Raw genomic sequence first — 115,343 nt, forward strand, 5'->3', positions numbered from 1 at the left:
TGCGTAGTGACGGGTCGGGGTATCGTATTCAACGTGAGAAGTGTTGATGGTGATACCACGCGCTTTCTCTTCCGGCGCGTTATCGATCTGGTCGAATGCACGAGCAGCACCGCCGTAGGTTTTAGCCAGTACGGTAGTGATTGCAGCGGTCAGGGTAGTTTTACCGTGGTCAACGTGGCCGATGGTGCCGACGTTAACGTGCGGTTTTGTACGTTCAAATTTTTCTTTAGACACGGCTATATTCCTTACTATAGCGCTCTCCCCTTATGGAGAGAGCACGGGACTTAGGTTTTAATCCTGTGGATTATTTACCACGGGCTTCGATTACGGCCTGAGCAACGTTGCTCGGTGCATCATCATACTTCAGGAATTCCATAGTGTACGATGCGCGACCTTTGGTCAGAGAACGCAGCTGAGTTGCATATCCGAACATTTCAGACAGCGGAACTTCAGCGTGGATCTTAACGCCAGTAACTTCAGATTCCTGACCGCGCAGCATACCGCGACGACGGCTCAAGTCACCAATGACGTCACCGGTGTTCTCTTCCGGCGTTTCTACCTCAACCTTCATGATCGGCTCAAGCAGAACTGGTTTCGCTTTCTTAAAGCCTTCTTTAAAGGCAATAGACGCAGCCAGTTTAAACGCCAGTTCCGAGGAGTCAACGTCATGGTAAGAACCGAAGTGCAGACGGATACCGATGTCAACAACCGGATAACCAGCCAGCGGGCCTGCTTTCAGCTGCTCCTGGATACCTTTATCAACGGCAGGGATGTATTCGCCAGGGATTACACCACCTTTGATGTCGTTGATGAACTCGTAGCCTTTCGGGTTGGAACCCGGCTCCAGCGGGTACATGTCGATAACAACATGACCGTACTGACCGCGACCACCAGACTGCTTCGCGTGTTTACCTTCGATATCGGTAACTTTCGCGCGAATCGCTTCACGGTAAGCAACCTGAGGTTTACCGACGTTCGCTTCAACGTTGAATTCACGCTTCATACGGTCAACGATGATGTCGAGGTGCAGCTCACCCATACCGGCGATAATGGTCTGGTTAGATTCTTCGTCAGTCCATACGCGGAATGACGGGTCTTCTTTAGCCAGACGGCCCAGAGCCAGACCCATTTTTTCCTGGTCAGCTTTGGTTTTCGGTTCTACGGCGATGGAGATTACCGGCTCTGGGAATTCCATACGCTCCAGGATGATCGGGTGATCCGGATCGCACAGAGTGTCACCGGTGGTCACGTCTTTCAGACCGATCGCCGCAGCGATGTCGCCCGCGCGAACTTCTTTGATCTCTTCACGTTTGTTAGCGTGCATCTGAACGATACGACCGAAACGCTCACGTGCGGATTTCACGGAGTTCAGTACGGTATCACCAGAGTTAACCACACCGGAGTAAACGCGGAAGAAGGTCAGGTTACCCACGAACGGGTCGGTAGCGATTTTGAATGCCAGTGCAGAGAAAGGCTCGTCATCGCTAGCGTGACGTTCAGCAGGCGTATCTTTACCGTCGTCCAGGATACCGTTGATCGCAGGTACGTCAACCGGGGATGGCAGGTAATCAATTACCGCATCCAGCATTGCCTGAACACCTTTGTTCTTAAAGGCAGAACCACAGGTAACCAGGATGATTTCGTTGTTCAGAACGCGCTGACGCAGAGCTTTTTTGATCTCTTCTTCAGTCAGTTCTTCACCACCCAGGTATTTTTCCATCAGCTCTTCAGACGCTTCCGCTGCGGACTCGATCAGGTTCTGGTGCCATTCTTCAGCCAGTTCCTGCATGTCAGCCGGGATGTCTTCATAGGTGAAGGTCACGCCTGCATCAGCTTCGTTCCAGTTGATGGCTTTCATTTTCACCAGGTCAACAACACCGGTGAACGCTTCTTCAGCGCCAATTGCCAGCTGCAGCGGAACAGGGTTCGCGCCCAGACGGGTTTTGATCTGACCAACAACTTTCAGGAAGTTCGCGCCCATACGGTCCATTTTGTTAACGAACGCAATGCGCGGAACTTTATATTTGTTTGCCTGACGCCATACGGTTTCAGACTGCGGCTGAACACCACCAACTGCGCAGTAAACCATTACCGCACCATCAAGAACACGCATGGAACGTTCTACTTCGATGGTGAAGTCAACGTGCCCCGGGGTGTCGATGATGTTTACGCGATGCGGTTCATACTGCTTAGCCATACCAGACCAGAATGCAGTAGTCGCTGCGGAAGTGATGGTAATACCACGTTCCTGCTCCTGCTCCATCCAGTCCATGGTAGCTGCGCCGTCATGAACTTCACCGATTTTATGGTTTACACCGGTGTAGAACAGAATACGTTCGGTAGTAGTGGTTTTACCGGCGTCGATGTGCGCACTGATACCGATGTTACGGTAGCGTGCGATGGGTGTTGTACGAGCCATTTGATTCCTCGTTTATCTTTTAGGCGTTCAATTTAAGTAGCCCAAAGCGGGCTGCTTACTGGAAGCGCCCGCCTGGTGACTAAAATTCCGAAGGGATTACCAACGGTAGTGTGCGAACGCCTTGTTGGCTTCGGCCATACGGTGAACGTCTTCACGTTTCTTAACTGCAGTACCTTTGTTGTCTGCAGCATCAGTGAGTTCGTTCGCCAGGCGCAGAGCCATGGATTTATCACCGCGTTTACGAGCAGCTTCAACGATCCAACGCATTGCCAGAGCATTACGACGAACCGGACGGACTTCAACTGGTACCTGATAAGTAGAACCGCCAACGCGGCGAGACTTAACTTCGACAGTCGGGCGCACGTTTTCGAGAGCGACTTCGAAAGCTTCCAGTTCAGATTTACCAGAGCGCTGAGCCAGGGTCTCCAGCGCGCTGTATACGATTGTTTCGGCAGTAGATTTTTTACCATCTACCATCAGGATATTGACAAATTTAGCCAGCAGTTCTGATCCGAACTTCGGATCCGGCAGAATTTTACGCTGACCAATGACGCGACGACGTGGCATGGAAATACTCCGTTGTTAATTCAGGATTGTCCAAAACTCTACGAGTTTAGTTTGACATTTAAGTTAAAACGTTTGGCCTTACTTAACGGAGAACCATTAAGCCTTAGGACGCTTCACGCCGTATTTGGAGCGAGCTTGCTTACGGTCTTTAACGCCGGAGCAGTCAAGCGCACCACGAACGGTGTGGTAACGAACACCCGGGAGGTCTTTAACACGACCGCCACGGATCAGGATCACGGAGTGCTCCTGCAGGTTGTGACCTTCACCACCGATGTAGGAAGTCACTTCGAAACCGTTAGTCAGACGAACACGGCATACTTTACGCAGTGCGGAGTTCGGTTTTTTAGGAGTGGTAGTATATACACGAGTACATACGCCACGTTTTTGCGGGCATGCTTCCAGCGCAGGCACGTTGCTTTTTGCAACTTTGCGAGCACGTGGTTTGCGTACCAGCTGGTTAACTGTTGCCATTAAATAGCTCCTGGTTTTAGCTTTTGCTTCGTAAACACGTAATAAAACGACCTCATACAATATGAGGACGCCGAATTTTAGGGCGGTGTCGAAAAGGTGTCAAGAAATATACAACGATCACACAATCACCAGGCCAACTGGCTGGTGTGCTGGATCGTCAGTCTGACGAAATCAGTATAGCTAACCCTGACGACGCTGTCTGAAATTTGACCACCCAGGCCGCGGGCGTCAATGTCTTCTTTCAGTGCGTATACCGTTATGGGGGCGTTGCGCAGCGTTTCAAGGAAGTGAGAGCCTTCTATTGCAGCAATAACGCCATCCTGGAGTAATAACAGCGCGTCGCCTTCCGCGAGTAAACGCTGCAGGGATGTGAAATCGGACTGCCACGGGGAGCGGTGTAAGGTATGCAGCATACGAGCCTCAGAATCTCAGGATCACATCGTAATGGCTCAGCTCCCGACGCAGCGCTTCGGGCTCAAGCGCGGTGGCTTCCACCACAAACGCTGCGTCATCGCCAAGCCCACGCTCGCGCAGCGAGGCGGCGCACAGCCAGCATTGTTCGATATCGTACAATCCCAGCAGCTTAAAGGTGGCGATATAGTCGCGCGCCAGCACGACATCCGGTTTTTGCCCGGCAAGGATCTGGAACACGCCGTCACCCACGAAGAAGACGCCGGGATCATCCGTTAAAGCAGAGGTCGCCAGCAACGCGTCTAACCCCTCGCGGCCCGATGCGCTGCCATGCGGCGCGGTGGAAAAAACAAAAGCCACGCGTTTCATCAGAACTGTACCATGCGATCGCACGTTAACGAGGCTTCCGCCAGCGCGCCGAGGCCGCTTAGCGTAAATCCCGGCTGAAGATTAGCGGAGAGCAACCCAAGGCGGCCCGCTTCGCTTTCATCAACCACGCCGCGACGCAGCGCCGCGGCCACGCAGATATTGAGGGCAACGCCATGCTGCGTGTGCAGTTGCCGCCAGGCGCGAACCAGGTCAAATTCATCGCTCGCCGGCGAGGTCAACTGGTTGGCGTTATATACGCCTTCACGATAAAAGAAGACGCTGCTTAGCGTGTGGCCTTCTTCCAGTAACGCCTGAGCGAACTGCAGCGCGCTGCTCGCCTGCTGGGTACCATATGCCGGACCGGTAACCATGATGGCAAAACGCATTACTTGTCTTGCCCCTGGAAGTCGCCGCTTTTGAACTGGCGAATATAGAGATACACGGTGTGCTTGGAGATATTGAGACGATCGGCGACCTGGTTGATCGCATCTTTAATATCAAAAATGCCTTTCTCGTACAGATTCAGAACGATCTGGCGATTCTTGGCGTTATTAGACACATTACGATCGGCGTTCACCTCTTCGATGGTAAATTCCAGCGTCTGGGTGACCAGATCTTCAACAGAAGAAGCGAAGTTGACGGACGATCCGACTTCCGGCGTTTCAGGCGGAATAAAGGTATTCATGATTTGCGAGAACGGTACATCAAGGTTCATGTTGATGCACAGCAGGCCAATCACGCGATGCTCGCGATTGCGAATAGCAATGGTCACGGACTTCATCAGGACGCCGCTTTTCGCACGGGTAAAGTAGCACTTCGACACGCTGCTGTCCGCACCGGTCATATCGTGCAGCATACGTAACGCAAGGTCGGTAATCGGCGAACCGATTTTACGCCCCGTGTGCTCGCCGTTGGCGATGCGAATGGCGGAGCATTTCAAATCCTGCAAAGAGTGCAAAACGATTTCACAGTGGGAACCAATGAGCATCGCTAACCCGTCCACCACCGCTTCGTAGGATTTCAGAATATCAAAGTCGGTTTGATCGAAAGGACGTTGATCCAGTAAATCAAGCTCACTGGTTTCGTTGGTTAAAAGCGACCTGGACATGAAAAAAAACACTCCTTTTCAGGAGCCTGTCGTTATGTTTTCAGGGCAGGCTCATTAATTATGTGGATGGTTAAATTAATACAGTGGAGGTTCCACTTTCCACAACTAATTATATCCGGCCTGCAATAAAAAAACCGCCGCTCTGTTCGGCGGCGGTTCTCAGTTTTTATTTTTTAGCAGCATCTGCGGCTTTTGCGTCAGCTTCTGCTGCGGCTTCTGGCTTCGCATCCGCCTTCGGCGCTGGTTTGATATCCAGCAGCTCTACGTCGAATACCAGCGTGGAGTTAGCCGGAATACCCGGGACGCCAGTTTTGCCGTATGCCAGCTCCGGTGGAATGACCAGCTTGATCTTACCGCCTTTCTTGATGTTTTTCAGGCCTTCGGTCCAGCCTGGGATCACGCCATCCAGACGGAAGGAGAGCGGCTCGCCACGGGTGTAGGAGTTGTCGAACTCTTTACCGTCGATCAGCGTGCCTTTGTAGTTAACAACGACGGTGTCGCTGTCTTTCGGCGCTTCGCCGGTACCCGCTTTCTCGACTTTATAAAGCAAGCCGGTAGAGGACGTTTTCACGCCTTTCTCTTTCGCAAACTTGTTACGATACTCTTTGCCCTTGGCTTCGTTTTCAGTCGCGTCTTTTTCCATCTTCGCCTGAGCGGAAGATTTCACGCGGGCTTCAAACGCCTGCAGCGTTTGTTCGATTTCCTGGTCAGTCAGCTTGCTCTTATCGGCAAACGCGTCCTGGACGCCCGCGATCAGTTGCTCTTTATCCAGTTTAATGCCCAGTTTTTCCTGTTCTTTCAGGGAGTTTTCCATATAACGACCCAGCGAAGCGCCCAGCGCATACGCTGATTTCTGATCGTCATTTTTAAACGCCGCTTTGCTGTCAGCAGCCGCAGCCGGTTTTGCCGCCTCAGCAGCGAAGGTCATCGGGGCATGCAGCGCAACGGCCATCGTGGTTGCCAGCAGCGTGGCTTTAAACAATGATTTCATCCATATCTCCAGGGCCGGGGCATCTCACCCCGAGGTTAGCTTCATTTAAGAAGCGTACTATAAAGCGTTGTTGAACAAATCAACATAAGGACATGCCTTATTCTCACTTCTTTTCAGACTCTTTTTGTTTAAATTAGTTTCGGCGCGGCGCAATCAGGGCTGCGCTCATCGACAGAATTCAGTAGAATCCGCCGCAACCCGGGATAATCAATGAGGTGAATCATGCAGGATACCACGCTGGAAACTCGTCTGGCCGAACTGGAAAGTCGCCTGGCTTTTCAGGAAATCACCATTGAAGAGCTCAACGTGACGGTCACCGCCCACGAAATGGAAATGGCCAAATTGCGCGATCATCTGCGTCTGCTGACCGAGAAACTGAAGGCCAGCCAGCCGTCCAATATCGCCTCCCAGGCGGAAGAGACGCCACCGCCTCATTATTGAGACGTAAAAAAAGCGGGTTATATTCTATACCCGCTTTATTTTGCGCTCCGTTCATGTACCGCGCGCTAAATACCCTATGAATTTCTCGTCACAGCAAGATCCAGCCGACCCTGCGTGGCTTAAAAGACGACGGGATTAGTGGCAACCGCAGCCGCCGTGACCTTTACCGCCGCCACCGCAGCAGCCTTCGCCACCGTGCTCGTGACCGTGGTCATGGCCGTGACCGCCGCAGCAGCCGTCGTGACCGTGGTCATGATCGTGGTCGTGACCGTGTGCGCCGTGAACGTGACCATGAGCCAGTTCTTCTTCCGTCGCTTCGCGGATCGCTACCACTTCAACGTTGAATTTCAGGTTCTGACCCGCCAGCATGTGGTTACCGTCAACCACAACGTGGTCGTCTTCCACTTCGGTAATTTCTACCGGAACCGGACCCTGGTCGGTTTCCGCCAGGAAGCGCATGCCCACCTGCAGCTCGTCAACGCCCATGAAGACGTCTTTAGGTACGCGCTGTACCAGGTTTTCGTCATACTGACCGTAGGCGTCGTTCGCGCCAACAGCTACATCGAATTTGTCGCCAACTTCGTGACCTTCCAGGGCGGTTTCCAGACCAGAGATCAGAGAACCGTGACCGTGCAGGTAGTCCAGCGGCGCACTCACCGGAGACTCATCAACCAACACACCGTCTTCTGTACGTACCTGATAGGCCAGGCTGACCACCAGGTCTTTTGCTACTTTCATGATATCTCCTGAGCGTGGGAAAATTGCTGGCGCAGATTGTAGCGGAAATCTGCACCCGTGTACCCTTTAGCTTAAAAAAACTCGGGGCATATCGCTAGTCCGGATGAAAGATCCCGATCACTTGCTCCTCTTTGCGCACATGATCGCGCGCATCTTTATCCGCTTCCCGCATTTGGTGACCGCACTTAACACACTCAACAATATCGATATTATTCTCGCGCCACATCGCCAATGTGTCCTGCGCCTGGCAGGACGGGCATTTCGCCCCGGCAATAAAACGTTTACGGATTGTCATACTGAACCTCTATTCAAATTCATCCCAGCCGTCCAACTGACGTCGTTCCTGCTGCATCTCGCGCTGAAAAATCTCCTCAAGCTCGCGCCTGGCTTCTCTGGCGCGCGAAATTTGTAGGGTATCGGCATGCATCGGAATAAGCTCCCGCAGCATTCGCATATCCAGCCGTCGGAAATGCAACTGCGCCCGCTGCGCCTGGTGAGGGTGCATGCCCAGCGACACCAGCGTTTTACGCCCGAGTTCCAGCGCGCTGGAAAACGTTTCACGGGAAAACTGCGTTACCCCTGCCTGTAATAACTCATGTGCTTCCACACGTCCGCGCGCTCGCGCAAGAATATGCAAATGCGGGAAGTGTTGCTGACAGATCTCCACCAGCTTCATCGTATCTTCCGGATCGTTGCAGGTGATAACGATGGATTCTGCCGCCTCCGCGCCCGCAGAGCGCAGAAGATCCACCTGCGTCGCATCGCCGTAATAGACCTTGTAGCCATATTTTCGCATCAGGTTTACGGCGCTGATATCCCGTTCCAGAACGGTAATACGCATTTTATTCGCCATCAGCAAACGCCCAATCACCTGGCCGAAACGGCCAAACCCGACCACAATCACTTGCGGCTTATCGTCATCCACCCACGGTTTTTCGTCCTCTTCATCCGGGCCGTTAAACTGACGCGAGAGCCATTTGTCGATAAGTTTCATTAGCATGGGCGTGGTCATCATCGACAGCGTGACGGTAACCAACAATAGCGCCATTTGATCGCCCTGAAAAAGCCGCTGCGACGAGGCTGTAGAAAACAGCACGAAGGCGAATTCCCCCCCCTGGCTCAGGACGCCGGCAAACTGCATTCTTTCCGAGCTGCGAAGACCGTAGAGCCGCGCCAACCCATAGAGCACCAACGTTTTTACCGCCACCAGCACCACCACGCTTGCCACAACCCACGGCAGATGGGTGTACAGCACGCCCAGGTTGAGCGACATGCCAACCGAGATAAAAAACAGGCCGAGCAACAGTCCCTTGAACGGATCAATGGCCGTTTCCAGCTCATGGCGATATTCGCTTTCCGCCAGCAGCACGCCCGCAATAAACGTGCCCAGCGCCATCGACAACCCCAGCGCGTCCATAAATAAGGCAGAACCCAGCACCAGCAGCAGCGTCGCGGCGGTAAACACTTCGCGTACGCCGGACGCGGCGATGAAGCGGAACACCGGGCGCAATAAGTAGCGCCCGCCAATCAACATCCCGGCGAAAGCAAGCACTTTCATGCCAATCTTCATCCAGTCGAAATGCTCGTCGGCGGAACCGGCGAGCAACGGCACCAGCGCCAGCGCCGGGATCACCGCCAGGTCCTGAAACAACAACACCGAGAAGCCAAGTTGCCCCGACTCGCTGCGATTCATCCCCTTCTCGCGCATCAGTTGTAGCGCCATCGCGGTCGAGGACATTGCCAGACCGATACCGCCAACCACCGCGGCTTGCCACGAAAAATCCGTCAACATCAATAGCCCGGCGAGCAGCGCCGCGCTGAGCAACACCTGCGCCGCCCCGACGCCAAAAATCGATCGCCGAAGCTGCCAGAGTTTCGCCGGGTTCAGCTCCAGCCCGATAATGAACATCAGGAATACGACGCCAAGCTCAGAGAAATGCAGAATCTCGTCAACGTCGCTAATGAATCCCAGACCCCATGGGCCAATGGCGATACCCGCAAGCAGATACCCTAATACCGCGCCGATGCCGAGCCGTGAAGCCAGCGGCACCGCCGCCACCGCCGCGAAGAGGAACAGCACGCCCGCCAGCAATAAATCGGAACCTTCCATCAGCGGCCTCCCACGGGAACAGGCTGGGTAAGCCAGTCGCCATATGCTTTCGCATGGCTTTCCAGCTCTTGCGCGCTCTGCCGCCTGGCCCAGTAAATAATGATCGGACTCATCCAGTGCATCCGGCACATACCCGCCGTCAGCTCAAAGGGCCGCAGGACGTCGCTCATCGGGTAACGATTCAGAGCGTCATAGCGATAGGCGCTCTCCGGTTCGCCAGTGGTAATCACGCTGCGCCAGTACTTTCCCGCGAGCTGGTTCCCCCCCGGACCGCTGGCAAAGCCGCGGCTTAACACCCGATCCAGCCACTCTTTCAACAGCGCCGGGCAGCTATAGGTATACAGCGGATGCTGAAACACAATCACATCATGCTCACGCAAAAGAGCCTGCTCATGCGGAATATCAATAAAAAAATCAGGATAGTGCGCGTAGAGATCGTGCACCGTTACGTTACTGAGCTGCATAGCCGGCTTAAGCAGCACCCGGTTCGCCACCGAGTCCTGAGATTCCGGATGGGCATACAGCAGCAACACCTTTGCTGGCTGAGACATCATCCCCCTCCCGGTTTTATTTCTGTTTTTGTGTCGCGTTGTTGTTTTGGGCTACCATTGCGCCCCAGTGCGGCAGAATGCCAGCACACTACATTATCATAATGATAAATTAACATAGTCAGAACATACGGCGCCTTATGATTGTTTTCTCCTCGTTACAAATTCGTCGCGGCGTGCGCGTCTTGCTGGACAATGCCGCTGCCACTATCAATCCGGGCCAGAAGGTCGGCCTGGTGGGCAAGAACGGCTGCGGGAAATCTACCCTGCTGGCGTTGCTGAAAAATGAAATCAGCGCCGACGCCGGAAGTTTTAGCTATCCTGGCAACTGGCAGCTGGCGTGGGTGAATCAGGAAACCCCCGCCCTGGCCCAGCCAGCGCTGGAGTACGTCATTGACGGCGACCGCGAATACCGTCAACTGGAAGCCCAGTTGCACGACGCTAACGAACGTAACGACGGACACGCTATCGCCACTGTACACGGCAAGCTGGACGCCATTGACGCCTGGACCGTCCGCTCACGCGCCGCCAGTCTGCTGCATGGGCTGGGGTTCAGCAACGAACAGCTTGAACGTCCGGTCAGCGACTTCTCGGGCGGCTGGCGTATGCGCCTCAACCTGGCGCAGGCGCTGATCTGCCGCTCCGATCTGCTGCTGCTCGACGAACCGACTAACCACCTCGATCTTGATGCGGTTATCTGGCTGGAAAAATGGCTGAAAGGCTATCAGGGCACTCTGATTCTGATCTCCCATGACCGGGATTTTCTCGACCCGGTAGTGGACAAAATTATCCACATCGAACAGCAAAACCTGTTCGAGTACACCGGCAATTACAGCGCGTTTGAAATCCAGCGCGCCACCCGTCTGGCCCAGCAGCAAGCGATGTACGAAAGCCAGCAGGAACGCGTGGCGCATCTGCAAAGCTATATTGACCGCTTTCGCGCCAAGGCGACCAAAGCCAAGCAGGCGCAAAGCCGAATCAAAATGCTGGAGCGCATGGAGCTGATCGCCCCTGCGCACGTGGATAACCCCTTCCACTTTAGCTTCCGCGCGCCGGAAAGCCTGCCAAACCCATTGCTGAAAATGGAAAAAGTGAGCGCGGGTTACGGCGAGCGCATCATACTCGACTCCATTAAGCTGAATCTGGTGCCTGGCTCGCGCATTGGCCTGCTTGGCCGCAACGGCGCCGGGAAGTCTACGCTTATCAAGCTGCTGGCGGGCGAGCTCACGCCGGTCAGTGGCGAAATCGGCCTGGCGAAAGGCATTAAGCTTGGCTATTTCGCCCAGCATCAGCTGGAGTACCTGCGCGCTGACGAGTCACCGCTGCAACACCTGTCGCGCCTGGCGCCGCAGGAACAGGAGCAGAAGCTGCGCGACTATCTCGGCGGCTTTGGCTTCCAGGGCGATAAGGTCACCGAAGAGACGCGGCGTTTCTCCGGCGGCGAAAAAGCCCGTCTGGTGTTGGCATTGATTGTCTGGCAGCGCCCGAACCTGTTGCTGCTTGATGAACCGACCAACCATCTCGATCTCGACATGCGTCAGGCGTTGACCGAAGCATTGATCGAATTCGAAGGCGCGCTGGTCGTCGTGTCGCACGACCGTCACCTGTTGCGCTCCACCACCGACGATCTCTACCTGGTCCACGACCGTAAAGTCGAACCGTTTGACGGCGACCTGGAAGATTATCAGCAGTGGCTGAGCGAGGTGCAGAAACAGGAAAACCAGCCTGCTGAAGCGCCAAAAGAGAACGCGAACAGTGCGCAAGCGCGTAAAGATCAGAAGCGTCGTGAAGCCGAGCTGCGTACGCAGACCCAGCCGCTGCGCAAAGAGATCGCCCGTCTTGAAAAAGAGATGGAAAAACTGAACGCGCAGTTAGCGCAGGCGGAAGAAAAGCTGGGCGACAGTGAACTGTACGACCAGAGCCGTAAAGCAGAGCTGACCGAGTGCCTGCAACAACAGGCCAGCGCCAAAGCCGGGCTGGAAGCGTGCGAAATAGCCTGGCTGGACGCGCAAGAGCAGCTTGAGCAAATGCTGGCCGACTAACCACAGGAAACCACCATGACGCCGCTCATCACCAACGATATTACTTTCCGCAAGCTCAGCATCTTCATGACGTTTATGGAGAAAGGGAATATTGCCCGCACGGCGGAAGCGCTGGATATCAGTGGGGTGAGCGTGCATCGCGCGTTACATACGCTGGAAGAAAATGTCCGTTGTCCGCTGTTTGTGCATAAAGGTCGCAACCTGATCCCGCAACCGGCGGCCTGGACACTGCTGGAATATTGTCAGGAAGTCACTCAGCTTATGGCGCGAGGGCTGGAGGAAGCGCGTAAAACGGCGGGGGTCGGCCAGGGGCGCTTACGCGTCGGCACACTTTACTCGCTGACCCTGGAGACCGTCCCGCATCTGATCATGGGCATGAAGCTACGGCGTCCCGACCTCGAACTGGATCTGACGATGGGGTCGAACGAAGCGCTGCTTGCGATGCTGGAAGAAGGTACGCTGGATGCGATCCTGATTTCTATTTCGGAAAGTGAAATCGATCGCAACAGTCTGGAAGTGCTGCCGCTGTTTCATGACGACATCTATCTCGCCGCACCGTCAACGGCCACACTGGACAGCTCCTCGCCTGCCGATCTGCGCGATTACCGGGAACAGAAGTTTGTTTCTCTGGCGGAAGGCTTCGCCACCTATGCCGGCTTTCAGGAGGCCTTTCACATCGCCGGATTCGAGCCGGAGATCGTCACCCGCGTGAATGACATTTTCTCGATGCTCAGTCTGGTGCAGGCGGGTGTCGGCTTTACCCTGATGCCGGGACGCATGAAGAAGATGTATGAGAATTCCGTGCAGCTACTGAAGCTGGCGCAGCCCTACCAGATGCAGCAGCTTATCGCGATTGTCTTCGCCCGCAACCGTGAGCGCGACCCGAATCTGCTGGCGCTCGCCGCCGAAGGACGAATGTACGCGCGCAGTCTGGAGCCTGGCGTTTGATTGCCGGTTAGCCTGAGGCCAATACATCCTGTAAGCAGGAGAAGCATCGCGCCAGCAGGCAACAATCACAACAACTGTACCCGCCGCGCCAGATGCACGGCAACGTCCACGCCGCTACGTTCCAGGGAAATCGACTCCCCTTCCCACGCCGCCTGTCGCGTCAGGCAGGTCAGCACGCCGCCGGGCGGCATTTCAATCGCCAGCCTTGCGTCACGCTCGTTAGCCGAAATTACCGCTTCCTGCCAGCGCACGGTGCGCGCCATGTTCATCGCCAGATCGTTGGCAATTCTTTCCGGCTGCCAGAGCACGCGCCCGGTGCTGCCGCTCAGATACGCGCAGCGCGGGCGTGCAAGCGTGACCGAGTTAAACGCCGCCGCCAGCTTCTGCGCCGGTTCCGCCAGCAGCTCGCAGTGCGACGGCACGCTCACGGCCAGCCGCTTTGCTTTGCTCGCGCCTTTTTCCAGGGCGCGTTTTGCCACCTGCGCCATCCCTTCATCGGATCCGGCAATGACAATCTGCGTTTCGGCATTCAGGTTGGCAATGTATGTTCCGCTACCTTCGATCAGCTGTTCCACCTGCGGCAGGGTTAAGCCCATGATTGCCGTCAGGCCGTAGCCGTGCGGCCAGGCCTGTTCCATCAGATCGCCGCGCAGCGCCACCAGCTTCAGCGCGTCCGTAAATTCCAGCGCGCCCGCCACCACCGCCGCGGGATAAGCGCCAATCGATAAACCGCTAACGATGTCAGGCGACACGCCGCGTCGCTCCAGCTCGCGCGCCCAGGACACGCCGGCAATTAACAGCGAAAGCTGCACCGCGCGGGTGTGGGTTAACGAGGCCGCGCTGTCCAGCGTATCAACTTCCTTCCCCAACACCTGACGTGCCTGTTCCAGCTCCGTTCCCGGCAGGTTTTGCAGCATACCTTCATGCTGCGTGCCCTGGCCCGGAAAGGTAAACAGTATTTTCATCACTCCTCCCTGCGCCATGGATCTGCCACCAGGCGTGGCCCACGGCGGGTTTTCAGCAGCGTTTTACCGTCACGCAGCCACTCCGCCAGCGCGAATCCGCCTTCCGGCGTATCCACCTGCGTATCCGCCCGGCATAGCGCGCGGCTGAGCTGAAGCTGCCAGCCAGCAAATGCGTCAGGGGCAACGGCGTGCGGAGCGCGGATCAGCAGGTCGAGATCGCTGTCGGCATGGATCACCGGAATACCGGTCGCCAGCGCGTAGCCGGTGCTGCCGGTAATGCCCCACGTCCACGGCCACGACTGCTGAGCAAGCTGAAGCGCCACCTGTACCGGCGGCTGGGTGACAAACGGCGAACGCAGCAGATCGGCAGTGACGCACAGCTCTTCAGGCGACACCACGCGTAGCACATTCTCAGGCTGCACCCATCCGGCTGCCCGCTGGTCGCGGCGCAGTCCGCGCACGCCAACGGGAATTCGTCCTTCGTTATCCACATCACGCCGTACCACCACCGGCAGGCCGGCATGCCAGGCAGATTCAACCCAGGATTCGGTAATACCTTCCAGCGCGTCGCGCGAGGTAAGCCAGATAAGGTCGTGGGGGCGTAATGTTGTGGTCATAATTACATTCCTGACGTCAGCGAGATAAACAGCGGCAGCGACAGGATACACAGTACGGAGCTTAACAGCAGCACGGCTTCTGCATCCGGCGACTGCACGCCAAAGCGGTTACCGAACACCACGCCGAAGAAGCCCGCGGACAGCGCAATCATCAGGATGGCGGTGATCGCCACGGAGCCGTGCAGACCGAAGATTAAAACGATACCCCAGGCAATCGCCGGCTGGATCAGCAGTTTGGCGACGGTGGAGGTGATCACCATGGTGTTGATCTGCAGCTTACGGGCAGAGAGGATCACCCCGGTCAGAAACAGCGCGGCAGCGGTCGCGGACAGCCCCAGCGGTTTAATCGCCGCCAGCACCAGCTCCGGCATTTTGATGCCGATAGCGGACAGGATCACCCCCAGCAGCGGGCCCATCACGATCGGTTTTTTAATGGAGCGCCACATCAGCACCGGCAGCATGGAGAGCGTTGAGCCGGAGTTGTTGCCCTCGGCGCGCGCTTTTTCACGCTCCAGAATCAGCAGGCAGAACGGGGTCATCAGCACGGAACCGCAGGCGATAGAGACCGCCACGGACAGTGAGGTGGAAGGGCCTTCGCCCAGCACGCTGCCCAGAATCGGCAGGCCAAGCGCCGCATAGTTTGGCAGGGCGACGGTGAGCGTCAACACGGCCGCATCCTGCGGCGATTTTTTGAATACGCCGGTAGCAAGGAAATAGATCGCCGCGTAGGTGATCCACATCGCCAGCGTCAGTACCACAATCAGCGGCGACTGCGCCACGATACCCGCCCAGGGCGTCTGTACCGTCGCGCTGAACAGCGCCGCAGATAATGCGAAATCCATGACGAAGATGTTGAGCAGGGAAACATTCTTGTTATCAACCATTTTGGCCTTCCCGGCCCAGAACCCCAGCAACATGATGATAAATATCGGTGCAAGAGCATGAACAATCACGTAAGTCATAAATCACCTGTAATGAAGAAAAAAGTTAGCACGGACGCGATGATTATTATTTTTCGGATGTAGCGGCCCGCGCGGGCGCAGCGCGTGCGCCCACGGAGCCGAACATTCGGCAGGTCTTAATTACTTACCAGCTGGCTCGCATACGTTCGCGTACGAGCGCCGAGCTGCGGCGATTGTCAGCACCCAGACGGCTTTTCAGCGTGGTGTCCTGACGCGCGTCACTGATGGCCTGTTGCAGGGTAGTTTTCACCTGCGTCAGATCGTTATCGGATGGGGCATCCGGGTTGCTGATGTCCAGCAGGTCGGAAAGCAGCCCCAGCGTGGCGTAGTTGCTGATGTCATACGCCATGGGCGGAATGGTTGCCGCCAGTTTTTCCAGCGCGTCAACGGTACGCAGCGTAATGCGCGCCGCAGACTCTTTGCCCATCGCGTGGATCAGCACGCCTTTATCGTTAAAGGCAATCAGACGGTTAGCCTGGTAGCCGTGCGCCAGAAACGCGCCGGACATTGCCTTACCGACGATAAGACCAATCACCGGATGACCCGCCAGACGCGCGTTGGCGTAGGCGGCAGCGGCTCCCGCCAGCGCCTGGTGGATACCAAACGCCTCTTCGCGACGGCCATAGGCCTGGCTTGGGACGTCGATTACCGCCACTATCGGGCGCTTCACGGCTTTATCAGCATCCGCCGCGACGGTTTCGCTGACCACTTTCGCCAGCGTCCAGCCTTCCAGCAGACCGACTTCCCCTTTCGCCGCGCGCGGGAAGTGGTTGTTGGCATCCGGCACCACGGCGACAAAACGCACCGTTTCACCGTTCAGCTCACCGTCTGCCGCCTGCACGGACGGGCACAGCCCCTCAATACGTTTGGCGTTCGGGGCGAGCGTTTCCAGCCAGCGTTCGCCACGGCTTATTGCGTTACTCATCATTTCACCTCCCGGGCAAAAAGCGCGTTAATCTGTTCGGCATCGGCCTGTTTGCGGGTGTCGAAATTCGTCAGACGGTTCAGGTAATCGTCATAGTTATCGGTGCGATGTTTCGCCGGTACGCCTTTCGCGATGGCCTCGTTCATCGCGGCTTTCACCGCGTTCACGCCGTCGCCTACCAGCGCGTCCACCAGCCCGCTTTCATAGCGTACTTCGCCGCCGGTCATGCTCCAGATAAACGGCCGGTCGCGGGAGTCGTACTCTTCAATGCCCGCTTCCTGCTCAATAACCTGCGGGCCGTTGAGGCCGAGACGCGCTTCGCGGGTCACAATCAGGTAGCTGCACAGCGCCGCGGCGATAGACATCCCGCCGAAGCAGCCCACGGTTCCGGCCACAATCCCGACGACCGGGGTATAACGACGCAGGTCAACGATCGCGGCGTGGATATCGGCAATCGCCGCCAGGCCGAGGTTGGCTTCCTGCAGGCGCACGCCGCCGGTCTCGAGGCACAGTACCGCCTGCGTCGGAATGCCGTTGCGGTTATCTTCCGCCGCCAGCTCCAGCGCCGCCGCCATTTTGGCGCCGGAGACTTCGCCCATGCTGCCGCCCTGGAAGGTCCCTTCAATCGCCACGACTACCGCTGGCTGGCCGTTGATGGTCCCTTTCGCGACCACCATGCCGTCATCGGCCTGCGGCACAATGCCCTGTGGCCCAAGCCACGGAGAGATAATGCCTTCAAACGGATCCAGCAGTTCGCGGTAGCTGCCCTCGTCGAGCAGCGCCTGAGCACGCTGGCGCGCTTTTAATTCGATAAAGCTGCTGTCATCACGCATGGCTCACCCCTTCAAACACCTGTTCAATACGAATGCGCGCCACGCCCGGCGTCGCGCCGAAGTCGTGGATGGTCAGTTTGCCTGCGGGCAGGCTGCTGACGGTTTCCAGGCGGCTGAACAACGCCTCCCAGCGTCCGCGGCTGTTGTCGACGGAGGTGGTGATATCAACGGTCAAGGTCTGGCCCGGTTCGGCGGTGAAGAGCACCTCCATATCCCCGGAGCCGACGACGCCTGCCAGCGCTCTGCCGCTGACTTCGCGGCGGGCGGGCACGGTCAATGTAATTTTTTCCATAACATCCTCTTAATGCTTTGAATATGGCGTTTCGACGCGATCGAGAAACAGCGTGGCCGCAAGCAGGTCTGCGGCGCCGCCCGGTGAGGCGTTAAGCGTCAGCATCTGGCGGTCTAACTGCGCCAGCGCCTGCTGCCCCGCGAGCGTTGCGCATCCTCCGGCATTCAGCACCGCCCGGGCGCCGTTCTGCATGGCGTCAAGCCCCTCCATTCCGGCGCGCGACAGCACGCAGGTATCGGTGAGCGAGGTCATTATTGCCATCAGCGCGTCGAGTCTGGCGTGCGTTTCGCTGCTGCCGTTAAGGCGGCTCAGGCGAAGCTGCGGCAGCGCGCGCTGCATGATGTGCGGAAACGCCTGCTGCGCCTCTTCACGCGCGCCGGGCACGCGGTATCGGTGCGTGGCGCGCAACCCCTTGCTGAACACCTTCGGCGCCGCGTCGTCCGGGAGTTTCGCCAGCCGGGCGGCGGTGTTAGCGACGGCCTGCGCGCTGGCATCACCGCCCAGCATCGCCACCGCGCTCACCAGCAGCCCCAGCGCCCAGATCGCGCCACGGTGGGTGTTCACGCCGTCGGTAGCGGCCATCATCTGCTGCTCTCCGTCGCGACCGAGTCGCCCTATGGTTTGCCTGAGGGCAATATCCGCCGGACGCTGCCAGCTTTGCTGCGCCAGCGCCTGAAACGTGGGAGTCAGGCTGTGCGCGGAGCGCTCCATCAGCGCAAGCGATAAATCGTGGTGCGCGCCGTTCCCCCGACTGTCCACCAGACCGGGTTTCGGGCTTAAACGTGCTTCGTCAATCAGACACTGCGTGGCGGTTCGCGCCAGCCATTCGGCACCGCCTTCAACCTGGATCCGGGGCAGAAGTTTCATTACCAGCTCCGGAATTTCGCAGGTGGGTTGTACAGGCCGCCGGACCACTCAACGAGGTCGGCCACGCTGCCCGCCGCCAGCAGAGAGCGGGTGGCATCGGTGCGGCGAATCCCCATATCTTCCGGATAGACTACTTTGCCGCTCTGGCGCAGTTCCGCCACGCGTTTGGCATCCACGCCCAGACCGATATCGGTGATGCCCGCCACGGCGGCGACCATGGCGCGACGCTCTTCCAGATCTTTCGCCCGGTAGAGGTAAGCAATCCCCTCTTCCGTCAGCACGTGGGTCACGTCATCGCCGTAAATCATGACCGGCGCCAGCGGCATACCGGAGGCTTTCGCGACGTCAACGGCGTCCAGTTTTTCCACGAAGGTTGGCTTCACGCCCGCCTGGAAGGTTTCCACCATCTGCACGACCAGTTTTTTACCGCGCTGCATTGGGTCAGGCTCGGTGATCATGTTCAGCCAGGCCGGCGTGGCGTGGCGGCGACCGTGCGGATCGTGGCCCATGTTTGGCGCGCCGCCGAAGCCGGAGAGGCGACCGCGGGTGACGGTTGAGGAGTTAGCGTAGCCATCAACCTGCAGCGTAGAGCCGATAAACATATCGACCGCGTACTGGCCTGCCAGCTGGCAGAAGGCGCGGTTAGACCGCATGGAGCCGTCGGCACCGGTAAAGAACACGTCCGGACGGGCGCGAATGTACTCTTCCATCCCCAGCTCGCCGCCGAAGCAGTGCACGCTCTCCACCCAGCCGCTTTCGATTGCCGGGATCAGCGTTGGATGCGGGTTCAGCGTCCAGTGTTTACAGATTTTGCCCTTCAGGCCGAGCTGTTCGCCGTAGGTGGGCAACAGCAGTTCAATCGCCGCGGTGTTAAAGCCAATCCCGTGGTTGAGGGACTGCACCTGGTGTTCCGCGTAGATGCCTTTAATCGCCATCATCGCCATCAGGATGTGTTCCTGTTTAATCAGGCGCGGGTCGCGGGTGAAGAGCGGCTCAATGAAGAACGGCTTATCCGCCACCACCACGTAATCGATCCACGAGCCCGGAATATCGACGCGCGGCAGGTCACATTCGTCGTCCACCAGCTCGTTCACCTGTGCGATGACGATGCCGTCGTGGAACGCGGCGGCTTCCACCAGCGCCGGGGTATCTTCGGTACTCGCCCCGGTATAGAGGTTACCTTTACGGTCCGCTTTAAACCCGGCAATCAGCGCCACGTTTGGCGCCAGGTCAACATACAGGCGGGAGTAAAGTTCGATGTAGGTGTGAATCGCACCGATTTCGAGCTGGCCATCTTCCAGCAGCTGCGAAATGCGCAGGCTTTGCGTACCGGAGAAGGAAAAATCCAGCTTGCGGGCGATGCCTTTCTCAAAGATATCCAGATGTTCGCTGCGGCCCACGCTTGGCATAATCATGTGCAGGTCGTGCACTTTTTCGGGATTCACTTCAGCCAGCATGCGGGACAGGAAATCTGCCTGCTTCTGGTTATTGCCTTCTAATACCACGCGGTCACCCGGCGCGATCAGTTTTTCCAGCATCGCGGTCAGGTCTGCGGTAGGCAGTACCTTGCCCTGCACCGGTATGGAAGCCAGACGCCGCTGCTTCTCGGTGCGGCGGGTATTCCAGACGCGTGCGGGTGTTTGCCCAGATAACATTATTAACCTCCTGATTCAGCTAATCATTTTGATTGCTTAACACGCTAATGAGTGTGCGCTCTGGTGAGAAAGTCATCAATTAAGCGTAGAGAGGGATCGTTAGCCTGAGAGTAATAATTGAAGTAACAATTTGTGATGAGGATCAACTACTCCATTCCAGACGCCATCCTGAGCTATGCATTTTTCATAAACACAACAGGCAAGTGGCGGTATAGTAGACGGCTGATAATGAGAGACCATCGCAGCCGTTATGAGCCAAATAACTTCGTCAGACCTTCAACTCACCGCCGTAAACTCGCGTGAATTTCGCCCAATGCGTGGTATTCGTAACCGCCATTTGCAGACCATGCTGCCGCGCCTGATCCGCCGCAAAGTGAATTTTGCCCCCCACTGGCAGCGGCTGGAGTTACCTGACGGTGACTTTGTCGATCTGGCCTGGAGTGAAGATCCGGCGTCCGCGAAACACAAACCTCGTCTGGTCGTCTTTCACGGTCTGGAAGGCAGTCTGAACAGCCCGTATGCCCATGGCCTGATTGAAGCGGCGCAAAAACGCGGCTGGCTTGGAGTAGTGATGCATTTTCGCGGCTGCAGCGGCGAGCCAAACCGCATGAACCGTATTTATCACTCTGGCGAAACCGAAGACGGCGCCTGGTTTCTACACTGGCTGCGTCGCGAATTTGGCCACGCGCCAACCGCGGCGGTGGGCTATTCGCTGGGGGGCAATATGCTGGCCTGCCTGCTGGCAAAAGAAGGGAAAAACATCCCGATAGAGGCTGCGGTGATTGTTTCCGCCCCCTTCGTGCTGGAAGCGTGCAGTTACCATATGGATAAAGGCTTTTCCCGCGTTTATCAGCGTTATCTGCTCAATTTGCTGAAGGCGAACGCGTCGCGCAAACTGGCGGCGTATCCGGGCTCCCTGCCAGTCGATCTTGCGCAGTTGAAATCCCTGCGCCGCATTCGCGAGTTTGACGATCTCATCACCGCCAAAATTCACGGTTTTGCCGACGCTATCGACTATTATCGTCAGTGTAGCGCGATGCCCTTACTCAACCGGATCGCCATCCCGACGCTGATCATCCACGCCAAAGACGATCCGTTTATGGATCATCACGTGATCCCCAAAGCCGACGATTTGCCGCCGCAGGTGGAGTATCAGCTAACGGAACATGGCGGACACGTTGGGTTTATCGGCGGCACGCTGCGTCACCCTGAGATGTGGCTGGAGGCGCGTATTCCCGACTGGCTGACAACGTATCTGGAGGTACCAAGATGATGATCCCCTGGCAGGAGCTCTCTCCCGAGACGCTGGACAACTTAATCGAAAGCTTTGTGTTGCGCGAAGGCACCGATTATGGTGAACATGAACGCTCACTTGAGCAAAAGGTCGCCGACGTTAAACGTCAGTTGCAGTGCGGAGAAGCGGTTCTGGTCTGGTCTGAATTGCACGAAACGGTCAACATCATGCCGCGTAAACAGTTCCGCGAATAAGCCTGTATCCTCGGCCGACTATAATAAAAAACCTAACCTACTCATGGAGTTGTTATGTCTGCCAAACATCCGGTGATTGCGGTAACAGGATCCAGCGGCGCGGGGACCACCACCACCAGCCTCGCGTTCCGTAAAATTTTTGCCCAGCTCAACCTGCGCGCGGCCGAGGTGGAAGGCGACAGTTTTCATCGTTATACCCGCCCGGAAATGGACATGGCGATCCGCAAGGCGCGCGATGCCGGACGGCATATCAGCTATTTCGGCCCCGAAGCCAATGACTTCGGCCTGCTGGAACAGACCTTCATTGAATACGGGCAGACGGGCAAAGGCCAGTCGCGCAAATATCTGCATACCTACGACGAAGCCGTACCCTGGAATCAGGTGCCTGGCACCTTCACGCCCTGGCAGCCGCTGCCGGAGCCGACCGACGTCCTGTTTTATGAAGGGCTGCACGGCGGCGTGGTGACGCCACAGCATGAGGTGGCGCGCCATGTGGATTTGCTGGTGGGGGTTGTGCCCATCGTCAACCTGGAGTGGATCCAGAAACTGATCCGCGACACCAGCGAGCGTGGACATTCCCGCGAGGCGGTGATGGACTCCGTGGTGCGCTCAATGGACGATTACATCAACTACATCACGCCACAGTTTTCCCGTACCCACATCAACTTCCAGCGGGTCCCGACGGTGGATACCTCAAACCCATTCGCCGCACGCGGCATTCCCTCGCTTGATGAGAGTTTTGTGGTGATACATTTCCGCAATCTCGAAGGTATCGATTTCCCCTGGCTGCTGGCGATGCTGCAAGGTTCGTTTATTTCTCACATCAATACGCTGGTGGTGCCGGGCGGCAAAATGGGTCTGGCGATGGAACTGATCATGCTGCCGCTGGTACAGCGCCTGATGGAAGGCAAGAAGATCGAATAAGCCTCAATGGCGGCTGGCCCGATTGTGCCATAAGGCAGTCGAGCGCAGCGCCATCAGGTAAAAATTATCAGGCGGCAATGACTTCATACGAGTGGGTAATATTCACCGCTTTTTCCAGCATCAGCGCCACGGAACAATACTTTTCGGCGGAAAGATCTACCGCCCGCGCCACCGCGGCGTCTTTTAAATCATGCCCCGTCACGATGAAATGCAGATTGATGTGGGTAAACAGGCGCGGCGCTTCTTCACGACGCTCGGAGGTCAGTTTTACTTCGCAGTTGGTCACATCCTGACGTCCTTTTTGCAGAATGGAGACCACGTCGATAGCGCTACAGCCGCCCGCGGCCATTAACACCATTTCCATCGGGCTGGGCGCTTTATCTCCCGAATTGCCGTCCATCAGGATCTGGTGTCCGGAAGCCGACTCGCCCAGGAAGGTTAACCCTTCAACCCATTTCACACGCGCTTGCATATTTTTTTACTCCAGTGCGTCAATTTTCCTGACAGATTACGCGTACATAACAATTCTCGCAACGGAAGGCGACCTGCGTCATGCTGAAGCGAGACACCAGGAGACACACGGCTAAAGCTATGCTAAAACAGTCAGGATGCTACAGTAATACATTGACGTACTGCATGTATGCAGAGGACTTCACATTAAAGGCTGCTGTCCGTTATTGACAGCCTCTTCCCAGGAAGCGGGAAGCACATTTTTGCAACCCCAGAGACAGCGCCGTTTTCTGGCTCTGGAGACAGCTTATAACAGAGGATAATCGCGCATGGTGCTTGGCAAACCGCAAACAGACCCGACTCTCGAATGGTTCTTGTCTCATTGCCACATTCATAAGTACCCGTCGAAGAGCACGCTGATTCACCAGGGTGAAAAAGCAGAAACGTTGTACTACATCGTTAAAGGCTCTGTGGCAGTGTTGATTAAAGATGAGGAAGGTAAAGAAATGATCCTTTCTTATCTGAATCAGGGTGATTTTATTGGCGAACTGGGCCTGTTTGAAGAAGGCCAGGAACGTAGCGCATGGGTACGTGCTAAAACTGCATGTGAAGTGGCTGAAATTTCCTACAAGAAATTCCGCCAGTTGATCCAGGTGAACCCGGATATTCTGATGCGTCTCTCTTCCCAGATGGCTCGCCGCCTGCAGGTCACATCAGAGAAAGTCGGTAACCTGGCCTTCCTTGACGTGACCGGTCGTATCGCCCAGACGCTGTTGAACCTGGCGAAACAACCCGATGCAATGACCCACCCGGACGGTATGCAGATCAAAATTACCCGCCAGGAGATTGGCCAGATCGTTGGCTGCTCTCGCGAAACCGTTGGTCGTATCCTGAAGATGCTGGAAGATCAAAACCTGATCTCCGCGCACGGTAAGACCATCGTCGTTTACGGCACTCGTTAATCCCGTCGGAAATGGCGCGTTACCTGGTAGCGCGCTATTTTTGTTTTCCCGATGTGGCGCAGACTGATTTATCACCCTGAGATCAACTACGCACTACGTCAGACGCTGGTGCTCTGTTTGCCCGTGGCCGTCGGCCTGCTGATAGGCCAACTGCATCTGGGCCTGCTTTTCTCCCTCGTTCCCGCCTGCTGTAACATTGCCGGGCTTGATACGCCGCACAAGCGCTTCTTCAAGCGCCTGGTCATTGGCGCCTCGCTGTTTGCCGGGTGTAGCCTGGCGATGCAACTGTTGTTGGCGCAGGCGGTGCCGTTGCCGCTGATTCTGACCGGGTTGACGCTGCTCCTCGGCGTCACCGCGGAGTTAAGCTCGCTTCACGCCCGCCTGCTTCCCGCTTCGCTGATCGCCGCAATTTTTACCCTTAGTCTGGCGGGAAATATGCCAGTGTGGGAGCCGCTGCTGATCTATGCGCTGGGGACATTGTGGTATGGACTGTTTAACTGGTTCTGGTTCTGGTTGTGGCGCGAACAGCCGCTGCGCGAATCGCTAAGCCTGCTGTATCGCGAACTGGCAGATTACTGCGAAGCGAAATACAGCATGCTAACCCAGCACACCGATCCGGAAAAAGCCCTACCGCCGCTGCTGGTGCGCCAGCAGAAAGCGGTTGACCTGATCACCCAGTGCTACCAGCAAATGCATATGCTGTCGGCGCATCACAATAACGATTACAAACGGATGCTGCGCGCCTTCCAGGAAGCGCTGGATCTGCAAGAACATATCTCAGTCAGCCTGCACCAGCCGGAAGAGGTGCAAAAACTGGTCGAGCGCAGCCACGCCGAACAGGTGATCCGCTGGAACGCGCAAACCGTCGCCACGCGTCTGAGAGTGCTGGCGGATGACATTCTGTACCATCGCCTGCCCACGCGCTTCACCATGCAGAAGCAAATCGGCGCGCTGGAAAAGATCGCCAATCAACATCCGGATAACCCCGTCGGGCAGTTCTGCTACTGGCATTTCAGCCGTATCGCCCGCGTGCTTCGCACCCAGCGTCCGCTCTACGCGCGCGATCTGATGGCGGATAAACAGCGGCGGCTTCCGCTGCTACCGGCGCTGAAAAGCTATCTGTCGCTGAAGTCTCCGGCGCTGCGCAACGCCGGACGCATTAGCGTCATGCTGAGTATCGCCAGCCTGATGGGTACCGCGCTGCACCTGCCGAAGCCGTACTGGATCCTGATGACGGTACTGTTCGTGACGCAAAATGGCTACGGCGCAACGCGCGTACGCATTCTGCACCGTTCGGCCGGAACGCTGGCGGGACTCATCGTCGCGGGCGTGACGCTGCACTTTCATATCCCCGAAGGGTATACGCTGCTTTTAATGCTCTTCGTCACCCTGGTGAGCTATCTGATTATCCGCAAAAACTACGGCTGGGCGACGGTGGGGTTTACCGTCACGGCGGTGTACACCCTGCAACTGTTAACCCTGAACGGCGAACAATTTATCATTCCGCGGTTTGTCGATACGATCATCGGCTGTCTGATCGCCTTCGGCGGCACCGTCTGGCTGTGGCCGCAGTGGCAAAGCGGTCTGTTGCGCAAAAATGCCCACGACGCGCTGGAGGCGGACCAGGAGGCGATCCGCCTGATCCTCAGCGACGATCCGCAGGCGACGCCGCTGGCATACCAACGAATGCGCGTCAACCAGGCCCACAACACGCTGTTTAACTCGCTGAATCAGGCCATGCAGGAACCGGGATTTAATACGCACTATCTGGAAGATATGAAGCTGTGGGTCACCCACAGCCAGTTCATTGTCGAGCATATCAACGCGATGACCACCCTGGCGCGAGAACATACAATGCTGACGCCTGATCTGGCCCAACGATATCTGCAATCGTGTGAAATTGCGCTCCAGCGTTGTCAGCAGCGGCTGGAATATGACGGGCCGGGCAGCTCTGGGGATGTGAATATTCTTGAGGCGCCAGAGATGCTCTCCCACGGGCCATTGAGCACGCTGGAACAGCATCTCCAGCGTGTGCTGGGGCATTTAAATACCATGCATACCATTTCGTCGGTGGCCTGGCGCCAGCGACCGCACCACGGGATCTGGCTCAGCCGCCGGTTGCGCGATATGAAAGGCTGACGCTCTATGCGGCCTATTCGCTTACGACTTTCGCGACGGCTTGCGCGAAACGCTGCATTCCTTCGTCGATATCCGCCTCTTCCACCACCAGCGAGGGAGCAAAACGCATCACTTCAGGGCCAGCGTTGAGCACCATCACCCCCGCCTCCGCTGCCGCATACAGGAAATCACGCGCGCGCCCCTTATACTGCGGCTTCAGTTCGGCGCCAATCAACAGGCCCATGCCGCGAATGTCGCTGAAAACGTCAAAGCGTTCATCGATCTGTTGCAGATGCTGAACAAATTTCTGCCGCTTCGTCTGCACCCCACTTAACACGGCTGGCGTACTGATGATATCGAACGCCGCCTCCGCAACCGCACAGGCCAACGGGTTACCGCCATAGGTAGAACCATGCGAGCCCACGTGAAATGCCGAAGCGATATCCTGGGTGGTCAGTACCGCACTTACCGGAAAACCGCCGCCCAACGCCTTCGCGCTGGTCAGAATGTCCGGCGTCACGCCATAGTGCATATAAGCGAACAGATCGCCGGTGCGCCCCATGCCGCTTTGTACTTCATCAAACACCAGCAGCGCCTGATGCTCGTCGCACAGCTTGCGCAGGCCTTGCAGGAATTCCGGCGTCGCCGCCAGCACGCCGCCTTCGCCCTGTACCGGCTCGACCACTACTGCGCAGGTGTGATCGTCCATCACCGCGCTGACGGCGTGGAGATCGTTAAAGGGCACGTGAATGATATCGGCCGGTTTTGGGCCGAAACCATCGGAATACTTCGGCTGACCGCCCACGGAAACGGTAAACAACGAACGACCGTGGAACGCATTATGGAAGGCGATAATTTTGGTTTTGAAGGGGCTATGGCGGACGCATGCATAATGACGCGCCAGTTTAAACGCCGTTTCGTTGGCTTCCGTCCCGGAGTTCATGAACAGCACGCGCTCGGCAAAGGTGGCGGCGATAAGTTTCCGACCCAGACGCAGCGCCGGTTCGTTGGTGAATACGTTACTGGTATGCCAGAGCGTTTCGCCCTGCGCTTTCAGCGCTTCCACCAGCGACGGGTGGCAATGACCGAGCGCGGTAACTGCAATCCCTCCGGCAAAATCGACATAGTCCTTGCCCTGCTGGTCCCAAACCCGGCTGCCTTTACCTTTCACCGGGATAAAGTCCGCCGGTGCATAAACTGGCAGAATGACTTCATCGAAAGTTGCGCGAGTTACTGCCGTTTGTTCAGTTGCCATCTCATGCCCATCCACTTATGCAAAAAACAATGTGAAATAATAATCACAAAATATGCATAAAAAATCACTAAATGGCAACCATAAATCATCGGTTAAGGAAATTAGCCAACAGTTGATGCCCCTGCTCGCTGAGAATACTCTCCGGATGGAACTGAACGCCCTCCAGATCCCAGGTCGTATGGCGAATCCCCATGATCTCCTGCGCCTCGCTCCAGGCGGTGACCTCGAAGCAAGCGGGCAGCGTGGCAGGATCAACAATCAGCGAATGGTAACGGGTTACCCTTAACGGGTTGGCTAATCCCTGAAACACCCCCTGCCCGTTATGGCGGACAGGCGAGGTTTTGCCATGCATCACCTTCGCCGCGCGGACAATCGTTGCGCCGAAGGCCTGCGCCATCGCCTGATGCCCAAGACAGACGCCAAGCATTGGCCGTCGCCCGGCGTAATGGCGAATCGCCGCCAGCGAAATGCCAGCGTCATCAGGCGTACAAGGACCGGGGGAGATGACGATTTTTTGCGGGCCAAGCGCGTCAATCTGCGGCAGCGTCAGCTCATCATTGCGCTTAACCAGCACATCCGCGCCCAGCTCGCAAAAGTACTGGTAAAGATTCCAGGTAAACGAATCGTAGTTGTCGATAAGCAGGATCATGGCGGCTCCGGTACAAGAAAACCGCGCTATTCTACTCAGTTTCCTCGACTTCGCTTACCCCTTTCCGAAATATCGCCTCCAGCGCGCTAAGGTCACCCATCGCCCCTTCCTGATTCGCCTGGTTCCAGCGATCGACCGGAATATCCCGCCAGTGCAGTAAATAGCCCGCGTGGATGGCCAACTGTTCAAAGAAAATACGCTGCGCCATGCCACTGCCGATGCGGAACGGGTGCAGTACGTTGATCTCACAATAGTAATGCGCCAGGCGATTTACAAACTTCTCTTTGGGCAGCCCAACCAGATACCCTTCCTCTTCCAGATCCTGCATCAGGGCGTTGCCTTCTTTCTCGATATACGCGAAATGGCAAAAGCGGGTATCGCCCTGATAAATATCGACCTCGCGCAATTGCCCTGCCCAGTCGAAAACATCCTGGTACAGCTGGCGATGGAGGGCGCATAAATGCGGTAGCCCTCGCTTCAGCGGGCCAAGCTCAATGGTTGCCGCCCGCAGCGCCGTCAGCTCCCATGCCGCCTGCGTCAGCCGCTCCGCCTGGCGGATCCCCAGTCGGTTACGCATGACGTTCAGACCGGGGTAAAGATACGGATCGCGATCGTCGCCGATTTTAGCGCTCATAGTGCCTCCGGAGTTCGTTAAGGCGTGCCAGCGCCTCTGGCGCGGTTAACGTGACTAGCGGGCTGTCGACGCCCTCAAGACGGCGGCTGGCCTGAAAATTGGTATTGCGCTGCTGCTCCCAGAGCCGGGATTTCTGTCTGTCGGTGAGTTTTTTCACTTTACGCCTCCCTGATAGTCTCGTGTCTGCCAAGTATAAGCGGCAAAACGCGGTTACGCAGGAAGGGGAAACAGGCGCGGGCATGAAACACCCGCGCCGAAAGGGATTACGGCAGGACTTTTGCGGAGAGGATAACGACCGGTTTTGTCGGCACATTCTGGTATGGGCCCACATCTTTGGTCTGAACCTGAGAGATCTTATCGGCAACATCCATCCCTTTCACAACTTTACCAAAGACGGCGTATCCGAAGTCGCGCTGGCCGTGATCGAGAAAGGCGTTGTCGGCGACATTGATGAAGAACTGGCTGGTGGCGCTGTCCTTGTCTGCGGTACGCGCCATCGCAATGGTGCCTCGGGTATTACGCAGACCGTTGTCGGCTTCGTTTTTGATCGGCGGATTCGGCTTCTTCTGCTGCATCTGCTCGTTGAACCCACCGCCCTGAATCATAAAGCCTGGGATCACGCGGTGGAACGTGGTGTTGTTATAGAACCCGCTGTTCACGTAATCGACAAAGTTCTGCACTGATACTGGCGCTTTCTGGCTGTTCAGTTCCAGTTCAATATTACCGGCAGAGGTTGTCAGCAGAACGTGCGGATCCCCTTTCGCCGCCAACGCCGCAGGAGAGAGAGCAGAAAGGGCGAAAACAGCTGCGACAGCCGCCAGGGTCGATTTGAGCATGAGAATTCCTTAACGAGAGCGGTAACAAAAAGCAAGTGCTTTGATTCTAAAGAGGCTTCAGAGACAAGGCCATCCCTTTACCTATTTTTACTTACCAGAAACATCTGTAACTTACTGACCGTCAGTCTATGCGTGATTTTGATCACAATAAAAAATGTAACGCACTTATTAATTGCCAATAAAAGTTTAAATGAATCACCAAAGCGCCTAAAATCTGCCCGCTCGTGGCGCAGTCAATGCGCTTTACTTTCTTATACACACAGTTTTCAGGTGCGTATCAACACAGGCCAGTCATGACTAACAGCAACCGCATCAAGCTCACATGGATTAGCTTTCTTTCCTACGCCCTGACCGGGGCGCTGGTTATTGTCACCGGGATGGTGATGGGAAACATCGCAGAGTATTTCAACCTGCCGGTTTCCAGTATGAGTAATACCTTCACCTTCCTGAACGCCGGTATTTTGATCTCCATTTTTCTTAACGCCTGGCTGATGGAAATCGTCCCGCTAAAAACGCAGCTGCGTTTTGGCTTTATCCTGATGGTACTGGCGGTGGCCGGACTGATGTTCAGCCACAGTCTGGCGCTGTTCTCCGCTGCGATGTTCGTGCTTGGCGTGGTAAGCGGTATCACCATGTCGATCGGGACTTTCCTGATCACCCAGATGTACGAAGGCCGTCAGCGCGGCTCGCGCCTGCTTTTTACCGATTCCTTCTTCAGCATGGCGGGGATGATTTTTCCAATGGTTGCCGCCTTTTTGCTGGCCCGCAGCATCGAGTGGTACTGGGTATATGCCTGCATCGGCCTGGTCTATGTGGCGATTTTCCTGCTGACCTTTGGCTGTGAATTCCCCGCGCTGGGCAAACATGCACCGAAAAGCGATACACCGGCAGTAAAAGAAAAATGGGGCATCGGCGTACTGTTTCTCTCCATTGCCGCGCTGTGCTATATCCTGGGCCAGTTGGGCTTTATCTCATGGGTACCGGAATACGCGAAGGGACTGGGAATGAGTCTGAACGATGCCGGTACGCTGGTCAGCAACTTCTGGATGTCTTATATGTTCGGTATGTGGGCATTCAGCGTCATCCTGCGTTTCTTTGACTTGCAGCGCATCCTGACGGTGCTCGCCGGTCTGGCTGCGGTTCTGATGTATCTGTTTATCACCGGCACGCCAGCGCATATGCCGTGGTTTATCCTCGCGCTGGGCTTTTTCTCAAGCGCCATTTACACCACGATTATTACGCTGGGCTCCCAGCAGACGAAAGTGGCGTCGCCAAAGCTGGTTAACTTTGTGCTGACTTGCGGCACCATTGGCACCATGTTGACCTTCGTGGTCACCGGTCCTATCGTGGCGCACAGCGGCCCGCAGGCGGCGCTGTTCACCGCTAACGCTCTGTATGCCGTCGTGTTTGTGATGTGCTTTATCCTCGGTTTTGTCACCCGCCATCGCCGTCACGAGGTGTCCGCGATGCATTAATTCAGTTGCCCGGTAGCGTAGGGTTACCGGGCATCCTGATCTTTCCTGAGCCGGATAAAACGTAACGTGTTGTCGTCCGGTCCGCCTCCCTCTAAGGTCTTAGCGCCTCTCTTCGCCGGGAGTAGCTGGAGATGCTGAAAAACCCCTCATTTTGTACGTTATTTATACAATCGCGAAAAGTCTGACATTTCCGTGACTTATAAAAATCCTGACAAATCAGCAATATACCCCTTAAGGAGTATATAAAGGTGAATTTGATTTGCATCAATAAGTGGGGTTGCTGAATCGTTAAGGTAGGCAGTAATAGAAAAGAAATCGAGGCAAAAATGAGCAAAGTCAGACTCGCTATTATCGGTAATGGTATGGTCGGCCATCGCTTTATTGAGGATCTTCTTGATAAATCCGACGCTGCCAATTTTGATATTACTGTTTTCTGCGAAGAACCCCGCAAAGCGTATGACCGTGTGCACCTGTCATCTTACTTCTCCCATCACACTGCCGAAGAACTCTCTCTGGTGCGTGAAGGCTTTTACGAGAAGCATGGCGTGAAAGTGCTGGTCGGCGAACGCGCTATCACCATCAACCGTCAGGAAAAGGTGATCCACTCCAGCGCGGGCCGCACGGTTTACTATGACAAGCTGATCATGGCCACCGGCTCCTATCCGTGGATCCCGCCGATTAAAGGCTCCGAAACGCAGGACTGCTTTGTCTATCGCACCATTGAAGATCTCAATGCCATTGAGTCCTGCGCCCGTCGCAGCAAACGTGGCGCGGTAGTCGGCGGTGGACTGTTAGGCCTGGAAGCGGCCGGCGCGCTGAAAAACCTCGGCGTGGAAACCCACGTCATCGAATTCGCGCCAATGCTGATGGCGGAACAGCTGGATCAGATGGGCGGCGAACAGCTACGCCGCAAAATCGAAAGCATGGGCGTGCGCGTCCACACCAGCAAAAATACCAAAGAGATCGTCCAGACAGGGACCGAGGCGCGTAAGACCATGCGTTTTGCCGATGGTAGCGAACTGGAAGTCGACTTTATTGTCTTCTCGACCGGTATCCGCCCACGCGACAAGCTGGCGACCCAGTGCGGCCTTGATGTCGCTACGCGCGGCGGGATCGTGATTAACGACGCCTGTCAAACTTCTGACCCGGACATTTACGCCATCGGCGAATGCGCAAGCTGGAACAATCGCGTTTACGGCCTGGTGGCGCCAGGCTACAAAATGGCGCAGGTCGCCGTTGATCATATCCTTGGCAGCGAAAACGTTTTTGAAGGCGCGGATCTGAGCGCTAAGCTGAAGCTGCTGGGCGTTGACGTGGGCGGCATTGGCGACGCGCATGGCCGCACGCCGGGCGCGCGTAGCTATGTTTACCTCGACGAAAGCAAAGAGGTCTATAAGCGCCTTATTGTTAGCGAAGATAACAAAACCCTGCTCGGAGCGGTGCTGGTGGGCGACACCAGCGACTACGGCAACCTGCTGCAACTGGTGCTGAATGCTATCGAACTGCCGGAAAACCCGGACTCCCTGATCCTGCCTGCCCACGCGGGTAGCGGTAAGCCCTCGATTGGTGTGGACAAGCTGCCGGACAGCGCGCAAATTTGCTCTTGCTTCGACGTCACTAAAGGCATGTTGGTCGCCGCCATCAACAAAGGTTGTCACACCGTCGCCGCGCTGAAAGCCGAAACCAAAGCCGGTACAGGCTGCGGCGGCTGTATCCCGCTGGTCACCCAGGTGCTGAACGCCGAACTGGCGAAACAGGGCATTGAAGTGAACAACAACCTGTGCGAGCACTTTGCCTATTCACGCCAGGAGCTGTTCCACCTGATTCGCGTCGAAGGCATCAAAACGTTCGAAGAGCTGCTGGCAAAACATGGAAAAGGTTACGGCTGTGAAGTGTGTAAACCCACCGTCGGTTCCCTGCTGGCCTCCTGCTGGAACGAATACATTCTGAAGCCGCAGCACACCCCGCTGCAGGATACTAACGACAACTTTCTGGCGAATATCCAGAAAGATGGCACTTATTCCGTTATTCCCCGTTCTGCTGGTGGCGAAATCACTCCGGAAGGACTGGTGGCGGTGGGCCGTATCGCCCGAGAATTTAACCTTTACACCAAAATCACCGGTTCTCAGCGTATCGGCTTGTTCGGCGCGCAGAAAGACGATCTCCCGGAAATCTGGCGTCAGTTGATCGAAGCCGGTTTCGAAACCGGTCATGCCTATGCCAAAGCGCTACGTATGGCGAAAACCTGCGTCGGCAGCACCTGGTGCCGCTACGGCGTCGGTGACAGCGTGGGCTTCGGCGTTGAGCTGGAAAACCGCTACAAAGGTATTCGCACCCCGCACAAAATGAAGTTCGGCGTCTCCGGTTGTACTCGTGAATGCGCCGAAGCCCAGGGGAAAGACGTGGGCATTATCGCCACAGAAAAAGGCTGGAACCTGTACGTCTGCGGTAACGGCGGGATGAAACCGCGCCATGCGGATTTGCTGGCGGCGGATATTGACCGTGAAACGCTGCTCAAATATCTCGACCGCTTCATGATGTTCTACATCCGCACAGCGGACAAACTGACCCGTACCGCGCCGTGGCTGGATAACCTGGAAGGCGGCATCGAGTATCTGAAGTCCGTCATTATTGACGACAAGCTGGGCCTGAACGCCCATCTCGAAGAAGAGATGGCGCGTCTGCGCGAAGCCGTGGTGTGTGAGTGGACTGAAACCGTCAATACACCCTCTGCGCAAGTTCGCTTTAAGCACTTCATCAACAGCGATAAACGCGATCCGAACGTCCAGGTCGTGCCTGAACGTGAACAGCATCGTCCGGCCACGCCGTATGAACGCATCCCGGTCACTCTGGTGGAGGAAAACGCATGAGCCAGTGGAAAGACATTTGCCACATTGATGACATCCTGCCGGAAACCGGCGTCTGCGCGCTGTTAGGCGAGGAACAGGTCGCCATATTCCGCCCGTATCACAGCGATCAGGTGTTCGCGATTAGCAACATCGACCCGTTCTTTGAGTCCAGCGTACTTTCTCGCGGACTGATAGCAGAGCATCAGGGCGAACTGTGGGTCGCCAGCCCGCTGAAAAAACAACGCTTCCGCCTGAGCGACGGGTTGTGCATGGAAGACGAAAGTCATTCCGTCGCGCATTACGACGCGCGGGTGAAAGACGGCATTGTGCAGTTACGCGGTTAATTTTTTCGGGAGGCGCAACGCCTCCCTTTTTTGACGTTTTTTTCAATGTTAATTGTGTTCACAACGTCATTTGTGCGGCTGCGCAGAGGCTGAAGTGAAAAGGGATAATCAATACTATGTTTACTGACACTATCAATAAATGCGCGGCTAACGCTGCGCGTATCGCACGCCTGTCGGCAAAAAACCCGCTGGGATTCTGGGTAAGCTCTGCAATGGCGGGAGCCTACGTTGGCCTCGGCATCATCTTGATCTTCACGCTGGGCAACCTTCTTGATCCTTCTGTACGACCACTGGTGATGGGCGCTACCTTTGGCATCGCCTTAACGCTGGTGATCATCGCCGGTTCTGAACTTTTTACCGGGCATACTCTGTTCCTGACGCTCGGCGTCAAGGCAGGCACCATCACCCACGGTCAGATGTGGGCGATTCTGCCGCAAACCTGGCTCGGCAATCTGGTCGGCTCCGTGTTTGTCGCACTGATGTACAGTTGGGGCGGCGGCAGCCTGCTGCCGGTTGATACCAGCATTGTGCACTCCGTGGCGCTGGCGAAAACCACCGCGCCAGCCACGGTTCTGTTCTTTAAAGGCGCGCTATGCAACTGGCTGGTATGTCTGGCGATCTGGATGGCGATTCGCACCGAAGGCGCCGCCAAATTTATGGCGATCTGGTGGTGCCTGCTGGCGTTTATCGCCTCCGGCTACGAGCACTCCGTGGCGAACATGACGCTATTTGCCCTCTCCTGGTTCGGTCACCATAGCGAAGCCTACACCCTGGCAGGAATAGGGCATAATCTGCTGTGGGTGACTCTTGGCAATACTTTGTCCGGTGTCGTATTCATGGGATTAGGTTATTGGTATGCTACGCCAAAATCGGAGCGTCCCGTTCCGGCGAAAATTAACCAAACTGAGAATCTGATCAGTGATTAAGGGGTAATGTCGTGGACCATTTGCCTATATTTTGTCAACTCCGTGACCGCGACTGTTTGCTTGTCGGCGGTGGTGATGTCGCAGAACGCAAAGCGCGGCTGTTGCTGGACGCGGGCGCGCGTTTAACGGTGAATGCGCTGGCGTTTGATCCGCAGTTCACCGTATGGGCAAATGAGGGCATGTTAACCCTGGTCGAAGGGCCCTTTGATGAAACCCTTCTTGACCCCTGCTGGCTGGTGATTGCCGCCACGGATGATGATGCGGTTAACCAGCGCGTCAGCGATGCGGCAGAATTGCGCCGAATCTTCTGTAACGTGGTGGACGCGCCGAAAGCCGCCAGCTTCATCATGCCGTCAATTATCGACCGTTCGCCGCTGATGGTGGCGGTCTCCTCGGGCGGCACCTCACCGGTGCTTGCCCGCCTGCTGCGCGAAAAGCTGGAATCCCTGCTGCCTCAGCATCTCGGTCAGGTCGCACATTACGCCGGAACACTGCGCTCACGCGTGAAGCAGCAGTTCGCCACCATGGGCGAACGCCGTCGCTTCTGGGAAAAATTCTTCGTTAACGATCGTCTGGCGCAGTCGCTGGCTAACACCGACGAAAAAGCAGTGGCGGACGTCACCGAGCAGTTACTTAACGAGCCGTTGGATCATCGCGGCGAAGTGGTGCTGGTGGGAGCAGGACCGGGCGATGCCGGCCTTCTGACCCTGAAAGGACTGCAACAGATCCAGCAGGCCGACGTGGTGGTGTACGACCGTCTGGTGTCAGACGACATTATGAACCTTGTGCGTCGCGACGCGGATCGCGTATTCGTCGGCAAACGCGCGGGCTACCACTGCGTACCGCAGGAGGAAATTAACCAGATCCTGCTGCGCGAAGCGCAAAAAGGCAAACGCGTGGTGCGTCTGAAAGGCGGCGATCCGTTTATCTTTGGTCGCGGTGGCGAAGAGCTGGAAACCCTCTGCCATGCGGGCATTCCGTTCTCGGTGGTGCCGGGAATTACCGCCGCCTCCGGGTGCTCTGCATACTCCGGGATCCCGCTGACCCATCGCGATTACGCGCAGAGCGTCCGTCTGGTCACCGGCCACCTGAAGACCGGCGGCGAGCTGGACTGGGAAAACCTGGCGGCAGAAAAACAGACGCTGGTGTTTTACATGGGCCTGAATCAAGCCGCTACTATTCAACAGAAATTGATCGAATTCGGTATGCAGGCGGATATGCCCGTCGCACTGGTAGAAAACGGCACCGCAGTAAAACAGCGTGTGGTGAAAGGCGAACTCGCACAATTAGGCGAGCTGGCGACGCAGGTAGAAAGTCCTGCATTAATTATCGTGGGTCGCGTCGTCGGATTACGCGAAAAGCTAAACTGGTTCTCCAACCATTAATACTGTCTGAACACGAAGGCCAGCACTGTCTGGCCTTTTTTATTGCCGTCCGGAATAAACGTCCGGAATCATACCTTATTATAACCGCATGAATTTAAAGACATAAGTATTTTACCCCGGTTTATTTCTCCATTCCCTTACTGACGCAAAAAATAGATTACGCTATCGTCGAATCCGGGTGGGGAAAATATATTCACCACCTCTATCATTAGTTAAAAATTATATTTTTTACATAGGAAATGTAAATGAACAAGTTTATTAAAATGGCACTGGTGGGCGCAGCGCTGGCTACCCTGACGGCATGTACGGGTCACGTTGAAAACCGCAATAAAACCTGCTCTTATGACTACCTGCTGCACCCAGCCATTTCTATTTCCAAAATTATTGGCGGCTGTGGTCCAACCGCAGAGTAATAGACTCTGAAAAATTGCGCAGATACAAAAAAACCGGGGCTTCCCGGTTTTTTTCGTTTTTCGCGTGTTATTACGGTTTGGCGACAAACCCAATCGCTTCGTACACCGCTTTTAGCGTTTCAGAAGCCCTCGCGCTGGCTTTTTCAGCCCCCTCTTTCATCACTTTCTGCAGGAACGCTTCGTCGTTGCGGAAACGGTGATAACGTTCCTGAAGCTCGGTCAGCATGCCGGAAACGGCTTCCGCCACTTCGCCTTTCAGATGGCCATACATTTTGCCTTCAAAGTGTTTTTCCAGCTCAGGGATGCTCTGACCGGTGACGGCTGAAAGGATGTCCAGCAGGTTAGATACGCCCGCTTTATTCTGAGTATCGTAACGCACGACCGGCGGCTCGTCGGAGTCGGTCACCGCGCGTTTGATTTTCTTAACCACCGATTTCGGATCTTCCAGCAGACCAATCACGTTGTTGCGGTTGTCGTCTGACTTGGACATCTTCCTGGTCGGCTCCAGCAGCGACATCACGCGCGCGCCTGACTTCGGAATAAACGGCTCAGGCACTTTGAAGATCTCGCCATACAGCGCGTTGAAACGCTGCGCAATATCGCGGCTCAGTTCGAGGTGCTGTTTCTGGTCTTCGCCGACCGGAACCTGGTTAGTCTGATACAGCAAAATATCGGCTGCCATCAGCACCGGATAATCAAACAGACCGGCGTTGATGTTTTCGGCGTAGCGCGCAGACTTGTCTTTAAACTGGGTCATGCGGCTCAATTCACCGAAATAGGTGTAGCAGTTCAGCGCCCAGGCCAGCTGCGCGTGCTCCGGCACGTGAGACTGAACAAAGATGGTGCTTTTCTCAGGATCGATACCGCACGCAAGGTACAGCGCCAGGGTGTCCAGCGTCGCTTTGCGCAGTTGCTGTGCATCCTGACGCACGGTGATGGCATGCTGGTCAACGATGCAGTAGATACAGTGGTAGTCATCCTGCATGTTCACCCACTGACGCAGCGCACCCATGTAGTTGCCAATGGTCAATTCACCTGAGGGCTGTGCGCCACTAAAAACGATGGGCTTAGTCATTTTTCGATTCCTGATTTTCGCTATGCGGAAGCCCGAGAGCGGGCAGAAGTTCATTTATGCGGTCGTACATTAGGTCAGGCTGGCTCAGAGAGATCGGCTCGCCGTAGTTATAGCCGTAGGTGAGTCCTGCTGACGGGCAACCTGCCGCTTTTGCAGCCTGAATATCATTACGCGAATCCCCGACAAAGAGCAATTGCTCAGGCGAAATACCGAGCTTACTTGCCACCATCAGCAGCGGATCCGGATGCGGTTTTTTGTTTTTCACGTCGTCACCGCCGATAACCACGCTGAAATATTTGCTGATATCCAGCGCGTCCAGCAGCGGCGCGACAAACGGCGTCGGCTTGTTGGTCACCAGACCTAACGGCAGCCCTTTCGCGTGCAGCGCGCCCAGCGTGTCGGCGACATCAGGGAATAAAAACGTCCCTTCTTCAGCCGCATCGCCATAGTATCTGTCGAACAGCTTGCGCAGAATGCGGACCTGTTCTTCGGCGGGGATATCATCATCGACGGGGGGTTTGCCCTGGGACTGACGTAACGTGGCGCGCTCCTGACGGGCCCAGGCAAGCGCACGCGCCATTAATACGTCCGCGCCGTTACCTATCCAGGCGATCACGCGTTCTTCGCCTGCCGTCGGCAGTTCCAGCGCGTACAGCGCCATATCCACCGCGGCGGTTAATCCCGGCGCGCTGTCGACCAGCGTGCCGTCGAGGTCGAAGGCGACGCCCCGAATATCCTGCAATTTATCCATGACTTACCTTTGCCAGTTCACGGCGCATTTCATCAATGACTTTTTTGTAGTCAGGCTGATCGAAAATAGCGGAGCCTGCAACGAACATATCTGCTCCCGCCGCCGCGATTTCACCGATGTTGTTTACCTTCACCCCACCGTCAACTTCGAGACGAATGTCGTAGCCGGACTCATCGATACGGCGACGCACTTCACGCAGCTTGTCCAGCGTTTGCGGAATAAACGACTGGCCGCCAAAACCCGGGTTTACGGACATCAGCAGGATCACATCCAGCTTATCCATCACGTAATCGAGATAACTCAGCGGCGTTGCCGGGTTGAAGACCAGACCCGCCTTACAGCCATGTTCTTTAATCAGTTGCAGCGTGCGGTCAACGTGTTCAGAGGCTTCCGGATGAAAAGTAATAATGCTGGCGCCTGCGGCGGCAAAGTCCGGGACAATGCGATCAACCGGCTTCACCATCAGATGCACGTCAATGGGTGCGGTAATGCCGTATTTGCGCAGAGACTTCAGCACCATCGGGCCGATAGTCAGGTTGGGGACGTAGTGGTTGTCCATCACATCGAAATGCACGACATCCGCACCGGCAGCCAGTGCTTGTGCGGTGTCCTCACCCAGGCGGGCAAAATCAGCCGACAGAATTGAGGGGGCAATCAAATACTGTTTCATCCGCTTCTCCTTGAGAATTATTTTTTCGCGGGTGAAACGACTCCTGGTTTGTACAGAGCCAGCAGTTCGTCCACCTTTTTACGTGTGCCGCCGTTGCTGCTTATACTGCGTCGCACTTTGACCTGAAAATGTTTTGCCGCTTTATACCACTCACGCGTATCGGGCGTGTCGTGGTTCGAAATTAGCACCGGGATCCGCTTACTGACCAGCTTTTCCGCCATCTGAGCCAGGTGCGCCTGCTCTTTGGGACTGAAGCTATTGGTGTGGTAAGCGGTAAAATTCGCCGTCGCCGACAGCGGCGCATAAGGCGGATCGCAATAGACAACCGAATTGCTATCCGCGCGATTCATGCACTCTTCATAAGAGAGGCAATGAAACTCTGCATTCTGCGCTTTTTGGGCAAAGTGATACAGCTCAGCTTCCGGGAAGTAAGGTTTTTTATAACGGCCAAAAGGGACGTTAAATTCACCGCGCAGATTGTAACGACACAGGCCATTGTAGCCATAGCGGTTCAGATACAGAAACAGCACCGCGCGACGGAAGGGATCTTCACTGGAATTGAACTCCTCGCGCAGTTGGTAGTAAACCTCAGCGAGATTTGTTTCGGGCGTAAACAGCTCGCGGGAAGCCTGAACGTACTCGTCGGTACGTGTTTTCACAATGTTGTAGAGGCTGATAAGGTCACTGTTAATATCGGAAAGGATATAACGCGAAAAGTCGGTGTTGAGAAACACCGACCCGGCCCCAACGAAGGGTTCGACCAGACATTCGCCCTTTGGTAAATGCCTTTTAATATCATCCAGCAGGGGGTATTTTCCCCCTGCCCACTTCAGAAAAGCGCGATTTTTTTTCATGCTGACTAACTAATTACACCTTCTCCGGCTGTGGAGAAAGCTCCGACAGCATCCTGCGCTTAACATTACTTGAGATCGGCTTGAACCTGATGCAACGGTTTAGCCCACGGATTTTTTGCCTGCACATCGGCTGGCAGCGTAGACACTGCGCGTTTTGCCTCGTCCTTCGAGGCATAGACGCCCGTTACAAGAACATACCACGGCTGACCATTACGCGTCGTCTGATATACCACATAGTTTTTCAGATTCTCTTTCTTCGCCCAACCGTTCAGGTTGTCGTAGTTAGAAGAACTGCTCAACTGCAGCGTGTAATGACCGGACGGCGCTGACTTGAGAGAACCGACGTTACCGGTGCTTTTTGTTCCACCGGCGCTCCCTGTCGTTGCCGCTGACGTGGTCTGAGCCGGGGCGGCTTTCTGCACAGGCGTGGCGCTCGCCGTGGCCTTAGGCGCTGTCGTCGCGGCTGGCGCGGACGTCGCCGGTTTAGACGTTGCTGTCGGTTCGGTACGCTTCGGCTGGGTCACCGGCTTTGGTTCTGCTGGTGTCGCTTTCGCGGTTGCCTGCGGTTTCTTCGGCTCAATCACCGCCTGCTTCCGCTCCGGACGGGACGGCGTCGGACGTTCCGCTGTCGGCGCGGTTGCCGTCTGACGCGGCGTATTGCCGTTACGAACCGGCGCCACGGTAGCGGGTTCAGTCGGCAGCGTCGAGTTCACCACCACATTGTTCATCTGTTCCTGACCCTGCGGCTGGGTCAGCGCATTATTCAGGTCACCCTGAACTTCAACACGCTGCTGGCCTTCTGCCGTGGCTGGCGCCTGACCCTGCGTTGGCGTTGAGGAGATCGGCGGCAAAGAGACGTCCTGCGGGGAATTCCCTGCGGTCTGCTCGGCGGATGTAGCGCCTGGCGCAGGCTGCGCCCCGTTAGCCTGGTCTGCGGCATTGCCGGAAAGATCGATGCTCTTCTCGCCTGAGGCCGTTTGTGCGTTGGAAGAAGGCGTGGATGGCGCTTTCAGCGCGGAGCCAATTCCGATGATCAGCAGCAACAGCACCAGCACCCCTACGCCCATCATCATGTACTGACGGGAAGCGGGTTTACTGGCCGCTTTTTTACGCTTACGTGGACGACGCTCAACGCGTTCTTCATCCACACTTTCGTCATCGGATTCGTATTCTTCTGGTTCCGGCTCATCAAGACGCTCTTTGCGTCCGCGAGTGGGACGACGATCGTCCGCGTCCAGATCAACATCATCAAAGTTGATCTGCGGCTCACCGCGTTCAGAAGATTGACGAGAACGACCAGGGCGACGATCGCTGGGATCGGGTTTCAGCTCGTCTTCTGGTTTGAATTCATCCATTTAACACCCCACTCAAAGGTTAATGCTTACTACGTTGCACCAAACCTGAATTTAAATGGCCGATACGTGTGCCGTATCAGTCCGACCTTTCTTGTTGTTACGCCTGCTGGCAATCAGCGATAGCGTTAAGAACCACCTCATGCGACACTCCGCCGCGGACTTCACTTTTCCCTATCGCCAGCGGAAGCACTAAGCGTATTTCTCCCGCTAACACTTTTTTATCACGCAGCATGTGCGGCAGGTAAGCCTGCGCGGACATGTCTCGCGGACCGTGAACCGGCAATCCGGCGCGCTCAAGTAAGGTGATAATGCGCTGCGTCTCTGCTGGCGTAAACTGCCCGAGCCGTTCCGAAGTGCGCGCCGCCATTACCATACCTGCTGCGACCGCTTCACCGTGTAACCAATTGCCATAACCCATTTCAGCTTCAATAGCATGGCCGTAGGTGTGTCCCAGATTGAGTAAAGCACGTAAGCCGGTTTCGCGCTCGTCTGCTGCGACAACTTCGGCTTTCAGCTCACAACAACGACGAATACAGTACGCCATCGCCGGGCCGTCGAGACGCAGTAACGCATCCAGGTTTTCTTCCAGCCAGCGGAAAAATTCACCATCAAGGATGATGCCGTATTTGATCACTTCCGCAAGGCCAGACGCCAGCTCGCGCGCGGGCAGCGTTTTCAGGCAGTCGAGATCCACGACCACGGAGGCGGGCTGATAAAACGCGCCGATCATATTCTTGCCGAGAGGGTGGTTGACGGCGGTTTTACCGCCAACGGAGGAGTCAACCTGCGACAGAAGCGTCGTTGGAACCTGAATGAAGCGCACGCCGCGCTGATAGCTGGCGGCGGCGAAACCGGTCAGATCGCCAATCACGCCGCCGCCAAGGGCGACCAGTGTCGTATCACGACCGTGCGGTTTTTGCAGCAAGGCGGTAAACACGGTATCCAGCACCGTCAGGCTTTTATACTGCTCGCCGTCAGGCAGGATGACGCTATCAACGTTGACACCCGCATGTTCAAGTACGCTGCGAATCTTATCAAGATAGAGGGGAGCCAGGGTTTCGTTGGTGACCAACATAACCTGATCGCCCGATTTCAGCGGTAAGAAAGAAGCCGGTTCGTCAAACAAACCAGCCGCGATGGTGATAGGGTAACTACGTTCCCCGAGAGTGACGGTGATCCTCTCCATGACGCGACATCCACCTTAATAGCTAATACCCGCTTACCGAGTGTGTATTAAGAGCCTAATGGGCCAGGCTCAAGCCGGAATCAGTTGTTTTCCAGCATATGAATGATCTGATTTGCAACGACTTTCGCGCTCTGATCGTCGGTACGAATGGTGACGTCAGCAATCTCCTCGTACAGTGGATTGCGTTCGTCGGCCAACGCTTCCAGAACTTCGCGAGGCGGCGCTTCCACCTGCAACAGCGGACGTTTTTTATCGCGCTGCGTACGCGCAAGTTGTTTTTCGATGGTCGTTTCGAGGTAAACCACGACGCCACGCGCGGAAAGACGATTACGGGTTTCACGTGATTTAACAGAGCCACCGCCGGTTGCCAGCACAATACCCTGTTTTTCCGTCAATTCGTTAATGACTTTCTCTTCACGATCGCGGAAGCCGTCTTCACCTTCTACGTCGAAGACCCAGCCCACATCAGCTCCGGTGCGTTTCTCAATCTCTTGATCAGAATCGTAAAATTCCATATTGAGTTGTTGAGCTAACTGGCGCCCAATGGTGCTTTTTCCGGCACCCATAGGCCCAACCAGAAAGATATTGCGTTTCTCTGCCATTTTTTCGGTACTACTAAGACTGATCGTTAATGATAAACCCGCTTCGCCGACACTGAGCGCAGCAGGACATGAACTGAAACCTCATAAGATATTGCGAGAGTCAGACTGAAAATTATCTCAATACTCAAGCGGGTTTGGCAACTGAATAAATCACCAAACCAGATTGTAGACAACCCGAGTCAGCGTTGCCGGACGGCGATGAGAAGTACCGACTCTCAAATCGGTACTCCTTGTATGCTAAATAGTTGCGCACGTCAAACCCCTGAAACGAGTTAAGTGCAAAAACACCGGTGTTTCATGCATAAATCATTCTGTCGAGACCAATCTGGGGGTAATGAAGACCACCAGTTCACGGCGCTCATTTTCTTTCCCGTCATGGCGAAAAAGCTGCCCAAGCCAGGGAATGTCGCCTAGCAACGGCACGCTGTCTTTACCGGATTTATTCTTACGCGAGAAAATGCCCCCCAGCGCCAGCGTTTCGCCGCTTTTCACCTCAACCTGCGTTTCGATCTCCTGTTTGTCGATAGCCAGCACTTCGCCGTCGGCCTGTTGCAGCACCTGCCCCGGCATGTTCTGGCTGATATGCAGTTTAAGGCGAATCCGCCCCTTTGCCAGCACCGTAGGCGTCACTTCCATTCCCAGCACCGCTTCTTTGAACTCGACTGACGTGGCGCCGCTTTCGCCGCTGGAAACCTGGTAGGGGATCTCGCTTCCCTGCTTTATGCTGGCGGGTTGTAAATGCGAGGCCAACAGGCGCGGGCTGGCGATGATATCAAGTTGCTGTTTTTGCTCCAGTGCGGAAAGCTCCAGATCCAACATGCGCCCATCTATTCGCCCGATATTAAACCCCACGCGCGCTGTCGCCGCGGCAACGGACAGGTCGCCCGCCAGGGCTGTCACCTGCCCTACGCTGCCCGCCTGCTGAGCGTCGGCCAGCGTCCATTTGACGCCCAGTTCGCGCAGGCTTTTCTCGTTTATGGTCACGATATGCGCCGCCAGTTCGACCTGCCCGACCGGAAGGTCCATCTGTCCTGCCCAGTGTTCAAGCAATGCCAGCGCCGGTCGGGTGTCTCTGACCAGCAGCCGGTTGGTGCGTTTATCCACCGTGATGCTGCCCCGGGGGCTCAGCAGCGCACTCCCCGCTTTCGCTAACTCGCCGGCGTCGGCATAGTGCAGCGGGATAGGGCGATTTTCCAGCGGCAGGCTGGCCTGTCGCCTCGCGTTTTCCGCTTCCTGACGCGCCGCCTCTGCGCTCCGCCAGTCGGCGGAATGGATATGCATAATCGAACCGTCCTGACGCAACACTAAACCCGCGCTTTTTACCACCGTCTGTAACGCCTGCTGCCAGGGCACGTCCGTCAGATGCAGCGACACCGCGCCGCTAACGTCCGGCGAGATCACCAGATTTTTACGCTCCTGCTCGGCAAGCGCCTGTAACACCTGGGCTACCGGCACATCATCCACCACCAGAGTGACGCTCTGTGCCTTTCCGGCCTGTGCCGGATGCAATATGGCTAACAGTACCGCCAGTATCCAATGCCTCATCAACGTCTCCTTGTCTTTGCCATCGCCATTGCGGCGGGTCACATTCTGTTCCCGTCTGAACGGTTAACGTCTGCTCGTTGAGCTGAATGACCGTCCAGCCGGTATCAAGAACCGTATTCAGCTCAACCCGCCGCCATCGATGTTCGCTGTCGCGCAGCAGCCCGATATGTCGCTCCCCTTTTCCAACCACGCCCTGATACCGCCACTGCGCCAGTGTAGAGGAATGGCAGCGATCCTCTGGCTGGCGAAAGGGATCGCGCATCCCGATCAGGAGCAATAGCGAGATAACCGCCAGAAGCCAGCGCCTGTTAATCATGAAGCAACTCCAGCGTAAGCGTCAGCAGCAGTGCGTTTTTCTCCGCCGTCAGGGAAAAACCGTTGACCGAGATTCCGCGTTCTGCGAGATACGCAAACAGCGAAGGAATCGCCTCCCACTTTGCGCGCAGCGCCAGTTCTCCGCCCTGCGTCGATGGCTGCCAGTGGCGCAGGCGCAATCCCGGCAACGCGATAGCGAGCGGTGAGAATGGCGCGGTATTTGCCGTCGTTAACGCAGGGATACGCGCCGCCGACTCTGCAAGGCGATGCAGGCTTTGCCAACGTTGAGCGTTCGCCGCCCGCTGCTGCGCCAGCGATGCGCCGCTTTCCACGGGTGAAAGAAACAGGCAATACGCCGCCAGCGCGCTCAGGGCTAATGTCCAGCCCGCCCAGCAAACGGCCCGAATCCGTGGCGATAACGCACACCAGAAATCAAAGAGCGCTGTCATGCGTATCTCTCTCTGTCAGGCGATATTCAAAGAGCCAATGTCCCTGCTCGTTCTGACGCGTCCCGCCAGTGTGGCTGATGACAAAGGTCCGGGAGCCCCGCAGCGTTGTCTCCAGCGCGTTTATTGCCGCATAGGTCAGCGTTTTACCACTCAGCGCCAGCGTGCTTTGCCTGTACTCGATCTTTGTCAGCCAGGCCTGTTCAGGAAGATGCTGCGCCAGCGCGCATAGCGCAGACTGCCACCGCCGGGTAGCCTTTCGCCGCTTCTCCTGCGCTATGGCCTGCTGCGTCTGCATCTGACGCCGTTGCAGATGCGGTTTTATGGCAGTCAGCGCCGCCGTCCGTTGGTTTTCAGCCTGCAATAACTGCGCATCCACCCGCCCGTTAACGTTTCGGGTGGCATACCCCATCATGCCTGCCGCGAGCGCCAGCGCGGCGGATGCGCCAAACATGACGCCCCAAAAACGCAGGCAGGCCCTGCGTCGGCGCTGTCGCCAGGGCAGAAAATTGACAGATGACGTCATGCGCGCGCGTCTCCCAGCGCAAGCCCAAGCGCGACGGCGAAGGCGTGGCCTTCTTCAGGGACAGGAGGCTGGCGAACTGAAATCGCCTGCCACGGATCAAACTGCGCTTTCGCACACAGCGCCACGGCGTCTGGCGTAAGGGAAAGAGACGCGGAAAGCCCATCGACAGACGCCACCTCCGCCACCGTTTTGCGCCCCCAGGCGTACCGCGTCGCCCAGAGCCACTGCGTCTCATCGCGCCAGGCCACGCAGGATTGCGTGGGAGGAAGAAAAGGCAGCAGCCGTTGCAGCGCGCAAGCATCTGGTGTGATAGCCGCGACCTGGATCCGGAGCGTTTGCGCGAGCGTTAACAAGGTGGAGACTTCTTTGCCCTGGGCGGCTGTGACCGTAAACGCGGGGGCCAGCGCATCTTCGCTGTAGTCAAAACGCAGGGCGTCCGGGTCCATATCCAGTTCGCGGGCCAGCGAGCCCGTCAGCCACGCTGTTTGCTCTCGTTCGCGTAAGGACATCGACGGTCGGGGAAATGTCTTTTGCCGCGTACGGCTGGCGGGAAACGAGAGATGAACCTGATGTCGCTGCGGCAGTTCACGGCTCCAGGCGTGGAGCGCCGCGGCAAGCGGTTCCGGGTCGTGCATGTGCCCTTCCTGCAAGGTGGATTGCGCCAATGGGATACGCCACCAGCGCTGAAGCGACCACCCCGACGCGCCGCGCACAACGGCCACCGCCAGCGCTTCACGTTGTTGAATATGCAAGCCAATTTGCCAGATTTTAAAAGCCATCGCTGATGATCTCCTTATCACCCGTCGCTCTTACGGGTATATCAATGCGTCAGGCTTGCCTTTATACTACCGCGCGGTTGTTTATAAACTGCCCAAATGAAACTAAATGGGAAATCTCCAGTGAAGTTCGTAAAGTATTTATTGATCCTTGCAGTATGTTGCATCCTGCTGGGAGCAGGCTCGATTTATGGTCTGTATCGTTATATTGAGCCGCAATTGCCTGACGTCGCGACGCTCAAAGATGTACGCCTGCAGATTCCGATGCAGGTGTACAGCGCGGACGGCGAGCTGATCGCCCAATATGGCGAGAAGCGTCGTATTCCGGTCACGCTGAACCAGATCCCGCCGGAAATGGTGAAAGCGTTTATCGCGACGGAAGACAGTCGTTTCTATGAGCATCACGGAGTGGACCCGGTGGGGATCTTCCGTGCGGCCAGCGTCGCGCTGTTTTCCGGCCATGCGTCGCAGGGAGCGAGTACCATTACTCAGCAGCTCGCGAGAAACTTTTTCCTGAGTCCGGAGCGCACGCTGATACGTAAGATCAAGGAAGTGTTCCTCGCCATCCGCATTGAGCAAATGCTGAACAAGGACGAAATTCTTGAGCTTTATCTGAACAAGATCTATCTGGGATACCGCGCCTACGGCGTCGGTGCGGCGGCGCAGGTTTACTTTGGTAAGTCGATCGATCAACTCACCTTAAGCGAAATGGCGGTGATTGCCGGTCTGCCGAAAGCGCCTTCAACGTTCAACCCGCTCTATTCGATGGATCGCGCGACAGCGCGCCGCAACGTCGTGCTGTCACGTATGCTGAGCGAAGGCTACATCACCCAGGCGCAGTACGACCAGGCGCGTGATGAGCCGATCGATGCCAATTACCACGCCCCGGAAATCGCCTTCTCCGCCCCGTATCTGTCCGAAATGGTGCGTCAGGAAATGTATGCCCGTTACGGCGAAAACGCCTATGAAGACGGATATCGCATTTACACCACGATCACCCGCAAAGTGCAGCAGGCCGCACAGCAGGCGGTACGCAATAACGTGCTGGACTATGACATGCGCCACGGCTACCGCGGTCCGGCGAGCGTGCTGTGGAAAGTGGGCGAAACGGCGTGGGACAGTAAGAAAATCACCGACACGCTGAAAGCCCTGCCAACCTACGGCCCGCTGCTCCCCGCCGTGGTCACCAGCGCGAATCCGCAGGAAGCCACTGCGGCGCTGGCGGATGGCTCATCGGTTGCGCTACGTATGGAAGGCATTCGTTGGGCGCGCCCGTACCGTTCGGATACCCAGCAGGGGCCGACGCCGCGTAAAGTCACCGACGTTATCCAGACGGGCCAGCAAATCTGGGTACGCAAGATGGGCGATGCCTGGTGGCTGGCGCAGGTGCCGGACGTGAATTCGGCGCTGGTGTCGATCAATCCTAAAGATGGCGCGGTACTGGCGCTGGTGGGCGGTTTTGACTTCAACCAGAGCAAGTTCAACCGCGCGACTCAGGCGCTGCGTCAGGTCGGTTCCAACATTAAGCCGTTTCTCTATACTGCGGCGATGGATAAAGGCCTGACGCTGGCGAGCATGCTGAACGATGTGCCGATTTCTCGCTGGGATGCCGGCGCCGGTTCCGACTGGCGTCCGAAAAATTCCCCGCCGCAGTATGCCGGTCCGATCCGTCTGCGTCAGGGTCTGGGACAGTCGAAAAACGTGGTAATGGTGCGCGCGATGCGTGCGATGGGCGTGGATTACGCGGCAGAATACTTACAGCGCTTCGGGTTCCCGGCACAGAACATTGTGCATACCGAATCGCTGGCGCTGGGTTCGGCCTCCTTTACGCCGTTACAGGTGGCGCGCGGCTATGCGGTGATGGCGAATGGCGGCTTCCTGGTCGATCCGTATTTCATCAGCAAGATTGAAACCGACCAGAACGGCGTAATTTTTGAGGCGAAGCCCAAAATTGCCTGCCCGGAATGTGATATTCCGGTGATTTACGGCGATACGCAGAAATCGAACGTTCTGGAAAACAGCAACGTGGAAGATGTCGCGGTCTCTGGCGAGCAGCAAAATGCCGCTGTGCCAATGCCAAAACTGGAGCAGGCAAACCAGGCGCTGGTGGCGCAGACGGGCGCGCAGGAATATGCGCCGCACGTCATTAACACCCCGCTGGCTTTCCTGATCAAAAGCGCGCTGAACACCAATATCTTCGGTGAACCCGGCTGGATGGGGACCGGCTGGCGCGCGGGCCGCGATCTTAAGCGTCACGATATCGGCGGGAAAACCGGAACCACCAACAGTTCGAAAGACGCATGGTTCTCCGGCTACGGCCCGGGCGTGGTGACGTCGGTATGGATTGGGTTCGATGACCACCGTCGCGATCTCGGACGTACCACCGCTTCCGGCGCGATAAAAGATCAGATCTCCGGCTACGAAGGCGGCGCAAAGAGCGCGCAACCGGCGTGGGATGCTTACATGAAAGCGGTACTGGAAGGCGTGCCTGAAGAGCCGCTAACCCCGCCGCCGGGCATTGTGACGGTGAATATCGATCGCAGCACCGGGCAGTTGGCTAACGGCGGCAACAGCCGGGCGGAATATTTCATTGAAGGCACCCAGCCAACGCAACAGGCGGTGCATGAGGTGGGCACCACCATTATCGACAATGGTGAAACGCACGAACTGTTCTGATCAAAAAAGGCGCTCCGGCGCCTTTTTTATTGTTGTCGATGACCCGTTCTGAACACCGTGTTAGCCATTTTTGCGGGAAAGCGCGTATCAGAGCCTTCCCTGTCCTTTCAGCCATTCACGCACCAGAAATAGCGCGCTCACGTTACGCGCTTCGGTAAAATCAGGATCTTCCAGCAGATCCATCAGATGCGCCAGCGGCCAGCGCACCTGCGGCAGCGGTTCCGGCTCATCTCCTTCCAACGACTCCGGATACAGACCTTCTGCCACCACGATGTTCATTTTGCTGGAGAAATAGGAGGGGGCCATGCTGAGCTTTTTCAAAAACGTCAGATCCTTCGCGCCAAAACCGACTTCTTCTTTAAGCTCCCGGTTTGCAGCCTCGAACACGCTCTCGCCAGGGTCGATCAACCCTTTGGAAAAACCCAACTCGTAGGATTCGGTTCCCACTGCGTATTCGCGAATCAGAATCACATGATCGTCAATAATCGGCACAATCATAACCGCTTCACGATTGGTAGGACGCATCCGCTCATAAACGCGGCGCACGCCGTTACTGAATTCGAGATCCACACTTTCCACGCTAAAAAGCCGCGATTGCGCGACTGTTTCGACATGCAGAATGGTGGGTTTTTGTAATGATTTGCTCATCGTGAGAATCTTTGCCGTGGAATCTACCGTCATTGTGCGATACGCAACACGGTTTCGGCAATGTGAATTGCCGTTTATTTACATCTTTGTAACCTAATAAAAATATAATTCCTATTTCAAATTAAAAGTCAATAGGTTGAAATACGTCCAGGAATTTGCTGATATTCCGCTTTTGCTGGTTTTGCTATCATCAGCATTCACTGGGATGCGCTGAAAAATGCTCAAGTTCAACTCCATGCTTGCCGATAGCCAACCACAGAATCACGTTTATTGTGACAGGGTGCGACTGACCACGCCTGACAGATTAAGTAAGATGGGGAAAGCATGAGCACCATTCTGATTTTTTTAGCGGCGTTACTGGTCGGCCTGTTGCTGGTCTGGTGGCGGTTCACTGTGCGCGCCAGGCGGCGTAAGCTGCCGTGGAGCCATGCGTTCTCTGACGCGGCGACCCGCAAGCTCACGGCGGACGAACGCAGCGCCGTGGAAAACTATCTGGAAAGCCTGAGCCAAATCCAACGGGTTCCCGGCCCGACAGGCGCCAGCGCGGCGCCGGTCTCCCTGACGCTGAATGCTGAAAGCCAAAACGTCATTATTCTGACGCACTCGATCACCCGTTACGGCATTACCACCGACGATCCCAATAAATGGCGCTATTACCTCGATTCCGTCGAGGTCCATCTGCCGCCGTTCTGGGAACAATACATTAATGACGAAAATAACGTCGAGCTGATCCATACCGATACCTTGCCGCTGGTGATCTCCCTGAACGGCCATACGCTGCAAGAGTATATGCAGGAGGCGCGCGGCTATGCGCTACAGCCAGCCAGTTCAACGCAAGCGTCGATCCGTGGTGAAGAAAGCGAGCAGATCGAACTGCTGAATATTCGTCAGGAAACCCACGAAGAGTACGCGCTGAGCCGCCCTGCGGGATTCCGTGAAGCGCTACTGATTGTCGCCTCTTTCCTGTTGTTCTTTTTCTGCCTGATCACCCCAGACGTTTTTGTGCCGTGGATGGTTGGCGGTGCCGTTTTGCTGCTGGTCGCTGGCTTGTGGGGACTGTACGCCCCGCCGTCGAAATCAGCGCTCCGGGAGATTCACTGTCTGCGCGGTACCCCCCGCCGCTGGGGACTGTTTGGCGAAAATAACCAGGAGCAAATTAACAATATTTCGCTCGGCATTATCGACCTGGTTTATCCACCGCACTGGCAGCCGTGGATAACGCAGGACTTAGGCCAGCAAACGGATATTGATATTTATCTTGATCGCCACGTCGTGCGCCAGGGGCGTTTTTTATCCCTGCACGATGAAGTAAAAAACTTCCCGCTCCAGCACTGGGTGCGCAGTACCGTTATCGCCGGTGGCTCTTTGCTGGTGCTGATCATGCTGCTGTTCTGCATCCCGCTGGATATGCCAATCAAGTTCACGCTATCCTGGATGAAAGGCGCGCAAACCGTTGAGGCAACCAGCGTAAAGCAGCTTGCAGACGCGGGCGTGCGCGTGGGCGACACGCTGAATATTCGCGGTACGGGAATGTGTAATATTCATGCCAACGGCACCTGGAGCGCCCAGACGAATTCGCCGTTTATGCCGTTCGACTGCTCGCAAATCATCTGGAACGACGCGGCTGCGCTGCCGTTACCGGAGTCCGATCTGGTCAACAAGGCCACGGCGCTGTCGCAGGCGGTTAACCGTCAACTGCATCCTAAGCCGGAAGATGAATCCCGCGTCAGCGCGGCGTTACGTTCGGCGATTCAGAAATCAGGGATGGTGTTGATTGATGACTTTGGCGATATCGTGTTGAAAACCGCAGATTTGTGCGCGGCAGAAGATGAATGTGTGCGTTTGAAAAACGCGCTGGTAAATCTGGGGAACAGCAAAGACTGGAGCGCGCTGGTTAAACGGGCCAACACCGGTAAGCTGGATGGCGTAAACGTTCTACTGCGTCCGGTCAGCGCGGAGTCGCTTGATAATCTGGTCGCCACCTCAACGGCGCCCTTTATCGCCCGCGAGACTGCCCGCGCCGCCCAGTCGCTGAACAGCCCCGCGCCGGGTGGATTTCTGATCGTCAGTGACGAAGGCAGCGATCTCGTCGATCAGCCGTGGCCTGCTGTTTCGCTGTACGATTACCCGCCGCAGGAGCAGTGGAACGCCTTCCAGCGTCTGGCGCAAATGCTGATGAAAACGCCGTTTAGCGCCGAGGGGATCGTCACCAATATCTATACTGACGCCAACGGCACGCAACACATCGGCCTGCACCGTATTCCGGATCGCTCCGGATTATGGCGCTATCTCGGCACCACGTTACTGATGCTGACGATGCTGGTCAGCGCCGTCTATAATGGCGTGCAGGCTTTCCGTCGCTATCAGCGTCACCGCACCCGTATGATGGAAATTCAGGCGTATTATGAAAGCTGTCTGAATCCCAAGCTCATTGCCTCTCCGGATAGCCTCATCTGATATCCTGTCTGCGCGACGGGATGTGCTACCCTGTCGCGCAACGCGTTTCACTCTGGAGAGTTCCCATGCATATGAATATTGCCTGGCAGGACGTCGATACCGTTCTGTTAGACATGGACGGCACACTGCTCGATCTGGCATTTGACACCTTCTTTTGGCAAAAACTGGTGCCCGAAACCTACGGCGCACAGCAAGGGATCTCGCCGCAGGAAGCGCAGGCCCATATCCGTCAGGAGTACCATGCGGTTCAGCATACGCTAAACTGGTACTGTCTTGATTACTGGAGCGAGCGTCTGGGGCTGGATATCTGCGCGATGACGACGGCGATGGGGCCACGCGCCGTCCTGCGCGACGATACAGTGCCTTTTTTAGAGGCTTTAAAAGCCTGCGGCAAGCGTCGTATTTTGCTGACCAACGCGCATCCACATAATCTGGCGGTGAAGCTGGAGCATACCGGCCTGGCCTCGCACCTTGATTTATTACTTTCCACCCACACATTTGGTTATCCCAAAGAGGATCAGCGGTTATGGCGCGCTGTTGCCGAAGAAACGGGACTGGACGCCGAAAAAACGCTGTTTATCGACGATAGCGAACCGATTCTCGACGCAGCGGCGACGTTTGGCATTCGTTATTGCCTCGGCGTGACGAACCCCGATTCTGGCGTAGCGGAAAAACAGTATCTCCGTCATCCGTCATTGAATGACTACCGCCGGCTGATCCCCTCACTGTTGTGAAGGAGACGCCATGAAAGAGAAGCCCTCAACTGAGGTCAGACTGGACAAATGGCTATGGGCCGCGCGTTTTTACAAAACCCGCGCGCTGGCTCGCGAAATGATTGAAGGCGGCAAAGTTCACTATAACGGGCAGCGCAGTAAGCCGGGCAAGATAGTCGAACTGAACGCGACCCTGACGTTACGCCAGGGCAATGACGAACGTACGGTGGTGATCAAAGGGATCACTGAGCAGCGTCGGCCGGCCAGTGAGGCCGTCGCCCTGTATGAAGAAACAACGGAAAGCGTCGAGAAACGCGAAAAAATGGCGCTGGCGCGTAAACTTAACGCACTGACGATGCCGCATCCGGACCGACGTCCGGACAAAAAAGAGCGCCGCAACCTGTTACGATTTAAACACGGCGACAGTGAGTGACTGTCGTCTGCAAGAGAGATGATTATGCCGCAACATGACCAATTACACCGCTATCTGTTCGAAAACTTTGCCGTGCGCGGCGAGCTGGTGACCGTATCGGAAACCCTGCAACAGATCCTGGAAAACCACAGCTACCCGCAGCCGGTAAAAACGGTGCTGGCTGAGCTGCTGGTCGCCACCAGCCTGCTGACCGCGACGCTGAAGTTTGCCGGTGATATCACCGTGCAACTGCAGGGCGACGGCCCGCTGAGCCTGGCGGTGATCAACGGCAACAATAACCAGCAGATGCGCGGCGTCGCGCGTGTGCAGGGCGATGTGCCGGAAAACGCCGATCTGAAAACGCTGGTGGGGAACGGCTATCTGGTGATCACGATTACGCCGGAAGAAGGCGAGCGCTATCAGGGCGTGGTCGGGCTGGAAGGCGACACTCTGGCGGCCTGCCTGGAAGATTACTTCCTGCGCTCCGAGCAGTTACCGACCCGCCTGTTTATTCGCACTGGCGATGTTGACGGTAAAGCCGCCGCAGGCGGTATGCTGCTGCAGGTGATGCCTGCGCAAAACGCTCAGGCGGATGATTTTGATCATCTGGCGACGCTGACAGAAACCATCAAGGCAGAAGAGCTGCTGACCCTGCCGGCTAACGATGTACTGTGGCGTTTGTACCACGAAGAAGAGGTGACCCTCTACGATCCGCAGGACGTGGAATTCAAATGCACCTGTTCGCGTGAACGCTGCGCGGGCGCGCTGAAAACCCTGCCGGACGCGGAAGTGGATAGCATCCTGGCGGAAGAAGGCGAGATCGACATGCACTGCGACTATTGCGGCAGCCATTATCTGTTCAACGCGATGGATATTGCGGAAATCCGTAACAACGCCTCCCCTGCCGATCCGCAGGTGCATTAATCCTCCTTTCTGAAAAACCGGATGGCGGCCTGACGCCCCATCCGGTCCTTTCGACAAATGCCTGATTTTTTATTTCGTGATGAATCGATATTTCGTATGTAAGACTTACGTAAATTTCTTACGTGAATGCGATTACACTCACAACATTTCCGTCAAAAACACTCTGTTTTAACGTTTTAGGAACATTTTCCACAACAAAAAGTCCTTTCCTGCCATAATAACCGCCGCTTCGTGACAGGAGTCACAGCGTTTTCAGTCAATCGTGATTTTGTCCAGATAAGTAAATCTATGAGCCTTGTCGCGGTTAACGACCCTCAAAAAACCTTACTATTCCAGGTAATACATATTGGCTAAGGAGCAGTGATATGCGCGTGAAACGATTAACCCCGCAAGATCTCAAGGCTTATGGTATCAACGACGTTCAGGATATCGTTTACAACCCCAGCTACGAAACGCTCTACCAGGAGGAGCTTGACCCTTCTCTGGAAGGCTACGAGCGTGGCGTTCTGACGAACCTCGGCGCCGTTGCCGTTGATACCGGTATTTTCACCGGACGTTCACCAAAGGATAAGTACATTGTCCGTGATGACACCACGCGTGACACGCTCTGGTGGTCCGACAAAGGAAAAGGCAAGAACGACAACAAACCGCTTTCCCAGGAAACCTGGCAGCACCTGAAAGGGCTGGTAACGCAGCAGCTCTCCGGTAAACGCCTGTTTATCGTTGATGCCTTCTGTGGCGCGAACGCCGACACCCGTCTTTCCGTTCGCTTCATTACCGAGGTGGCCTGGCAGGCACATTTCGTGAAGAACATGTTTATCCGCCCGAGCGATGAAGAACTGGAAGGCTTTGAGCCTGACTTTATCGTAATGAACGGTGCGAAATGCACCAACCCGCAGTGGAAAGAGCAGGGTCTGAACTCCGAGAACTTCGTGGCGTTCAACCTGACCGAGCGGATCCAACTGATCGGCGGAACCTGGTACGGCGGCGAAATGAAGAAAGGGATGTTCTCGGTGATGAACTACCTGCTGCCGCTGAAAGGCATCGCGTCTATGCACTGCTCCGCCAACGTCGGCGAGAAAGGTGACGTGGCAGTCTTCTTCGGCCTGTCCGGCACCGGGAAAACCACCCTTTCCACCGACCCGAAACGTCGCCTGATTGGCGATGATGAGCACGGCTGGGACGACGACGGCGTGTTTAACTTCGAAGGCGGCTGCTACGCGAAAACCATCAAGCTGTCGAAAGAGGCTGAACCCGAGATTTACAACGCGATCCGCCGCGATGCGCTGCTGGAGAACGTTACCGTTCGTGCCGACGGTTCGATTGATTTTGATGACGGTTCGAAAACAGAGAACACCCGCGTTTCTTATCCTATCTATCACATCGAGAACATCGTCAAACCGATCTCTAAAGCGGGTCATGCCACGAAGGTGATCTTCCTGACCGCCGACGCGTTTGGCGTGCTGCCGCCGGTTTCTCGCCTGACGGCTAACCAGACGCAGTACCATTTCCTGTCTGGCTTTACCGCCAAACTGGCCGGTACCGAACGCGGCGTAACCGAACCGACGCCAACCTTCTCTGCCTGCTTCGGCGCAGCGTTCCTGTCACTGCATCCGACCCAGTATGCGGAAGTGCTGGTAAAACGCATGCAGGCCGCCGGCGCGCAGGCGTACCTGGTCAACACCGGCTGGAACGGCACCGGCAAACGTATCTCGATCAAGGATACCCGCGCCATCATCGACGCCATCCTGAACGGTTCGCTGGACGATGCGGAAACCTTCAGCCTGCCGATGTTCGATCTGGCGATCCCGACCGAACTGCCGGGGGTGGATACGCGCATTCTCGACCCGCGTAATACCTACGCGTCGCCGGAACAGTGGCAGGAAAAAGCCACCGCGCTGGCGAAACTGTTCATTGAGAACTTCGAGAAGTACACCGATACGCCAGCAGGCGCCGCGTTGGTCAGCGCAGGTCCGAAGCTGTAACTGACATGACCGGATGACGGCATACGGTACAGCGTTACCGGCTGTTACCACAACAAAGGGGAGGCTAAATGCCTCCCCTTTTTATGCCTCTTTCGTGGTTCCCTGGACACGCGCCACGGGAACGGGCAGCCAGGCGCGGATAGAAAGGCCGCCGCGCTCGCTGGTGCCGATTTCCAGCATACCGTTATGGTTGTCAACAATGCGTTGCACGATCGCCAATCCGAGTCCGGTGCCGCTGGTGCTGCGCGCGCTGTCGCCGCGCACAAACGGCTGGAACAGGTATTTCCGCTGTTCGGGCTTGATGCCCGGCCCGTCGTCTTCCACCTGAAACCACGCCCGATGCTGTTCCGTACCGCTACTAACCTTAATCCAACCGTTTCCGTAGCGGGCGGCGTTCACCACCATATTGGCGAGCGCGCGCTTGATAGAGAGCGGGTGCATTTTCAGTTGAATGCTGCCTGGCTGTAGCGCGGTTTCAATTTCACGCTCGTAGCCGCTCTCCGCCGCCACAACCTCACCGAGCACCGCATTGAGATCGGCCATTTCCATCGGCATCTCCTGGCCGGTACGCAGGTAGTCGATGAACTGCTCAATGATCGCGTTACACTCTTCGATATCTTTGTTGATCGACTCCGCAAGATAACCATCCTGCTCCCCCATCATCTCCGTGGCCAGACGAATGCGCGTCAGCGGGGTGCGAAGATCGTGGCTGACGCCAGCCATGAGCAGCGTACGGTCGTCGGCAAGCTGCTTCACCCCGGCCGCCATATGGTTGAAGGCGCGAGTTACCGAGCGCACTTCGGACGCGCCGTACTCACGCAGCGGCGGCGGAATAATCCCTTTACCGACCTGTAATGCGGCATGTTCAAGATCCACTAACGGTCGGTTCTGGATTCGGATAAACAGCCACGCCCCGCCTATCGCCAGCAGCATAATCGCCAGCGTATAGCGAAACAGCGGCGAGAAATCGCCCTGATGAATTTCCGTTAAGGGTACGCGCACCCAGATATTGGGTGACAGCCAGGTTTTCAGCCAGACGACAGGCGAACTCTTGTTAACCTCAACGCGCACTTCCGTCGGGCCGCCCAACTGCTGCGCCATCTGATGGCTTAAAAACTCATAATGTTGCGCCCAACGCAGCCCTGCCTCTTCGGCGGCCTCGTTGGAATAGAGAGAAATTCCCAGCTCACGGTAAATTTCCCGTCGAAAAGCGGGAGGCACCACCAGTTGCGTACCGTCCTCCAGTTGCAGCTTGTCGGTCATCAGCATACGCACTTCGTACGCCAGCACCTTGTTAAACTGCTGGAGGCTCGGCAGAATCGCAAAGTTCAGCACCACCAGATAGGTCGTCACCAGGCTGACAAACAGCAACGTGACGATGAGCAACAGCGTGCGGGCAAATGAACTTCGTGGCGAGAAGCGCATTCGCCTCATGCTTTAGAACCGTCCGGCACGAAAACGTAGCCCAGACCCCACACGGTCTGAATGTAGCGCGGATGCGCCGGATCCTCTTCCACCATGCGGCGCAGACGGGAAATCTGCACGTCAATGGAACGTTCCATCGCGGAATACTCGCGACCACGCGCCAGGTTCATCAGCTTATCGCGGGAAAGCGGTTCACGCGGGTGGCTCACCAGCGCTTTCAGCACCGCGAACTCTCCGCTGGTGAGCGGCATCGGCTCATCTTCACGGAACATTTCGCGGGTGCCGAGGTTCAGTTTGAACTTACCAAAGGCAATGACCGCTTCTTCCTGGGAAGGCGCGCCCGGCAGCTCGTTGGCCTGACGACGCAGCACCGCGCGAATACGCGCCAGCAGTTCACGTGGGTTAAACGGTTTCGGGATGTAATCATCGGCGCCGATTTCCAGACCGACGATGCGGTCCACTTCTTCCCCTTTCGCCGTCACCATGATGATCGGCATCGGGTTGCTCTGGCTGCGTAGGCGGCGGCAAATTGACAGACCATCTTCACCCGGCAGCATGAGATCCAGTACCATAAGGTGAAAAGATTCGCGGGTTAGCAGACGATCCATTTGCTCAGCGTTCGCGACGCTTCGAACCTGGAAGCCCTGCTCGGTAAGATAACGCTCCAGCAGCGCACGCAGACGCATGTCGTCATCCACCACCAGAATTTTATAGTTCTCTTGCATTGTTTGTACTCCCAAAGGTTCGCAACAATTGAAGGTATGTATTCTTAAAAAAGCTTACGTTCGTCACCAGCGAATTCTGGTATGAATTCCAGGCTAAATTGTTACAAAGCATATTTAACAGCAGCTTAAGTATACAATGAAACGTGCGGCACATTATTTATTCTGTTAGCAGGGTGACGTAATACGATTTGTGCGCATCGTCACAGACTTAAAGGTATTCAATAAGATGAAAACGCCCCTGATCACCCGGGAAGGGTACGAGAAACTGAAACAAGAGCTGAATTATCTCTGGCGTGAAGAGCGCCCGGAAGTCACGAAAAAGGTGACCTGGGCCGCGAGCCTTGGCGACCGCAGCGAGAATGCCGACTACCAGTATAATAAAAAGCGCCTGCGTGAAATCGACCGTCGGGTTCGTTATCTTACGAAATGCATGGAAAATTTAAAAATCGTCGACTATTCCCCGCAGCAGGAAGGCAAAGTGTTTTTCGGCGCGTGGGTGGAGATTGAAAATGACGACGGCGATATCCGCCGCTTTCGTATTGTCGGCTACGATGAAATTTTCGGCCGTAAGGATTACATCTCGATTGACTCGCCGATGGCGCGCGCGTTGCTGAAAAAAGAGATCGGCGACCTTGCTGTGGTCAATACGCCCGGCGGAGAAGCCAGCTGGTACGTCAACGCCATCGAGTACGTAAAATAATCCGAGAGCGCCCTCCGCGACTGGCATTTTATCGTGCCAGTCCGTATAACTATCCCCTGATTTTGATCCTAAAGATGAAGCCTATCCATGATGAACAATTCTTTCTGCCGCATTATTGCGGGTGAAATTCAGGCACGCGCCGAACAGGTTGAAGCTGCCGTTCGCCTGCTTGATGAAGGGAACACTGTGCCGTTTATCGCACGTTATCGTAAGGAAATCACCGGCGGTCTGGATGATACACAACTGCGTAATCTGGAAACCCGACTGGGCTATCTGCGTGAACTGGAAGAGCGCCGCCAGGCCATACTGAAGTCCATTTCTGAGCAAGGCAAGCTGACCGATGAGCTGGCTAACGCCATCAACGGCACGTTAAGTAAGACCGAGCTGGAAGACCTGTATCTCCCCTACAAACCCAAACGCCGCACCCGCGGTCAGATCGCCATTGAAGCGGGTCTTGAGCCGCTGGCGGATCTGCTGTGGAACGATCCATCGCACGATCCTGACACGGAAGCGGCGAAATTTATCGACGCCGACAAAGGCGTTGCCGACAGCAAAGCCGCCCTTGACGGCGCGCGCTACATCCTGATGGAACGGTTCGCGGAAGACGCGGCGCTGCTGGCAAAAGTGCGCGATTATCTGTGGAAAAACGCGCATCTGGTTGCCACTGTGGTCAGCGGCAAGGAAGAGGAAGGCGCGAAATTCCGCGATTATTTCGATCATCACGAACCCATTTCCGGCGTGCCGTCTCACCGCGCGCTGGCGATGTTTCGCGGCCGTAACGAAGGCGTCCTGCAACTGTCACTGAACCCTGACCCACAGTTTGATGAGCCGCCAAAACAGAGCCACGGTGAGCAGATCATTCTCGATCACCTCGGTCTGCGGCTGAACAACGCGCCAGCGGACAACTGGCGCAAGGGCGTGGTGAGCTGGACATGGCGCATTAAAGTCCTGATGCACCTCGAAACCGAACTGATGGGCACCGTGCGTGAACGCGCGGAAGACGAGGCGATCAACGTGTTTGCCCGTAATCTGCATGACTTGCTGATGGCCGCGCCGGCGGGCCTGCGCGCAACCATGGGCCTCGATCCGGGTCTGCGTACCGGGGTGAAAGTGGCGGTGGTGGATGGTACCGGTAAGCTGGTCGCCACTGACACCATTTATCCCCATACCGGCCAGGCCGCTAAAGCCGCGATGGTCGTCGCCGCGCTGTGTGAAAAATATCACGTTGAACTGGTGGCGATTGGTAACGGTACGGCCTCGCGTGAAACCGAGCGTTTCTTCCTCGACGTGCAGAAGCAGTTCCCGAAAGTCACCGCGCAAAAAGTGATTGTCAGCGAAGCGGGCGCGTCGGTTTATTCCGCCTCTGAGCTGGCGGCGCAGGAATTTCCGGATCTTGACGTTTCCCTGCGCGGCGCGGTCTCTATCGCCCGCCGTCTGCAGGACCCGCTGGCGGAGCTGGTGAAGATCGACCCGAAATCCATCGGCGTCGGCCAGTATCAGCATGACGTCAGCCAGACACAGCTGGCGCGTAAGCTGGACGCGGTGGTGGAAGACTGCGTAAACGCCGTCGGCGTGGACCTGAACACCGCCTCCGTCCCCCTGCTGACCCGCGTGGCGGGCTTAACCCGTATGATGGCGCAAAATATCGTCGCCTGGCGCGATGAAAACGGACAATTCCAGAATCGTCAGCAGTTGCTGAAGGTAAGCCGTCTGGGGCCAAAAGCCTTTGAGCAGTGCGCGGGCTTCCTGCGCATCAACCACGGCGATAACCCGCTTGACGCCTCAACCGTCCACCCGGAAGCGTATCCGGTGGTAGAACGTATTCTGGCGGCAACCCAGCAGGCACTGAAAGATCTGATGGGTAACAGCAGCGAACTGCGCAACCTGAAAGCCGTTGACTTCACCGACGACAAATTCGGCGTGCCGACCGTGACTGACATCATCAAAGAGCTGGAAAAACCGGGGCGTGACCCGCGTCCGGAGTTCAAAACCGCGCAGTTTGCCGACGGCGTCGAAACCATGAACGACCTGCAGCCGGGGATGATTCTGGAAGGCGCCGTCACCAACGTCACCAACTTTGGCGCGTTTGTCGATATCGGCGTCCATCAGGATGGCCTGGTTCACATCTCTTCCCTGTCGAACAAGTTTGTGGAAGATCCCCATACTGTAGTGAAAGCAGGCGACATCGTGAAGGTGAAAGTGCTGGAGGTGGATCTGCAACGTAAGCGCATTGCCCTGACCATGCGTCTCGATGAACAGCCAGGAGAGACTCAGGCGCGCCGTGGGGGGACGAACGGGAACGAACGTCCCGCCGCGAAAGCCGCCAGACCGCGCGGTCGCGACGCGCAGCCGACAGGCAATAGCGCGATGATGGATGCGCTGGCGGCGGCAATGGGTAAAAAACGCTAACCCAGAAACCTGTGCCGGATAACGACGCGAATGCGTCTTGTCCGGCCTGGAGGACAATGTCGCGCTGTCTGCCGGAAAGGCGGTTAACCCGCCATCCGGCAACATTCAATTCTTCTTTTACCCCCGTACTAATATTTATCACATCGTTAACAGATGAAACGATAATTAAACATTAATACTGTTAATTTATTAATTCCTCGAATCATTTCACCTGTCGACAATAAATGTTGAGCCATGTCAAAGTTGTCGCAAATTATTATTCAAACCAACATTCCGTCACATTTATTCTATTGATGATAGAAACCATTCTCATTATCATCGCATTGTTGATTATTTAATCTTTCCTTCGTTGGCTAATCAGCTGGTCTCATGCCGCGTTCCTCAGCCCCATGAGGTAATAACCAGTAAGCAAGATACAAGTAGGCTCTTATGCAATTTACTCCAGATACTGCGTGGAAAATTACCGGCTTTGCCCGTGAAATAAGTCCTGCATACCGTCAGAAACTGCTTTCCCTCGGCATGCTGCCGGGTTCCTCATTTAACGTGGTGCGCGTCGCGCCCCTGGGTGATCCGGTGCATATCGAAACCCGCCGCGTCAGCCTGGTATTACGGAAAAAAGACCTGGCGTTATTAGAAGTGGAAGCGGTTTCCTGCTAATACAGTGAGTCTATAACAATGAAAAAATTAACCATTGGTTTAATTGGTAATCCAAATTCCGGCAAGACAACATTATTTAACCAGCTTACCGGCGCGCGCCAGCGCGTGGGCAACTGGGCTGGCGTGACGGTCGAACGCAAAGAAGGCCTGTTTTCTACCACTGACCACCAGGTGACGCTGGTCGACCTGCCCGGCACTTATTCTCTGACCACCATTTCGTCACAAACCTCTCTCGATGAGCAGATTGCCTGCCATTACATTCTGAGCGGCGACGCAGATCTGTTAATCAACGTCGTGGATGCCTCCAACCTCGAGCGTAACCTGTACCTGACGCTGCAATTGCTGGAGCTGGGGATCCCCTGCATTGTCGCGCTTAACATGCTGGATATCGCCGAAAAACAGCAGATCCGGATCGACATTGATGCGCTGTCCGCGCGTCTCGGCTGCCCGGTAGTTCCGCTGGTGTCCACCCGTGGACGCGGTATCGAAGCACTGAAGCTGGCGATCGATCGCCACAGCAAAAATGAAAACGTCGAATTGGTACATTATGCCCAGCCGTTGCTACGTGAAGCGGATAATCTGGCAAACCTGATGGCGCAGACCATGCCTTCGCACCAGCGTCGCTGGCTCGGTTTACAGATGCTGGAGGGCGACATTTACAGCCGCGCTTACGCCGGGGATGCCGCGCAGCAACTGGACGCCTCGTTCGCTCGCCTGAGCGAAGAGATGGACGATCCGGCGCTACACATCGCCGACGCCCGCTACCAGTGCATCGCCGCCATCTGCGACGTGGTGAGCAACACCCTGACGGCGGAGCCCAGCCGCTTCACCACGGCGGTGGACAAAATCGTCCTCAACCGCTTCCTGGGGCTGCCAGTTTTCCTGTTTGTGATGTACCTGATGTTCCTGCTCGCCATTAACATCGGCGGCGCGTTGGCGCCCATCTTCGACGCCGGTTCTGTCGCCGTCTTTATTCACGGCATCCAGTGGATTGGCTACACCCTCCACTTCCCGGACTGGCTGACCATTTTCCTCGCCCAGGGGATTGGCGGCGGTATCAATACTGTTCTGCCGCTGGTACCGCAAATCGGCATGATGTACCTGTTCCTTTCTTTCCTCGAAGACTCCGGTTACATGGCGCGCGCCGCGTTTGTCATGGACCGCCTGATGCAGGCGCTGGGGCTACCAGGAAAATCGTTTGTTCCGCTGATCGTCGGCTTTGGCTGCAACGTCCCATCGGTGATGGGCGCCCGTACGCTGGACGCGCCGCGTGAACGCCTGATGACCATCATGATGGCGCCGTTTATGTCCTGCGGCGCGCGCCTGGCGATTTTCGCCGTCTTTGCGGCCGCCTTCTTCGGGCAAAACGGCGCGCTGGCAGTGTTCTCCCTGTACGTGCTGGGCATTGTGATGGCAGTGCTGACCGGCCTGATGCTCAAACACACCATTATGCGCGGCGAAGCCTCGCCGTTTGTGATGGAACTGCCGGTTTATCATATCCCCCACATTAAAAGCCTGGTGATCCAGACCTGGCAGCGTCTGAAAGGCTTTGTACTGCGCGCCGGTAAAGTGATCGTCATCGTCAGCATCTTCCTGAGCGCGTTTAACAGCTTCTCGCTGGACGGTAAAATCGTCGACAACATCAACGACTCTGCCCTGGCTTCCGTTAGCCGCGTAATTACGCCTGTCTTCAAGCCGATCGGCGTACACGAGGATAACTGGCAGGCCACAGTAGGTCTGTTCACCGGTGCGATGGCGAAAGAAGTGGTGGTCGGTACGCTCAACACCCTTTACACCGCGGAAAACATTCAGGAAGAGGCATTTAACCCGGCTGAGTTCAGCCTTGGCGGCGAACTGCTCGACGCGCTGGAAGAAACCTGGCAGAGCCTGAAAGATACGCTCAGCCTGAGCGTTCTGGCGAACCCGATCGAAGCCAGCAAGGGTGATGGCGAAATGGCGACCGGCGCGATGGGCGTCATGGATGCGAAATTTGGCAGCGCGGCGGCGGCTTACAGCTACCTGATTTTCGTCCTGCTGTACGTTCCGTGCATCTCAGTGATGGGCGCAATCGCTCGCGAGTCCAGCCGCGGCTGGATGGGCTTCTCCATTCTGTGGGGGCTGAACATCGCATACTCGCTGTCGACCCTGTTCTATCAGGTCGCCAGCTACGGCGAACATCCAACCTATAGCCTAGTGTGCATTCTGGCGGTGATTCTGTTTAACGTCGTGGTGATTGGCCTGCTGCGTCGGGCGCGGAGCCGGGTGGATGTTAATCTGCTGGCGACGCGTAAAAGCGCCAGCGCCTGCTGCGCCGCGTCGACCACCACCGGCGACTGTCACTAAGGGCTGAACGATGGCTTCACTGATTCAGGTTCGCGATTTACTGGCGCTGCGTGGGCGCATGGAGGCGGCGCAAATCAGCCAGACGCTGCATACGCCACAGCCAATGATCGACGCGATGCTGAATCAACTGGAAACGATGGGAAAAGCCGCACGGATTCAGGAAGAACCCGACGGCTGCCTTTCGGGAAGCTGTAAAAGCTGTCCGGAAGGCAAAGCCTGCCTGCGCGAATGGTGGACATTGCGCTAACCCCTCCCCCCCAGCGCTAAAAACGATACCTACTGCCCCGTGTCGTTTTTTGCGCGCTCCGTTCCGCGAAAATGAACCGCTTTCACCACGCGTGATGATTCCTTCGTCCTCTTTCGCAGGATGAACTTTTACCGGGTGCGGCCAACAGCCCCGACGTTTACGCTTCCGTCCTCTGACTATTTACGTGACGGAACACCATAATGACCTCAACGCCGCATGATGCGATTTTCAAAACCTTTCTCCGCCATCCCCCTACCGCGCGGGACTTCCTTAAACTCCACCTGCCCGCAGCAGTGCGACACCTCTGCGATTTGAAAACGCTGAAGCTGGAATCGGGCAGCTTTATCGAGGAACAACTGCGGGCTTATTATTCCGATATCTTGTGGTCGCTTAAAACCCGCGAAGGAGACGCCTATATCTACATTGTTATTGAGCATCAAAGCACGCCGGATGCTCACATGGCGTTTCGGCTGATGCGTTACGCCATCGCGGCGATGCAGCAGCACCTGGACGCGGGGCATAAAAAATTGCCACTGGTGGTGCCGATGCTGTTTTATCACGGCACGGAAAGTCCCTACCCATTTTCCCTTTGCTGGCTTGATGAATTTGATAACCCCTCACTGGCAAGAGAGCTTTATGCCACCGCATTTCCCCTTGTGGATATCACCGTCATACCGGATGACGAGATCATGCAGCATCGACGAATGGCGTTGCTTGAGCTGATACAAAAGCATATTCGCACCCGTGACCTGCTTGGGCTGGTGGAAAAGCTGGCGACGCTGCTTGTTAAAGGACACGCTAATGACAAACAGCTTAAAGCGCTATTTAATTATCTCTTGCGTTCCGGCGACAGCGATCGCTTTGATGAGTTTATTCACGCGGTGACCGAACGTTTACCCCAGCACAAGGAGAGGATGATGACGATTGCCGAAAGATTACGCCAGGAAGGCCATCAACGCGGCCTTGAAAATGGATTGAAAAAGGGCATAAAAAAAGGCTTACGGTTAGGTAAACGCGAAGAAGCGCAACGCATTGCGCGCACCATGCTGGCGGATGGAATCGATCGGCGTACGGTGTCAAGAATCACCGGCCTGTCAGCCGCTGAAGTAATGCGATTAAGCCACTGATACCCTGCCCGGCGCGTGCGCGAGTGCCGGGCCTGGCAACAGGCATTACAGTGACTGTTTCAACGCAATCAGCGCTTCACAAAACGCCGCTGGATGAGAAATAAACGGGGCATGTGCCGCCTTCGTAAAGATCTGCGATTCACTCTGCGGCCACAGCGCATCCAGCACTGGCACAATCTTACGCGGCACCAGACCGTCCAGGTAACCGTACAGGCGCAGGAAAGGCACCTGCACGGCTTTCAGCGGTTCGCGCAGATCAACCGTTTTAAGGATCTCCAGTCCGCCGTTGAGCACGTCTACCGGCGGCATGGGCAACGCCAGCACCGTTTTCTTCAGCGCGCGGGCATCCTGGCGCGCCGACGCCGTGCCCATGGTTTGCAGCGCCAGAAAACGCTCAACCGTCCGCTGAAAGTCCTCACTTAGCTGCTGCTGGAAACCCGCCAGTACTTCAGGCTTGATCCCCGGCCAGCCGTCACGGGCGCTAAAGCAGGGAGAGGACGCCACCGTTACCAGCGCCTGCACACGTTCAGGACGCGTTAGCGCCACCTGGCTTGCCACCAGCCCTCCCAGACTCCAGCCCAGCCAGATCGCGTTCTCTGGCGCCTGTTTCAGTACGTGAACCGCCATCTCCTCAAGCGACATCGCGCCAAACCCCTGACTGCGCCCAAAACCGGGAAGATCGACCAGATGCAGCGTGAAATGCGAGCTAAGTTCCTCGCTAATGCAATGCCACACCTCCGCATTCAGTCCCCATCCGTGCAGCAGCACAAGATGACACTTTCCCTCGCCGCGGGTCTGCCACCAAATGTCATTCATCAGTTACTGTTCTCTTTTCACTTACAAGGATGAACCTATGCTAACAGTACCGGGATTATGCTGGCTATGTCGGATGCCGCTGGCGCTAAGCCGTTGGGGTCTTTGCTCCGTCTGCCAGCGGGCGACGGGCCACCGTGTCTTGCTTTGTCCGCGCTGTGGGCTGCCTTGCGCGCATCCAACCCTGCCCTGCGGCCGCTGTCTGCAAAAACCGCCGCCGTGGCAGCGGCTGATTATGGTAAACGACTATACGCCGCCGTTGAGTACGCTTATCCACCAGCTTAAATTTTCCCGACGCGGGGAGATCGCCCCCGCGCTGGCGCGTTTGCTGTTGCTGTCAGTGTTACAGGCACGTCGTCAGAGCGGATTCATCCGCCCAGACAGGCTGATTAGCGTTCCGCTCTGGTCGCGTCGCCACTGGCGCAGAGGATTTAATCAAAGCGAACTGCTGTGCCGACCGCTGGCGCGTTGGCTAAATTGTCCCTGGGACGATCGCTGCGTCACGCGCGTACGTCCTACCGCGCCCCAGCATCATCTCAGCGCCCGACTGCGTAAACGCAACCTGAAAAACGCCTTTCGCCTTGAATTGCCGGTAAAGGGACTCCATATGGTTGTTGTGGATGATGTCGTCACTACCGGCAGTACCGTCGGGGAGCTCGCGAAGCTGCTTTTGCGCAACGGCGCGGCGACGGTCCAGGTATGGTGCCTGTGTCGAACCTTGTAGAGCCTCGATGATGGGCGTATTATAACCAACTAAAATAGTCAACTATTAGGCCATTACTATGATCCGTATTTCCGATGCTGCACAAGCGCACTTTGCCAAACTGCTGGCAAATCAGGAAGAAGGGACACAAATCCGCGTATTTGTGATCAATCCCGGTACGCCTAACGCTGAATGTGGCGTTTCTTATTGTCCGCCGGACGCCGTGGAAGCAACCGACACCGCCCTGAAATTTGATCTGCTGACTGCGTATGTTGATGAACTGAGCGCACCGTTTCTGGAAGATGCGGAAATCGATTTCGTCACCGACCAGTTAGGTTCTCAGTTAACCCTGAAAGCGCCGAACGCCAAAATGCGTAAAGTGGCTGACGATGCGCCGCTGATGGAACGCGTTGAATATATGCTGCAATCGCAGATTAACCCGCAGCTTGCCGGTCACGGCGGTCGCGTTTCACTGATGGAGATCACCGACGAAGGCTACGCCATCCTGCAGTTTGGCGGCGGCTGTAACGGGTGCTCCATGGTTGACGTCACCCTGAAAGAAGGGATCGAAAAGCAACTGCTGAACGAATTCCCGGAACTGAAAGGCGTTCGCGACCTGACTGAACACCAGCGCGGCGAACACTCATACTACTAAGTCCGGCCTCCCTTTTGCCCGGTGGGCTACCGCTTACCGGGCCTGCTCACGCGTATCTGCCTTGCACATACGGCTGTTCATCCGTCATAAAATGCCCTTCTGCTACCCCAATAATTTGACCTGCCTCGCATAATTTAAATTTTGCCTACCGGGGTGATTTTCAATCACAACATGTTACCCGTATCATTCGCATGGGCACCCAACACACACATAACATCCGACTAAACTAAATAGTTCGAAGGAAATCAGTCACGGTGCCGTTACGTCTCTGTTCCCAGTTGGGACAACCGGAAATTGTCGTCTAAACACTGACGTTACCCATAACAAAATGAAAGGCCAGGTAAATCATGCCATTAGTCATCGTTGCTATCGGTGTAATCTTGCTATTACTCCTGATGATCCGCTTCAAAATGAACGGCTTCATCGCTCTCGTCCTGGTGGCGCTTGCTGTTGGATTGATGCAAGGAATGCCGCTGGATAAAGTTATCGGCTCGATCAAAGCGGGCGTCGGCGGTACCCTGGGAAGCCTCGCCCTGATCATGGGCTTTGGCGCCATGCTGGGCAAAATGCTGGCGGACTGCGGCGGCGCACAGCGTATCGCCACCACCCTGATTGCCAAATTTGGTAAACAGCACATCCAGTGGGCCGTGGTATTAACCGGCTTTACCGTTGGTTTCGCCCTGTTCTACGAAGTGGGCTTTGTGCTGATGCTGCCGCTGGTCTTTACGATTGCGGCTGCGGCCAACATTCCGCTGCTGTACGTCGGCGTACCCATGGCGGCTGCGCTGTCCGTCACCCACGGCTTTCTGCCGCCGCACCCGGGCCCGACCGCTATCGCCACCATTTTCCAGGCCGATATGGGTAAAACGCTGCTGTTCGGTACTATCCTGGCGATCCCGACCGTTATTCTGGCAGGTCCGGTATTTGCTCGCTGCCTGAAAGGCATCGATAAGCCGATCCCGGAAGGTCTGTACAGCGCGAAAACCTTTAGCGAAGAAGAGATGCCGAGCTTTGGCGTCAGCGTCTGGACTTCGCTGGTCCCGGTTGTGCTGATGGCGATGCGCGCCGTTGCCGAAATGGTCTTGCCGAAAGGCCACGCCTTCCTGCCGGTGGCGGAGTTCTTTGGCGACCCGGTAATGGCGACACTGATTGCAGTGCTGATCGCCCTGTTCACCTTCGGCCTGAACCGTGGTCGTTCGATGGATCAGATTAACGACACCCTGACTTCTTCGATCAAAATTATCGCCATGATGCTGTTGATCATCGGCGGCGGCGGTGCGTTCAAACAGGTGCTGGTTGACAGCGGCGTGGACAAATACATCGCGTCAATGATGCATGAAACCAACATTTCCCCGCTCCTGATGGCGTGGTCTATCGCAGCCGTTCTGCGTATCGCGCTGGGTTCTGCAACCGTTGCAGCAATTACCGCTGGCGGGATTGTCGCGCCGCTGATTGCCACAACCGGCGTGAGTCCTGAGCTAATGGTGATTGCAGTTGGCTCCGGTAGCGTGATTTTCTCTCACGTGAACGATCCGGGCTTCTGGCTGTTTAAAGAATACTTCAACCTGACAATCGGCGAGACCATCAAGTCCTGGTCGATGCTGGAAACCATTATCTCAGTCTGCGGCCTGATTGGCTGTCTGCTGCTGGGGATGGTGGTCTGATCGCTTTCTGTGCCGGATGGCGACACGAAACGTCGTATCCGGCACATCATCAGGACAGTAAAAACCCGTCTTTCGACGGGTTTTGTTTTACCTTTTCTTCGTGGCCGCGCGTCGCCGCTTGTCCAGATCCTTAATCAGTTTATTCACCTTTTCATCCGCAAACATCGTTTCAAGCGTGGCGGACAGCTTACGACGCCAGTTTTTGTACTGATAGCTGGTGCCCGGAATGTTCACCGGTTCCGCCATATCCAGCCAGTCTTCCGGCTGTAAACCCAACAGGGCGCTGTTACTGTCGGCGATATATCGCTGCATACCGCGATTCAGCGTTGGCGTCATCGCCATCAGCGAAGCCTTATGCCCGGCGCGTTTAGGCAGACAGCCATACTTGTGCAGAGCGTCCAGCAGCCCCTGCTTCGCCAGCTCGCGGTCCTGATACAGGCCGCGCAGCACGACATCGTCAGGATACAGCCCCAGCGTTTTACCAAGCGTCAGGTCTCCGCTCTCCCAGTAGCCTCGCAGCGTAGGAAGGTCATGCGTCGTCGCGACAGCCATTGATTGTTCCGGATACGCTTTCGGCGCACGGTAGGTCTTCTCATGATCATTCTCGAAGTAGAGGACTTTGTACGAGTACACGCCGCTGTCACGCAGCTTGCCGACAATCTCCACCGGCACCGTACCCAAATCTTCCCCAATCACCATGCACTGATGCCGGTGGCTTTCAAGCGCCAGAATCGACAGCAGATCGTCGACCGGATAATGAACATACGCGCCGTGGTCGGCGGTTTCGCCATACGGGATCCACCACAGACGCAGCATCGACATCACGTGGTCGATACGCAGCGCGCCACAGTTCTGCATATTGGCGCGCAGCAGCTCAATAAATGGTTCGTAAGCGCGCGCCGCCATAATATGCGGATCCATTGGCGGCAGCCCCCAGTTTTGCCCAAGCGGACCGAGAATATCCGGCGGCGCGCCAACCGACGCTTTCAGGCAATACAGCTCGCGATCGCACCAGGTTTCCGCCCCGCCTTCCGCCACGCCTACCGCCAGATCACGGTACAGGCCGACCGGCATGCTATAGCCCTGGCTGGTTTCCCAGCACGCCGCAAACTGGGTGTACGCCAGCCACTGTAGCCAGAGATAAAAATCCACTTCGTCACGGTGTGCGTCACAAAAGGCTTTGACCGCCGGTGAGTCCACCGACTGATACGCCTGCGGCCAGACCGGCCACCCCCAGCGCAGTTCGTCTTCTTTCACCTGTGCGGCATGCAACGCATCAAACGCCGCCTGCCAGTAGAGGCTTTCGCCTTCCTGCGCCACAAAATGGCGGAACGCCGCCATCTGCTCATCATCACGCACGGCAAAGCGTTTCCACGCCATGCGCAGAGCCGCCAATTTAAGCGCGGTGACGGTCGAATAATCGACCCATTCGGCCTCCCGCGCCTGCTTCAATGTTTGCTGCGTGGTTGGCATTTGCCACCATGCCTGCGCCTCTTCACTCAGACGGAAATCGTCGACCGCATTCACGTCAATATAAATCACGTTCAGCCAACGGCGTGACGATGGGCTATAAGGGCTGGCGCTTTCAGGGTTGGCAGGATAAAGCGCGTGGATCGGATTTAATCCAATAAACGCCCCGCCGCGTTTGGCGACGTCAACCAGCATGGCTTTCAGATCGCCGAAATCGCCAATTCCCCAGTTGTTGTCTGAGCGCAGCGTATAAAGCTGCACGCACGCGCCCCACAATTTTTTACCGTTCAGTAATGCCTGCGGTTCATAGCAGCGCTTCGGCGCGACGATGATCCGGCAATGGCTGCGCTGCTCCCCTTGCGTCAGCGTCAGCGAGTGATAACCGGGCGGCAGCTTCGCCGGCAGGTTGAACGCTTTGCCGCCTGTCGCATGGCCTTTAAACGGCTCGCCCTGTTCGGTCGTCAACAGCCAGCTAAACTCGCCTTTGCCTTCGACGGTGAGCGACATTTTTTTGCCCGCAGTAAACACCCTGACGCCCGGCACAGGCGTCGCCGCCTTCCCGGCGTCGGGGATACGGTGCATTGCGTCCAGCAAACGCCGCTTGGTTTCGGCGCCAATTGACTGCGGTTTGCCGTGGGCATTGATGTAATGGGGGCTGATCCCCGCCGCCAGCGCGGCATTATCAAGACGTTTGCTCTCCATCGCGCTCCCTTAGCGTTTGGCCTGCCAGATACGGGTCTGATAATCACGGATAGAACGATCCGAGCTGAACATGCCGCAGCGCGCAGAGTTCAGGATCGCCGCGCGAGTCCAACCCTCCGGGTCACGGTACAGTACATCCACCTGCTTCTGCGCCTCTACGTAAGCGGCGAAATCGGCCATCACCAGATACGGGTCGCCGCCCTGCTTGCCGATGCTGTGCAGCATCGGATCGAAAGCGTGTTTGTCGCCGTCGCTGTACTTACCGCTTTCCAGCTCTTTCAGCACCGCATCCAGCAGCTTATCTTTCTTACGCCACTTCACCGGGTCGTAGCCTTTCGCCTTCAGGGCTTTCACTTCTTCCACGGTATGGCCAAAAATAAAGATGTTTTCATCACCAACTTTCTCGGCGATTTCGACATTCGCCCCGTCCAGCGTACCGACCGTCAGCGCGCCGTTCAGCGCCAGCTTCATATTGCCGGTTCCGGAGGCTTCTTTACCCGCCGTGGAGATTTGCTCCGAGATATCCGCCGCCGGGATCAGCATTTCCGCCGCCGACACGCAGTAGTCCGGCAGGAACACCACTTTCAGCTTATCGCCGACCTTCGGATCGTTGTTGATGGTGTCCGCCACTTTATTAATAGCGAAGATGATATTTTTCGCCAGGTAGTAGCCCGGCGCCGCCTTCGCGCCAAACAGGAACACACGCGGCACACGGTCAGCCTGGGGGTTTTCGCGGATCTCTTTATACAGCGCCACAATATGCAGCAGGTTCAGATGCTGGCGTTTGTACTCATGCAGGCGCTTAATCTGAATGTCAAAAATCGCCTGCGGGTTAATCGCAATACCGGTACGCGCTTTTACAAACTCGGCCAGACGTACTTTGTTAGCCTGTTTGATGTCGCGCCAGGTCTGACGGAATTTCGCGTCGTCAGCGTACTTCTCAAGGTTGATCAACTGATCGAGATCGTTGGCCCACTCTTTTTTCAGCGTCTTATCCAACAGCGCCGCCAACTGCGGGTTGCACTGTTTGATCCAGCGGCGCGGGGTAATGCCGTTGGTGACATTGTGGAATTTGTTTGGCCACAACTGGTGGTATTCGGGGAACAGATCTTTCACCACCAGATCGGAGTGCAGTGCCGCCACGCCGTTAACCGCAAAGCCGCTGACCACGCACAGGTTCGCCATGCGCACCTGTTTGTCATGCACCACCGCCAGCTTCGCCCAGACCTGCTTGTCGCCAGGCCAGGTTTTATCGACAAGCGTTTTAAAGCGGGTGTTAATCTCTTTAATAATCTGCATATGACGCGGCAGCAGCGCTTTTACCAGCTTCTCATCCCAACACTCCAGCGCTTCCGGCATCAGGGTGTGGTTGGTGTAGGCGAAGGTGCGGCTGGTGATCGCCCAGGCGTCATCCCAGCTCATCTGATGTTCGTCAATCAGCACACGCAGCAGTTCCGGGATCGCAATGGTCGGATGGGTGTCGTTCAGTTGAATGACTTCGTAATCCGCCAGCTCGTGCAGCTTACGCCCCGCCAGATGATGGCGACGCAGAATGTCGGCCACCGAGCAGGCGCACTGGAAATATTGCTGCATCAGGCGCAGCTTTTTGCCAGCGGTATGGTTGTCGTTCGGGTAGAGCACTTTGGTCAGTTTGTCAGCATCGATGCCCTGTTGCTCGGCACGCAGGAAATCGCCGTCGTTAAATTTGGTCAGGTTAAACGGATGCGCATGGGTGGCTTGCCACAGACGCAGCGGTTGCGCTACGCCGTTACGGTAACCCAGTACCGGCAGATCCCACGCCTGCCCGGTGATCGTAAAGTCAGGCTCCCAGCGCCCGTCCTTCGTTACTTTCCCGCCGATCCCCACCTGCACGTCAAGCGCTTCATTATGGCGGAACCACGGGTAGCTACCGCGATGCCAGTCGTCCGGCGCTTCCATTTGCTTACCGTCGGCAAACGACTGGCGGAACAGCCCGTACTGGTAGTTGAGGCCATAGCCGGTCGCAGACTGTCCGACGGTCGCCATGGAATCAAGGAAGCAGGCCGCCAGACGGCCCAGCCCCCCGTTGCCCAGCGCCGGGTCAATCTCTTCTTCCAGCAGGTCAGTGAGGTGAACGCCGTGTGCTTTCAGCGTCTCGCTCACCCCTTCATACCAGCCCAAATTCAACAGGTTATTACCGGTCAGGCGTCCAATCAGAAACTCCATTGAAATGTAGTTCACATGGCGCTGGTTTTTCACCGGCTTCGCCACAGGTTGGGCGCTGAGTAATTCCGCCAGCGCGCCGCTGACCGCCTGCCACCACTGGCGGGACGTCATCTCGTGAGCTGACAGTAAACCGAAACGCTGCCACTGACGCGTCAGGGCAGCCTGAAATTGCTCTTGATTGAAGGTAGGCTGTGACATAGGAATTCCGGGTCCTTTGGTAATAAAACAACGTTATCGCTAGTTTGCCTGGCTCATTGTTGACCTTCCTCATCCCACCCGGGATTAGACAGGGAGGAGTAGTGGGGATGAGCGCAAAAATGTGATCGAGGCCACTTTCGCGCATCCTTCCCTGCGGTTCAGCTTACCGTCACTTGCTTATTTTAACCCAAATTTTGGTCTGGCCAGACCAACTTCCGTGAATGGGGATGAATCGCCTGTCCGGTATATATGAGAATGTGTTACGACGTCTTTTATTATTACTGGAATGCAATAATAAAAATAGTTGAATTACCGAAATAACACGCGCACACTTAAATAGCTTTATTTCAATATATTATTTACGTAAATATTTTATAAGGAAATAATATGGCTCATTTATCCTGGCTTACGCTAAAGGGAGAGTTACAGGGTGATATCTCGGCCCGGTGCGGCTCACGGAATTCGATTGGTAATAAATCTCAGGCCAGTCATATTGATCAGATAATGATTTACGCACTTGAGCATGAAACATCCCGCCAGCAAAATGTTTGCCATCATGAATTGCAAATCATCAAGCCCGTTGATCGTTCGTCGCCGTTGCTCAACAAAGCTATAAATGATAACGAAACGCTTGAGTGTGAGATCCATCTCTATCGGGTTAATCCGGAAGGGCATCAAGAGATTTATTATAAAATAAAGTTATTCAAAGCGCATATTTCTAGCATCAAAATGATAGTACCACATAATATTATTGAAAATGGTAACGAAGCACAGGAACGCGTTTGTTTTACGTATGAATCTATCAGTTGGGAACACTGTATAGCGAGCACCAGCGCTTTCAGTTTCTGGAACGACCGTCTTTTCTGAGTCTGGACAGTTTATATAAGAGAATAGTATGCGTCACCGACCCTCTTCGTTATACAACACCGATCATTACAGGGAAGATCCACTACGCGATTCATCAGACTTCCGCTGGCATTCAATGAATCCTGCGCTGCGTGATATGGCTTTTATGGATGGTTCATTTATTACCCAACATCATCACATTCTCCTGCTGACCCTGGAAGAAGCGCAGCAAGTTATCGACGATTTGATGGGTGGCGTCGATCGTTTTTTTTCATATCGGGCAGGGCCTGGCAATATAAAGGATGGGCTGGATGCCTTTCGCAGTCTGTCAAAGCTCACCACCTGGTACAACCCTGCTAAGGAGTTGATGTTTAACTTTGATGTTTTGAAAATCAAAGCCATTGAATACAAAGTGGGCGGTAAAACCTATATAAAAATTACCGGATACCCCGGCTTACGGCGCATACTTACCGGTACTCGCTACGGCGCTAATCACCCGCAAATACTGGAAATGACCATCGGTAAACGGGGGCTTTACCACAACATCCGCAACGGAGTCAGATATTGCATCTATTTTTCGCTGGCCTGGCGGGCTATCGAACTCATTTTTAAGTCTGACTATAACCTGACTGATTTTCTGGTCGATATCACAATGGATATGGCAAAAGCTGTGGTGTCGGGAGTTTTGATTGGGTTAGTCGCAGGCGTTTTGGCTTTGTTGAGTTCGCCGGTAATAGTCACCACGACTATCATTGTTGTTATGGGTTTAATCTTTAACAACAGATTAAATATTATTGATGAAAAAGCAGGGCTATCAAGTGAATTAAAAAATAAATTGCGTGACTATACGTTTAATCATAAACATTATGATTGCGGATCCTCCCACCCCAACTTTTACTCATTCTGAGGAGGGATAATGAAGAAGAGTCATTTGCGTCTTTGCGCTATTGCGCTTATTCTTTTTTTCCTCGAAAACCTGCATTTTTTGTTATTTGGCAGGGTAATGACTGACTTTTTATCTTTAATCAGCATGGGGGATAGGATCTCTTATAATAAAACATGCGTACTTATTGGCGCGATACCTTTAGTCATGTATGTTGTTGTTGCTATGGTTAGGGTTTTATTTAGCAAAGACGTAAAGTACCAGGCACTTCCCGACCCTTATGAAAAATGGGTGCTTCTTACCATTACCTTTTCTTTTATCCTTGGTCTCATTGCTGATTGCATTATCCCTTTTTTATTCATGGCGTTGTCTTACCATTCCTGCCCTCAGGACACGCTTCGCGATTATCATGTAACCGATATCGCGCTCTGCAAAACGCTCGTCGATAATCGTAGTTTCTGGTGATGATCCTTAAACAACGTCTGTTGCAAGGAAAATACTGCTGCTATTTCAAACCGTTTTCTGCTGCTTCGCCGTAGGGCATTTTCAATAATAATTTATCACCGTAAGTTACAATTAACGCGGTCACTTTCATGAATGCAAGCCCTTGCAAACTGTAATTATTCTTCAGCAAGAGTAAAAAACCCAACGTCATGCCGGGCAAACCAGACCCGACGCGGATTAGGCTTCAGAAAAATTTGTGATGCAGTGCAAATTAAGGCAGTCCATTACCGGACATAACTTGCAAAAGTTTCTAATCTGGCCGACCTTATAACCATTAATTACGAAGCGCAAAAAAAATCGCAGTTCCCCCATTTTCCACAGTGAAGTGTTAACTATGTTGATTCCGTCTAAACTAAGTCGTCCGGTTCGTCTCGACCATACGGTGGTTCGCGAGCGCCTGTTGGCTAAACTTTCCGGCGCGAACAATTACAGGCTCGCCCTGATCACAAGTCCTGCGGGATATGGGAAAACCACGCTCGTTTCACAATGGGCCGCAGGCAAAACCGATCTCGGCTGGTATTCGCTGGATGAAGGTGACAACCAGCAGGAACGGTTTGCCAGCTATCTGATTGCGGCAATTCAACAGGCCACCAACGGACACTGCGCCACCAGTGAAGTGATGGTGCAAAAACGCCAGTACGTCAGTCTGACCTCGCTGTTTGCGCAGCTGTTTATTGAACTGGCCGAATGGCATCGCCCGCTGTACCTGGTTATCGACGACTACCACCTGATCACCAATCCGGTGATTCACGAATCCATGCGCTTCTTCCTGCGCCATCAGCCGGAAAATCTTACCCTGGTGGTGCTGTCGCGTAATTTACCGCAGTTAGGCATTGCCAATCTGCGCGTACGCGATCAGCTTCTGGAGATCGGCAGCCAGCAGTTGGCCTTTAATCATCAGGAAGCGAAGCAGTTTTTCGATCGCCGTTTATCCTCCCCCATTGAAGCGGCTGAAAGTAGCCGGATGTGCGACGACGTTGCCGGTTGGGCGACAGCCCTGCAGCTGATCGCCCTCTCTGCACGGCAAAATAACAACTCAGCCCACCAGTCCGCACGCCGACTGGCAGGAATCAACGCCAGCCATCTCTCAGATTATCTGGTTGATGAAGTGCTCGACAGCGTCGACGTCAGCACCCGTCATTTCCTGCTGAAAAGCGCCATTCTGCGATCAATGAACGATGCGCTGATCGTCCGGGTGACCGGTGAAGAAAACGGTCAAATGCGCCTGGAGGAGATCGAGCGTCAGGGTTTATTCCTGCAACGAATGGATGACACCGGCGAATGGTTCAGCTACCACCCACTGTTTGGTAGCTTCCTGCGCCAGCGCTGCCAGTGGGAACTGGCGACAGAACTGCCGGAGATTCACCGCGCCGCCGCCGAAAGCTGGATGGCGCAGGGCTTCCCGAGCGAAGCTATCCACCACGCGCTGGCGGCAGGTGACGCGCATATGCTGCGCGATATCTTGTTGAATCACGCCTGGGGTCTGTTCAACCACAGCGAACTGGCGCTGCTGGAAGAGTCACTCAAAGCGCTGCCGTGGGAAAGTTTGCTGGAAAACCCGCGTCTGGTGCTGCTCCAGGCCTGGCTGATGCAGAGCCAGCACCGCTACAGCGAAGTGAATACTCTGCTGGCGCGCGCCGAACAAGAGATCAAAGGCGTGATGGACAGCACCCTGCATGCCGAATTTAACGCGCTGCGGGCGCAGGTGGCGATCAACGACGGCAACCCTGACGAAGCGGAACGCCTGGCGAAACTGGCGCTGGACGAACTGCCCATTGCCTGGTTCTATAGCCGCATTGTCGCCACCTCGGTGCACGGCGAAGTGTTGCACTGTAAAGGCGACCTCTCCCGCTCGTTGGCGCTGATGCAGCAGACCGAACAGATGGCGCGTCATCATGACGTCTGGCACTACGCGCTGTGGAGTCTGATCCAGCAAAGCGAAATCTTGTTTGCCCAGGGCTTTTTGCAGGCCGCCTGGGAAACACAGGAAAAAGCGTTCCAGTTGATCAAAGATCAGCATCTGGAACAGTTGCCGATGCACGAGTTCCTGGTACGCATCCGCGCACAGTTACTGTGGGCATGGGCGCGTCTGGACGAAGCGGAAGCCTCTGCCCGCAGCGGCATTGAAGTGCTTTCCACCTTCCAGCCCCAGCAGCAGCTCCAGTGTCTGGCCCTGCTGATCCAGTGCTCGCTGGCGCGCGGCGATCTGGATAATGCCCGCAGCCATCTTAACCGTCTGGAAAACCTGCTCGGCAACGGTCACTACCATAGCGACTGGATCTCCAACGCCGACAAAGTACGGGTAATCTACTGGCAGATGACCGGCGATAAAAAGTCCGCCGCTAACTGGTTGCGCCACACACCGAAACCGGAGTTTGCCAATAACCACTTCCTGCAGGGCCAGTGGCGCAACATTGCCCGCGCGCAGATCCTGCTGGGGGAATTCGAACCCGCGGAAATCGTGCTTGAAGAACTGAATGAGAACGCGCGCAGCCTACGGCTGATGAGCGATCTCAACCGTAACCTGCTGCTCCTGAACCAGCTTTACTGGCAGGCAGGGCGGAAAAACGACGCCCAGCGCGTGCTGCTCGACGCCTTACAGCTTGCCAACCGCACCGGTTTTATCAGCCATTTTGTGATTGAAGGCGAAGCGATGGCGCAGCAGTTACGCCAGTTGATCCAACTGAATACCTTGCCGGAGCTGGACCAGCATCGCGCCCAGCGGATCTTGCGCGAAATTAACCAGCATCACCGCCACAAGTTTGCCCACTTCGACGAAGGCTTTGTCGAGCGTCTGCTGAACCATCCGGAAGTGCCGGAGCTGATCCGCACCAGCCCGCTGACCCAACGTGAATGGCAGGTGCTGGGGCTGATTTACTCCGGGTACAGCAACGAGCAGATCGCCGGAGAGCTGGCCGTCGCCGCGACCACCATCAAAACCCACATCCGCAACCTGTATCAGAAACTTGGCGTGGCGCACCGTCAGGACGCGGTACAGCATGCGCAGCAGTTGCTAAAAATGATGGGTTATGGGGTGTAATTATCCCGTCAGGGCGGCCAGGGCGCATTGCGTGGCCACCCGGCGGTGTGACTAACACAGTTCCAGTTGAATATGGTTGTCCGAAATCACCTGCATAATGCCTGCGGGCGGCAGGGTGTCGGTATAAACGGCATCCACCATACTGATGCTGCCCATATTCACCATCGCGTTACGGCCAAACTTCGAATGATCCACCACCAGCATCACATGGCGGGAATTTTCAATGATCGCACGCTTAGTGCGCACTTCGTGATAGTCGAACTCCAGCAGCGAACCGTCGCTGTCGATGCCGCTGATCCCCAGAATGCCGAAATCAAGACGGAACTGCGAAATAAAATCGAGCGTCGCTTCACCGATAATTCCCCCGTCGCGGCTGCGCAATTCGCCGCCCGCGAGGATAATGCGGAAATCGTCTTTCGCCATCAGCGTGTTCGCCACGTTCAGGTTGTTAGTCACAATACGCAAATTGCTGTGACCGAGTAGCGCGTGGGCCACGGCTTCCGGCGTGGTGCCGATGTCAATAAACAGAGTGGAACCGTTGGGGATTTGCGTGGCCACTTTGCGCGCAATGCGCTCTTTTTCCGCCGTCTGAGTGGCCTTTCGATCGTGCCACGGGGTATTCACCGAACTGGACGGCAGCGCGGCGCCGCCGTGATGACGCAGAATCATGTTTTGATCGGCCAGATCGTTGAGATCGCGGCGAATGGTTTGCGGGCTAACGGAGAAATGCTCCACCAGCTCTTCGGTACTGACGTATCCCTGTTTTTTTACCAGCTCAATGATCGCGTCATGTCGTTGTGTTTGTTTCATTGTTATTCCCTGGAATCATGTTCGTTTTCGCGCATTCAGCGTGTCAGCCAGCGCCATCGCCAGTCCGACCGCCAGCCCGGCAATGTGTGCGCCATTCGCCATCGACATGCCGAAGAAATCCAGCCAACCGGCAACAATCCAGATTAACGCGAAAATAATCAGTCCGCGTTGCAAAAAGATACCGCTTTGCGGATCGCGTTCGCCGCGCAGCCAGACGTAGCCCATCAGCGCGTAGACCACACCGGACAGGCCACCGAACCACGGACCGCTGAATTTCTGCTGTACGTAGCCGCTCAGTAGCGCGCTGATTACTGTAATGACTATCAGCTTCCCGCTGCCAAGTCGCTTCTCTACCGCGCCGCCAAGATACCACCACCACAGCAGGTTAAAGAGGATATGCATCAGTGAGAAATGCATAAAGGCATGCGTGAAGTAGCGCCAGACATCAAACTTCAGTGACGGATCGAACGGCCAGGCCAGCCATACCATTACCGTCTGATCGCCCACGATATTTTGCACGATAAATACCACAACGCAGAGCGCCATGATAAACCAGGTGACCGGTCCGGCGCGCTCGCGCAGGGTGGCGAGAAACGGGAAGCGACGGTAGTGCAGGCCGCTGCCGGTATGCCCCGACTGCCAGCTGGCCGCAAGATAGCGCGGATCGGCAGGATTCTCCAGAAAACGCGCCAGCTCTGCCTGTACCCGTTCAGCCTGGGAGTCATCCGCCAGCCAGACATCGCTTTGCTGATGTTGTTGAATGGTCAGGATAACGCCCTGCGTCGCCATATAGTCGACAAAAGCCTGGGCCACGCGGGGGTTAGCAAAAGAAGTAATCATCAACATTGTTGCTGTCGCTTATTCCACACAAAAGAGGACAGTATATAGGCCCTTCTTCCTTCAGGCTGCATTTTGTTGGCTTAACCGCCATACGCCACTTCGGCGGGAAAGTTGCGGTGCCAGGCGTCAAAGCCGCCGTCTACGCTGTAGACCGCATCATACCCTTGCTGTAACAAATATTGCGCCGCGCCTTTGCTGCTGTTGCCGTGATAGCACATCACCATGACCGCCGTGTCAAAATCATGCTCGCGCATAAACGCGCCCAGCGTGTCGTTCGTCAGATGAAACGCCTGCGGAGTATGTCCCATTGCGAAACTTTGCGGATCGCGGATATCCACCAGCACCGCCGCGCCCTGATGCAGCTTCTGGTGCGCTTCTTCTACGTTGATACATTCAAACTGATCCATACATTCTCTTCTTTATCGTACAGGTTATTGCAGGTGACGTTTTTCAGGCATGTTACCGCGTAGTGTACGTCCCGGCGGCAGTGAAACGCCATAATGTTATATGTATCACTGTAAATTGTTTATTCGATGTTACCAATAGCGCGTTTCTTTGCTATTATGTTCGATAACGAACATTTATGAGCTATAACGAAAGTGCAAGAGGGCAGCATGGAAACCAAAGATCTGATTGTGATAGGGGGAGGCATTAACGGTGCCGGTATCGCGGCAGATGCCGCTGGACGCGGTTTATCCGTGCTGATGCTGGAAGCGCAGGATCTCGCGTGCGCCACCTCTTCCGCCAGTTCAAAACTCATTCATGGTGGCCTGCGCTACCTGGAACACTACGAATTCCGTCTGGTTAGCGAAGCGCTGGCCGAGCGTGAAGTGCTGCTGAAAATGGCGCCGCATATTGCCTTTCCGATGCGTTTTCGTTTGCCGCATCGCCCCCATTTACGTCCGGCGTGGATGATCCGCATCGGTCTGTTTATGTACGATCACCTCGGCAAACGCACCAGCCTGCCGGGTTCGACCGGTTTGCGTTTTGGCGCAGAATCCGTTCTTAAACCGGAAATCGTGCGCGGTTTCGAATATTCTGACTGCTGGGTGGACGATGCCCGACTGGTGCTGGCGAATGCGCAGATGGTGGTGCAAAAAGGCGGCGAGGTGTTGACCCGCACCCGGGCTACCTCAGCGCGCCGCGAAAACGGTCTGTGGATTGTCGAAGCAGAAGACATTGATTCCGGCAAAAAATACACCTGGCAGGCGCGTGGTCTGGTCAACGCTACCGGTCCGTGGGTAAAAGAGTTTTTCGACGAGGGCATGCATCTGCCTTCACCGTACGGTATTCGCTTGATCAAAGGCAGCCACATCGTGGTGCCGCGCGTTCATACCCAGAAACAGGCCTACATTCTGCAAAACGAAGACAAACGCATCGTGTTTGTGATCCCGTGGATGGATGAGTTCTCGATCATCGGCACCACCGACGTTGAGTACAAAGGCGATCCGAAAGCGGTGAAAATCGATGAAAGCGAAATCAATTACCTGCTGAAGGTGTATAACGCCCACTTTAAAAAACAGCTGGGCCGCGACGATATCGTCTGGACCTATTCCGGCGTACGTCCGCTGTGCGACGATGAATCCGATTCTCCGCAGGCCATCACCCGCGACTACACGCTGGATATTCATGATGAAAATGGTAAAGCGCCGCTGCTGTCGGTGTTCGGCGGTAAGCTGACCACCTACCGTAAACTCGCCGAACACGCAATGGAAAAACTGTCGTCGTACTATCAGGGTATCGGTCCGGCGTGGACCAAAGACTGCGTGCTACCGGGCGGTGAGATTGGCGGCGACCGTGAAGATTATGCCGCTAAATTGCGCCGCCGCTATCCGTTCCTGAGCGAATCACTGGCGCGCCATTATTCCCGCACCTACGGCAGCAACACCAGACTGATCCTCGGCGAAGCGACGTCGCTGGCGGATCTCGGCGAAGATTTCGGTCATGAATTCTACGAGGCGGAGCTGAAGTATCTGGTGGATCATGAATGGGTGCGCCGCGCGGACGATGCGCTTTGGCGCCGCACCAAAGAGGGAATGTGGCTCAACGCTGAGCAACAGTCGCGCATAACCCAATGGCTGGCGGCGTATACGGAAAAACAGGCGCTGTCGCTGGCATCGTAAAACCAGCATTGGCGGATGACGGCTGCGCCCTACCCGGCCTACAACGCGCGTTGTAGGCCGGGTAAGCGAAGCCCCCGGCGCTATGCCTGTTACAGCCGAACCGGATCGATATGCCAGATGGTATCGGCATACTCTTTGATGGTTCGGTCAGAAGAGAAATACCCCATATTCGCGATATTGAGCATCGCTTTTGCGGTCCACTCTTCTGGGCGACCATACAGCTCATCGACCTTGTCCTGACAATCCACGTAGCTGCGATAGTCAGCCAGTACCTGATAGTGGTCGCCAAAGTTAATCAGCGAATCCACCAGATCACGATAGCGTCCTGGCTCGTCCGGACTGAACATCCCGCTGCCAATCTGCGTCAGCACCTGGTGCAGTTCTTCATCTTTCTCGTAGTACTCGCGCGGTTTGTAGCCCTGCCTGCGCAGTTCCTCCACCTCTTCCGCGGTATTACCAAAAATAAAGATATTCTCTTCACCGACGTGCTCCTGCATCTCGACGTTCGCGCCGTCCAGCGTACCGATGGTCAGTGCGCCGTTGAGGGCGAACTTCATGTTACTGGTGCCTGACGCCTCCGTCCCTGCCAGAGAAATCTGCTCAGAGAGATCCGCCGCCGGAATAATCAACTGCGCGAGGCTGACGCTGTAGTTCGGGATAAACACTACCTTCAGTTTGTCGCCAATCTGCGGGTCGTTGTTAATCACCTTCGCCACGTCGTTAATCAGATGAATAATATGCTTCGCCATGTAGTACGCCGACGCGGCTTTACCGGCAAAAATATTCACCCGCGGCACCCACTGCGCATCCGGATCGGCCTTGATCCGGTTGTAACGGGTGATCACATGCAGCACGTTCATCAGTTGCCGCTTGTACTCGTGAATACGTTTGATCTGCACATCAAACAGCGATTTCGGGTTCACCACCACGTTCAGTTGCTGCGCGATATACACCGCCAGCCGCTTTTTATTTTCCAGCTTCGCATGACGCACCGCGTGATTCACCAGCGGAAAATCGCAGTGCTGCTCCAGTTCGCTGAGCTGGCTGAGATCGGTACGCCAGGTGCGGCCAATGTTTTCATCCAGCACCTCAGAAAGTGACGGATTCGCCAGCGCCAGCCAGCGACGCGGCGTCACGCCGTTGGTCACATTACAGAAGCGGGTCGGAAAGATAGTGGCGAAATCGGCGAACAGCGACTGCACCATCAGGTTGGAGTGCAGTTCAGACACGCCGTTCACCTTATGACTGACGACCACAGCCAGCCACGCCATACGCACGCGGCGACCGTTGGACTCATCAATAATCGAGGCGCGTCCCAGCAGACCGGTATCGTTCGGATACTGCTCCTGCAGGGTTTTCAGGAAGTAGTCGTTTATTTCAAAGATAATCTGCAAATGGCGCGGCAGGATTTTACCAAGCATATCCACCGGCCAGGTTTCCAGCGCTTCACTCATCAGCGTGTGGTTGGTGTAAGAGAAGACCTGACAGCAGACTTCAAACGCGTCGTCCCAGCTAAACTTATGCTCGTCGATCAACAGGCGCATCAGCTCCGGGATCGACAGCACCGGATGGGTGTCGTTGAGGTGGATGGCGATTTTATCCGCCAGGTTTTTGTAGGTTTTATGCAGTTGGTAATGACGGCTGAGAATATCCTGCACCGTGGCGGAAACAAGGAAATATTCCTGCCGCAAACGCAGTTCACGCCCGGAATAGGTAGAGTCATCCGGATACAGCACGCGCGAGACGTTTTCAGAGTGATTTTTATCTTCCACCGCCGCGAAGTAGTCGCCCTGGTTGAATTTACCCAGGTTAATTTCGCTGCTGGCCTGGGCGTTCCACAGACGCAGGGTGTTGGTGGCGTCGGTGTCATAGCCGGGGATGATCTGGTCGTAAGCGACCGCCAGGATCTCCTCGGTTTCAATCCAGCGCGTTTTCTTGCCTTCCTGCTGGATACGCCCGCCGAAACGCACCTTATAGCGTGTGTTGTGACGTTTAAATTCCCACGGGTTGCCGTATTCCAGCCAGTAGTCGGGGGACTCTTTCTGCCGTCCGTCGACGATGTTCTGCTTGAACATGCCGTAGTCATAACGAATACCGTAGCCGCGTCCCGGCAGCCCTAACGTCGCCAGCGAATCAAGGAAACAGGCCGCCAGACGCCCAAGACCGCCGTTACCCAGCCCCGGGTCGTTTTCTTCGTCGATCAGTTCTTCGAGATCGAGCCCCATCGCCTCCAGCGCGCCTTTCACATCGTCATAAATGCCTAGCGATAACAGCGCGTTGGACAGCGTGCGGCCAATCAGAAACTCCATCGACAGATAGTAAACCTGGCGAGTTTCCTGCGACAGCTGGGCCCGGTTAGAACGCAGCCAGCGCTCCACAAGACGATCGCGCACCGCAAACAGCGTGGCGTTCAACCATTCATGCTTATTGGCAATGACCGGATCTTTACCAATCGTGAACATCAGCTTATAAGCGATAGAGTGCTTAAGCGCTTCTACGCTCAGGGTCGGCGATGCATAGGTAAATGGAGCATTCATAATGGTGATTCCTGAATAACTATTTCAAGCGATAGTAAAGCTCGCGGTATGATTTCGCCGCGACTTGCCAGCTAAAATCCATCGCCATCGCTTGCCGTTGCACAAACCGCCAGAGCGAAGGTCGTGACCACAATACAAACGCACGCCGGATCGCCCGTAGCAGAGACCAGGCGTTGCTGTCCTCAAACACAAAGCCGCTGGCGATGCCGTCCGCCAGATTTTCCAGCGAACTGTCGGACACCGTGTCCGCCAGACCACCGGTACGCCGCACCAGCGGCAGCGTGCCGTATTTCAAACCATAAAGCTGCGTTAAGCCGCACGGCTCAAAACGGCTCGGTACCAGGATAACGTCCGCGCCGCCCATGATGCGGTGCGAAAAAGCCTCATGGTAGCCGATCTGCACGCCCACCTGACCGGGATGTTCCGCCGCCGCGGCAAGAAACCCTTCCTGCAATACGGGGTCGCCCGCGCCAAGCAGCGCCAGTTGACCACCCTGTTCCAGTAAACCCGGCAGCGCTTCCAGCACCAGGTCCAGCCCTTTCTGACTGGTCAGGCGGCTCACGACGGCAAACAGCGGTACTTTGTCGTTGACCTTCAGCCCCATCGCAATCTGTAACTGACGTTTGTTCTCGGCCTTTTCTTCCAGTGAATCCCGGGTGTAGCGCGAGGCCAGCAGCAGATCCGTCTCCGGGTTCCAGATTTTTTCATCCACCCCGTTCAGCACCCCGGACAGTCGGCCTTCACGGTGGCGCTGCTGCAACAGCCCCTCCATACCGTAGGCGAACTGCGGTTCAGTGATTTCCCGCGCATAGGTTGGGCTGACCGCCGTAATATGGTCGGCGTAGTACAGACCGGCCTTCAGGAAGGAGATCTGTCCGTTAAACTCCAGACCATGCATATTAAAGAACGACCATGGCAGTTCGATGTCATTCATATGCTGTGCATAAAACATGCCCTGATACGCCAGATTGTGTACGGTAAAGACCGACTTCGCCGGGCGCCCGCGCGCCGCCAGATAGGCGGGCGTCAGGCCCGCGTGCCAGTCGTGCGCATGCACCACATCCGGGCGCCAGAACGGGTCAAGTCCGCAGGCCATCTCACAGCCCACCCACCCGAGCAGCGCGAAACGCAGCACGTTATCGGTATAGGCGTACAGGTTCGTATCGTGATACGGGCTCCCCGGACGATCGTAAAGATGCGGCGCATCGATCAGGTAAATCCCCACCCCGTTGTAATGGCCGAACAGCAGGCTGATCTTGCCTGCGAAGGTATCACGACGCGATACCACCTGCGCATCCGTAATGCCGCGCCGAATATCCGGGAACGCGGGTAACAGTACGCGGGCATCCACGCCGTCCGCAATTTGCGCCGCAGGTAACGCACCTAACACATCTGCCAGACCGCCTGTTTTGAGCAGGGGGAACATCTCCGAACATACATGTAAAACCTGCATTATCGCTCCTGTTTGACGTGCAGTTTGCGCAGCATTTCGCGCGTAACTAAAACAATGCCTTCTTCGGATCGGTAGAAGCGACGGGCATCTTCTTCCGCGTTTTCGCCAATAACCATCCCTTCCGGGATAACGCACGCGCGATCGATAATGCACCGACGCAGGCGACACGAGCGCCCTACCCAGACTTCCGGCAGTAACACCGCCGAATCAATATTACAGAATGAGTTCACCCGTACCCGCGGGAACAGGACAGACTGCACCACCACCGAACCCGAGATAATACAGCCGCCGGACACCAGCGAGTTCAGGGTCATGCCGTGGCTGCCGGAGCGGTCCTGAACGAACTTCGCCGGCGGCAGGGATTCCATATGAGTGCGAATCGGCCAGTTCTGATCGTACATATCCAGTTCTGGCGTCACCGAGGCTAAGTCAAGATTGGCTTTCCAGTACGCTTCAAGCGTTCCGACATCGCGCCAGTAAGGTTCCGATTCCGGGTCCGACTGCACACAGGACAACGGGAAAGGATGGGCATAGGCCATGCCAGCTTTCGTGATGGACGGGATAATGTCCTTACCGAAGTCATGGCTGGAGGCGTCGTTAGCGTCGTCCTGTTCCAGCAGCTCGTAAAGGTAATCAGCGTCGAAAATATAGATCCCCATGCTGGCAAGGGACTTCGTGGCATCCCCTGGCATGGCGGGCGGATTCGCCGGTTTTTCAACGAAATCGATAATCTTGTCGTTTTCGTCCACCGCCATCACGCCAAAGGCGCTGGCTTCTTCAATAGGTACCGGCATACAGGCCACGGTACAGCGCGCGCCCTTCTCGACATGGTCGATGAGCATACGCGAGTAGTCCTGCTTGTAGATGTGGTCTCCGGCGAGGATCACCACGTATTCCGCTTTGTAGCGACGAATAATATCAAGGTTCTGCGTCACGGCATCGGCAGTGCCGCGATACCAGTTTTCACCCTGCATTCTTTGCTGCGCGGGCAACAGGTCGACAAACTCGTTCATCTCTTCGCTAAAGAACGACCAACCGCGCTGAATATGCTGAACCAGAGTGTGAGACTGATATTGCGTGATCACGCCGATACGGCGGATCCCGGAGTTAATACAGTTGGATAAAGCAAAATCGATAATGCGGAACTTACCGCCAAAATGAACGGCCGGCTTTGCGCGCTTGTTCGTTAAATCTTTCAGACGGGTACCCCGCCCGCCCGCCAGAATCAGGGCAACGGATTTCAACGGCAACTGGCGCGCCAACATTAAACGGTCGTTCTTCTCTAAACTCACCATGACTAACTCCTTTTTATCCTCTCTGGAACACACACAATCCGTGCGCAGGTCCCGGCCAGACAGCCGTAATCACCGGATTATCCTCACCGGCAAATGGGGGAACAGCGCGCCACTCCCCGTCAGGTAATACAATTTCAGCCACTTCAGTGGTGGCATTGATCGTGATGAGAAAACGGCCCGACAGCAGGATTTGCATCTGTCTGGCGCCGTTCTGCCACTCGTTTGCGCTTAAAGGCTGCGCGAAGCGGTTAAGCCAGCGCACATTGCCATCGCCCTCTTCCCACCAGCGGTCGTCCACCAGCGCGGGGATTTGCTGGCGCAGATGTATCAACGCGGCGGTAAAGTCGATCAAACCGTCGCTTGCCTGCGACCAGTCCAGCCAGGTCAGCGCATTGTCCTGGCAATAGGCGTTATTGTTGCCGTGCTGGCTGTGCCCCTGTTCATCGCCCGCCAGCAGCATCGGCGTTCCCTGTGACAGCAGCAGCGTCGTCAACAGCGCGTGAATGCTGTCGCGCCGACGCTCAACCACATCCAGCGTCCCGCCTAACCCTTCTTTACCATGATTATTACTCTGGTTGTTGTCGGTTCCGTCCCGATTTTCCTCTCCGTTCGCCTCATTGTGTTTCTGGTTGAAACAAACGCAGTCCCTGAGCGTGAAACCGTCATGGGCCGTCACCAGATTGACCGACGCGCTGGGCAGACGTCCGTCACGTTTAAACACGTCGCTGGAGGCGGCAACGCGTCCGGCGAATTCGCCGAGCGTCAGGTTATGCCGTAGCCAAAAGCGGCGCGTGGCGTCGCGAAAATGGTCGTTCCACTCCGCAAACGGCGGCGGGAAGTTGCCCACCTGATACCCGCCTTCGCCAATGTCCCACGGTTCTGCTATCAGCTTCACGCGGGAAAGCACCGGACAATTTTTGATGGCCGTAAACAATGGCGCATCCTGACGAAACGCCGGCGTGCGACCCATGACCGACCCCAGATCAAAACGGAAACCGTCTACATGGCAGGTCTCCACCCAATAGCGCAGGCATTCGCAAGCATATGCCACCACGCTGGGCTGACTGAGATTCAACGTGTTGCCGCAGCCGGTCCAGTTGTGGTAATCACCATCGTCCCTTATCCAATAATAGCTACGGTTGTCGATTCCGCGCAGGGAGAAGAGAGGTCCGTCCAGATCCAGCTCGGCGCTGTGGTTCAGCACGATGTCGAGAATGACTTCAATACCGGCGTTGTGCAGCGCTTTGACCGCATCGCGAAACTCGTCGAGCGCCGTTTCGGGCGAACAGGCATAGGCCGGATGCAGCGCAAACAGCGCTACCGGGTTGTAGCCCCAGTAATTCGAAAGCCCCAACCGTTGCAGGCGCGGCTCGCTGGCGAAATGCGCCACCGGCAACAGTTCCAGCGCGGTGATCCCGAGACGCTTAAAATGCGCGATCATCACCGGATGGCCGAGCGCCCGATAAGTACCGCGGAGCGCCGCCGGGATCTGTGGATGCAGATACGTTAAGCCTTTGACATGGGCTTCGTAGATCACGCTCTTGCCCCACGGCGTGCGGGGTGGCGTATCGCCTTCCCAGTCATAGTTATCGGCGGTTACCACACACTTCGCTGCGATGGCGACGTTATCGCGATGATCCGGTGCGTCATAACCCGCATGAAACAGCGGGTTGTCTTTAAAATCTCCTTCAACGCGCCGCGCGCAGGGGTCAATCAGCAACTTTGCCGGATTAAAGCGGTGCCCCTGAGCAGGCGCCCATGGGCCATGCACGCGATAACCATAGCGCAGACCGGGGCGCGCGTCGGGCAAATAGCCGTGCCAGATATCGCCAGTACGCGCAGGCAGATCGTAGCGCTGCTCGTTACCCTGCGGGTCAAACACGCACAGCTCGACGCGCTCGGCATGGGCGGAGAACAGCGTGAAGTTCACGCCGTGCCCGTCATACGTCGCGCCGTGAGGCGTCGCATTGCCCGTCTCCAGTTGGCTCATTCCCCCTCCCGAACCAGCCAGATGGTCGCCAGCGGCGGCAGGGTGAGGCTCAATGACTGCGGACGTCCGTGGCTGCCGATGTTGTCGGTTTGCACGACACCGCCGTTACCCGCGTTGCTGCCGTGGTAATGCATCGAGTCGGTGTTGAGTATTTCACGCCATTTGCCCGGCTGATTTACGCCAAAGCGATAATCGTGGCGCGGCACCGGGGTGAAGTTACTGGCAACAATAATTTCGTTGCCGACCTTATCGCGGCGCACAAAAATCAGCACCGAGCGCGCGTTGTCATCCACCACCAGCCATTCAAAACCATAGCTGTCAAAATCGAGTTCGTGCAGCGCTTTATGGTGTCGGTAAGTGTGGTTGAGGTCGCGTACCAGCCGCTGGACGCCATGATGCCAGTTGTCGCCGCCTTCCAGCAGATGCCAGTCGAGACTGGCGTCGTGGTTCCATTCGCGGCCCTGGGCGAATTCGTTACCCATAAACAGCAGTTTTTTGCCAGGGAAGGCCCACATCCAGCCGTAGTAGGCGCGCAGGTTGGCGAACTTCTGCCATGCATCGCCCGGCATACGGTCGAGAATCGATTTCTTGCCGTGAACCACTTCGTCATGCGACAGCGGCAACACAAAGTTTTCGGTGTAGTTGTAGAGCATGCCAAACGTCAGTTTATCGTGGTGATACTGACGATAGACCGGATCCAGTTTCATGTAGTCGAGGGTGTCGTGCATCCAGCCAAGATTCCATTTGTACCAGAATCCCAACCCGCCCATGTCCTGCGGACGGGACACACCGGCGAAGTCGGTGGATTCTTCCGCCATGCTCACCGCGCCCGGCACTTGTTCGCCAAGGATCCGGTTGGTATTGCGTAAAAATTCGATCGCTTCCAGGTTCTCCCGTCCGCCGAACTCGTTCGGGATCCACTCTCCCTCTTTCCGGCTGTAGTCGCGGTAGATCATCGATGCCACCGCATCCACGCGCAGGGCGTCAATGCCGAAGCGTTCAATCCAGTACAGGGCGTTGCCGACCAGATAGTTGCTGACTTCACGGCGTCCGTAGTTGTAGATCAGCGTGTTCCAGTCCTGGTGATAGCCTTCCCGCGGGTCGCTGTGTTCGTACAGCTTCGTGCCGTCAAATTCCGCCAGGCCAAAGTCGTCGGAGGGGAAATGACCCGGCACCCAGTCGAGAATAACGTTCAGCCCGGCGTTATGCGCGGCGTTGATGAAATAGCGGAAATCATCGCGGGTACCGAAGCGACGGGTCGGCGCATACAAACCGGTGGGCTGATAGCCCCAACTGCCGTCGAACGGATGCTCGTTAACGGGCAACAGCTCAATATGGGTAAAGCCCATCCACTTCACGTACGGGACAAGCTGGTCCGCCAGCTCACGGTAGCTCAGCCAGAAATTGTTGTCGGTATGACGACGCCACGACCCAAGGTGCACTTCATAAATGGAGATAGGCGCATCGAATTGATTGGCTTTTTTGCGTTCTTCGGTTTGCTCAACCTTTTCCGGCAGGCCGCAAATCAGCGAGGCGGTATCCGGGCGCATCTGCGCTTCAAACGCGTAAGGATCGGCTTTCACGCGCAGATTGCCGTTGGCGTCGATCATTTCGTATTTATACAGCTGACCGTTCTGCGCGCCGGGAATAAACAGCTCCCAAATGCCGCTCTCTTTGCGCAGGCGCATCGGATGACGACGTCCATCCCAGTAGTTAAATTGCCCCACAACCGAGACGCGTCGGGCGTTCGGCGCCCACACCGAGAAGCGGGTTCCGGTCACGCCATCCATCGTATCCGCATGGGCGCCGAGGGTTTCATACGGACGAAGATGGGTGCCTTCCGACAGCAGCCAGGCATCCATCTCCTGAATCAATGGACCAAAACGGTAGGGATCGTCAATCAGGTTCTGCTGGCCGTGCCAGACAACCGCAAGCTGATAGCGAAAAGGATTTTTACGACGCGGTAATACGCCGCTGAAGAAACCGCGCGAGTCAAGGCATTCGAGTTTGCCGACTTTACGTCCGGTTTTCGGTTCAATGACCCACACTTCGGTGGCGTCAGGTAACAGAGCGCGGACTTCAAGTCCGGCGGGGGTCTGGTGCATTCCGAGTACGGAAAAAGGATCCGCAAAATGGCCTGCAATTAGCGCGTTAATCACGTCTCTATCGATACGAACGGACATGGTTGTCATCCTGTTTTACAGCCTCCCTTTCCCGCTGCTTGTGGCATCGGGCGGAGACGCTTTTTTAACTTTAACAGCGCAGCACAATTGTGCATCCTCTCTGCGCCGTCCTGGCTTCAGGCAAAACCGTAATACCGTGGAGGTATCAGGGCACCTTTAAAGAATAGCCAACGCTTTAATTAACTCCTGTGAAAAAATGAAACATCTGCGATTACTCCTGTATAACGCATAAAAAAGGGTGACTCAGCACCCTGGATAACACTTTGACAAATTTTTGCGGATTACCCGCAGGCCCGATACGCAAAGCGCGATCGGGCAATACACGGTTACGCCAGTTGGCGCAGCATCCGGCGCAGCGGTTCCGCCGCGCCCCACAGCAGCTGGTCGCCCACGGTAAAGGCTGACAGGAACTCCGGTCCCATATTCAGCTTACGCAGACGGCCCACTGGCGTGGTCAGCGTACCGGTCACGGCCGCCGGGGTCAGTTCGCGCAGGGTTATATCCCGATCGTTTGGCACGACTTTGGCCCACGGATTGTGCGCCGCCAGCAGTGCTTCCACGGTCGGAATAGACACATCTTTTTTCAATTTAATGGTGAAAGCCTGGCTATGGCAGCGCAGCGCGCCCACGCGCACACAAAGGCCATCCACCGGGATCACGGAAGCGGTATTGAGAATTTTGTTGGTTTCCGCCTGGCCCTTCCACTCTTCGCGGCTCTGGCCGTTATCGAGCTGTTTGTCGATCCACGGGATCAGGCTGCCTGCCAGCGGTACGCCAAAGTTATCCACCGGCAGATCGCCGCTGCGGGTAAGATGGGTGACTTTACGTTCGATATCGAGAATCGCTGAAGAAGGGGTCGCCAGTTCATCCGCCACGTGGTTATGCAGTTGGCCCATCTGGTTGAGCAACTCACGCATATGCCGCGCGCCGCCGCCGGAAGCCGCCTGGTAAGTGGCAACAGACACCCAGTCCACCAGGTCGTTAGCAAACAGGCCGCCCAGCGACATCAGCATCAGGCTGACGGTACAGTTACCGCCGACAAACGTTTTGATGCCTTTATTCAGGCCGTCGTTGATGACATCCTGGTTAACCGGGTCGAGAATGATGATGGCGTCATCTTTCATACGCAGCGAGGAGGCGGCGTCAATCCAGTAGCCCTGCCACCCGCTTTCACGCAGCTTTGGATAAATTTCGTTGGTATAATCGCCGCCCTGGCAGGTCACAATAATGTCGAGCGCCTTCAGCGCCTCGAGATCGAATGCGTCCTGAAGTGTGCCGGTGGTGCCGCCAAACGTCGGCGCAGCCAGCCCCAGCTGAGAAGTCGAAAAGAAAACAGGGCGAATGGCGTCGAAGTCGCGCTCTTCAACCATGCGTTGCATGAGAACAGAGCCGACCATACCGCGCCAGCCGATAAAACCAACATTTTTCATAGCGTTTTTTCCTGCAGAGATGTGTGCTGTGTATGCTAACCAGTGTCCTACTGGCTTATCCTTCACCATACAAAAAGCAGCCAAAGTCGCAAGTGAAATTAATCAATGATAGCGATGCCATCAGTAATGCGACTTATCCCGCTGCGTTAGCAAGCAGAAAGTCCGCGGCAATTATCAGGGAATTTGAGTTATGAATGAAATCATTTCAGCAGCAGTTTTATTGATCCTGATTATGGATCCGCTCGGTAATCTGCCTATCTTCATGTCCGTACTGAAACATACCGAGCCAAAACGGCGTCGCGCGATTATGGTTCGCGAGCTGTTTATCGCGCTGCTGCTGATGCTGATTTTTCTTTTCGCGGGCGAGAAAATTCTCGCTTTTCTCAATTTACGCGCCGAAACAGTGTCCATCTCCGGAGGGATTATCCTGTTCCTGATCGCCATTAAAATGATTTTCCCCAGCGCGTCGGGCAACAGCGCGGGGTTACCGGCGGGTGAAGAGCCCTTTATCGTGCCGCTGGCCATCCCGCTGGTGGCCGGTCCGACCATTCTGGCGACGTTAATGCTGCTGTCACATCAATATCCAAACCAGATGGGACATCTGGTCATTGCTCTGCTGCTGGCCTGGGGCGGCACGTTTGCCATTCTGATGCAGTCATCGCTGTTCCTGCGCCTGCTTGGCGAAAAAGGCGTAAACGCGCTGGAGCGCCTGATGGGGTTGATTCTGGTGATGATGGCGACCCAGATGTTCCTCGACGGTATCCGGATGTGGATGAAGGGGTGATAAAACGGCGGGGGTGCTACGGTTTCAACCTATGCAGTACTCAGGCCCGGCAAGCGCAAGCGCCACCGGGCACAGTCATCAGCTCAATAGCTGGAAGGCAATCATCCCGACGATCGCGCCGACAGTACCGAGGATGGTTTCCATCATCGTCCAGGTCTTCAGCGTTTGCGCTTCGGTCGCGCCGGTGAATTTACCGAACAGCCAGAAACCGGCGTCGTTAACGTGGCTGACAACAATCGAACCGCCCGCGATACAGATAGACAATGCCGCCATCTGCGCACCGGAGAAGTTCAGTTGTTCAATCACTGGCATCACCAGCCCCACCGCCGTCAGACAGGCCACCGTCGCGGAACCCTGAATGATGCGCACTGCCGCGGCGAGTACGAAGCAGGTAATGGCAATCGGCAAGCCCATGCCGGTCAACGCTTCCCCCAGCGCCGGGCCCACGCCGGAATCCACCAGCACCTGCTTAAACACGCCGCCTGCGCCAATCACCAGCAGAATAATCCCCGCCGGCTGCAGCGCGTGACCGCAGATTTCCATTACTTTATCTTTTGGCATTCCCTGACGCATCGCCAGGCCATAGATCGCCACCAGACAAGCAACCAGAATCGCGGTGAACGGATGGCCGATAAATTCAAACCATTCGTAAGCCGTTGACCCTTCCGGTACAAAGCGCGCGGCGATGGTTTTCAGCCCCACCAGCACCAGCGGCAGCAGGATCAACGACAGGCTGAAGCCAAAGGATGGCATTTTGCCTTCGCCGAGGTGTGGCTCGGTAATATCGTCGGGTATGCGCAGCTCCACAAAACGGCTGATGAAGTTGCCCCACAGCGGCCCGGCGATAATCATTCCCGGAATCGCGGCGCACAGGCCAATCAGGATCATCCAGCCAAAGTCGGCGTGCATTTGTGAAGCCAGCAGCATCGGCGCAGGCCCGGGCAGCAGGAAGGCCGCAGCCGCCGCAACCCCGGCAAACAGCGGGATCACCAGCTTCACCAGATTGGTGCCGGTATGACGCGCCATCGAAAACGCGACGCTAATCAGCAACACGATCGCCACTTCAAAGAACAACGGCAGCGCGCAGATCAGACCGGCCAGGCCAATCGCATAGTGCGCGCGGCTGTGACCAAAGGATTTCAGCATCTTGACGGCGATCTGATCGACCGCGCCCGTTTCATGCAGGATCTTACCGAACATAGCGCCCAGCGCGACCACAATGGCCAGGAAGCCAAGCGTACCGCCCATTCCCTTTTCCATCGTCGCTGCAATTTTATCGAGCGGCATACCGGAAAAGAGCCCTGCGCCAATAGACACCACCATCAAAGCAACGAAGGCATGCATTCGCGCCTTCATCACTAAAAACAACAGCAGTAAAACGGAGCCTACTGCTGTTAAAACAAGCGTTAATGTACTCAAAACTTACTGCCTTTTAGTAATGACCTCGATGGTGCTTGCAACAACACCGTCCAGCGGCTGATCGATATCCACCACCAGCACGTCTTTCTCGTCAGCGTCCGGTTCCTGCAGCGTGTCGAATTGTGTCACCAGCATCTGCGTTTTGAAGAAATGGCCTTTACGCGCCTTCAGACGGCTTTCAATGACGTCGAAATCGCCTTTCAGGTAGATAAAAGAAAGGTTTGGATTACCGTCGCGCAGGATGTCGCGGTAGTGTTTTTTCAGCGCGGAACAGACGATCAGCGACACTTTGTTGGTACGCTGCATGGCAAACGCGGCGTCGTTCAGCGCCTGCAGCCACGGTTTACGGTCGTCGTCATTTAAGGGTTCGCCAGAGGCCATTTTCTCAATGTTGCTACGCGGATGGAGAAAATCGCCGTCAAGGAACGCGGCATGAAGTTGATGCGCCACTTCGCTTGCGACAGCGGATTTGCCGCTGCCCGATACGCCCATCAGAACGTAAACGTGGTGATCATGGTTAGTCGTGCTCAAAGTGGTGCCCTCACAGTACAAAGTTCAGGAATTGTTACGGGTAACTGTTATCGGTAACATTGTCCGACCGGACAAACCTGGACGCAATGTCCAAACGTGCCAGAAGTGAATAAGTGTGAGCTACTTCAAATTTGTTGGCTTAAATAGATCCGCCCGGTGACAAGGTGAAACCTAAATCTAACATTTTCGGCGTCACGCTTTCACCACGGATGCGAGCCAGCAGGCGCTCTGCGCCAATGCTGCCCATCCGTTCACGCGGCGTCAGGACGCTGGCCAGACGCGGTTCCATCACCTGTCCGATATCATGACCGTGGAACCCGGCAATCGCCATATCACGCGGGATTGAAAGCCCCAGGCGCTGGCATTCAAACGCCGCCCCGACCGCCAGGTCATCGTTGGTACAGAAGATCCCGTCAAGTTGCGGATATTCGCGGCGCGCCTGGCGGATCAGTTCGATCCCCGACGAGTAAGATGAAGACTGCTCAACCATCACACTGTAAGGCACCAGGCCTGCATCCCGCATCGCCTGCTCATACCCCTTCTGTTTGATGATAGTACGTTCGTCGAGACGCGCGCCAAGATAGGCGATATGACGATGCCCGCGGGCGATAATCGCGGCAGTCATCTGACGGGCAGCTTCAAAGTTGTCAAAGCCGACGGCGATGTCCAGACACGGCGACTGGCTGTCCATCAGTTCAACCACCGGGATACCTGCCACTTCTATCATTTTCAGGGTGCGCGGAGTATGGGTACGTTCGGTCAGAATCAGACCGTCGATATTCCAGGAAAGCATCGACTCCAGGCGCTCCTGTTCCATTTCCGGCTTATAGCCGTAGTGCGCGAGCATAGTCTGGTAGCCGTGGGCATCCGTTACCGCCTCAATCCCGCGCAGCACTTCAGCGAAGACCTGGTTGGTTAATGAAGGCAGCAACACGCCGATCGCCCGGCTGGTGGCGTTTGAAAGAATATCAGGGGCGCGATTGGGAATGTAACCCAGTTCATCAAGTGCAGCGGCGATCTTGCCGCGTAGCGCGACGGAGACCTGCTCCGGGTTACGCAAAAAGCGGCTGACCGTCATTTTGGTCACGCCTACGCGGTCGGCGACATCCTGAAGTACGGGTCTTTTCTTTTTCATCGTCCTGAAAGATATAAAAGGGATAGATTTTCCCAGTTTACCACGGACATGAAGAATTAATGACACACGAAAAAAGCCGGATGCGACGTTTTCACGTCGCATCCGGCCTGTAAGCCCTCGTTGGGCAGGGTGATGTCGATTTATACTGGCGGTAAGTCAAACAGCAGCACTTCACTATCGCTGTCGGCATGAATTGAGATCGCTTGTTCATCCCAAATCGCCAGACCGTCGCTGGTGGTCGCTTTGGTGCCGTTTATCGTCACCTCGCCTTTCACCACCTGGATCCAGACGCGGCGTTCTGCGGCAATCTGATGCACCGACTGCTCGTCTTTTACCAGCGCCCAGCGGTACAGTTCCATATCCTGATACACTTTCAGCGAACCGTCGCGGGCATCCGGCGACAGCACCAGTTGTTTCCCCTGCGTGGCATCGAAACGACGCTGTTCGTAACGCGGCGTTATGCCGGTTGTTTCCGGGATGATCCAGATCTGGTAAAGACGCAGACGATCCGTTTTGCTCGGGTTGTACTCAGAGTGACGTACCCCTGTTCCCGCGCTCATGATCTGGAATTCACCGGCTGGCACCTGCTCTTTGTTGCCCATGCTGTCCTGGTGTTCTACTGCGCCTTCCAGCACGTAGGTCAGGATCTCCATGTCTTTATGCGGATGGGTACCGAACCCCTGTCCCGCATCAATCACGTCATCGTTAATCACCCGCAGCGCCGAAAAGCCCATAAAGTTCGGGTCATAATAGTCGGCAAACGAAAAGGTGTGCCAGGAATCCAGCCAGCCATGATTGGCGTGGCCGCGGTCATTTGCTTTGCGTAAGTAGATCATTGTGTTCACCCCCAGATGTTTTCGATGGAGTCAGTGTGGACCCAATCGCGCTGCGATCATAGAGGGTGAAAATTGACTCCTCTGTTCAAAAAATATGAACAAGAGCATAGAGGAGCCGTAAGCCTTATCTGGCAAGGGTAATGGTGGCCGGAGACGCCTGCTCAAACGCCCGTTCCAGGAGTTCGAGATTCGTCAAAACCTCAGATTCCTTGACGTAATTTGGCGCCCCCTGGGTAATCGTTTTGAACAGCGCATCATAAACGCGACCATAGTCCCCCACCTCCGGCGTGACTTCTTCGCGCACCGTCACACCGTCATCATTGACGTACTCCAGCACGCCCAGCGACTCATCGGCTGCAAACCCCGGTTCACCCGGCATGATGTTGGCCTTCAGGCTGGTTTCCTGCTGGTCGATGCCGTATTTAATAAACGAGCCTTTGGTGCCATGAACGATAAATTTCGGGTAATCGATTTTCACCAGATGGCTGGTTTTAACGATCGCTTTCAGGTCGCCGTAAAACAGCTGCGCCTCAAAGGTATCGTCCGGGTTCGCTTTGTTGCGCAGACTACGGATGTCATACGCGGCGTGATCCGGACGCCCAAACAGCGAGATAATCTGGTCCATGGTATGCACGCCGAGACCGTAGAACGAGCCGTCCTGCGGCAAACCCGGTTTGGTTTCCGCCACCGGTCGGTAGTAGTCGAAATGACTTTCGATTTCGACAATCTCCCCCAGCTTGCCGCTTTCGATGACTTTTTTGGCGGTCAGGAAGCAGGCGTCAAAGCGGCGGTTCTGATACGGCGATACCGTCAGCCCTTTGCTTTGCGCCAGTTCAAACAGCACCCTGGCCTCTGCCAGGGTTGGGGTGAAGGGCTTTTCGACCAGCACGTTTTTCCCTGCTTCCAGCGCACGCTTCGCGTATTCAAAATGGCTGTCGGCATGGGTACAGACAATCACCAGTTTTACCTGTGGGTCATTTAACACTTCATCAAGATCGCTGGTGAAATGGATATGAGAATAGATCGGCGCCTGTTCTTCCGGCTTCGCGCGGCGGCGGTAAATATGGGCGACGTGCCAGGTGTCTTTACGGTTGAGTACATAAGGAAGATGATAACGGGTCGTGCTTTTCCCAAAGCCAATAAATGCGCAATGTAACGTCATGAAGGTGTCCTTTTTAAGGTGATTGACTACACCTTAGCGCAAACCAGGGAAAGACGACACGTCAGAGCCCGAAACCGTTGCCGGATGGCGCTGACGCTTATCCGGCCTACAAAAGCAAAACCAAAAAATCAGCCGCCGCCGTCGCCGTCAGTTTGTTCACGGCAAGCGCGCAGGGCCCGGAGCGTACTTAATGTACGTGAGGAGCACTCCCCGGGGACAAAATGACAAGTAAGCCAGGCTGAAACAAACCCCAAAAAAAAAGCCAGCAGAGGCTGGCTAAAGTAATACTGGAAGCAATGTGAGCAATGTCGTGCTTTCAGGTTCTCCGCAAGGGTCTCCCTGAATGCAAAGCAATAATAATCATTCTCATTCGCAGTTGTCCAACACTTTTTGCAAATAAATGCATTTGACTGCGATGTGAAAGTCAATGATGTTAAAAAGGACTTTACCCCCACCGGAGAGACAAGAATGAGCGAAATAGTGATACGCCACGCTGAAACCAGAGATTATGACGCGATTCGTCAGATCCACGCCCAGCCTGAGGTGTATCGCAACACGCTACAGGTTCCGCATCCCTCGATGGAAATGTGGCAGGCGCGACTGGCCGACCAGCCGGGCATTAAACAGCTTGTCGCCTGCATTGACGAGCAGGTTGTCGGGCATTTGTGCATTGAGGTTACGCAGCGCCCCCGCCGCAGCCATGTCGCCGATTTTGGCATCTGCGTTGACGCCCGCTGGCAAAACCGCGGCGTTGCCAGCGCGTTGATTCGCACGATGGTCGATATGTGCGATAACTGGCTGCGGATAGATCGCATCGAACTGACGGTGTTTGTCGATAATGCGCCAGCGGTGGCGGTCTATAAAAAGCATGGCTTTGACATTGAAGGCACCGGCAAGCGCTACGCCCTGCGCGACGGCGAGTATGTGGACGCGTATTATATGGCAAGAATAAAGTGACACATCGCCCGGCGGCGCTACGCCTACCGGGACTGATAAGACTGAAACGCAGGCCGGGTAAGGCGGAGCCGCCACCCGGCAACACGTTAATACCCCGCCGTTAAATCATCCACCGAACGTGGGTCGGAAGCCCCATACAGCTCGCCATCAGGCCCAACCATGATGCTCTGGGTGCTGCCCATCGCCTCTTTCAGCACGACCTTTTGTCCTTTTTGCTCCAGCAGCTTCAACGTATCCGGGCTAAAGCCTTTCTCCACGCGCAGCTCATCTGGTAGCCACTGGTGATGGAAGCGCGGCGCGTTGGTTGCCTCTGCAACGTTCATCCCAAAATCAATGCTGTTGACCACCATCTGCAGCACCGTGGTGATAATACGGCTGCCGCCCGGGCTGCCCGTCACCAGCCAGGTTTTCCCGTCCTTCACCACGATGGTTGGCGACATCGACGACAACGGGCGCTTCTTCGGCCCGACGGCGTTGGCATCGCCGCCCACCAGTCCGTAGACGTTTGGCACGCCCGGTTTCGCGGAGAAGTCATCCATTTCGTTGTTCATCAGAATGCCGGTATTGCCCGCCACGATGCCGGTACCGAAGGTGGTATTCAGGGTATAGGTCACCGCCACTGCGTTGCCGTCTTTATCCACCACCGAGAAGTGCGTGGTCTGATTGCTTTCATAAGGCGCGAGTTTGCCGGGGCGAATTTCGCTGGACGGTTTCGCTTTGTTGATATCGATCTTTTCGGCGATCGTTTTGGCATAGGCTTTGTTGGTCAGCGCCTGCCACGGCACTTTCACGAAGTCCGGGTCACCCAGATACTCCGAACGATCGGCATAAGCGTATTTTTCCGCTTCCGCCATAATTTGCATGGCGTCCGCGCTGCCAAAGCCATATTTCTTCATATCGACGTTTTCCAGGATGTTGAGGATTTGGACGATATGAATCCCGCCGGATGAAGGCGGCGGCATGGAGAAGATCTGATACCCGCGATAATCACCGCTAATCGGCGTACGCTCCACCGCTTTGTAGTTGGCTAAATCCTCTTTGGTGATAAGCCCGCCGTTCTTCTGCATCTCCTGGGCAATTTGATCGGCAATGGCGCCTTTATAGAACGCATCCGGACCGCTTTCGGCGATCATCTCCAGGCTTTTCGCCAGATTCTTCTGTACCAGCGTGTCGCCTTTCTTCAGCGGCTCGCCGTCCTTCCAGAAAATCGCTTTGCTGTTTTCATGATGGGGAATGACTTCACTGCCGTACGTTTTCAGATCCTCCGCCAGCGCGTCGTTAACCACAAAGCCGTCCTGCGCCAATGAAATAGCCGGACGCACCACTTTGTTCAGCGGCATCGTGCCGTATTTTTCCAGCGCCAGTGAAAACCCCGCCACGGTGCCTGGCGTCCCGGACGCGAGATGCGAAGTCAGCGATTTTTTACTGTCGGGATTCCCCTGATCGTCGAGGAACATGTCGCGGGTGGCGTTAGCGGGCGCCATTTCGCGAAAATCGATGGCGGTGGTTGTGCCCTCTTTCGTGCGCAGCAGCATAAAGCCGCCGCCGCCCAGGTTCCCCGCCTGCGGATGGGTCACCGCCAGCGCGTAGCCTACGGCGACAGCGGCATCGACGGCATTACCGCCCTGCCTGAGGATATCCACCCCCACCTTTGTCGCCATCGCATCCACCGAGGCCACCATGCCCTGCTTTGCGCGAACGGGATGGAATACATCCTCTTCCACGCCGTACGAGACCGGAGGCGGCGCTGGCGGCGCGGCTACCACACTAAAACAACTTCCTGAGAGCAGAGCAGCAATGGCTACCCGGCGCAAAAACGTCGGTTTCATCATCGTTATTCTCCAGAATTGAACGGGCAACGCCCCACTAAGCCTGGTGCATAACTCTGAAATAACCATCGTTTCGCCGGGAAAGGCGTAAACTTAAGAGATACCTCACACAGGAGGAATGACGATGAAACGACTCTTCATTTTGACAGCGCTACTGCCGTTTGCCTGTTTCGCACAGCCGATCAATACCATGAACAACCCGAACCAACCGGGTTATCAGATCCCCAGCCAGCAGCGGATGCAGACGCAAATGCAGTCGCAGCAGATCCAGCAGAAAGGGATGCTGAACCAACAGCTCAAAACCCAGACTCAACAACAGCAGCAGCATCTGCAAACGCAGATAAACAGCAATCAGCAACGGATCCAGCAGGGCCAAATGCGTGAACAGCCGCTCCCCAACAGCGGCGGCGGGATGCTAAGCGGCGGCCAGAGCAGCAGTCAGAAGATGCTGCCCCAGCGGCAGAACGGCGATATGCTTAACCAGCAGAAGTAACGTCCGGAGCGATAATATCAATGGCATCCGTACAGATGCAGTCCACGCCCCAGCGCAGCAACTCAGCGGCGCGCTGGGGTTTATTGACGGTGTACACCAGGATGCGCAGCCCGGCGTCTTTTAGTCTGCTCACGCGCGCTTCATCGAGCAATTTATGATTGAGATGGATCGACACGCAGCCTAAGCGGGAGGTTAACTCGCGCCAGTCCTGGCGCCATTCGTCCAGCAACAGCCCGCGGGGCAGTTCCGGTGCCGCAACCTGCGCAGCCTCCAGCGCATCAATGTCAAACGATGAAAGCAATGGCGCGGTCATCCCCGCCCACAGCTCACGTGCGGCAAGGGCAATCACTTTTCCCGTCAGCGCCCCGGTGCCGGTGGTCGGTTTGATTTCGATATTGGCCATCATGCCGTGTTGACGACAGCGGTCCGCCACATCCGCCAGCAGCGGCAGCGGTTCGCCTTTAAACTCCCCGCTGAACCAACTTCCCGCATCGACACGCAATAAATCCTGCCAGTTCAGCTCACCCGCCACGCCCCAGCCGTTGCTGGTTCGCTCGAGATTATCGTCGTGCAGCAGAAAGATTTCGCCGTCTTTTGACAGCTTAGCGTCGAACTCAATCATGGTGTGTCCGAAACGGGCGCCCACGTCGATTGCTGCGAGGGTGTTTTCCGGCGCCAGTTTACCGCCGCCACGGTGGGCGACGATGCGGGGATACGGCCAGTTACTCATACACGTTGTCCTGTTTCACCGTCAAAAAGATGCAAATGATTTCCCGGTAGATGCAGCCACAGCGTGCTGCCTGCTTTCGGGCGTTGCTGATGGGTAAGGCGCACCACCAGCTTTTGCTCGCCCCAGCGTCCGTGGGCCAGATTGTCAGCCCCCAGCATCTCGAGGGTGTCCATCACCAGCGGCACGCCGCCTTCCGTCTGCGAGCTTAGCGCAATATGCTCCGGACGAATACCCAGCGTCATCTTACGCCCGGCGTAACCACGGTAGTCTCCCCCAATCGGCAACGCCATGCCACTTTCCAGCTCAATATGCGTGCCCGATCTGGTGATGCGCCCGTCCAGCAGGTTCATTGCCGGACTGCCGATAAAGCTCGCCACAAAGCGGCTGGCGGGTTTTTCATACACCTCTACCGGCGTGCCAATCTGTTCGGCGATGCCTTTGTTCATCACCATCACCCGCTGGGCAAGCGTCATCGCCTCAACCTGATCGTGGGTCACATACAGGGATGTCGTGTTCAGGCGACGATGCAGATGTTGCAGCTCGAGGCGCATCTGCACGCGCAGTTTGGCGTCGAGGTTGGAGAGCGGCTCATCAAACAGAAACACCGCCGGATCGCGCACGATGGCGCGCCCCATCGCCACGCGCTGGCGCTGGCCGCCGGAGAGTTCGCGCGGGCGGCGCTTAAGCAGGCCATCCAGTTCCAGAATGCGCGCCGCCTCTTTCACCCGTGCCTCAATATGGCCTTTGCCCATCCCGCGAATTTTTAGCCCCCAGGCCATGTTCTCCTCCACGCTCATGTGTGGATAGAGGGCATAGTTCTGGAACACCATCGCGATACCGCGATCTTTTGGCTCCATCTCGGTGACGCGCTGGCGGTCGATCCAGATATCGCCAGAGGTAACGCGTTCAAGCCCCGCCACCATGCGCAGCAGCGTCGATTTTCCGCAGCCGGACGGGCCGACCATCACGATAAATTCCCCGTCCGCCACGTCGAGGGTGAGCGGCTGAATGACCTGGGTTTTACCATCCCAGCTTTTGGTGACTGCCTGTAATTTTAAACCTGCCATTTTATTTCTCGCTATCCACCAGGCCGCGGACAAACGCGCGCTGCATGGCTAAAACAATGACTACGGGTGGGATAAGGGTAAGCAGCATCGCCGCCATCACCTGATTCCAGAGGGTGGAGCCTTCGCCGGTGGCGATCATGCCTTTAATACCCGCCACGGTAGTGCCAAGATTAACGTCGGTGATAATCAGTAGCGGCCACAGATACTGGTTCCAGCCGTAGATAAAGGTGATGACAAACAGCGCCGCGAGGTTGGTTTTTGACAGCGGCAGCACGATGTCGCGGAAAAAACGCATCGGCGACGCGCCGTCGATACGCGCGGCTTCAATTAATTCGTCCGGCAGGGTCATAAAGAACTGGCGGAACAGGAAAGTGGCCGTCGCCGAGGCCATCAGCGGCAACGTCAGACCTGCGTAACTGTCGAGCATTCCAAGGTTGGCAATCACTTCCACCGTCGGGAAGATACGCACTTCCACCGGCAGCATCAGGGTGATGAAAATCATCCAGAAGAACAGGTTACGCAGCGGAAAGCGGAACCAGACAATGGCGAAGGCCGAAAGCATCGACACGGTGATTTTGCCCACCGTAATACCGAATGCCATGATGAAGCTGTTGAGCATCATCAGCCAGAACGGCGCACTGTTGGCGCCCACGCCGTTGACCCAGATATTTTTCATGTTTTCAATCAGGTGTGATCCTGGGATCAGCGTCATCGGCGTGTCGAATACAGCCCGGTTATCCAGCGTCGCCGCGACAAACGCCACGTACAGTGGAAACAGGATGACGGCAATCCCCAGAACCAGCATGGTATGGCTGAAAATCGTAAGCCCGCGACGGTTCTCAATCATTGATAACGCACCTTACTTTCCACATAGCGAAACTGCACCACCGTGAGGATGATGACGAGGAACATCAGCACCACCGACTGCGCGGCGGAAGCTGACAGATCCAGCCCGGCGAAACCTTCGCGGTAAATTTTATAAATTAGCGTGGTGGTCGCCTGCACAGGCCCACCGGCGGTGGCGGCGTCGATCACCGGGAAGGTATCGAAGAAGGCGTACACCAGGTTAACCACCAGCAGAAAGAAGCTCACCGGGGCAATCAGCGGCAACGACAGCCTGAAGAAGCGGCGCACCGGCCCCGCGCCGTCAATGGCGGCGGCTTCCACCAGCGAACGGGGAATCGACTGCAGCGCGGCGAAGAAGAACAGGAAGTTGTAACTAATTTGCTTCCAGACCGACGCAAACACCACCAGGAACATGGCCTGACCGCTATTCTGGGCGTGGTTCCAGTCATAACCGAATTCGGCCAAAAAATGCGTAATCAGCCCGCGCCCCGGGTTAAAGAGAAAGATCCACAGCACGGCGGCGACGGCGGGAGCGACGGCGTAAGGTAGCAGCATCAGCGTCTGGTACAGACGACTGCCGCGCACCACGTAGTCGACCAGCGCGGCGAAAAACAGCGAGGCCAAAAGGCCGCTGACGGTCACCAGCGCGCTGAATTTCACCGTCGTCCAGAAGGAATCGAGGTAGTAGCGGTCATGGAACAGTGCGACGAAGTTATCCAGCCCGACAAACTGGCTGGACAGCCCAAACGGATCGACGCTTTGCAGCGAGTACCACAGCGCCTCGCCCGCAGGCCAGATAAAGAAAATAAGGGTAATTGCCAGCTGCGGCGCGACCAGAAGATAAGGCAGCCAGCGCGAGCGGAATACCGGACGAGAAGATGACATGAAAATTGGCTTTCCTGAACAGCGCCGGGCGGCGGCTTCGGCTTACCCGGCTTACACTCTTGTCGGCCCGGTAAGCTGAAGCCACCGGGCAACTCACATTACGATTTGGTCGACTGCTCGAAGCGGCGTAGCAGTTGATTTCCGCGCTCTACCGCAGAATCCAGTGCCTGTTGCGGGTTTTTCTTGCCGGTCCATACGCTTTCCAGCTCTTCGTCCACAATGGTACGGATTTGCGGCATATTGCCCAGACGCAGGCCTTTGGTGAACGGTAACGGCGGCTTGTTCAGCATCTGACGCGTAGCGATATCCGCGCCCGGATTTTTGTCATAAAAACCCTGTTCGCGGGTCAGATCGTAGGCAGCTTTGGTGATCGGCAGGTAGCCGGTTTTCTGATGCCATTCAGCAGCGTTTTCCGGTTTCGCCAGGAAGTCGAGGAACGTCGCCACGCCTTTGTAGGTCTCTTTGTCTTTCCCTTGCATCACCCACAGGCTCGCCCCGCCGATAATGGCGTTCTGCGGCGCGCCTTTTACGTCGGCATCGTACGGCATCATGCCCACGCCGTAGTTAAATTTGGCGTAGTGACGAATGTCTGCCAGCGAACCAGAGGATGCGGTGGTAATGGCGCAGTCACCGTTGTAGAACTTCTCGGTGGATTCGTCTTTACGTCCGAAGTAGCTGAAATCGCCCTTCTTATTGAGTTCCTGCAACAGAGTGATGTGTTTCACCTGCTCCGGCTTGTTAAATTCCAGCACCGCGTCAGTACCGTCAAAACCGTTGTTTTTGGTCGCCACCGGCAGACCATGCCAGGCGCTGAAGTTTTCGATCTGGATCCAACCCTGCCAGCCGCTGGCGTAGCCGCACTTCATCCCTGCCGCTTTCAGCTTCGCAGTGTAGTCGGCCAGATCCTGCCAGGTTTTTGGTGGTTGTTCGGGGTCTAACCCGGCTTTTTTGAAGGCGTCTTTGTTGTAATACAACACCGGAGTGGAGCTGTTAAACGGCTGAGACAACAGGTGACCGGTTTTGGAATCGGTGTAGTAACCAGAGACGGTCGGCACGAACTGTGACTCATCAAAATGAATACCCGCGTCTTTGAACACCTCATAAACGGGCTTGATAGCCTTCGACGCCATCATCGTCGCCGTGCCTACTTCGTACACCTGAAGCAACGCCGGCGCGTTGCCGGTACGGAAGGCGGCGATGCCCGCGCTCAGACTCTGTTCGTAGTTGCCTTTGTACACCGGCACAATTTTGTAATCCGGATTGGCGGCATTAAAACGTTGCGCCAGAGAATCCACCTCTTTCCCCAGCTCGCCTTCCATAGAATGCCAGAACGGAATGGTGGTCACGGCCAAAGCATTTCCCACGAATGCCAGGCTTAACGCCACGCCTAACGCTGTATGTCGTAACGATGTCATTCGGTTATCTCTCTTGTTGTGCCGGATGCGCGATATCACGCGTTTTTTGTTCGCGAGTTAACATGCCATGCGCGAATGACAGAAAAATAACCGTTTATTTACAAAAAGATGACAGCCAGGCGTCAACGGGATGATGGAAATATGAAAAGTGTTATGAATAAAAACCGGGGGCGGCTTCGCCTTACCCGGCCTGGGGAGCACGGTGTTGTCAGCCCGGATGCTGCACGCATACGGGCACGACAGGCGGTTACCCGCCGAGGTAAGCGCTGCGCACCGCCTCATTCGCCAACAGGGCGTCGCCCGTATCGGAGAGCACGACGTGACCGTTTTCCAACACGTATCCACGGTCAGCGAGCTTTAGCGCCTGGTTGGCGTTCTGCTCGACGAGGAAGATGGTCATTCCCTGCTCGCGCAGTTGCTCAATGGTGTCGAAAATCTGCTGGATGATAATAGGCGCAAGTCCCAGCGACGGTTCGTCCAGCAGCAGCAGGCGCGGCTGGCTCATCAACGCGCGGCCAATCGCCAGCATTTGCTGCTCGCCGCCAGACATGGTACCCGCTCGCTGAATACGGCGTTCGTGCAGACGCGGAAACAGTTCATAGACCCATTTGATGCGCTCCTGGAATTGGTCGCGCTCGGCAAAAAAACCGCCCATCGCCAGGTTCTCTTCTACCGTCATACGGGAAAAAACGCGGCGCCCTTCCGGGACAATCGCCACCGCTTCACGCATGATTTTGGCGGTTTGCCAGTCGGTAATGTCTTTGTCATCAAAGACAATCCGACCGCTGGTTGCGCGCGGGTCGCCGCACAGCGTACCGAGCAGCGTGGTTTTCCCTGCGCCGTTAGCGCCAATCAGAGTCACGATCTCCCCCTGATTGATATGCAAGCTCACCTCATGCAGCGCCTGGATTTTTCCGTAGTGGGCACTGACTTTGTCAAAGGACAACATGACTTTTTCCATCTTAGGCCTCACCAAGGTATGCGCGGATCACGTCCGGGTTATTACGAATCTGCTCCGGCGTCCCGTTCGCCAGCGGCGTGCCCTGATTCACCACGTAAATCCGGTCAGAAATCCCCATCACCAACTTCATATCGTGCTCAATCAGCAAGATGGTGGTGTTGTGATGATTGCGCAGCTCAGCGATCAGTTCGTCCAGCTCTTTCGTCTCTTTCGGGTTCAACCCCGCAGCCGGTTCGTCGAGCATCAGAATGTCCGGTTGGGTCACCATGCAACGCGCGATTTCCAGACGACGCTGATCGCCGTAAGCCAGGTTGCTGGCCTGTCGGTTGGCGTGCTCTAACAGACCGATACGCTCAAGCCAGGTGGCGGCGCGGTCCAGCGCTTCACTCTGGGCCCGGCGAAACGAGGGTGTCTTCAGCAGACCGGAAAACACGCCGGTTTTCAGCTGTTGGTGCTGCGCCACCAGCAGATTCTCGATCACCGTCATTTCACGAAACAGACGTACGTGCTGGAAAGTGCGAACTACGCCCATACGGGCAATCTGCTGGCCCGGCAGCCCTTCAAGGTGCTGATCGCGCAGCATGATCGTACCGCCGGTCGGTTTGTAAAACCCGGTCAGGCAGTTAAAAACCGTGGTTTTCCCGGCGCCGTTCGGCCCAATCAGCGAAACAATCTCCTGGGGATGCAGTTCCAGATCAACGTTGTTGACCGCCAAGAGACCACCGAAACGCATCATCAGGCCGTTAACCGATAATAATGGCTGACTCATGCCTGCTCTCCTTTCGCTTCCCCGTTTTTCAGCTTCAACTGTGGACGGGTCATCGGCAGCAAGCCCTGCGGACGCCAGATCATCATCAGCACCATCAAACCACCCAGCATCAACATGCTGTATTCATTGAAATCACGCATCAGCTCGCGCGAAACCACCAGCAATACCGCCGCAAGGATCACCGCAAACTGCGAGCCCATCCCCCCCAATACCACAATTGCCAGCACAAATGCCGATTCGGCAAAAGTGAATGATTCCGGGCTGACAAAGCCCTGGCGCGCGGCGAAAAGCGTCCCGGCGAAACCGGCGAACGCGGCGCTGATGGTAAATGCGGTCAGTTTGATACGCGTCGGGCTCAGACCCAGCGAGCGGCAGGCGATCTCATCTTCACGCAAAGCTTCCCACGCGCGACCCAGCGGCATACGCAGCAGACGATTGATAACAAACAGGCTCAGCACCACCAGCAGTAACGCCACCAGATACAGGAAGATAACGCGATCGGACGGGTCATACTTCACACCGAAGAAATTGCTGAAGGTATCCCAGCCGCCTTCACGGGCGCTACGGCTGAACTCGAGACCAAACAGCGTCGGTTTCGGGATCTGGCTGATGCCGTTCGGCCCGCCGGTCACTTCGGTATTATTGAGTAACAGGATGCGGACGATTTCGCCAAACCCTAAGGTCACAATCGCCAGATAGTCGCCGCGCAGGCGCAGCACCGGAAAGCCGAGCAGGAAGCCGGCGGCAGCGGCCACCAGCCCCGCCAGCGGCAGGCAGGTCCAGAAACCGAGGCCGTAATAGTGGTTCAGCAACGCAAAGGTGTAAGCGCCAATTGCGTAGAAACCGCCGTAGCCCAGCACCAACAGCCCGGACAGTCCCACCACCACGTTCAGTCCCAGACCGAGGATGATGTAAATCATCGTCAGGGTGGCGATATCCACCGTACCGCGCGACACCATAAACGGCCACGCGACGGCCACCACCAACAGCGCAATCAGAAACAGCTTCTGTTTAACCGTTGAGCCATCAATGGCCGGCAGAATGAACTTAGGCCCGGAAACGCTTTTCAGCCCTTTCTGGAACGCCGGACGCAGAAGCTGGAAGAAAAAAACCACTGCGGTGCCAATAAACACCCACTGCCAGCGGATGTCGGCAGCGGTATCCACCACCAGCTTCGTGCCGTCAAGCTCCAGCTGAACGCCCATAAAGACGCCAGCCAGCACAAAGAACATGGCGGCAGAGAGCAGCGCCATTGCAAAATGCATCGGTTTCATACTTTCTCTACCTCCGGACGACCCAGAATACCGGTCGGCATCACCAGCAGCACCAGAATCAGCAGCGCGAACGACACCACGTCTTTATATTCCGTACTGAGATAAGCAGAAGAAAGCGCTTCGGCGACGCCGAGAATCAGGCCGCCAATCATCGCCCCCGGAATACTGCCGATCCCGCCAAGCACTGCGGCGGTGAAGGCTTTCATCCCGGCCATAAAACCGATGTAGGGGTTGATCACCCCGTAGAACTGACCGAGCAGAACACCCGCCACCGCCGCCATCGCCGCGCCGATCACGAAGGTCAGCGCAATCACGCGGTCGGTGTTGATCCCCAGCAGGCTGGCCATTTTCAGATCTTCGGCGCAGGCGCGGCAGGCACGTCCCATGCGGGAATAACGGATGAAAAGGGTCAATGCCAGCATGGCGAGGAAGGTGACGATCCAGATCACCAGTTGCATGGTGGTAATGCTGGCCGAAAAGTGTTCGCTGGCCCCCACAATCCACTGGCCGTTAAACAGGCTTGGCAGCGCGACATCGCGCGAGCCCTGGGTCAGGCTGACGTAGTTTTGCAGAAAGATGGACATCCCAATCGCGGAAATCAGCGCAATCAGGCGCTTGGAGTTGCGCACCGGCCGGTAGGCCACCCGCTCAATACTCCAGCCGTAGGCGCTGGCGATGACGATCGCCCCGACAAACCCGGCCGCCACCAGCAGCCAACTGGTATCGATACCCATCATCATTAGCGCGGCGATGATCATGAATGAGACATAGCTGCCGATCATGTAAACCTCGCCGTGGGCGAAGTTGATCATGCCAATAATGCCGTACACCATGGTGTAACCAATAGCGATCAGCGCGTAGGTACTTCCCAGCGTGACGCCGTTAAACATCTGCTGCAGAAAATAGAGGAACTGCTCGGACATAAGGTAACCTTTCTCAACCCGCCCGTTTTGCGCGGGCGGTGGGATAACTTGTCTTCAGGAATTACTTCGCGACGGTAGACGAACCGTCGGCGTGCCACTGAAAGACACCAAATTCAAATCCCTTCAGATCGCCTTTTTCATCCCATTTCAGCGGCCCAATCACGGTGTCAGCACCGTTCGCTTTTAAATCTTTCACCAGATCCAGCGGCGCTTTGCTGCCGGAACGGTCCATTGCGGTTGCCAGCGACTGCACCGCCGCATAGGTGATCCACACATAAGGACCGCTTGGATCTTTTTTGTCTGCTTTCAACGCATCGACAATCGCTTTGTTGGCTGGATCCTGGTCATAACGTTTCGGCATCGTCACCAGCATGCCTTCTGCGGCATCACCGGCGATGTTCGACAGCGACGCATTACCGACTCCTTCCGGCCCCATAAACTGGGTTTTCAGGCCAACCGAACGCGCCTGTCGCAGCATTTGTCCCATTTCCGGGTAGTACCCGCCGTAATAAACAAAGTCGATGTTCTCTTTTTGCAGACGGGCAAGCAGCGCGGAGAAATCTTTTTCACCGGCGGTAATACCGTCGAAGAAGACAATATTGGCGTTCGCCGCTTTCAGGCCGTCCTGTACGGAGCGCGCCAGCCCTTCACCGTACTGCTGTTTGTCGTGAATGATGGCGATGCGCTGCGGCTTCACCTTCTCCAGAATGTATTTTGCCGCGGTCGGCCCTTGAGAGGAGTCCAGCCCGGCGGTACGCATGATGTGCGCATAACCGCGCTGGGTCAGCTCCGGATTCGTCGCCCCCGGGGAGATCATCAGGATGCCTTCATCCTCGTAAATATCCGATGCAGGTTGGGTAGAAGAAGAACACAGATGGCCAATCACGTACTGAATGCCGTCATTGACAATTTTGTTGGCGACCGCAACGGCCTGTTTCGGATCGCAGGCGTCGTCGTACTCTACGCCCACCAGTTTGTCGCCCTTGATACCGCCTTTGGCGTTGATGTCTTTAATGGCCTGACGCGCGCCGTTAAATTCCATATCGCCCCACTGGGCGACCGGCCCGGACATCGCGCCCACAACGGCAACCTTGATCTCATCTGCCATTGCCGCCTGCGACATCGCTAATGCAATGACGCCTGCGATAACTGTTTTCGCATTCCGTTTCATACTGAATCCCCATTCGTGACGAAGTGTACTTATTTTTTATTTGTATGCGTAAAAAGAAGACTGTGTTTTTTTTGTACTACACTGTTTTTTACCAGTCTGATTAATGGTTTAGCGCAGTGTTTTTGACAAAAATAGAGTAAAACCCCTATTTTTCAGTCTATTAAGAACAGATAATATTCTGCTTTTCACCATAGATAAACAAAAAAAAGCGCGTTTGTCAGCATAAAATAACGGGACAAAGAGCCGAATAAATCACTACCTTCCAGGGGAATATCCTGCCTGTTTTTCATTCTCTGACGTTTCGCGCTAAGGTTGCGACTGACAAAAAACTAATCACCTGCCAAATGAATTAAAAAAGTGAAAGCATCCCGCTAAAAATTTTCGGTACACTGACGCTCTCTTTTGTGATTTGGACATGCTGTCGATGAAGCTGACCATCGTTCGATTAGAACACTTTAGCGATCAGGATCTGATAGATCTGGGCAAAATCTGGCCGGAATATTCCGCCGCCTCGTTAAGCGTAGATGAAACGCACCGGATTTATGCCGCGCGTTTCAATGAGCGTCTGCTGGGCGCGGTACGCGTGACGCTAAGCGGAGCGCAGGGCGCGCTGGATTCCCTGCGGGTGCGTGAGATCACCCGTCGTCGCGGCGTAGGGCAGTATCTTGTGGAAGAAGTCATACGCGATAACCCTAACGTCTCCTCCTGGTGGATGGCGGACGTCGGCGTGGAAGACCGCGGCGTGATGGCGGCGTTTATGCAGGCGTCGGGTTTTACCGCGCAGCAGGATGGCTGGGAGAAACGTTAAAAAGCCGGGTGGCGTCGCCATACCCGGCCTGCATATCGCTGTTCACAAAGGCCGGTTAAGCGTAAGCGTCATCCGGCATTGAGCTTTTCGGCGTTTTCCCGGACGTTCCATACTGTAGAAAAACGACGGGAAAATTATTTGGCGTCGGTCGCCGTACCGTTAGCGTGCCAGTTAAAGACCCCGAACTCGAAGCCCTTCAGATCGCCCTTCTCATCCCATGACAGCGGCCCCATAACGGTTTCGACGGTATTCCCTTTCAGGTATTTCGCGATTTCCGTCGGATCATCGGACTGGTTCAGGCCCGCCTGCAGAGATTGCAACGCGGCGTAGGTGGTCCACACAAACGCGCCGCTTGGATCCTGTTTCTTCGCTTTGATCGCGTCCACGATGGGTTTGTTCGCCGGAACCTGATCGTAGTTCTTCGGCTTGGTCACCAGCAGACCTTCCGCAGACTCACCGGCGATGTTA

The 115,343-nt window shown here is 55.9% G+C and carries 109 protein-coding genes (1 of these 109 running past the window's edge); 38 read left to right on the forward strand and 71 right to left on the reverse strand.

Annotation, left to right across the window (positions count from 1 at the left end; translation table 11 throughout):
- The 9 genes from CSE01S_RS07445 to fkpA form a co-directional block, all read right to left on the reverse strand.
- Positions 1 to 234, reverse strand: a 234-nt coding sequence (locus CSE01S_RS07445) for a GTP-binding protein (RefSeq protein WP_000031667.1), incomplete at its 3' end; no start/stop codon positions are given.
- A 70-nt stretch (positions 235 to 304) separates the two neighbouring features.
- Positions 305 to 2,419 (reverse strand): elongation factor G, encoded by a 2,115-nt coding sequence (gene fusA, locus CSE01S_RS07450; protein ID WP_042286235.1) that lies wholly within the window; start codon positions 2,417 to 2,419, stop codon positions 305 to 307.
- A gap of 96 nt (positions 2,420 to 2,515) precedes the next feature.
- Complete coding sequence (gene rpsG / locus CSE01S_RS07455) at positions 2,516 to 2,986, reverse strand: 30S ribosomal protein S7 (RefSeq protein WP_002920113.1); 471 nt, start codon at positions 2,984 to 2,986, stop codon at positions 2,516 to 2,518.
- 96 nt (positions 2,987 to 3,082) lie between these two features.
- Positions 3,083 to 3,457 (reverse strand): 30S ribosomal protein S12, encoded by a 375-nt coding sequence (rpsL, locus tag CSE01S_RS07460; protein WP_000246815.1) that lies wholly within the window; start codon positions 3,455 to 3,457, stop codon positions 3,083 to 3,085.
- A 125-nt stretch (positions 3,458 to 3,582) separates the two neighbouring features.
- The gene (tusB, locus tag CSE01S_RS07465) at positions 3,583 to 3,870 is read right to left on the reverse strand and encodes a sulfurtransferase complex subunit TusB (RefSeq protein ID WP_042286237.1); all 288 of its coding nucleotides are present in this window, start codon (positions 3,868 to 3,870) and stop codon (positions 3,583 to 3,585) included.
- Between the two features lie 7 nt (positions 3,871 to 3,877).
- Positions 3,878 to 4,237 (reverse strand): sulfurtransferase complex subunit TusC, encoded by a 360-nt coding sequence (tusC, locus tag CSE01S_RS07470; protein WP_042286238.1) that lies wholly within the window; start codon positions 4,235 to 4,237, stop codon positions 3,878 to 3,880.
- Complete coding sequence (tusD, locus tag CSE01S_RS07475; RefSeq protein ID WP_042286241.1) at positions 4,237 to 4,623, reverse strand: sulfurtransferase complex subunit TusD; 387 nt, start codon at positions 4,621 to 4,623, stop codon at positions 4,237 to 4,239. Before tusD ends, tusC begins: the two co-directional genes overlap by 1 nt.
- Positions 4,623 to 5,345 (reverse strand): helix-turn-helix transcriptional regulator, encoded by a 723-nt coding sequence (locus CSE01S_RS07480; protein WP_042286247.1) that lies wholly within the window; start codon positions 5,343 to 5,345, stop codon positions 4,623 to 4,625. Before CSE01S_RS07480 ends, tusD begins: the two co-directional genes overlap by 1 nt.
- Before the next feature lie 166 nt (positions 5,346 to 5,511).
- Positions 5,512 to 6,336, reverse strand: a complete 825-nt coding sequence (gene fkpA / locus CSE01S_RS07485) for an FKBP-type peptidyl-prolyl cis-trans isomerase (protein WP_042286250.1) — start codon at positions 6,334 to 6,336, stop codon at positions 5,512 to 5,514.
- Between the two features lie 222 nt (positions 6,337 to 6,558).
- Here fkpA and CSE01S_RS07490 point away from each other — a divergent pair, with 222 nt between their 5' ends.
- Positions 6,559 to 6,777: a protein SlyX gene (locus tag CSE01S_RS07490; protein WP_042286253.1), complete on the forward strand. Its 219-nt coding sequence runs from the start codon at positions 6,559 to 6,561 to the stop codon at positions 6,775 to 6,777.
- Between the two features lie 135 nt (positions 6,778 to 6,912).
- Here CSE01S_RS07490 and slyD read toward each other — a convergent pair whose 3' ends face one another.
- From slyD to kefG, 4 genes are all read right to left on the reverse strand, one after another.
- Positions 6,913 to 7,515: a peptidylprolyl isomerase gene (gene slyD / locus CSE01S_RS07495; RefSeq protein ID WP_042286257.1), complete on the reverse strand. Its 603-nt coding sequence runs from the start codon at positions 7,513 to 7,515 to the stop codon at positions 6,913 to 6,915.
- A 94-nt stretch (positions 7,516 to 7,609) separates the two neighbouring features.
- Positions 7,610 to 7,810 (reverse strand): YheV family putative zinc ribbon protein, encoded by a 201-nt coding sequence (locus tag CSE01S_RS07500; protein WP_042286259.1) that lies wholly within the window; start codon positions 7,808 to 7,810, stop codon positions 7,610 to 7,612.
- 9 nt (positions 7,811 to 7,819) lie between these two features.
- Positions 7,820 to 9,625, reverse strand: a complete 1,806-nt coding sequence (gene kefB / locus CSE01S_RS07505) for a glutathione-regulated potassium-efflux system protein KefB (protein ID WP_042286262.1) — start codon at positions 9,623 to 9,625, stop codon at positions 7,820 to 7,822.
- A complete protein-coding gene (gene kefG / locus CSE01S_RS07510) occupies positions 9,625 to 10,176 on the reverse strand; it encodes a glutathione-regulated potassium-efflux system ancillary protein KefG (protein WP_042286933.1) in 552 nt (183 codons plus the stop codon). Before kefG ends, kefB begins: the two co-directional genes overlap by 1 nt.
- Before the next feature lie 137 nt (positions 10,177 to 10,313).
- On the opposite strand from kefG, the gene CSE01S_RS07515 reads away from it, so the two are divergent.
- Both CSE01S_RS07515 and CSE01S_RS07520 read left to right on the forward strand, forming a co-directional pair.
- On the forward strand, positions 10,314 to 12,215 hold the full coding sequence (locus CSE01S_RS07515; protein WP_042286266.1) for an ABC transporter ATP-binding protein: 1,902 nt from the start codon (positions 10,314 to 10,316) through the stop codon (positions 12,213 to 12,215).
- A 15-nt stretch (positions 12,216 to 12,230) separates the two neighbouring features.
- Entirely contained in the window at positions 12,231 to 13,163 is a 933-nt protein-coding gene (locus tag CSE01S_RS07520) for a LysR family transcriptional regulator (protein ID WP_042286268.1), read from the forward strand.
- 65 nt (positions 13,164 to 13,228) lie between these two features.
- Here CSE01S_RS07520 and mdcH read toward each other — a convergent pair whose 3' ends face one another.
- From mdcH to mdcA, 8 genes are all read right to left on the reverse strand, one after another.
- Positions 13,229 to 14,128 carry a malonate decarboxylase subunit epsilon gene (gene mdcH, locus CSE01S_RS07525; protein WP_042286270.1) on the reverse strand — a complete coding sequence of 300 codons (900 nt, stop codon included), beginning with the start codon at positions 14,126 to 14,128 and terminating at the stop codon, positions 13,229 to 13,231.
- Complete coding sequence (locus CSE01S_RS07530; RefSeq protein WP_042286274.1) at positions 14,128 to 14,745, reverse strand: malonate decarboxylase holo-ACP synthase; 618 nt, start codon at positions 14,743 to 14,745, stop codon at positions 14,128 to 14,130. The genes mdcH and CSE01S_RS07530 overlap by 1 nt, the downstream gene beginning before the upstream one ends.
- Before the next feature lie 2 nt (positions 14,746 to 14,747).
- Positions 14,748 to 15,707: an AEC family transporter gene (locus tag CSE01S_RS07535; protein ID WP_042286279.1), complete on the reverse strand. Its 960-nt coding sequence runs from the start codon at positions 15,705 to 15,707 to the stop codon at positions 14,748 to 14,750.
- Positions 15,708 to 15,831: 124 nt separating this feature from the next.
- Positions 15,832 to 16,632 (reverse strand): biotin-independent malonate decarboxylase subunit gamma, encoded by an 801-nt coding sequence (mdcE, locus tag CSE01S_RS07540; protein ID WP_042286936.1) that lies wholly within the window; start codon positions 16,630 to 16,632, stop codon positions 15,832 to 15,834.
- The gene (locus CSE01S_RS07545; RefSeq protein WP_042286283.1) at positions 16,632 to 17,465 is read right to left on the reverse strand and encodes a biotin-independent malonate decarboxylase subunit beta; all 834 of its coding nucleotides are present in this window, start codon (positions 17,463 to 17,465) and stop codon (positions 16,632 to 16,634) included. Before CSE01S_RS07545 ends, mdcE begins: the two co-directional genes overlap by 1 nt.
- Positions 17,458 to 17,757: a malonate decarboxylase acyl carrier protein gene (gene mdcC / locus CSE01S_RS07550; protein WP_042286285.1), complete on the reverse strand. Its 300-nt coding sequence runs from the start codon at positions 17,755 to 17,757 to the stop codon at positions 17,458 to 17,460. The genes CSE01S_RS07545 and mdcC overlap by 8 nt, the downstream gene beginning before the upstream one ends.
- A gap of 9 nt (positions 17,758 to 17,766) precedes the next feature.
- Positions 17,767 to 18,624 carry a triphosphoribosyl-dephospho-CoA synthase gene (locus CSE01S_RS07555; RefSeq protein WP_042286288.1) on the reverse strand — a complete coding sequence of 286 codons (858 nt, stop codon included), beginning with the start codon at positions 18,622 to 18,624 and terminating at the stop codon, positions 17,767 to 17,769.
- Positions 18,624 to 20,279: a malonate decarboxylase subunit alpha gene (gene mdcA, locus CSE01S_RS07560; RefSeq protein ID WP_042286290.1), complete on the reverse strand. Its 1,656-nt coding sequence runs from the start codon at positions 20,277 to 20,279 to the stop codon at positions 18,624 to 18,626. The genes CSE01S_RS07555 and mdcA overlap by 1 nt, the downstream gene beginning before the upstream one ends.
- A 250-nt stretch (positions 20,280 to 20,529) precedes the next feature.
- Here mdcA and CSE01S_RS07565 point away from each other — a divergent pair, with 250 nt between their 5' ends.
- From CSE01S_RS07565 to CSE01S_RS07575, 3 genes are read left to right on the forward strand one after another with little or no spacing between them, the layout of a single operon-like run.
- Entirely contained in the window at positions 20,530 to 21,552 is a 1,023-nt protein-coding gene (locus tag CSE01S_RS07565; RefSeq protein WP_042286293.1) for a hydrolase, read from the forward strand.
- Complete coding sequence (locus tag CSE01S_RS07570) at positions 21,549 to 21,767, forward strand: YheU family protein (protein WP_042286296.1); 219 nt, start codon at positions 21,549 to 21,551, stop codon at positions 21,765 to 21,767. The genes CSE01S_RS07565 and CSE01S_RS07570 overlap by 4 nt, the downstream gene beginning before the upstream one ends.
- A 54-nt stretch (positions 21,768 to 21,821) precedes the next feature.
- Positions 21,822 to 22,691 (forward strand): phosphoribulokinase, encoded by an 870-nt coding sequence (locus tag CSE01S_RS07575; RefSeq protein WP_042286299.1) that lies wholly within the window; start codon positions 21,822 to 21,824, stop codon positions 22,689 to 22,691.
- A gap of 67 nt (positions 22,692 to 22,758) precedes the next feature.
- Here the strand turns inward: CSE01S_RS07575 and CSE01S_RS07580 are convergent, their stop codons facing one another.
- The gene (locus tag CSE01S_RS07580; RefSeq protein WP_042286302.1) at positions 22,759 to 23,163 is read right to left on the reverse strand and encodes an OsmC family protein; all 405 of its coding nucleotides are present in this window, start codon (positions 23,161 to 23,163) and stop codon (positions 22,759 to 22,761) included.
- A gap of 307 nt (positions 23,164 to 23,470) precedes the next feature.
- On the opposite strand from CSE01S_RS07580, the gene crp reads away from it, so the two are divergent.
- Together crp and CSE01S_RS07590 are read left to right on the forward strand one after the other, a co-directional pair.
- Entirely contained in the window at positions 23,471 to 24,103 is a 633-nt protein-coding gene (gene crp, locus CSE01S_RS07585; protein ID WP_000242758.1) for a cAMP-activated global transcriptional regulator CRP, read from the forward strand.
- A gap of 51 nt (positions 24,104 to 24,154) precedes the next feature.
- Complete coding sequence (locus CSE01S_RS07590) at positions 24,155 to 26,242, forward strand: YccS/YhfK family putative transporter (protein ID WP_042286307.1); 2,088 nt, start codon at positions 24,155 to 24,157, stop codon at positions 26,240 to 26,242.
- A 13-nt stretch (positions 26,243 to 26,255) separates the two neighbouring features.
- Here the strand turns inward: CSE01S_RS07590 and argD are convergent, their stop codons facing one another.
- From argD to ppiA, 5 genes are all read right to left on the reverse strand, one after another.
- Entirely contained in the window at positions 26,256 to 27,476 is a 1,221-nt protein-coding gene (gene argD, locus CSE01S_RS07595; protein ID WP_042286309.1) for a bifunctional acetylornithine/succinyldiaminopimelate transaminase, read from the reverse strand.
- An 85-nt stretch (positions 27,477 to 27,561) separates the two neighbouring features.
- Positions 27,562 to 28,125, reverse strand: coding sequence for an aminodeoxychorismate synthase component 2 (gene pabA / locus CSE01S_RS07600; protein WP_042286311.1), 564 nt, complete (start codon positions 28,123 to 28,125; stop codon positions 27,562 to 27,564).
- 31 nt (positions 28,126 to 28,156) lie between these two features.
- On the reverse strand, positions 28,157 to 28,759 hold the full coding sequence (locus tag CSE01S_RS07605) for a putative adenosine monophosphate-protein transferase Fic (RefSeq protein WP_042286314.1): 603 nt from the start codon (positions 28,757 to 28,759) through the stop codon (positions 28,157 to 28,159).
- Positions 28,749 to 28,916: a FicA/YhfG family antitoxin gene (gene ficA, locus CSE01S_RS07610; protein ID WP_042286318.1), complete on the reverse strand. Its 168-nt coding sequence runs from the start codon at positions 28,914 to 28,916 to the stop codon at positions 28,749 to 28,751. The genes CSE01S_RS07605 and ficA overlap by 11 nt, the downstream gene beginning before the upstream one ends.
- Before the next feature lie 106 nt (positions 28,917 to 29,022).
- On the reverse strand, positions 29,023 to 29,595 hold the full coding sequence (gene ppiA / locus CSE01S_RS07615; protein WP_042286322.1) for a peptidylprolyl isomerase A: 573 nt from the start codon (positions 29,593 to 29,595) through the stop codon (positions 29,023 to 29,025).
- A 293-nt stretch (positions 29,596 to 29,888) separates the two neighbouring features.
- On the opposite strand from ppiA, the gene tsgA reads away from it, so the two are divergent.
- From tsgA to CSE01S_RS07645, 6 genes are all read left to right on the forward strand, one after another.
- On the forward strand, positions 29,889 to 31,070 hold the full coding sequence (gene tsgA / locus CSE01S_RS07620) for an MFS transporter TsgA (protein ID WP_042286325.1): 1,182 nt from the start codon (positions 29,889 to 29,891) through the stop codon (positions 31,068 to 31,070).
- Positions 31,071 to 31,396: 326 nt separating this feature from the next.
- The gene (gene nirB / locus CSE01S_RS07625) at positions 31,397 to 33,940 is read left to right on the forward strand and encodes an NADPH-nitrite reductase large subunit (protein ID WP_042286328.1); all 2,544 of its coding nucleotides are present in this window, start codon (positions 31,397 to 31,399) and stop codon (positions 33,938 to 33,940) included.
- Entirely contained in the window at positions 33,937 to 34,263 is a 327-nt protein-coding gene (gene nirD / locus CSE01S_RS07630; RefSeq protein WP_042286330.1) for a nitrite reductase small subunit NirD, read from the forward strand. The genes nirB and nirD overlap by 4 nt, the downstream gene beginning before the upstream one ends.
- Before the next feature lie 116 nt (positions 34,264 to 34,379).
- A complete protein-coding gene (gene nirC / locus CSE01S_RS07635) occupies positions 34,380 to 35,189 on the forward strand; it encodes a nitrite transporter NirC (protein WP_042286332.1) in 810 nt (269 codons plus the stop codon).
- Positions 35,190 to 35,200: 11 nt separating this feature from the next.
- Positions 35,201 to 36,574 (forward strand): siroheme synthase CysG, encoded by a 1,374-nt coding sequence (gene cysG / locus CSE01S_RS07640; protein WP_042286335.1) that lies wholly within the window; start codon positions 35,201 to 35,203, stop codon positions 36,572 to 36,574.
- A gap of 245 nt (positions 36,575 to 36,819) precedes the next feature.
- Complete coding sequence (locus CSE01S_RS07645; RefSeq protein ID WP_042286337.1) at positions 36,820 to 36,987, forward strand: YhfL family protein; 168 nt, start codon at positions 36,820 to 36,822, stop codon at positions 36,985 to 36,987.
- 70 nt (positions 36,988 to 37,057) lie between these two features.
- Here CSE01S_RS07645 and trpS read toward each other — a convergent pair whose 3' ends face one another.
- The 12 genes from trpS to CSE01S_RS07705 form a co-directional block, all read right to left on the reverse strand.
- Positions 37,058 to 38,062 carry a tryptophan--tRNA ligase gene (trpS, locus tag CSE01S_RS07650; protein WP_042286340.1) on the reverse strand — a complete coding sequence of 335 codons (1,005 nt, stop codon included), beginning with the start codon at positions 38,060 to 38,062 and terminating at the stop codon, positions 37,058 to 37,060.
- Positions 38,055 to 38,813 (reverse strand): phosphoglycolate phosphatase, encoded by a 759-nt coding sequence (gene gph / locus CSE01S_RS07655; protein ID WP_042286343.1) that lies wholly within the window; start codon positions 38,811 to 38,813, stop codon positions 38,055 to 38,057. Before gph ends, trpS begins: the two co-directional genes overlap by 8 nt.
- Positions 38,806 to 39,483 (reverse strand): ribulose-phosphate 3-epimerase, encoded by a 678-nt coding sequence (gene rpe / locus CSE01S_RS07660; RefSeq protein ID WP_042286346.1) that lies wholly within the window; start codon positions 39,481 to 39,483, stop codon positions 38,806 to 38,808. Before rpe ends, gph begins: the two co-directional genes overlap by 8 nt.
- A gap of 17 nt (positions 39,484 to 39,500) precedes the next feature.
- The gene (gene dam, locus CSE01S_RS07665) at positions 39,501 to 40,337 is read right to left on the reverse strand and encodes an adenine-specific DNA-methyltransferase (RefSeq protein ID WP_042286349.1); all 837 of its coding nucleotides are present in this window, start codon (positions 40,335 to 40,337) and stop codon (positions 39,501 to 39,503) included.
- A gap of 65 nt (positions 40,338 to 40,402) precedes the next feature.
- Entirely contained in the window at positions 40,403 to 41,692 is a 1,290-nt protein-coding gene (damX, locus tag CSE01S_RS07670; protein ID WP_042286352.1) for a cell division protein DamX, read from the reverse strand.
- 97 nt (positions 41,693 to 41,789) lie between these two features.
- A complete protein-coding gene (gene aroB, locus CSE01S_RS07675) occupies positions 41,790 to 42,878 on the reverse strand; it encodes a 3-dehydroquinate synthase (RefSeq protein WP_042286355.1) in 1,089 nt (362 codons plus the stop codon).
- Positions 42,879 to 42,958: 80 nt separating this feature from the next.
- On the reverse strand, positions 42,959 to 43,480 hold the full coding sequence (gene aroK / locus CSE01S_RS07680) for a shikimate kinase AroK (RefSeq protein WP_042286358.1): 522 nt from the start codon (positions 43,478 to 43,480) through the stop codon (positions 42,959 to 42,961).
- A gap of 306 nt (positions 43,481 to 43,786) precedes the next feature.
- Entirely contained in the window at positions 43,787 to 45,025 is a 1,239-nt protein-coding gene (gene hofQ / locus CSE01S_RS07685) for a DNA uptake porin HofQ (RefSeq protein ID WP_042286361.1), read from the reverse strand.
- A complete protein-coding gene (locus CSE01S_RS07690) occupies positions 44,937 to 45,341 on the reverse strand; it encodes a HofP DNA utilization family protein (protein ID WP_042286364.1) in 405 nt (134 codons plus the stop codon). Before CSE01S_RS07690 ends, hofQ begins: the two co-directional genes overlap by 89 nt.
- Entirely contained in the window at positions 45,334 to 45,789 is a 456-nt protein-coding gene (locus tag CSE01S_RS07695) for a HofO family protein (protein ID WP_042286368.1), read from the reverse strand. The genes CSE01S_RS07690 and CSE01S_RS07695 overlap by 8 nt, the downstream gene beginning before the upstream one ends.
- Positions 45,773 to 46,312, reverse strand: a complete 540-nt coding sequence (locus CSE01S_RS07700; RefSeq protein WP_042286370.1) for a PilN domain-containing protein — start codon at positions 46,310 to 46,312, stop codon at positions 45,773 to 45,775. Before CSE01S_RS07700 ends, CSE01S_RS07695 begins: the two co-directional genes overlap by 17 nt.
- Positions 46,309 to 47,091, reverse strand: coding sequence for a hypothetical protein (locus tag CSE01S_RS07705; protein WP_042286373.1), 783 nt, complete (start codon positions 47,089 to 47,091; stop codon positions 46,309 to 46,311). The genes CSE01S_RS07700 and CSE01S_RS07705 overlap by 4 nt, the downstream gene beginning before the upstream one ends.
- A 120-nt stretch (positions 47,092 to 47,211) precedes the next feature.
- Here CSE01S_RS07705 and mrcA point away from each other — a divergent pair, with 120 nt between their 5' ends.
- Entirely contained in the window at positions 47,212 to 49,764 is a 2,553-nt protein-coding gene (gene mrcA / locus CSE01S_RS07710; protein WP_042286376.1) for a peptidoglycan glycosyltransferase/peptidoglycan DD-transpeptidase MrcA, read from the forward strand.
- 87 nt (positions 49,765 to 49,851) lie between these two features.
- Here the strand turns inward: mrcA and nudE are convergent, their stop codons facing one another.
- Positions 49,852 to 50,412, reverse strand: a complete 561-nt coding sequence (gene nudE, locus CSE01S_RS07715; RefSeq protein ID WP_042286379.1) for an ADP compounds hydrolase NudE — start codon at positions 50,410 to 50,412, stop codon at positions 49,852 to 49,854.
- 324 nt (positions 50,413 to 50,736) lie between these two features.
- On the opposite strand from nudE, the gene igaA reads away from it, so the two are divergent.
- The 5 genes from igaA (at position 50,737) to pckA (ending at position 56,903) form a co-directional block, all read left to right on the forward strand.
- Positions 50,737 to 52,869, forward strand: coding sequence for an intracellular growth attenuator protein IgaA (gene igaA / locus CSE01S_RS07720; RefSeq protein ID WP_042286382.1), 2,133 nt, complete (start codon positions 50,737 to 50,739; stop codon positions 52,867 to 52,869).
- 65 nt (positions 52,870 to 52,934) lie between these two features.
- The gene (gene yrfG / locus CSE01S_RS07725) at positions 52,935 to 53,603 is read left to right on the forward strand and encodes a GMP/IMP nucleotidase (protein ID WP_042286384.1); all 669 of its coding nucleotides are present in this window, start codon (positions 52,935 to 52,937) and stop codon (positions 53,601 to 53,603) included.
- Between the two features lie 10 nt (positions 53,604 to 53,613).
- Positions 53,614 to 54,015 carry a ribosome-associated heat shock protein Hsp15 gene (gene hslR, locus CSE01S_RS07730; protein ID WP_042286386.1) on the forward strand — a complete coding sequence of 134 codons (402 nt, stop codon included), beginning with the start codon at positions 53,614 to 53,616 and terminating at the stop codon, positions 54,013 to 54,015.
- Between the two features lie 24 nt (positions 54,016 to 54,039).
- Positions 54,040 to 54,918: an Hsp33 family molecular chaperone HslO gene (hslO, locus tag CSE01S_RS07735; protein WP_042286939.1), complete on the forward strand. Its 879-nt coding sequence runs from the start codon at positions 54,040 to 54,042 to the stop codon at positions 54,916 to 54,918.
- Between the two features lie 365 nt (positions 54,919 to 55,283).
- Positions 55,284 to 56,903 (forward strand): phosphoenolpyruvate carboxykinase (ATP), encoded by a 1,620-nt coding sequence (gene pckA / locus CSE01S_RS07740; protein WP_042286388.1) that lies wholly within the window; start codon positions 55,284 to 55,286, stop codon positions 56,901 to 56,903.
- An 81-nt stretch (positions 56,904 to 56,984) separates the two neighbouring features.
- On the opposite strand, the gene envZ is transcribed toward pckA, so the two are convergent.
- Together envZ and ompR are read right to left on the reverse strand one after the other, a co-directional pair.
- The gene (gene envZ / locus CSE01S_RS07745) at positions 56,985 to 58,337 is read right to left on the reverse strand and encodes a two-component system sensor histidine kinase EnvZ (RefSeq protein ID WP_042286390.1); all 1,353 of its coding nucleotides are present in this window, start codon (positions 58,335 to 58,337) and stop codon (positions 56,985 to 56,987) included.
- Entirely contained in the window at positions 58,334 to 59,053 is a 720-nt protein-coding gene (gene ompR, locus CSE01S_RS07750) for an osmolarity response regulator transcription factor OmpR (protein ID WP_001157751.1), read from the reverse strand. The genes envZ and ompR overlap by 4 nt, the downstream gene beginning before the upstream one ends.
- 226 nt (positions 59,054 to 59,279) lie before the next feature.
- Here ompR and greB point away from each other — a divergent pair, with 226 nt between their 5' ends.
- The 6 genes from greB (at position 59,280) to CSE01S_RS07780 (ending at position 66,536) form a co-directional block, all read left to right on the forward strand.
- Complete coding sequence (gene greB / locus CSE01S_RS07755; RefSeq protein WP_042286394.1) at positions 59,280 to 59,753, forward strand: transcription elongation factor GreB; 474 nt, start codon at positions 59,280 to 59,282, stop codon at positions 59,751 to 59,753.
- An 87-nt stretch (positions 59,754 to 59,840) separates the two neighbouring features.
- Positions 59,841 to 62,162: a Tex family protein gene (locus tag CSE01S_RS07760; protein ID WP_042286397.1), complete on the forward strand. Its 2,322-nt coding sequence runs from the start codon at positions 59,841 to 59,843 to the stop codon at positions 62,160 to 62,162.
- Positions 62,163 to 62,591: 429 nt separating this feature from the next.
- Positions 62,592 to 62,819: a ferrous iron transporter A gene (feoA, locus tag CSE01S_RS07765; RefSeq protein ID WP_012908346.1), complete on the forward strand. Its 228-nt coding sequence runs from the start codon at positions 62,592 to 62,594 to the stop codon at positions 62,817 to 62,819.
- Between the two features lie 18 nt (positions 62,820 to 62,837).
- On the forward strand, positions 62,838 to 65,162 hold the full coding sequence (gene feoB / locus CSE01S_RS07770) for a Fe(2+) transporter permease subunit FeoB (RefSeq protein ID WP_042286400.1): 2,325 nt from the start codon (positions 62,838 to 62,840) through the stop codon (positions 65,160 to 65,162).
- A gap of 10 nt (positions 65,163 to 65,172) precedes the next feature.
- Positions 65,173 to 65,409: a [Fe-S]-dependent transcriptional repressor FeoC gene (gene feoC / locus CSE01S_RS07775; RefSeq protein ID WP_042286403.1), complete on the forward strand. Its 237-nt coding sequence runs from the start codon at positions 65,173 to 65,175 to the stop codon at positions 65,407 to 65,409.
- Between the two features lie 200 nt (positions 65,410 to 65,609).
- A complete protein-coding gene (locus tag CSE01S_RS07780; protein ID WP_042286406.1) occupies positions 65,610 to 66,536 on the forward strand; it encodes an Rpn family recombination-promoting nuclease/putative transposase in 927 nt (308 codons plus the stop codon).
- Between the two features lie 45 nt (positions 66,537 to 66,581).
- On the opposite strand, the gene bioH is transcribed toward CSE01S_RS07780, so the two are convergent.
- Positions 66,582 to 67,352 (reverse strand): pimeloyl-ACP methyl ester esterase BioH, encoded by a 771-nt coding sequence (bioH, locus tag CSE01S_RS07785; RefSeq protein ID WP_042286408.1) that lies wholly within the window; start codon positions 67,350 to 67,352, stop codon positions 66,582 to 66,584.
- A 37-nt stretch (positions 67,353 to 67,389) separates the two neighbouring features.
- On the opposite strand from bioH, the gene gntX reads away from it, so the two are divergent.
- The 3 genes from gntX to gntT all read left to right on the forward strand — a co-directional run bounded on the left by gntX (position 67,390) and on the right by gntT (position 70,371).
- Complete coding sequence (gene gntX / locus CSE01S_RS07790) at positions 67,390 to 68,073, forward strand: DNA utilization protein GntX (RefSeq protein WP_042286411.1); 684 nt, start codon at positions 67,390 to 67,392, stop codon at positions 68,071 to 68,073.
- A gap of 58 nt (positions 68,074 to 68,131) precedes the next feature.
- Positions 68,132 to 68,707, forward strand: coding sequence for a Fe-S biogenesis protein NfuA (gene nfuA / locus CSE01S_RS07795; RefSeq protein ID WP_012908340.1), 576 nt, complete (start codon positions 68,132 to 68,134; stop codon positions 68,705 to 68,707).
- 347 nt (positions 68,708 to 69,054) lie between these two features.
- Positions 69,055 to 70,371, forward strand: a complete 1,317-nt coding sequence (gene gntT / locus CSE01S_RS07800; RefSeq protein ID WP_042286414.1) for a gluconate transporter — start codon at positions 69,055 to 69,057, stop codon at positions 70,369 to 70,371.
- Between the two features lie 87 nt (positions 70,372 to 70,458).
- Here the strand turns inward: gntT and malQ are convergent, their stop codons facing one another.
- Both malQ and malP read right to left on the reverse strand, forming a co-directional pair.
- Entirely contained in the window at positions 70,459 to 72,543 is a 2,085-nt protein-coding gene (gene malQ, locus CSE01S_RS07805) for a 4-alpha-glucanotransferase (protein ID WP_042286416.1), read from the reverse strand.
- A gap of 9 nt (positions 72,544 to 72,552) precedes the next feature.
- Entirely contained in the window at positions 72,553 to 74,946 is a 2,394-nt protein-coding gene (gene malP, locus CSE01S_RS07810) for a maltodextrin phosphorylase (RefSeq protein WP_042286419.1), read from the reverse strand.
- Between the two features lie 387 nt (positions 74,947 to 75,333).
- On the opposite strand from malP, the gene CSE01S_RS07815 reads away from it, so the two are divergent.
- From CSE01S_RS07815 to malT, 4 genes are all read left to right on the forward strand, one after another.
- A complete protein-coding gene (locus CSE01S_RS07815) occupies positions 75,334 to 75,813 on the forward strand; it encodes an Hcp family type VI secretion system effector (RefSeq protein ID WP_042286423.1) in 480 nt (159 codons plus the stop codon).
- A gap of 28 nt (positions 75,814 to 75,841) precedes the next feature.
- Entirely contained in the window at positions 75,842 to 76,699 is an 858-nt protein-coding gene (locus CSE01S_RS07820) for a hypothetical protein (protein ID WP_042286426.1), read from the forward strand.
- 9 nt (positions 76,700 to 76,708) lie between these two features.
- Positions 76,709 to 77,140, forward strand: a complete 432-nt coding sequence (locus tag CSE01S_RS07825) for a DUF1240 domain-containing protein (RefSeq protein WP_042286430.1) — start codon at positions 76,709 to 76,711, stop codon at positions 77,138 to 77,140.
- Positions 77,141 to 77,513: 373 nt separating this feature from the next.
- Positions 77,514 to 80,219, forward strand: coding sequence for an HTH-type transcriptional regulator MalT (malT, locus tag CSE01S_RS07830; RefSeq protein ID WP_042286434.1), 2,706 nt, complete (start codon positions 77,514 to 77,516; stop codon positions 80,217 to 80,219).
- A gap of 51 nt (positions 80,220 to 80,270) precedes the next feature.
- On the opposite strand, the gene CSE01S_RS07835 is transcribed toward malT, so the two are convergent.
- From CSE01S_RS07835 to glpE, 3 genes are all read right to left on the reverse strand, one after another.
- Entirely contained in the window at positions 80,271 to 81,029 is a 759-nt protein-coding gene (locus tag CSE01S_RS07835) for a DeoR/GlpR family transcriptional regulator (protein WP_042286437.1), read from the reverse strand.
- A gap of 15 nt (positions 81,030 to 81,044) precedes the next feature.
- Positions 81,045 to 81,875, reverse strand: a complete 831-nt coding sequence (gene glpG, locus CSE01S_RS07840; RefSeq protein WP_042286439.1) for a rhomboid family intramembrane serine protease GlpG — start codon at positions 81,873 to 81,875, stop codon at positions 81,045 to 81,047.
- Between the two features lie 74 nt (positions 81,876 to 81,949).
- Positions 81,950 to 82,276, reverse strand: coding sequence for a thiosulfate sulfurtransferase GlpE (gene glpE, locus CSE01S_RS07845; protein WP_042286441.1), 327 nt, complete (start codon positions 82,274 to 82,276; stop codon positions 81,950 to 81,952).
- A gap of 207 nt (positions 82,277 to 82,483) precedes the next feature.
- Here glpE and glpD point away from each other — a divergent pair, with 207 nt between their 5' ends.
- Entirely contained in the window at positions 82,484 to 83,992 is a 1,509-nt protein-coding gene (gene glpD / locus CSE01S_RS07850) for a glycerol-3-phosphate dehydrogenase (RefSeq protein WP_042286444.1), read from the forward strand.
- Between the two features lie 89 nt (positions 83,993 to 84,081).
- On the opposite strand, the gene glgP is transcribed toward glpD, so the two are convergent.
- From glgP to asd, 6 genes are all read right to left on the reverse strand, one after another.
- Positions 84,082 to 86,529 (reverse strand): glycogen phosphorylase, encoded by a 2,448-nt coding sequence (gene glgP / locus CSE01S_RS07855; RefSeq protein WP_042286448.1) that lies wholly within the window; start codon positions 86,527 to 86,529, stop codon positions 84,082 to 84,084.
- Between the two features lie 19 nt (positions 86,530 to 86,548).
- The gene (gene glgA / locus CSE01S_RS07860) at positions 86,549 to 87,982 is read right to left on the reverse strand and encodes a glycogen synthase GlgA (protein WP_042286452.1); all 1,434 of its coding nucleotides are present in this window, start codon (positions 87,980 to 87,982) and stop codon (positions 86,549 to 86,551) included.
- Positions 87,982 to 89,277: a glucose-1-phosphate adenylyltransferase gene (gene glgC, locus CSE01S_RS07865; protein WP_042286454.1), complete on the reverse strand. Its 1,296-nt coding sequence runs from the start codon at positions 89,275 to 89,277 to the stop codon at positions 87,982 to 87,984. Before glgC ends, glgA begins: the two co-directional genes overlap by 1 nt.
- Positions 89,278 to 89,290: 13 nt before the next feature.
- Positions 89,291 to 91,267, reverse strand: coding sequence for a glycogen debranching protein GlgX (glgX, locus tag CSE01S_RS07870; protein WP_042286458.1), 1,977 nt, complete (start codon positions 91,265 to 91,267; stop codon positions 89,291 to 89,293).
- Complete coding sequence (glgB, locus tag CSE01S_RS07875; RefSeq protein WP_042286460.1) at positions 91,264 to 93,450, reverse strand: 1,4-alpha-glucan branching enzyme; 2,187 nt, start codon at positions 93,448 to 93,450, stop codon at positions 91,264 to 91,266. Before glgB ends, glgX begins: the two co-directional genes overlap by 4 nt.
- A gap of 326 nt (positions 93,451 to 93,776) precedes the next feature.
- Positions 93,777 to 94,880 (reverse strand): aspartate-semialdehyde dehydrogenase, encoded by a 1,104-nt coding sequence (asd, locus tag CSE01S_RS07880; RefSeq protein WP_042286462.1) that lies wholly within the window; start codon positions 94,878 to 94,880, stop codon positions 93,777 to 93,779.
- Positions 94,881 to 95,070: 190 nt separating this feature from the next.
- On the opposite strand from asd, the gene yhgN reads away from it, so the two are divergent.
- The gene (yhgN, locus tag CSE01S_RS07885; RefSeq protein WP_012908322.1) at positions 95,071 to 95,664 is read left to right on the forward strand and encodes an NAAT family transporter YhgN; all 594 of its coding nucleotides are present in this window, start codon (positions 95,071 to 95,073) and stop codon (positions 95,662 to 95,664) included.
- A gap of 78 nt (positions 95,665 to 95,742) precedes the next feature.
- On the opposite strand, the gene gntU is transcribed toward yhgN, so the two are convergent.
- The 5 genes from gntU to CSE01S_RS07910 form a co-directional block, all read right to left on the reverse strand.
- Entirely contained in the window at positions 95,743 to 97,083 is a 1,341-nt protein-coding gene (gene gntU, locus CSE01S_RS07890) for a gluconate transporter (protein WP_042286465.1), read from the reverse strand.
- 3 nt (positions 97,084 to 97,086) lie between these two features.
- Positions 97,087 to 97,614, reverse strand: coding sequence for a gluconokinase (gene gntK, locus CSE01S_RS07895; protein ID WP_042286469.1), 528 nt, complete (start codon positions 97,612 to 97,614; stop codon positions 97,087 to 97,089).
- Between the two features lie 139 nt (positions 97,615 to 97,753).
- Entirely contained in the window at positions 97,754 to 98,749 is a 996-nt protein-coding gene (gene gntR / locus CSE01S_RS07900) for a gluconate operon transcriptional repressor GntR (RefSeq protein ID WP_042286472.1), read from the reverse strand.
- A 140-nt stretch (positions 98,750 to 98,889) separates the two neighbouring features.
- Entirely contained in the window at positions 98,890 to 99,585 is a 696-nt protein-coding gene (locus CSE01S_RS07905) for a pirin family protein (protein WP_042286476.1), read from the reverse strand.
- Positions 99,586 to 99,709: 124 nt separating this feature from the next.
- A complete protein-coding gene (locus CSE01S_RS07910; RefSeq protein ID WP_042286479.1) occupies positions 99,710 to 100,747 on the reverse strand; it encodes an oxidoreductase in 1,038 nt (345 codons plus the stop codon).
- A 468-nt stretch (positions 100,748 to 101,215) separates the two neighbouring features.
- Here CSE01S_RS07910 and yhhY point away from each other — a divergent pair, with 468 nt between their 5' ends.
- Entirely contained in the window at positions 101,216 to 101,704 is a 489-nt protein-coding gene (gene yhhY / locus CSE01S_RS07915) for an N-acetyltransferase (protein ID WP_042286481.1), read from the forward strand.
- An 86-nt stretch (positions 101,705 to 101,790) separates the two neighbouring features.
- On the opposite strand, the gene ggt is transcribed toward yhhY, so the two are convergent.
- Entirely contained in the window at positions 101,791 to 103,536 is a 1,746-nt protein-coding gene (gene ggt, locus CSE01S_RS07920) for a gamma-glutamyltransferase (protein WP_042286484.1), read from the reverse strand.
- Positions 103,537 to 103,657: 121 nt separating this feature from the next.
- Here ggt and CSE01S_RS07925 point away from each other — a divergent pair, with 121 nt between their 5' ends.
- Complete coding sequence (locus tag CSE01S_RS07925) at positions 103,658 to 104,026, forward strand: DUF2756 family protein (protein ID WP_042286487.1); 369 nt, start codon at positions 103,658 to 103,660, stop codon at positions 104,024 to 104,026.
- On the opposite strand, the gene ugpQ is transcribed toward CSE01S_RS07925, so the two are convergent.
- From ugpQ to livK, 10 genes are all read right to left on the reverse strand, one after another.
- On the reverse strand, positions 104,010 to 104,756 hold the full coding sequence (gene ugpQ / locus CSE01S_RS07930) for a glycerophosphodiester phosphodiesterase (RefSeq protein ID WP_042286491.1): 747 nt from the start codon (positions 104,754 to 104,756) through the stop codon (positions 104,010 to 104,012). The two genes, CSE01S_RS07925 and ugpQ, sit on opposite strands and share 17 nt — an antisense overlap.
- On the reverse strand, positions 104,753 to 105,823 hold the full coding sequence (locus CSE01S_RS07935) for a sn-glycerol-3-phosphate import ATP-binding protein UgpC (protein ID WP_042286493.1): 1,071 nt from the start codon (positions 105,821 to 105,823) through the stop codon (positions 104,753 to 104,755). The genes ugpQ and CSE01S_RS07935 overlap by 4 nt, the downstream gene beginning before the upstream one ends.
- Before the next feature lies 1 nt (position 105,824).
- Positions 105,825 to 106,670 (reverse strand): sn-glycerol-3-phosphate ABC transporter permease UgpE, encoded by an 846-nt coding sequence (ugpE, locus tag CSE01S_RS07940; protein WP_042286496.1) that lies wholly within the window; start codon positions 106,668 to 106,670, stop codon positions 105,825 to 105,827.
- On the reverse strand, positions 106,667 to 107,554 hold the full coding sequence (gene ugpA, locus CSE01S_RS07945; RefSeq protein ID WP_042286499.1) for a sn-glycerol-3-phosphate ABC transporter permease UgpA: 888 nt from the start codon (positions 107,552 to 107,554) through the stop codon (positions 106,667 to 106,669). The genes ugpE and ugpA overlap by 4 nt, the downstream gene beginning before the upstream one ends.
- Positions 107,555 to 107,652: 98 nt before the next feature.
- Positions 107,653 to 108,969 (reverse strand): sn-glycerol-3-phosphate ABC transporter substrate-binding protein UgpB, encoded by a 1,317-nt coding sequence (gene ugpB / locus CSE01S_RS07950; RefSeq protein ID WP_042286502.1) that lies wholly within the window; start codon positions 108,967 to 108,969, stop codon positions 107,653 to 107,655.
- Positions 108,970 to 109,216: 247 nt separating this feature from the next.
- The gene (gene livF, locus CSE01S_RS07955) at positions 109,217 to 109,930 is read right to left on the reverse strand and encodes a high-affinity branched-chain amino acid ABC transporter ATP-binding protein LivF (RefSeq protein WP_042286504.1); all 714 of its coding nucleotides are present in this window, start codon (positions 109,928 to 109,930) and stop codon (positions 109,217 to 109,219) included.
- Between the two features lies 1 nt (position 109,931).
- Positions 109,932 to 110,699 carry a high-affinity branched-chain amino acid ABC transporter ATP-binding protein LivG gene (gene livG / locus CSE01S_RS07960; protein WP_042286506.1) on the reverse strand — a complete coding sequence of 256 codons (768 nt, stop codon included), beginning with the start codon at positions 110,697 to 110,699 and terminating at the stop codon, positions 109,932 to 109,934.
- Positions 110,696 to 111,973: a branched chain amino acid ABC transporter permease LivM gene (gene livM, locus CSE01S_RS07965; protein ID WP_042286508.1), complete on the reverse strand. Its 1,278-nt coding sequence runs from the start codon at positions 111,971 to 111,973 to the stop codon at positions 110,696 to 110,698. The genes livG and livM overlap by 4 nt, the downstream gene beginning before the upstream one ends.
- On the reverse strand, positions 111,970 to 112,896 hold the full coding sequence (gene livH / locus CSE01S_RS07970) for a high-affinity branched-chain amino acid ABC transporter permease LivH (protein ID WP_042286511.1): 927 nt from the start codon (positions 112,894 to 112,896) through the stop codon (positions 111,970 to 111,972). Before livH ends, livM begins: the two co-directional genes overlap by 4 nt.
- Before the next feature lie 61 nt (positions 112,897 to 112,957).
- Positions 112,958 to 114,067, reverse strand: a complete 1,110-nt coding sequence (livK, locus tag CSE01S_RS07975) for a high-affinity branched-chain amino acid ABC transporter substrate-binding protein LivK (RefSeq protein WP_042286514.1) — start codon at positions 114,065 to 114,067, stop codon at positions 112,958 to 112,960.
- 424 nt (positions 114,068 to 114,491) lie between these two features.
- On the opposite strand from livK, the gene panM reads away from it, so the two are divergent.
- Positions 114,492 to 114,875, forward strand: a complete 384-nt coding sequence (gene panM, locus CSE01S_RS07980) for an aspartate 1-decarboxylase autocleavage activator PanM (protein WP_042286942.1) — start codon at positions 114,492 to 114,494, stop codon at positions 114,873 to 114,875.
- Between the two features lie 134 nt (positions 114,876 to 115,009).
- Here the strand turns inward: panM and livJ are convergent, their stop codons facing one another.
- Positions 115,010 to 115,343, reverse strand: the final stretch of a protein-coding gene (livJ, locus tag CSE01S_RS07985; RefSeq protein WP_148365383.1) for a branched chain amino acid ABC transporter substrate-binding protein LivJ. Its footprint extends 770 nt past the window's final position; 334 of the gene's 1,104 nt are visible here — the last part of the coding sequence; its start codon lies off the right edge, out of view; it ends in the stop codon at positions 115,010 to 115,012.

The sequence above is a fragment of the Citrobacter sedlakii NBRC 105722 genome (genome assembly GCF_000759835.1).
Classification (GTDB): domain Bacteria; phylum Pseudomonadota; class Gammaproteobacteria; order Enterobacterales; family Enterobacteriaceae; genus Citrobacter_A; species Citrobacter_A sedlakii.

Coding starts and splice junctions, on each gene's coding strand:
- CSE01S_RS07835 (WP_042286437.1), bottom strand. CDS start 81,029: ATGAAACAAACACAACGACATGACGCGATCATTGAGCTGGTAAAAAAA.
- CSE01S_RS07480 (WP_042286247.1), bottom strand. CDS start 5,345: ATGTCCAGGTCGCTTTTAACCAACGAAACCAGTGAGCTTGATTTACTG.
- gntX (WP_042286411.1), top strand. CDS start 67,390: ATGCTAACAGTACCGGGATTATGCTGGCTATGTCGGATGCCGCTGGCG.
- feoC (WP_042286403.1), top strand. CDS start 65,173: ATGGCTTCACTGATTCAGGTTCGCGATTTACTGGCGCTGCGTGGGCGC.
- dam (WP_042286349.1), bottom strand. CDS start 40,337: ATGAAAAAAAATCGCGCTTTTCTGAAGTGGGCAGGGGGAAAATACCCC.
- asd (WP_042286462.1), bottom strand. CDS start 94,880: ATGAAAAATGTTGGTTTTATCGGCTGGCGCGGTATGGTCGGCTCTGTT.
- CSE01S_RS07515 (WP_042286266.1), top strand. CDS start 10,314: ATGATTGTTTTCTCCTCGTTACAAATTCGTCGCGGCGTGCGCGTCTTG.
- ugpB (WP_042286502.1), bottom strand. CDS start 108,969: ATGACATCGTTACGACATACAGCGTTAGGCGTGGCGTTAAGCCTGGCA.
- ggt (WP_042286484.1), bottom strand. CDS start 103,536: ATGATGAAACCGACGTTTTTGCGCCGGGTAGCCATTGCTGCTCTGCTC.
- CSE01S_RS07925 (WP_042286487.1), top strand. CDS start 103,658: ATGAAACGACTCTTCATTTTGACAGCGCTACTGCCGTTTGCCTGTTTC.
- pckA (WP_042286388.1), top strand. CDS start 55,284: ATGCGCGTGAAACGATTAACCCCGCAAGATCTCAAGGCTTATGGTATC.
- yrfG (WP_042286384.1), top strand. CDS start 52,935: ATGCATATGAATATTGCCTGGCAGGACGTCGATACCGTTCTGTTAGAC.
- gph (WP_042286343.1), bottom strand. CDS start 38,813: ATGGATAAATTGCAGGATATTCGGGGCGTCGCCTTCGACCTCGACGGC.
- CSE01S_RS07520 (WP_042286268.1), top strand. CDS start 12,231: ATGACGCCGCTCATCACCAACGATATTACTTTCCGCAAGCTCAGCATC.
- CSE01S_RS07780 (WP_042286406.1), top strand. CDS start 65,610: ATGACCTCAACGCCGCATGATGCGATTTTCAAAACCTTTCTCCGCCAT.
- CSE01S_RS07565 (WP_042286293.1), top strand. CDS start 20,530: ATGAGCCAAATAACTTCGTCAGACCTTCAACTCACCGCCGTAAACTCG.
- pabA (WP_042286311.1), bottom strand. CDS start 28,125: ATGATCCTGCTTATCGACAACTACGATTCGTTTACCTGGAATCTTTAC.
- CSE01S_RS07490 (WP_042286253.1), top strand. CDS start 6,559: ATGCAGGATACCACGCTGGAAACTCGTCTGGCCGAACTGGAAAGTCGC.
- ppiA (WP_042286322.1), bottom strand. CDS start 29,595: ATGCTCAAATCGACCCTGGCGGCTGTCGCAGCTGTTTTCGCCCTTTCT.
- crp (WP_000242758.1), top strand. CDS start 23,471: ATGGTGCTTGGCAAACCGCAAACAGACCCGACTCTCGAATGGTTCTTG.
- rpsG (WP_002920113.1), bottom strand. CDS start 2,986: ATGCCACGTCGTCGCGTCATTGGTCAGCGTAAAATTCTGCCGGATCCG.
- livG (WP_042286506.1), bottom strand. CDS start 110,699: ATGAGTCAGCCATTATTATCGGTTAACGGCCTGATGATGCGTTTCGGT.
- nirB (WP_042286328.1), top strand. CDS start 31,397: ATGAGCAAAGTCAGACTCGCTATTATCGGTAATGGTATGGTCGGCCAT.
- livK (WP_042286514.1), bottom strand. CDS start 114,067: ATGAAACGGAATGCGAAAACAGTTATCGCAGGCGTCATTGCATTAGCG.
- feoA (WP_012908346.1), top strand. CDS start 62,592: ATGCAATTTACTCCAGATACTGCGTGGAAAATTACCGGCTTTGCCCGT.
- tusB (WP_042286237.1), bottom strand. CDS start 3,870: ATGCTGCATACCTTACACCGCTCCCCGTGGCAGTCCGATTTCACATCC.
- glgC (WP_042286454.1), bottom strand. CDS start 89,277: ATGGTGAGTTTAGAGAAGAACGACCGTTTAATGTTGGCGCGCCAGTTG.
- glgP (WP_042286448.1), bottom strand. CDS start 86,529: ATGAATGCTCCATTTACCTATGCATCGCCGACCCTGAGCGTAGAAGCG.
- envZ (WP_042286390.1), bottom strand. CDS start 58,337: ATGAGGCGAATGCGCTTCTCGCCACGAAGTTCATTTGCCCGCACGCTG.
- CSE01S_RS07905 (WP_042286476.1), bottom strand. CDS start 99,585: ATGATCTACTTACGCAAAGCAAATGACCGCGGCCACGCCAATCATGGC.
- gntR (WP_042286472.1), bottom strand. CDS start 98,749: ATGAAAAAGAAAAGACCCGTACTTCAGGATGTCGCCGACCGCGTAGGC.
- glpG (WP_042286439.1), bottom strand. CDS start 81,875: ATGTTGATGATTACTTCTTTTGCTAACCCCCGCGTGGCCCAGGCTTTT.
- CSE01S_RS07530 (WP_042286274.1), bottom strand. CDS start 14,745: ATGACCACAACATTACGCCCCCACGACCTTATCTGGCTTACCTCGCGC.
- CSE01S_RS07645 (WP_042286337.1), top strand. CDS start 36,820: ATGAACAAGTTTATTAAAATGGCACTGGTGGGCGCAGCGCTGGCTACC.
- CSE01S_RS07695 (WP_042286368.1), bottom strand. CDS start 45,789: ATGACAGCGCTCTTTGATTTCTGGTGTGCGTTATCGCCACGGATTCGG.
- bioH (WP_042286408.1), bottom strand. CDS start 67,352: ATGAATGACATTTGGTGGCAGACCCGCGGCGAGGGAAAGTGTCATCTT.
- hofQ (WP_042286361.1), bottom strand. CDS start 45,025: ATGAGGCATTGGATACTGGCGGTACTGTTAGCCATATTGCATCCGGCA.
- damX (WP_042286352.1), bottom strand. CDS start 41,692: ATGGATGAATTCAAACCAGAAGACGAGCTGAAACCCGATCCCAGCGAT.
- CSE01S_RS07575 (WP_042286299.1), top strand. CDS start 21,822: ATGTCTGCCAAACATCCGGTGATTGCGGTAACAGGATCCAGCGGCGCG.
- glgX (WP_042286458.1), bottom strand. CDS start 91,267: ATGAGCCAACTGGAGACGGGCAATGCGACGCCTCACGGCGCGACGTAT.
- CSE01S_RS07555 (WP_042286288.1), bottom strand. CDS start 18,624: ATGAAACTTCTGCCCCGGATCCAGGTTGAAGGCGGTGCCGAATGGCTG.
- fkpA (WP_042286250.1), bottom strand. CDS start 6,336: ATGAAATCATTGTTTAAAGCCACGCTGCTGGCAACCACGATGGCCGTT.
- kefB (WP_042286262.1), bottom strand. CDS start 9,625: ATGGAAGGTTCCGATTTATTGCTGGCGGGCGTGCTGTTCCTCTTCGCG.
- tusD (WP_042286241.1), bottom strand. CDS start 4,623: ATGCGTTTTGCCATCATGGTTACCGGTCCGGCATATGGTACCCAGCAG.
- CSE01S_RS07570 (WP_042286296.1), top strand. CDS start 21,549: ATGATGATCCCCTGGCAGGAGCTCTCTCCCGAGACGCTGGACAACTTA.
- CSE01S_RS07910 (WP_042286479.1), bottom strand. CDS start 100,747: ATGACGTTACATTGCGCATTTATTGGCTTTGGGAAAAGCACGACCCGT.
- igaA (WP_042286382.1), top strand. CDS start 50,737: ATGAGCACCATTCTGATTTTTTTAGCGGCGTTACTGGTCGGCCTGTTG.
- yhgN (WP_012908322.1), top strand. CDS start 95,071: ATGAATGAAATCATTTCAGCAGCAGTTTTATTGATCCTGATTATGGAT.
- CSE01S_RS07690 (WP_042286364.1), bottom strand. CDS start 45,341: ATGATTAACAGGCGCTGGCTTCTGGCGGTTATCTCGCTATTGCTCCTG.
- glgB (WP_042286460.1), bottom strand. CDS start 93,450: ATGTCCGTTCGTATCGATAGAGACGTGATTAACGCGCTAATTGCAGGC.
- CSE01S_RS07580 (WP_042286302.1), bottom strand. CDS start 23,163: ATGCAAGCGCGTGTGAAATGGGTTGAAGGGTTAACCTTCCTGGGCGAG.
- aroK (WP_042286358.1), bottom strand. CDS start 43,480: ATGGCAGAGAAACGCAATATCTTTCTGGTTGGGCCTATGGGTGCCGGA.
- hslO (WP_042286939.1), top strand. CDS start 54,040: ATGCCGCAACATGACCAATTACACCGCTATCTGTTCGAAAACTTTGCC.
- glpE (WP_042286441.1), bottom strand. CDS start 82,276: ATGGATCAGTTTGAATGTATCAACGTAGAAGAAGCGCACCAGAAGCTG.
- CSE01S_RS07760 (WP_042286397.1), top strand. CDS start 59,841: ATGATGAACAATTCTTTCTGCCGCATTATTGCGGGTGAAATTCAGGCA.
- yhhY (WP_042286481.1), top strand. CDS start 101,216: ATGAGCGAAATAGTGATACGCCACGCTGAAACCAGAGATTATGACGCG.
- greB (WP_042286394.1), top strand. CDS start 59,280: ATGAAAACGCCCCTGATCACCCGGGAAGGGTACGAGAAACTGAAACAA.
- CSE01S_RS07815 (WP_042286423.1), top strand. CDS start 75,334: ATGGCTCATTTATCCTGGCTTACGCTAAAGGGAGAGTTACAGGGTGAT.
- CSE01S_RS07935 (WP_042286493.1), bottom strand. CDS start 105,823: ATGGCAGGTTTAAAATTACAGGCAGTCACCAAAAGCTGGGATGGTAAA.
- rpe (WP_042286346.1), bottom strand. CDS start 39,483: ATGAAACAGTATTTGATTGCCCCCTCAATTCTGTCGGCTGATTTTGCC.
- trpS (WP_042286340.1), bottom strand. CDS start 38,062: ATGACTAAGCCCATCGTTTTTAGTGGCGCACAGCCCTCAGGTGAATTG.
- gntT (WP_042286414.1), top strand. CDS start 69,055: ATGCCATTAGTCATCGTTGCTATCGGTGTAATCTTGCTATTACTCCTG.
- CSE01S_RS07605 (WP_042286314.1), bottom strand. CDS start 28,759: ATGAGCGCTAAAATCGGCGACGATCGCGATCCGTATCTTTACCCCGGT.
- CSE01S_RS07820 (WP_042286426.1), top strand. CDS start 75,842: ATGCGTCACCGACCCTCTTCGTTATACAACACCGATCATTACAGGGAA.
- slyD (WP_042286257.1), bottom strand. CDS start 7,515: ATGAAAGTAGCAAAAGACCTGGTGGTCAGCCTGGCCTATCAGGTACGT.
- livH (WP_042286511.1), bottom strand. CDS start 112,896: ATGTCCGAGCAGTTCCTCTATTTTCTGCAGCAGATGTTTAACGGCGTC.
- ugpA (WP_042286499.1), bottom strand. CDS start 107,554: ATGTCATCTTCTCGTCCGGTATTCCGCTCGCGCTGGCTGCCTTATCTT.
- feoB (WP_042286400.1), top strand. CDS start 62,838: ATGAAAAAATTAACCATTGGTTTAATTGGTAATCCAAATTCCGGCAAG.
- CSE01S_RS07825 (WP_042286430.1), top strand. CDS start 76,709: ATGAAGAAGAGTCATTTGCGTCTTTGCGCTATTGCGCTTATTCTTTTT.
- mdcC (WP_042286285.1), bottom strand. CDS start 17,757: ATGGAAAAAATTACATTGACCGTGCCCGCCCGCCGCGAAGTCAGCGGC.
- ugpE (WP_042286496.1), bottom strand. CDS start 106,670: ATGATTGAGAACCGTCGCGGGCTTACGATTTTCAGCCATACCATGCTG.
- rpsL (WP_000246815.1), bottom strand. CDS start 3,457: ATGGCAACAGTTAACCAGCTGGTACGCAAACCACGTGCTCGCAAAGTT.
- livF (WP_042286504.1), bottom strand. CDS start 109,930: ATGGAAAAAGTCATGTTGTCCTTTGACAAAGTCAGTGCCCACTACGGA.
- malQ (WP_042286416.1), bottom strand. CDS start 72,543: ATGGAGAGCAAACGTCTTGATAATGCCGCGCTGGCGGCGGGGATCAGC.
- mdcE (WP_042286936.1), bottom strand. CDS start 16,632: ATGAGTAACGCAATAAGCCGTGGCGAACGCTGGCTGGAAACGCTCGCC.
- malT (WP_042286434.1), top strand. CDS start 77,514: ATGTTGATTCCGTCTAAACTAAGTCGTCCGGTTCGTCTCGACCATACG.
- mdcA (WP_042286290.1), bottom strand. CDS start 20,279: ATGTTATCTGGGCAAACACCCGCACGCGTCTGGAATACCCGCCGCACC.
- nfuA (WP_012908340.1), top strand. CDS start 68,132: ATGATCCGTATTTCCGATGCTGCACAAGCGCACTTTGCCAAACTGCTG.
- tusC (WP_042286238.1), bottom strand. CDS start 4,237: ATGAAACGCGTGGCTTTTGTTTTTTCCACCGCGCCGCATGGCAGCGCA.
- CSE01S_RS07590 (WP_042286307.1), top strand. CDS start 24,155: ATGTGGCGCAGACTGATTTATCACCCTGAGATCAACTACGCACTACGT.
- panM (WP_042286942.1), top strand. CDS start 114,492: ATGAAGCTGACCATCGTTCGATTAGAACACTTTAGCGATCAGGATCTG.
- kefG (WP_042286933.1), bottom strand. CDS start 10,176: ATGTCTCAGCCAGCAAAGGTGTTGCTGCTGTATGCCCATCCGGAATCT.
- argD (WP_042286309.1), bottom strand. CDS start 27,476: ATGGCAACTGAACAAACGGCAGTAACTCGCGCAACTTTCGATGAAGTC.
- CSE01S_RS07705 (WP_042286373.1), bottom strand. CDS start 47,091: ATGGCTTTTAAAATCTGGCAAATTGGCTTGCATATTCAACAACGTGAA.
- CSE01S_RS07535 (WP_042286279.1), bottom strand. CDS start 15,707: ATGACTTACGTGATTGTTCATGCTCTTGCACCGATATTTATCATCATG.
- hslR (WP_042286386.1), top strand. CDS start 53,614: ATGAAAGAGAAGCCCTCAACTGAGGTCAGACTGGACAAATGGCTATGG.
- glpD (WP_042286444.1), top strand. CDS start 82,484: ATGGAAACCAAAGATCTGATTGTGATAGGGGGAGGCATTAACGGTGCC.
- aroB (WP_042286355.1), bottom strand. CDS start 42,878: ATGGAGAGGATCACCGTCACTCTCGGGGAACGTAGTTACCCTATCACC.
- CSE01S_RS07700 (WP_042286370.1), bottom strand. CDS start 46,312: ATGACGTCATCTGTCAATTTTCTGCCCTGGCGACAGCGCCGACGCAGG.
- mdcH (WP_042286270.1), bottom strand. CDS start 14,128: ATGAAAATACTGTTTACCTTTCCGGGCCAGGGCACGCAGCATGAAGGT.
- ugpQ (WP_042286491.1), bottom strand. CDS start 104,756: ATGAGTAACTGGCCGTATCCCCGCATCGTCGCCCACCGTGGCGGCGGT.
- nirD (WP_042286330.1), top strand. CDS start 33,937: ATGAGCCAGTGGAAAGACATTTGCCACATTGATGACATCCTGCCGGAA.
- glgA (WP_042286452.1), bottom strand. CDS start 87,982: ATGCAGGTTTTACATGTATGTTCGGAGATGTTCCCCCTGCTCAAAACA.
- ompR (WP_001157751.1), bottom strand. CDS start 59,053: ATGCAAGAGAACTATAAAATTCTGGTGGTGGATGACGACATGCGTCTG.
- malP (WP_042286419.1), bottom strand. CDS start 74,946: ATGTCACAGCCTACCTTCAATCAAGAGCAATTTCAGGCTGCCCTGACG.
- livM (WP_042286508.1), bottom strand. CDS start 111,973: ATGAAACCGATGCATTTTGCAATGGCGCTGCTCTCTGCCGCCATGTTC.
- fusA (WP_042286235.1), bottom strand. CDS start 2,419: ATGGCTCGTACAACACCCATCGCACGCTACCGTAACATCGGTATCAGT.
- CSE01S_RS07500 (WP_042286259.1), bottom strand. CDS start 7,810: ATGACAATCCGTAAACGTTTTATTGCCGGGGCGAAATGCCCGTCCTGC.
- CSE01S_RS07545 (WP_042286283.1), bottom strand. CDS start 17,465: ATGCGTGATGACAGCAGCTTTATCGAATTAAAAGCGCGCCAGCGTGCT.
- nirC (WP_042286332.1), top strand. CDS start 34,380: ATGTTTACTGACACTATCAATAAATGCGCGGCTAACGCTGCGCGTATC.
- tsgA (WP_042286325.1), top strand. CDS start 29,889: ATGACTAACAGCAACCGCATCAAGCTCACATGGATTAGCTTTCTTTCC.
- nudE (WP_042286379.1), bottom strand. CDS start 50,412: ATGAGCAAATCATTACAAAAACCCACCATTCTGCATGTCGAAACAGTC.